The sequence below is a fragment of the Paenibacillus oralis genome (assembly GCF_003863965.1).
In the GTDB taxonomy this organism is placed as follows: Bacteria; Bacillota; Bacilli; order Paenibacillales; family Paenibacillaceae; genus Fontibacillus; species Fontibacillus oralis.
In genome coordinates this window covers 461,371-560,000 of record NZ_RRCN01000001.1, presented here as the reverse complement: position 1 = coordinate 560,000, position 98,630 = coordinate 461,371, and the positions used below count along the sequence as shown (strand labels likewise).

Sequence of the window (98,630 nt, the reverse complement as noted above, 5' to 3'; positions counted from 1 at the left end):
GGTAGAGCAACTGACTTGTAATCAGTAGGTTGGGGGTTCAAGTCCTCTCGCCGGCACCACGTGGAGGCTTAGCGAAGTGGCCAAACGCAGCAGACTGTAAATCTGTTCTCTGACGAGTTCGGTGGTTCGAATCCATCAGCCTCCACCAGTTTTACCTAATAGGGGCATAGTTTAAAGGTAGAACAGCGGTCTCCAAAACCGTTAGTGTGGGTTCAATTCCTGCTGCCCCTGCCAGTCTTCAAAATTGCATATGGCGGTCGTGGCGAAGGGGTTAACGCACCGGATTGTGGCTCCGGCATTCGTGGGTTCAAGTCCCATCGATCGCCCCATTTTTATCTCAACAATCAAATTTTGGGGATTAGCCAAGCGGTAAGGCAACGGACTTTGACTCCGTCATGCATAGGTTCGAATCCTATATCCCCAGCCATTTATAAGCGGACGTGGCTCAGCGGTAGAGCATCGCCTTGCCAAGGCGAGGGTCGCGGGTTCGATTCCCGTCGTCCGCTCCATTTTTATAATGTGGCGCCATAGCCAAGTGGTAAGGCACAGCTCTGCAAAAGCTCTATCCCCAGTTCGAATCTGGGTGGCGCCTCCATTGTTTTAAACCTGCGGGAGTGGCGGAATCGGCAGACGCACAGGACTTAAAATCCTGCGGTAGGTGACTACCGTACCAGTTCAAGTCTGGTCTTCCGCACTTTGTATATTTTCATATTTGCCGGTGTGGCGGAATTGGCAGACGCGCGCGACTCAAAATCGTGAGGGAAACCGTGGGGGTTCGAGTCCCTTCACCGGCATCATACTTAATTAAGCAATAGCTCATTTAGAGAAAATACTTCTCAAATGGGCTTTTTATTTTAACCTTGACACTGTTAATAACCCATGCCATAATGTAAATCATACTAAATCCATATGTTATATGTACTATACGAATTTTCCGTTTTATACGAGGGGAGAACATTAAAATGAAAAAGCGTTTTTTAGTAGGAATATTTGCGTTAGTGTTGCCGGTGGTGATTGCCGGATGTGGAAGTAAAGCTGCGGAGGACAGTGCATCACAACCAGACAAAGAAACGAAACAAACAACGGTGGTTGCCTCTACCAGCGGGGTCAGCAATCCATTTAGCTATGATAAGGATGGCAAACTTACGGGATATGATGTTGAAGTCCTTCGGGCCATTTTTGAAGGTCTTCCTCAATATAAACTGGATATACAGGTCATTGAATTTGAAGGAATTTTAAATGGACTGGATAATGGACGCTACCAAATGGGAGTGAACAATTTCAGCTCCAACGCGGAAAGACGTGAAAAATACAATTTTTCTCTGCCAATTATTGAAAATGCCAATGTGTTTGTTGTCCGTAAGGATGATGAAAAGCTCAAATCTATTAATGATTTGGCCGGTTATAAAGCAGTAACCGAAGTAGGAAACTCCGGCGCGACGCTTCTTGAAAACTATAATCAGGAGCATCCGAATGCCCAGGCCGAAATTCTTTATACGGATGAAAATTTTGTGAAACAGTTTGAAGGCATTGAAGCAGGAAAATATGATGTCCGGATTATTTCCCGCGTGTCGGCGGAAAAAGCGATCAAGGAACATGGTTTTACCAATCTGAAAATTGTTCCGTTTTCTTCTGAAAATAGCGATCCAGGCTCCTATATTCTATTTTCCAAGTCCACAGACAGCAGTTTGCTGGATGCCGTAAATAAGCGAATCAAGGAGATTTATGAAGATGGAACTTTATTGAAAATCAGTGAAGAGCAATTGGGCGGAAATTACTTGCCAAAGAAAGAATTAATTGAAGGATAAGGTAAGGGTGATTCGATGAAATTTTTAGTCACTGGAGATGCGCTGTTTTCCAGCGGTAATTTATATAAGACGATGGATCCGAATCTTCTTGCTCTTTTACGCGGAGCAGATGAAGTGTTTACCAATGCGGAGTTTGTAACACCTAGAAAAAACACGGTCCCAGCGTCCGGAAGAGGATACCAAACCAGTGTGCGTCCGAAGGCATTGGATGAATTCGCAAATCTCAATATCCGCTATGTCAGCTTTGCGAATAATCATACCGGTGATTATGGAATCGAGGGCATGGTTGACACCATCGAAGAGGCGGAAAGCCGTGGATTAATCCCCCTGGGAGTAGGACTAAGCCTGCATGATGCCCGTAAACCGGTGTTTATTGATACTCCGGATGGGCGGATTGCGATCATTACCATTGACGTAACAAGAAGTGAGGTTTTTGCCGCATCGAACCCCGGAAACGGGGTTCCGGCGCGTCCGGGAGTAAATCCGCTTCGATGGTCGCGTACGTATGTCGTTAATGATCAGGATTTTGAAACCTTGAAGGAGATTAGTGAGCGGATTGGTATTGCTTCCAGCATGGCGGAAGGCAAAAGAATCGAAACCTTTAAAAGCAAATCAGCTAATCATTATGAATTTGGCTCACTGTTTGAAGGGTATCTGACTTTTGAAAAAGGAGATCACCCGCGTGTCAAAACCACAGCACACGAAGGGGATCAACAGGAAATTCTTCGCTCTATTCAAGATGCCAAGGAACGCAGTGATTTTGTTTTTGTAAATCTGCACACCCATGAAGGGGAAAATGAAAACTGGTATTCGGATTACCCCGCAGAGTTTATTGAAACCTTTGCTCATCATGCCATTGATGCGGGGGCGAGCTGTGTTTTTGGACATGGGGCGCACTTTACTAGAGGCGTGGAACTGTACCATGGCCAACCGATATTCTATAATATAGGAAGCCTGTTTATGGAATTTGAAGCAGGGGAGTCCATTATTTCTCCGGAAATGTTCGCTGCCTATGGTTATGCCGAAAACGAAGTTCCGTCTACCTTGCATAAAAACAGAACCAAAGACAGCGAAGGAAACTGGCAGGGCTTCTATAGTGATCGGAAATTTTCCGAAAATTTTTTGGTTTCATTTGATATTAGCGTCGAAGAGAAGCGGTTTAACTACGAGTTGATTCCGATTGATCTCAGGCTCACCCATCCAACCGTGACCAAACGCGGTTTGCCCGTCCTGGCGTCAGAAGAAGCCGCTGCGTCACTGGTTGAACGGCTGAACTCAATTAGTAAAGAACGCTACAACACGGAAATTGTCTACGAGGGCGAGCTGTTAACGGTGAAAGAATTGAAATAATTTTTTCTGCTGCGAAAAATGAACGTGGAAGGAATGCAAAGCCTGATGGCAAAGATTTTTGATATCGAAGCGGTTTTCACATCGATCCCCAGCCTGCTGAAGTTTCTTCCTGTGAGCCTGGAAATTACTTTTATTTCAATGGTTGCCGGTCTTCTTATGGGTTTAATATTTGCGGTTATTCGGATCAAAAAAGTTCCTGTTCTCAGTCAGATTGTTACGGTTTTTATCTCGTTTATACGGGGTACTCCAATGATTGTACAGCTTTATTTGACCTATAACGGGATTCCGCTTCTTTTAAAATTTATTAATGAGCAGTATGGGACAAGCTATAATATTAATGCCTTACCTGCGATGCTTTTTGTTCTAGTTACCTTCGCGTTTAATGAGGCAGCTTACAATTCGGAAACGATTCGCGCAGCTCTGCAATCGGTGAACAAAGGACAAATTGAAGCCGCCGAATCGCTGGGCATGACCTATTTTCAGGTCTTGAGAAGAGTGATTCTTCCTGAAGCGCTGGTTGTCGCCACTCCACCGCTTGGAAATGCATTAATCGGCTTGTTGAAAGGAACTTCTTTAGCGTTTGTAGCAGGGGTTATAGAAATGACGGCGCAAGGAAAAATTATTTCCGGAAGTAATTTCCGGTTTTTTGAGGTCTATCTTGCCCTGGCCATCATTTATTGGGCACTGACGATTATCATCGAACAGGTGCTTCGCTATCTGGAGAAAAGGTTTTCGATTCCGGAACCGGGCCAAAGAAACACGATCGGGGGCCGTTGGTTTTCATTTGGAAGGAGGGAGATTTAAATGATCAAGGTAAGTCATTTGTCCAAATCCTTTCATCACAATTTAATTCTGGACGATATATCGGTTGAGATTGAAAAGGGAGATGTAGTGGCGCTGATCGGTTCGTCAGGGGCCGGGAAATCTACCTTTTTGCGTTCCTTGAACTGCCTGGAAAAAGCGGATAAAGGCGAGCTTGATCTGGAGGGGTTTAAGGTTGATTTTAGCACAATTACGAACAAGCAGCGCTTGGAGCTTCGGCAGCAAACGGCGATGGTTTTCCAGCAATTCAACCTTTTTCAGCATCGAACCGCACTGGAAAATGTAAAAGAAGGATTGAAAATCGTCAAAAAAATGAGCGATAGTGAAGCCAATAAAATTGCCGAAGAACAGCTGAAACTGGTGGGGCTTTCCGAACGCGCTCATTATTATCCTAAGCATTTATCCGGGGGCCAGCAACAGCGTGTCGGGATTGCCCGTGCTCTTGCCATGAAGCCCAAGCTGTTATTGGTGGATGAACCGACCTCCGCGCTTGATCCTGAACTAGTGGGAGAGGTGCTGCAAACCATTAAAAGGACAGCAGCAAGCGGCCAAACTATGATTCTCGTATCACACGAGATGAATTTTGTATATGAAGTGGCCAACAAGGTGCTCTTTTTGGAAAAGGGAAAAATTATTGAGGAAGGCACTCCGGATGAGGTATTTAACCATCCTAAATCGCAAAGAGCAAAGGAATTCCTGCAAAATTATTTCCGCACAAAGGTAAGTGGTGCTTGATAACGAACAAACGCTCCGGAATCGCTCCCGGAGCGTCTTTTTTTATGATGCTAAAGTCGGAAGGGCGTTGAAAGCGTGAGGGCAGGGGAGGCCGGTGGGTTGGTCAGCAGATCAACATCCGTTGTCCGGACGCTTTGCACGATTATCCCGTTTGATCAGGAAGCAGAGAAGAAGATAAATTCAGGAGAAGAAGATAATACACGAACGCGAGTTCGATTTTATTTCATTATACCAAACATATGTTCCTTAATCAAACCGAAAATCTCACCCTGAACCGCCGCACTTTTTCCTTATTAATCCTTACCCTAGCCCCTAACACCTGCCCACTGATTGAAAGGGATAATCGTGCAAAGCAGCATGCAGGGATACCAAGACACCAAGACACGAAAGCTATATATAGACAGCCACCTCAGTCCTTACTCCTCAGTACGGCATCCTTGAATCAATAGAGCTGGAGTCATGCAGGTTATAAGATATGATGTTGTCTAACAAGTTGAAACGGAATATAATTAGACTTGAAGCGGGTTTTAAAGGGAGGCGATTCCGATTCAATTTAATCGAGTTTCCAGCAACAAGCTGTATATACAAATATATGATCAGATATTATCCGAAATCCTGTCAGGCTCTTTTGAGGTGGGCGACAAGCTGCCGACCGAAAGGGAGCTGTGCGCCCAGTTTGGCGTAAGCCGGGCACCGATCAGGCAGGCGCTGAGCGCGCTGGAGATGAACGGATACATTTACTCTCGTCAGGGGGAGGGGGTATTCGTAAAAAACACCCAGAATCCGGCGGAGCAGCCGCCATCCGACACGGCTTTTATGCTTGAATCCGTATCTCCCGAGGATATTGTGGACGCCAGAATGAATCTCGAACCCCTCATTGCCAAATTCGCGGCGCAAAGAGCGACGGATGAAGACATTGAGGCTTTGCATGCCACCATTATGCAGATGGAGAAGGAAACCCAGGCGGGCCACTATGTGCCGGAGACCGATGAACAGCTGCATACGGAGATTGCCAAGGCCTCTCACAATGACCTGTTCATCCAGTTTATGGCTGTGATTGCCAATGCCATGAAACAGCAGGAGATGTGGAAGTTTATCCGGGACCGAACGGTCACCCGCCCGGACTACAGGGATACGAATTTTAGCGAGCATAAGCGGATTATCCAAGCGATTGAAAATCACGACGCCGAAGAGGCCACGCGTCTCATGACCTCCCATATGCAGAATCTGTACGATCGGTATTGGAAGGACTGAGGCCAAAATTTTGTCCGGACCACCACGTCCCGGCACTGATATATTGAAAAAAGAACCGTCTGACGAGCTTCTGTTGGACGGTTTTTCTTTTTAATGATCTATTGACATTAAAAAAGTCACACTTTATACTACGAATATAAGGTACCTTAGTATACAAGTGATCAAGATTACCAATTACAAAATGCCTGCGATCAATTCTTTGGTCTTGTTGGCATTTTTTAAAGGAGGTTGATGAAAGCGCTGTAATTGAAAGGGTTAAATGTTCATTATTTTTCGCGGAAGAATATGCACCATTTTTGGGGGGTTCATATGAATATTCAACAACTGGAGAAGTCAACTGTCCGTAAAGTGACATTAAGACTGATTCCCTTTTTGTTTCTTTGCTTTACGATTTCGATACTTGACCGCGTAAACATTGGCTTTGCGGCCTTGCGCATGAATCAGGACCTTGGTTTTTCCGACGCTGTTTTCGGTTTGGGAGCGGGCATCTTTTTTATCGGCTACTTCCTGCTGGAGGTCCCGGGAAGCGCCATCATGACCAGGATCGGAGCCAGACGGTGGATCAGCCGCATCATGGTGTCCTGGGGCATTATCGCCGTCATCATGGCTTTTATTCAAACGCCGCTGCAGTTCTATATCGTCCGCTTATTGCTGGGAGCGGCGGAGGCCAGCTTTTACCCGTGCATGGTGCACTATTTGAGCGGGTTTTTCCAATCCAAGCACCATGCCAAAGCGATTGCCGGATTTATGATCGCCATTCCGGCGGCAAACGCCATAGGCTCGCCGATTTCCACATTTTTGCTGCAGCATGGTTGGCTGGGGCTGGCCGGCTGGCAGTGGCTGTTCATTTTGGAAGCGATTCCGGCCATCATTCTCGGGTTTGTCTGCTACTTTTATCTGACGGATCGCATAGAAGATGCCAAATGGCTAACCAAAGACGAGAAAACCTGGCTTCTCGACGTGACCACCAAAGAGGCTATCGAAAAACAAAAAGTAAAGAAATATACGTTTTTGCAAGTACTGAAGGATCGGGACGTGCTAATACTGGCCCTCGGCTATTTTTTCTGGATGTTCGGCTACTATGGAATCAACATGTTCCTGCCGACCATCTCGGAGGGATTGACGGAAACAACGGGGCTGTCGCTGCAAAATATGGGCTGGGTGCTTGGACTGATGTACCTTTGCGCCATGGTTGTCATGTATCTGATCGGAAAAAGCTCCGACAAAACCAATGAGCGAAGATTCCATGTTGCCGGCTGCTTAATCGTCAGCGCCGCCGCTATGATCATCAGTGTGTATTTGGCGGAATTCAGCACGGTCGGCGCCTTTATTATGTTGACGGTCAGCTTGTGCGGGGCCTTTGGAGCATACTCTCCGTTCTGGGCTATACCGCCCTCATTCCTGACCGGCGCGGCGGCGGGTGGAGCCATTGCCCTGATCAACAGTATCGGCAACCTCGGCGGATTTTTCGGCCCGTATTTTGTAGGATTTATTAATGATGCAACAGGTTCCCATAGACTTGGTATGATCGTTTTGGGAATCAGCATGATTGTAAGCGCTTGTATCGTGGTTTTGCTGGTGAAGCAGTCGGGGAAAAGTAAGGGTAAGGAGCAGGACCTGACATGAGAGATACAGAAGACGAGTATAGCGATGTTAAAGGATATACTCGTTTTCATTTCAAGTAATTTAGGAGACAAGTAGACAATAAGACAAATATTTCAGCTTTATTAGAAAAATAAGGAGCGAGGGATTGACATGAAACCCATAAGCATTGAGAAGTTGAAACGAAAGGCGGCAGAGTTGAGACAAACTGCCCTTACGATGATTTACGAGGCGCAATCCGGACATCCCGGCGGCTCATTTTCCGCAGCGGATATTGTAACTGCCCTGTACTTTAGAGAAATGAATATTGATCCCTCCAACCCCAAGTGGGAGGACCGGGACCGGTTTGTTCTTTCCAAAGGGCATGTCTGCCCCATCCAGTATGCAGCTTTGCTGCACCTGGGCTATGTTCCGTTTGAGAATATTCACACGCTGCGGAAATACGGCTCTCCTTTTCAGGGACATCCGGATATGAAAAAGTGCCCGGGCATTGATATTTCCACCGGCTCCCTCGGCCAGGGGCTCTCCTGCGCGGTAGGCATGGCTTTGGCGGGGAAGCGGGACGGCAAGGCTTACCGGGTATTCGCGATGCTGGGAGACGGCGAGTGCCAGGAAGGCCAAATCTGGGAAGCTGCCCAAACGGCAAACAAATACCAGCTGGATAACCTGGTTGTTTTCGTTGACGACAACAATTTGCAGATCGACGGCACCTGTGACGAGATTATGCCCAATCTGGACCTGGAGTTGAAGTTCAAGGCCTTCGGTTTTGACACCAAAAGAATTGATGGCCATGACATGCGGCAAATCGTTGATACGCTGGACGAAATCCGGGACGTGAAGAACGGCAAGCCCAAATGCATTGTATGCAATACCGTTAAGGGCAAAGGGGTTTCGTTTATGGAAAATGTGTGCGGCTGGCACGGAGCCGCGCCAAAGGAAGCCGAATACAAACAAGCCATGGAAGAAATCGCGGGAGGTTTGAAATCATGAGTACACAGGATAAAACAGCGATGGTCAAGAAAATCGCGACCCGGGACGCGTTTGGACATGAGATTGTCGAGCTGGGAAAAAAGAACAAAAGCATCTATGTGGTCGATGTGGATATCGGCAAGTCCTGCAAAACGACGGAATTTGCCAATCAACTGCCGGACCAGCATATTAACGTGGGGATTGCCGAGCAGAACGCCTGCGGTCTAGCGGCAGGGCTGGCGACAACGGGAAAGATCCCGTTTGTCAGCACGTACGCCGTTTTTGGGTCGCTGCGGATGGCGGAACAGATTCGGCAAGAAGTGTGCTACCCGAACCTGAATGTGAAAATCGCCTGTTCCCATGGCGGACTGACACCGGCCAATGACGGGGGCAGCCATCAGGCGATCGAAGATATGGGGGTGCTGCGTACCATTCCCAATATGACGGTGATCATGGGGGCGGACTATTACTCTACCCGTAAGCTCGTTGCGGCCGCGGCGGAGCATGTCGGGCCGGTCTTCCTGCGGTTTACCCGGGACGCCATTCCGGTCGTTTATGACGAGCATGAAGAGTTTGCGATCGGCAAGGCCAAAAAGCTAAGGGAAGGCAAGGATATTGCCATTATCGCCAACGGGGATACCCTTCATCTTGCTTTGGAGGCGGCGAAGGAGCTGGAGAAGCAATCCGTTTCGGTTAAGCTGCTGGATATGCATACAATCAAGCCGCTGGACCGGGAAGCCGTTGTTGAATGCCTGCAGACCGGAAGGATTATTACCGTCGAGGACCATAATATTCTGAACGGTCTGGGCAGTGCCGTAAGCGAAGTGGTGGCCGAAGAGGGAGGGGCCGTGCTCAGAAGAATCGGCATTCAAGACCGGTTTGGAGAGTCCGCGCCATACGAAAAGCTGCTGGAGCTGAACGGAATCACGACCGGAAATATTGTCGCCACGGCCAAAAACATGCTGAAGCTATAGGAAAGCAATAAAACATTTATTCATAAAGGAGTGGCATTTTATGTTTGAATTGACCAATCGGGTAGCGATTGTAACGGGAAGCGGATCGGCGAAAGGGATCGGGCGTACGATAGCCCTGACACTTGCCCGGCAAGGAGCCAAGGTTGTCGTGGCGGACATCAATCTGGACGGAGTCCAGGAGACCGTAAACGCCATCAAGGAGGCCGGGGGAGAAGCGTTCGGCGTTGAACTGAACGTAACCAGTTGGGAATCCGTTCATGCCATGGTTGAGCAAGTGGTGCGGAGCTTGGGCCGTATCGATATTCTGGTTAACAACGCGGGGATATCGCAAAAAGTAACGGTGGAGGACATGACCCTTGAAGATATCACACGAATTTTTAACGTGAATATGTTTGGTTTATTCTTGTGCACGCAAGCCGTTCTTGAAACGATGAAAAAACAAAAGTACGGCCGGATCGTCAACCTGTCCTCCGTATCCGCCAAGCGCGGCGGCGGGGTCTTCGGAGGCGCGCATTATTCCGCTTCCAAGGCGGCGGTTCTCGGGTTCTCGAAGAACCTCGCCCGCGAAGTGGCACAAGATGGAATTACCGTGAACAGCGTAGCCCCCGGCTTGGTAAACACCGACATCTGGAAATCGCTGGACCGGGTTACGGCCGATTCCGTCATTGCTTCCATCCCGATGGGCAGACCGGGCGAAACGGAGGAGATTGCCTCCGCCATCGCGTTCCTGGCATCCGCAGAGGCTTCCTATATCACGGGAGAAGAAATCGATATCAATGGCGGATCGCATATGGATTAATAGAGAGAAAATCCAAAAATCAAAAGCGGGCGCTCTCCAACAGAGGAGAGCGCCGCTCTCTTTCTACGCCCTTGCATCTCTTATGATATCCGTAATTTTCCTTGCATTTGTTGCGATATCGGCTTTTGAGCCCTTGGTCAAAAGTCCGCCTACTCCAACTGAATCAACACCGTTTCTAATCCAATCTCCCAAGTTGTCCAACGTTACTCCTCCGGAAGCCAATATAGGCATATAAGGCAGCGGTGTTTTGATAACCGGGACTAAGGATGGACCGTAAAAATTGGATAAAGGGAACGCCTTGACAAAAGATGCCCCCAGCTCCAAAGCCTGAACCATTTCAGTGACGGTCGCACATCCAGGAGCATACGGAATTCGATATCTGTTGCATACTACGGCAACTTCCTTGCTTAGATTTGGAGCTATAATAAATTTTGCACCGGCAAGAATGGCCAGTCTCGCCGTTTCACCGTCCAATACGGTGCCTGCCCCTACCAATAACTTATTTTTGAATCGATCATTGAGGGCTTTTATTACTTCTCCGGCATTTGAAAGCGTGTAACTGATTTCAAGAACATCTACTCCCCCCTCCAGGCACCCTTCGGCAATCTCTGTTGCTCTTTCCACGGTTTCCGTTCTGACAATGGCCATAACCCCGGTGTTTATTATTCTTTTTTCAATATCCGGCTTAAGCATAATCTGCCTCCTCAATACCATAATATTTAAGCATTTCTTTGATTTTATCTATAGTCGTGTCATCCGGTTCACTAACCGGCGGTCTGGCCGAACCGACAGGAATTCCGGACAATTCAACCGTTTTTTTCAATACTGACGGGACCGTTCCCAGTTTCAATACCGCTCTGAGAGCTTCGATGTTTTCTTGAGCTTTTTCGGCAGAATCGAGGTCTCCTTTAACATAATTTTCGTATATCGATACATCCAGGTCGGTAATCAGGTTCGCGGTAGCGGCAATTGCGCCTGCAGCTCCTGCTTTTAAAGCTTTCAGGATCAGGGAATCAGAGCCCGACAAGACGGCAAAGTCTTCTTCCTTTGAAGCCTGGATATAGCCCTCAATATTCTCGAGCTTGCCGCTGCTGTCTTTGATTCCGATAATGTTTTTAACTTGTGCAAGCTCTTTGACTGTGTTTGCATCCATATTTACGCCCGTATTTTTGGGGATATTGTACAAAATGATCGGTGCTTCGACCGATTCTGCCACAGTCTTGTAATGGGCGATCAGTTCCTTTTGAGTAGGAGGCACAAAATAAGGGGTTATCACCGATAGCGCATCCGCGCCAAGTTGTTTCATTTTTCGGGACAGAGAGATAACTTCTGTTGTACTGTTTCCGCCAGTGCCTACGTATACAGGTACTCTTTTCCGGACATGTTCAATAACAATCTTGGCGAAATCAAGTTTCTCTGCCTCACTCAGCACATGGAACTCACCGTTTGTTCCCAGAATAAAAATCCCGCTTACTCCAGCGCCGATGAGTTTATCCACCAATTGTTTTGTCGCGATTTCGTTGATCTTTTGATGTTCATCAAAAGGGGTAACCATTGCGGCAATGATTCCTTTAACTTCCATGATTGCTTCCTCCTTCGATTAGACTCCCTTGACCGATTTTCCCAAAGCTCCGCCAGGGTGCCATTTCACGTATTTTTCAGGGGTTAGGTCCCGTTCTTCCTGAAGCAGCACGCTTAGGCTTTGCAGCAAAATGATTTCGGCTGCGATTGACGCCCTTGGGGGTTTGTTTAATTTATCTCCTTCAAAACCGACCCCTGCAAAGAGGACAACATCGCCTTTGCTGGCAAGCCAGGAATCTTTATTGCCGGTAACGGAAATAATTTTGGCTCCGTTGCTTTTCAACGTCTCAACGGTGGCTTTCAATTCTTCTGTTTCTCCACTGTTGGAAATCGCTATAACGACATCGCCGGGAACAACCTGCCCGGACGAGCCGTGAACGGCTTCAGTTCCGTGAAGCTCGTAGGTGGGAGTGCCGGTCGAAGAGAGAAGTGAGGCTGTGTAACCGGCAACATGGCCTGGTTTTCCGATGCCTGTCACATGAACGCGGCCGTGATTTTTTTCTGCTTTGAAAATAAGATCGCGAGCTTGTTCAAGCGCCGCTTCGTCGATTAATGCAATGAACGTCGATATTTCACTGTGCAGGATAGCCAAGAATTCAGGTAATGTTTTCTTGCTCATGCTCATAATTCGTCCTCCTTGAAACGATAAGAGCTATAGCCATATTTATAGCTCTTATCCATCGTTAATGTAACTTATACAGGCTTGATCAGCTGCATGATTTTGTGCAATAAGGTTCCAATGACGTTGTAGTCGATATTAGGGAAGGTAGCGCCTTCAATGCCAAGCGTTCCGTACACCGGGTACAGAATGGTCGGCAGGAAGGCAAGAAACAGTCCGGCAATAAATGATCCGGCAACGGCACCTCGCCATCCGCCGGATGAATTGCCAAATACCGCAGCCGTACCGCCCGAGAAGAAGCAGATATGAGCGGCAGGGATAATGACTACCGGAAATACTCCAGGGAATGCGGCCATTACGACGACTGCCAGCAGACCGGCGGCATAGGCGCAGATGAATCCGAGAATGACTGCATTGGGAGCATACGGGAATACGGTTGGCACATCCAGCGCAGGACGCGAACCCGGGATATATTTTTCCGAAATAATAACGAATGCGGCAGTGATCTCGGCCAAGAACATACGAACACCTGTCATCAGCACCGACATCCCCGCAACAAATGTGAAGGCTTGCACAAGCGGGAACACCAGCCAGTGCTGAGAACCGGCAAGCTCTTGAGTAAAAATTTGACCAGCTTTTAATGTTGCCACGTAGAACAAAATCAGCATAACGATCGACAGGCCCATCAGGAAATCCCTGAAGATGGACAGCCATTTTGGAAATTGAATGGATTCCGTCGTTTCATTTTCGTACTTTGAGAATAAACGGCCGATATAGCCTGACAGGCCATAACCGATCATATTGAAGTGACCGATGGCCTGCTCGTCTCCACCTGTCATTTTACGCATGAAGGGTTGGCAGAATTGCGGCAGCGCGGCGGACATAAAGCCGAGAATCGTACCGCCGACTGCGATCGTAACGGCTGTGTCGAATCCGTGCGCCTTCATGATCAATACCAGCACACACGAAAAAAACAAACTGTGTCCGGTGGTAAAGAAAATATTTTTGAATTTTGTAATCCGCGCAAAGACCAGATTTAATACGAAACCAAGAATCAAAGTCAATGAAACCTCAAATCCGTATGTACCTTGCGCAAGCGCCGTAGCGGCTTCGGGCGAAGCGATAACTCCTGTGATGTTAAACCCGTGCTGGAACAATTTGTTGAAATTCTGCAATGCTCCAGTCATGGCTGAAGCGCCGATGCCGAAGATGAGGAACCCGATAAGGGTTTTCGAAGCGCCGGTGAATACTTCAGTAGGCGATTTCTTTTGAAGCACCAAACCGATGAAGGCAACAACACCCAGCAAGACAGCAGGCGTACTCAAAAAACTGATAATAAAGTTCACATATATTCCTCCCTGCGAATAATCAATTTAGTGCTTCATTGTTGTTTCGAAGCGAGAAAATGCTCTAATGCCGCCTTGATTTCGTTTCGATCAACGATATTGTGAATTCCGATAATATCAATTTTGAGGTTTTTCTTTTTCAGTTCCTCAGCAACGTCGATCAATGTCTCGACAGCGTCACCATTGAACCCGTTTAATGCGTCCAATGAGCCGTGCTCGATTTCAATCGGAAAATTATTTTCTTTGATCACTTGCTGAGTCTTGATTTTCAGCATCAAGCTCGATCCGACACCTGCTCTGCATGCAACTAGAATTTTGTACATAACCAAGCTCCTTATCAAAATTTTTGTGCTTTGATGAAATCAATAACTTCCCCGGCATTCCTGGCATTGTCCAGCGTTTTGAAAAATTCGTCCATCTCCAACAGTTCGGCAAGCTCGGACATTGCGCGCAAGTGACTAGTACTGTCAACGGCGCTTAAAGAAATCACGTATTTTACCGGATCGTTATCTTGATGCCCGAACGCGACGGGTTTTTCCAGAGTCGCAATACCGATGGCTATTTCTTTTGCTCCTGCCTTGGGCCTTGCGTGCGGCAGCGCCACATGTTTGGTGATCACGATATAAGCCCCGGATTCTTTTGCGGCATCGACCATAGCATCTACATATTCCTGCGTAGCCTTACCGTTTTCAACGAGGACGGACGCCGACTGCCTGATGGCTTCCTCCCAATTTTTGGCCGGCACCTTTAGTTTGACTAGCTTTTCATCGACAAGATCGTTCAGCATCAGATCTTCTACTCCTTTAGGCGTAAAATTCTCTATTTGTGTAAAATAGGATAGCAATTCACCCGAAAGCATCGCTTCAGAAGTGATTTTCGCGTATTTTTTTATAATGTTCATAACCTCGTCTATCTGAGGTTGCCTTAAAAATAGATCGCCTAATTGAATGTACACCTCGCGTGCAATCTTATATTTTTCCTTTTGGGTCATGACAGGGCTCACTTTGATCACAGGCGCATCCATTTCCAGACTTTCTGCCTTATAGCTGGTCGTAAACACAATGTCTACAGGAACGGAAAAATTTTTCAATTCGGAGGATTCCAGCGGCGGCAAAAAGTGCAGTTCCGGAAATAAATGCGTAAGTTCTGCATACAAGATCGCTGAACTGCCTACACCGTTTGTACAAACAATCAGCGCTGTTCTTTTTTTCAAGATGTCAATGTTTTTGCTGTCCGAGAAAATAGTTGCAAAATGCATAGTCAAATACGCCAGTTCTTCTTCTTGAATCTCTTCGCCAAATAAACTGCAGAATTCTTTGGTCGCGTTGCTGACGATTCTGTAAACTAGCCGATACTCTTCTTTCACTTTTTTACAAAGCGGATTGTAAACAGGGAATTTGAACAGAAGCCTGTAATAAGCCGGTCTAAAGTGGGAATATAGCTGCTTGAACATTTTTTCCTGGTTGACGAAATGTGCGCCGCTTAAATATTCAAACTTCGTCATCATTTTATTTATAATTTCCGATATCACAGCTCTGTCCTTGGTGTCTTCCTCTGCATTTCCTATGGAGATGCCCAAAATCCAGGCGCTGATATACATGACGTCATGAGGCTTTATTTCATTTCGTCCACCACATAATTCCAGTAATTCCTCAGCGAATTTATATTCCTTCATGGAGTTCATGACTGCAACGTTGGGAATGTCTATATTCTCAAGAGTTCTCGTATTCTTGGAGAGTATCCTCGCTTTCATAAAGATGAAGATATAGATAAATTCTACCAGCCTATCTTCGACAAAATTGATTTCATGCTTTTTTACAAGGTCCGATATAAGCTCTTTCGATTTCTCAAAACTGTCTAATTTATATTCTTCGATGAAAATATCAAATACTCTTGAACTTTCCGTATTGGAGAGGGTTTCAATAATATTTCGGATAAGCACTCTCCTGATTTCTATTTCGGATCCAACTAAATGGTAGCCGTTTGTGCGATTGTTCCTGATCTCGATGGCTTTATTCTCAAGGGCCGGGATCAAATCTTTAAAATCAAGATTCACGGTGGAACGACTCACCTTCAGAGAATCCGTAAAGTGATGGATTGAAACATCCTCCATGTTTATAAAGAGCATTAAATAAATGTATAAAAGCCGTTCTGTTTTGCTCAGATAGTAGGTTCTTTTAGAATATTTCTTTTCGAGAATTTCTTTAATGGTGTCTTTTGTCTCTTTTTGAATCACAATGTCTTTTTTGGAGCCCAGAGAAATTAGCGGCGCTTTTTCCGCTTTGAAGATGGCGTTAATTTTCTCTAGCCTGTAGGAAATCTGTCTTTTTGAAGAATTGGTTTCCTCTTGAAGCCCTTTTGCAGTCACGACCGTGCTATTTAACAAAATCCGCAGAAGCGAGATGATTTCTTTATCCATTTGTTCTCTCCCTTCCTTGGTCTCATCGGCAAGCATCTCATCCTTGGATTTTGTTTTCGTTCCCTCCCTGATATTCATTGTATTTAAGGATATTAGCGCTTTCAATTTGATTTAAGTCCGACTTTTGTTCGTAACCATTACAAAAATAATATCTGGTGCTCATTACTCATGACCTGGATGAATGGAAAAGCGCGGAATGAGAATTGAAGGTTTGATTGATTACGAAGGGGGCGAACGGCATGTGGTTATTCCTCTCATGCGGGTGGCAGCCGAAAGTGCCCCCATTTCAACGAAATGACGGGAGAGGAAGATGGGCTTATTCATTATGTTAATATGATTATGTATCCTTCACCTTGCCAAGCCAAGTGTACTTATTGTAACGTTCATAATTCTAGATTTGGTTTCGGCGCTTGATAACGGCATGATTTCCATAAAGGCGGCATGATGGCAAGTGAAAACTTGAGAAAACGGCAAAATTAGTCTATTGAAGATCTCGGGTGACAACATAAAGGAAAAAAGGGGCACTATTTCAGCGACATCCCTATGTTACGGAAACATAGAGGAATTTTATGGCGCTATTTTCACGATTCAGTGGCAAAAGGCCGCCTTTCGACCTGTTCATCGAAAAATAGGACCCAAAAGTTCCTCTATTTCATGGGGAGGATACTGAGCACAAGACTAATATAGAACAAAGCGATCTATGGCCCCCCGCAGATAAGCCATATTATTTCCGGAATTACCTATTCGTTCTTTACGAAAAACTTCATTACCCAGTTGTTTATCTATTGCAGGAGTCAGTTCTTTTCAATATGACGATCAAAGAAAACCTATTGCTGGCAAAGGGTGACGCAACGGATGCGGAATTGATAGATTGTTGCCGGAGAGCGAGTATTTACGATTTCATTGAAACGTTGCACCATATAACAGAAACGAAACCTATGATTTACTTTTCCAAAATCAGTATATAGCAGGTGAATAACCAAGTGGCACAAGATGGAATTACCGTGAACAGCGTAGCCCCCGGCTTGGTAAACACCGACATCTGGAAATCGCTGGACCGGGTTACGGCCGATTCCGTCATTGCTTCCATCCCGATGGGCAGACCGGGCGAAACGGAGGAGATCGCCTCCGCTATCGCGTTCCCGGCATCCGCAGAGAAACCGAGGCTGCATTTGAGGCAAGCCTCGGTTATGTGTAAGACACCATCCATCTTCGCTTCAATTTTGCAGATATTCAATTCAGACGGAGCACTGAGGCATGTCTGATTCTTGCGGGCAGCCGGATTATATCTTTAGAGAGCTGATTCCACTCGGCTAAATCGTTTGATCCGAATGCAGCATAATATCCTTCATAAAAACCGTCCGCCAGTAGGATCCATTTCCATGGCAGCCGTGTGTCTTTCGGGAGTTTGTAAACCGTCGGTCCTTCCATAAGTGATGGGGTTAGCAGATCCGAAAGGGGGCCGAAGACAATTTCATCCGGATTTATCTCCATCCGGCAGGAGCGGATCGCTTTGAAATCGGTGCCAGGTTCATTTCGTCCCCGTTCATCCTTAAAGAATAGAAGTTGGCCGTCGTCCGCGGTCATAACCGAGGCATCGATCACATTAAACCCGGGATCGAAGAACAGGGATGACTCCTTGAATGATCGAAAATCACGGGTTGCAGTGGACCAAATTCGGTGATTCCGTAGACCTGGTTGAACAGTGGAGGACCAAATGATCCGATAAACGCCATGGGTTGCATCATAGAAAGCTTCCGGAGCCCACGCATTCTGGGTATCCGGAAATTGCTCCATGACCGGAATGAGCCGTGCATCTTCCCATTTGACCAGATCAGCGCTTGATGCATAGCCGATGCTGCAGCTGCTCCAGCCGTCTGTCCAAAGCGCGTGGAACCTGCCGCTTTTGTCCTGAAGAATAAACGGATCCCGGATTTGTCCGGTTCCTATCGGGGAAATCAACAGAGGACGGCCGCCGTTTCGTTCCGTCCAAGTCAGACCGTCCGTGCTCTCCGCAAGGAATAAATTTTCCGCGTCTTCTTTAAAGTAACTAAGCAAGTACATAACGTTCTCCCGCTTTCCCTTTTATTTGATCCCGCTAGTAGCAACCCCTTCGACAAAGTGCTTTTGGGCAAGGAAGAAGATGACGACTGGAGGAATGATCGCAACTATGGACATGGCAAACAGCGAACCCCAGTTAATCTGGGCAGCGTTGTCCACGAACATTTGCAAAGCCAAAGGCACCGTGTATTTACGCACCTCGTTTAAATAGAGCAGTTGGTCGAAATAATCATCCCAACTCCATAGGAATGAGAAAATTCCCATTGTGTAGAGCACTGGCTTACAGTTGGGCAGCAGGATGTTAAAGAACGTGCGGAATGGGCCGCAACCGTCCATTAGAGCAGCTTCATCCAAATCCCGCGGCAGCCCTCTTAAAAACTGAATCATCAAATATACAAAAAAGGCATTGCTGGCCAGAAAGTACGGCAAGATCAGTGGAAGCACGGTGTTGATCCAACCCAACTTAGCAAACATAACATAACGGGGAATCAGTAACACCTGTGTCGGCAACATCAGTGTTCCAAGCAGAATCGAGAACCAGAGTCCCTTTAGCGGGAAATTCATCCGTGCGAAAGGGAAGGCGACGAGTGAACTGGAAAGAACGCAGCCGACGACCGATAAGAGTGAGATCGTCAACGAATTCATGATAAACTCGCCAAAGGTAAAACCGGGAACAGCATTCCATCCGTTTGCATAATTACTGAACTGGAACTGTGATGGCCATAGACTGGTAACTGTGAAAATTTCGTCATTGGCTTTAAAACTGCCGAGCAGAAGCCAAATGATTGGATAAACCATCGTAAAGGACATAAGCACCAATAGAAGATTCTTGCCGATAACGGCGGGCTTTAGCTGGATCATTTCCCTCTTCCTTTCGTGTCGTTCTCGTAATACACCCAGCGTTTGGATGTCAGGAAAATAACGGCCGTCACGACTGCGATCAGCACAAGCAGACTCCAGGAAACCGCAGAAGCGTAACCCATACGCTGTTGCTTGAAAGCAAGGTCGTAAATATACAGTACGGAGAACAGGGTCTCGTCCATCGGGCCGCCCTTAGTGATGATATATCCTTGAGTAAACACTTGAAAAGAACTGATGGTCTGCAAAATCAAATTGAACAGAAGGATGGGCGAGATCATCGGAAGCGTGATTTTGAAGAACCGGGAGACCGAACCCGCACCGTCTATTTCGGCCGCTTCGTAAAGCTCTCCGGGAACATTTTTTAAACTTGCCAGGAAAATAACCATTGACGATCCAAACTGCCATACAACTAGCAGGATCAGAACATAAAGAGCGTAATCCGGCTGTCCCAGCCATTCTTTTCCGGTGATGCCAAGCAGGCTAAGAAAGCTGTTAAGCAACCCGTCCAGCCCGAAAATATTACGCCACATCACAGCTACGGCAACGCTTCCCCCGATCAGGGAAGGCAGGTAGAAGAGAGTCCGGTAAATCGTCATGCCAAGCGATGCCCTATAGAGCAAGATAGCAACAAACAGCGCCATGGCAAGCTTGAGCGGAACAGACAGGATGACATACTTTAGAGTGACTTCAATCGATTTCAAGAACCGCGGGTCGTGGAACATTTGAACGTAGTTTTGGAGGCCCACAAAGGTCGAACTTCGAAGTGTGCTGTCCGTCAGCGAAAGATAGAATGAATTGAGGAACGGCCAGAGCGTTAGTCCAAAAAATCCGACCAGCCAGGGCAGCAAGAACAGATAGGCAATCCATGCTTTTTTCTTGAAGCGGGTTGCCTTTTTTTTAGTTTGGGTCGTAATGACCGATGAGGTTTGTATGGTTTCCATAGACTCCAGCTCCTTTCTGATGTTGAAGCGCAGAGGAATCGGAAAAGCGGGCTATGCCCGCCTCTCGCGATTCTGCTGTTACTTGCCGCCAAATACGGCGTTCACTTCGTTCATCAGCTTTTTCGCGCCTTCGTCGACGCTGATTTTACCAAACGCTATTTCTTGACCGACCTTTTCAATCGAGCCTTTCCAGTTTAGAATCTGGGGACCGCTCGGCGGGAAGGAGATTGCGACCCCTTCCAGCTTATTGATTGCCTGGATCAAATCGATGTTCTTTTTATCGCCTTCCGACAGATCCGCCGTGGACAGCAACGCTTCCCGCTGTTCTTCGGTTGGGAGAACCCCCCGGGTCGTCTTTAGCACTTTAGCCGCATCCGTGTCGTGGACGAAGAAGTTAAGAAACTTAGCTGCTTCCTCTGGATGTTTTGTAGTTGCGCTGATGGAAAGCACCTGGCTTGTCCCCGGCAGCACGGTTCTTCCGGTTGAAGCACTCTGCGGCATCATTACCATATCGAGCGTATTTTTAGTCTGACTCTGAAACCGGCTGAATGAACTTGAAGCGATCGGCACAAAGGCTGCCTTGCCTTTGACAATCAGCGAGTTCGCGGAGTCATCGGAGGTCGCGGACAGATCGGGAGGAGCAACGGCATTTGCCGCTCTCAGATCGGCCCAATACTGATAGTAGGCTTTGATCTGGTCCTCGGTGAATGTGTACGATTTTGTGTCGTTTGGAAACGGCTCAGGAGCATCCAGAGCGGTTACGCCAAAGATTTTAAATACATCGAAGGCAACCGAGGAGTCGACCGCACCGTAAACCTTGCCACCTGATTTCTCGGAGACTTCCTTGAATTTGGCAGCCAAGTCGTCCCATGTATAGGGTGGCTTCGGAGGCTCTACGCCCAGACTGTCGAGTAATGTTTTATCGTACAAATAGGCATCCGCAGCAAGTCCAATGTAAGCGCCGACCGTTTTCCCGTCCATAGCGACCGATTCCATCGTCGTCTCGTTCATGCCTTTCGTATCGAGCACGCCGTCCAAAGGGAGCATGGCGTCGACACCAAGCCGGTTATTGATATCCCCGGTCGACTGGAAAAGATCCGGCGCACTATTGCCGGCGACCTGGGCCTGCAGCTTGGACTCGTAGCCGTCGAAGCCGGAATATTCGGGAAGGATTTTAATGCCGGGATTTTTTTCTTCGAAAATTTTAATTGCTTCAAGTGTAGCGGTGTGACGGTCTTCCGATCCCCACCAGGCGAAGCGCAGCTCTACCGTTTCTTTGCCGCTGCCGGTATCAGCATTTTCCGTACCGCTGTTCGAACAAGCTGACAGCGTCAGCAAGACTGCGGAAAGAACGGCAATGGACCATGTTTTCCGTTTCATTAGATTGACCTCCTGTTGAGTAATGTTCTGCTTACATTTCAAAGTTTAAGATAAAGCGCTTTCAGATTATAGATAAAGGAACAACTAAAACCAACACGATTCAACAGAGAAATCGCTTTCTAAGTGAATCACTTGAATTGGGACGGTTTTACTCCGGTATATTCTTTAAACAGCTTACTGAAATAATGAGCGTTTTTGTAGCCGACTTGTTGCGACACTTCGTAGACCCGGCTGCCGGGAACGAGCAGAAGTTTTTTTGCGCGCTCCATCCGCTGCTGGGTCACGTATTCAGAAAACCCTGTTCCTACTGCTTCCTTAAACAAAGTGCCTAAATAATTTGGCGTAAGAAACACCATTTGAGCGATGTCTTCTAGTCGTATTTCCGTATGAAGATTACTTTCAATGTAATCGAGGCACAAGCGAATAGCCTGGCGGTTCTTTTTGTCTACGGCTTCCGGAAGAAAGTCCACCAGCCGTTTGTAGAGGGCTTTAATCGGCGGGAAGATATCGTCGGGATGACTATGCTTCCGTATTTTGTTTAAAATGCCCGAGTATTCAGGGGCCAGAGAATTTGCCGTCTCATTACGCTCATAGAGAATCAGGGAAAGCAGCATGATCAATTCGCTGCTTAGTTTATGGATATAACCGGCCGGATATAGAGTCTGCGACTTTTTGTACTCTTGGTGGAGACGATCCAGATACTGTTCAACCCATTGGCTGTTACGGGCATAAACTGCATTTAACAGTCTCTGACGTTCTTTGAGTGGAAATAAAGTCTGACCGTTTTCAAACGTTTCCTCCCGTCCGCCGGCAGGCTCGCCGACAGAGAACAACCTGAGTTTCATCGCCTCGCGTGCTTCCTGAAATGATTTGGGTATTTGGTAAGAAGCAGTACATAGCTTGCCATAGACAAAGCGAAATGATATACGATGCCTAACCTTAATTCCATAACCAGCTTCATCCAAGGCCGCTCCAAGTTGAACTGCAGCGTCGGCACTGGAAAAGCTTATAATAAGAATAATTCCTCTAGCATTATAGAGCAGTCCGACAGGATAACCGCACGATTTTGCAGCATCGCAAACTACCCGCCGAATCAATTCCATGTCAGGCACGGCCGTGAGTGCGGGCTCCACATAGCCGATAACCGTTTGGTAATAGGGTGCCTCCATAGGCAGGCCTATAAATTCCATAAGTTCTGGTTCATAGTCTCCGCTTAACATGCTGAACAGCAGACGTTCTTGCAAAAGAGGCAAACTTTCTTTCAGTTTATTCTCTACCCGTATCGTCTCATTAATTCGTTCCCTCTCTTTGGATATCATATCAGTCAGCCGTTGGAGCACTTTGACGATTGAATCCAACTCAACTGGTTTAAGTAAATATTCAAATATGCCGTAAGAAATTGCCTTTTTGGCAAATTCGAACTCCTCATGACCGGTAAGTACGACAATTTTACTGGGGTAATTCATGGATTTAAGTGCTTCGGTTAACTGGAAGCCGTCCATGATCGGCATTTTTATATCAGTGAAGATGATATCAATCGGCGTTTCGGAGTCTGAGAGCAAGTCCAGCGCTTCTTTTCCGTTATTCGCAAAGCCGACAACCCGCATGCCGTATTCCCCCCATTCAACAGCGTCTCTTAATCCCTCCAGTACAAAATCTTCATCATCTACAAGCAGCACGCGAAGTTCGCTCAATGTGTCTCCTCCTCCATGTGTCGATACAATCGGCGGGGAAGCCTGATCTGTGCAAGTGTTCCCCGTTCTACATTTAAGTAACTCAGACCGTAAGAATGCCCATAATGCAGTCTGATCCTTTCATTTACGTTATGAATACCGTAGCCAACCGATCCAACCCCTTGTTTCAACGCCTCATTTAATAATTCTGCGTTTACACCGGTTCCGTCGTCCCGGATTTGGAAGATTAGATCGTCCTCGCAGCAGTATCCGGTGACTTCGATTTGGCCTGCTCCCTTGCTGCTGGCAAGTCCGTGGACAAAACAGTTTTCCACTAAAGGCTGCAGAATGATTTTGATGGTTTCACAAGAAAGCATACCGGAATCAATATGCTGAACGTAAGTGAACCTGTCCCGGTATTTGTGACGCATAATATGAATGTAAGCATCCAGGTGGGTAAGTTCGCTGGACACCGTTGTCAACTCCCGGCCTTTGTTAAGGCTTAACCTGAAAATTTTCCCAAGACTTGCCGTCATCGAGCTGATCTCTGGCGCTTTATGCCGGATTGCCATCCAGTTTATCGCATCCAGAGTATTGTAAAGAAAGTGAGGATTAATCTGGGATTGAAGCGCTCGAAGTTCCATTTCCCGAAGTTGCTTCTGCTCACGCTCACGGTCTTCCATTAATTCTCGAATCTTGGACGACATATTTAGGAATTTCTCATTCAGTTGCCCGATTTCGTTGGTATAGTCTGAATCTAGTTCAATATTAAAGTTGCCATAGCCGACCTTGTTCATTTGCCGAATCAACCGCTTCAGCGGCTGGGTAACTGACCGTGAGAACAATACCGCGCCAATTACCGCGAGGATAAAGCAACCAGCAGCGACAAGCAGTAATCGGGTAAAGAGAGCTGGCATACCTTCGATTACATCGGCATAGGGTTTAAAGCGAATGATTCGCCAGTGGAAGTCGTTAGGTGAACTGAAAACGCTTAAATATTTGCGATCTCCAAGCTGAGTGAGCGTATATCCCTGTCTTTGATCTGCAAAGGACGCTACGATATCGTGCGTGGCCTTGTCAGACAGCTTTGCTCCGGAGGTATCATAAATCTCATTGTTCTCATCGGCGAAATAAAGCAGGTCACCATTCGATGAACGCCGTTCCGCCAGGTCTTGGAAGCTGCTAAAATGCAGATTGATAAAGACATAACCGAGCTGAGTTTCGCCTTTAGTAATTTCATGAAAATAAGTTAAAATGTTTGAATTTGTTCCGTCGCTGCGCATATCATTTTGGCGAGGGGGGATAAATCCTTCTTTGCGAGACTCAACGAAAGACCAGAAGGGTTTTTCCACGGCTCGGCTTTGCTCATAAAAACCATTCGGATTAGAGTAGTTGTAAATGCCGAGTCGGTCGGTTACAATCATGATTTCGCTAATATCGTTTCGGGAATATGCCGCATTTGATAAAATGCGTGAGGCAATATCGTTGTTCCGAATTTGCTGATATATGTCTGATCGATCGGTTTGTTGAAGGATCGAGGTCACCTCCGGATTAATGACAATCGATAGCGCAGTGGCCCGGATTGAAGTCATTCTTTGGTTCATCTGGGAGTTCGTCTGCTCCAGCTCGGACAGTGAAGATTCACTTAGCTTTGAAGAGATCAGCCTAGATGTTGAGTAGTAGACAACAATGCTAAGTAGTGTCATCAGAGTCAAAATAAGCAGACTCAGCATGACAACCAATGTTGGTTGCAGCCTTCGTGTCTTAAACCAATACATACGCATATGACCTCCCGCTTTGCAATTGGTTATTAGAATAGCATTCTCGCCCGAAGAAAACCATGAACAATTATTTTAAATTGTATGTAATAATTGGGAACAACGAGGAATAGATTCACTTTACGAAACGAAAGTATGGGAGCCTACGAGTTTATTCTAAAGAAAAGTGGTTTCAAGTAGTGCCTAACAATTCAACGATAAATACCAATTATCTCGAAAATAATGGTTTCAATCGGCAAACGTCTCGGCCAAGAATTGAAATCTGTTGTCGAAATGGTCGGCGAGCGTTCATTCCTTGACAGGAATATTCTGTTTTATGTATATTTTAAGCGATTGATGCAATAAAAAATTGGAGTAAGGAGGCAGCCATACAGTGCGATTTCGGGGATTGAAAATCCGGATCGGTGATAACCAGAGAAATGACCACCTTTTATTTTAGAAAGTGAAACGTTGCTGTATGGGAAGTAAAATCATATGGACACAGCGGTATTAAGCGCCCTTGCGGAATCTAACCGTTTGCACATTGTTGAATTACTGCGTGAAGGCCCGCTCACAGTCGGGGGAATAACCGATCGGCTTGAGCTGCGGCAGCCTCAAGTATCCAAGCATCTCCGCGTGCTTCTTGATGCGGGAATCGTGGATATGCAGGCTGACGCCAATCGCCGGATTTATCAGCTGCGGCCGGAGCCTTTTCAGGAGATGGACGAGTGGCTGGATTCCTATCGTCATATATGGAACGAGAGGTTCGACCGCTTGGATGCTTATCTTCAAGATTTGATGAATCCCAAAAATAAACATTAGTAAAACTGGCGGCATAGGGATATTCCCCTTGTCGCCAATTTGCGTTCAACAATAGAAGTTGACAGACACTGAAAATATTCAAAAAACGGGCTACCGGATGCCTCAGGTCAGCAATCTGTGAGAAACTCCCGAACCTGGAAGATGATATAGTGTTTCGTAAATAATACTTTAAGTTAGGGAGTTGATCGCAGGAATGGGGAAGATCATTTTAACCATGCAGGTGTCGCTGGACGGAGTAGTCTCGGATGAACACTTGTGGATGATGCTAAGCGAGGAGATTTTGGAGGATTATTTGGAGTATTACAATACGGTAGATACAATCATAGTGGGCAAAAATAGTTACGCCTCACTGGCCGAGTACTGGCAGCAGGCGGAAAACTCGTCCAATGAGCTGGAGCGTGCGATAGCCCGTCGCATGAACGAAATTCCCAAAGTGGTTGTTTCTCATTCCGAAGTGGATTTAGTATGGAGAAACTCGGAGCAAATCGTCGTCAAAGACGACGGGGAACTCGCGCGGGAGTTGGAAGCGCTCAAAAACCGGGTAAATCAAATATCTGTCGAGAGCGGCGCAAAAACATGGCAATCCTTCATCCAAAATGAATTGTATGACGAGTTGTGGCTGCTTGTTCATCCGGTGATCGCTTCTCAAGGCGATAAACTGTTTGCTCTGGCCGACAAGCAGCAATCCCTCCGGTTAACCGGCAACAAAACGTATAAGAACGGTGTAATCGGATTGTATTATCAAAAATAATAGTTGTCTTAAACCAAGGAGATCCGGTGAAGTCGGAAAAGGTCATGAAAGCCCTGCTGCAAACGAAAGCGAAGATCGATATGGCGTCGCTGCAGAGGGCTTACGATGGGGAACCGGTGTAAGAGATGGTGGCGAACATGAGTAAACCCGAGTGGACCTGCTTCCTACTCCAGCCTTCTTGGGTCTATTGTTGAATGGAATAGTTGCAAAATATACAATTACTTATCCGGAAATACTGCCACAGCGCTTGATTAAGTGTAAAACCTGCAATTAATCCACTATCTTTCGAAGAAGAATCAAAGAGACGAGGAAATAGTTGTATGAAATGCAGTTAAACAAATGATTGGGTAAATGGACATAAAGTTAGTTGTATGATTTGCAATTAATGATCAGAGCCTAACCGATCAAGTACATTTTGTGCGCCATCCGACCAGCCCACAAGGCCTGCGTTTTTGTGGAGGTTATGGAATTGGCGGTTAGATTGCCTTTATATCCAGCAAGATTTGGTTTGCGCATCAAAGACCCGCCGGAGCGAATTCCTCCGGCGGGTCTTCTTTTGCGTTTATTCGGTTTCTTCTGTTTCTTCCAGCTGCAAGCTATCGTTATTGCTTTCGCTCTCTTCCAGCACATGGTGCTTAGCGGGCAGATCATACGCTTCGCGGATCAGCGAGAAGTAATGATCGCCGCGGACGACTTCATATTCCGGCCCCAGCGCTTCGCTCATCCGGACGACGTCCGACGGCGTCATGCTCCAGGCGAGCAGGCCGAGGGAGATGAACAGCGGGGATTCTCCGTCCCAGCCGGCCTTGGCCTCCTCCAGGATGCGCAGGCCGTCCTGAACCGTACTGATGCCCTGGATCGTCGAAACCGGCAGCGAATCGTGCAAAATTTCGACGCCGTGGCGGTCCTCCCAGCTCAGGAACAGGCCGGGCGCTTTGTAATAACGCTCGTAGGCGCGGGCGTAGGAATCACCTAACGGGACGTTTTCGCCGTCAATCCGGTTCAGCACATAAGGAAGGCCCATGCCGGTTTTTTGCAGATACTTGTAGGAACGCTTCAAATAATCGGCGAAGGTCGATTCCGGCCAGGCTTCCGGATAAAAATAGCCTGCGCCGGAAGGCCCGGCGATGATCAAGTCGTTCTCTGTCGCCGTTTTCCGGTAATAGTTCAGCATCGCCGGCGCCGCATCATACAGCAGCGGGCTCGAAGTCCAGTTGATCGGCACTTCGCCGCGGGCCGGATCGTCCCACAGATTCCGCATCTTGTGCTGGTTGTACTGGAAGTTGTCGCCCTCGCTGAACGTATAGGTGACGTAGATTTTGCTCTCCAGCTCGGGCGCCCGGGGAGCTTTCGCTTTAACCGGCTGGACTTTGGTGCCGGAAAAAACGGTCAGATTGCTGAACCAGTCGGCCGCCAGCACATAGACCCCGTAATTCGACGTCACTTCCACCGAGCTGAATTCGCCGGCAACGTCGTTGCTGAACCATCCCAAGTAAGGCGTGCCAGGCTCGACCTCGGACAGGATACGTTCAAACAGCGCTCTCTGCTGCGGGTCATTCACTTCTAGCCAGAACACCATCGCCTTATTGGCAACAGCATAATCGCGGAGGTAGCCGTAAGGGTCCTTCTGCTCGGAGGACGGCGGGCCAACGTTCCCGGCCGAAACCTTGTATTGGTTCCACATGACGACGGAGGCGGTCAACTCGCGCGTACCCTCCGGCGGAGTAAACCGGTAAACGAAATAACGCCCGTTGTCGGCAAAACGGTGCCCGCCGTCCCCGGCGGAAACCTGCGAGTCCTGCCGATCATAAAGAAACGGCTCTTCCTCCGGCGTGCCCGGAATGAACTGCGCGATGATCTCCCCGTCCGCCTTAACGACAACCTCGTGAACGGCGGGGCCCCAGCCGTCCTGGGTAAAGGCGTCGTCGAAACGCAGATAAACCGATTCATCCCCCAAAAATCCGGATAAATCAAAATCGTACGTTCCTTTGTTGCTGGCGTCGCGGATCTGCTCGGTTTCTTCCGCGATGATTTCAAACGATTCGGGCAGTCCCGGCGGGATGCTGATCGATGTGTTTGGGCTGAGCCCGATCAGCATACGGTGCGTCGTTTTGCTCCATAAATTTTCGTATTGCCATGTATAGGCATCCATACGATCCTTGAATTTGCCGCGAAGATCGTCGGTCACTTTCAAGTTATAGGGGGATGCCTTTAGCCGCTCCGCCAGCTCGGGGCTGGCGACGACGGCGTCCTTCAGCCCGGCCAAAGTTGTGGCGACGTTAATCGAGTCGGGTACCTCCGGGTCGTAGATGATCATGCCTTTTACTTCATTTTTGTATTTCCGAACAAGATTCCAATAATCGTCGTGCAGCGTGTAGGGTGCCTGGAGATCGTTCAGCCAGGTCAGCTTGCCTTCTTCCTGGCTTTCCAGCAGGTAAATCCGCGGCTCTGTGCGGTTAACGACCCCTTGCAAGGTGGCTAGCAGCAGCCGGATATCGCCGGGAATTTGGTACACGTCAGCGACATCGAGTCGCTTTACCTTCGCAAAGGTTGGAAGCGCTTGCGATTTGGGCCAGCTGATGGTGCTTTTTTGCGGCTGCGCAGAGGATTGTGCATTGGCTGAGGTGGTGCCTAGGGTTAAGGACAACGTGCATAACAATACGAAACATGTCATCGTCAGCTTTCGAATCAAGCTCGTTCACCTCGGATCCTCATAATGTGGAGCCATCGTTGGCGGCCGGCCGCTCCATCCCTCCTTCTTCGGCTTGGTCGCAAATCAAACGATAACACCTGAACAATATATTAAATATGTCTAATATTATTTGTCAAGCAAATAAAAGGGGAACGTTCACAGACGATCCAGGGCTTAACTGGCACCTCATGCGACGTTCCCCGATGTTCTTTTCGTTAGCTCGGCTTACTCTTTAACCGTTAACGTTTCGGCGGCGACAATCCGGTAAAGCTCCTCCATGCTGTTTACGACGATATCGGGATGGATTCCCGTTATCCGTTCACGAGAGGGGGTGTAAGGATTATCTACACTGCAATTTGTTATCCATACGGATTTCAAACCTGCCCGGATGCTGCCCAATATATCGGTATCCAAATTATCGCCGACCATAACGCAGTTCTCGGGAGAGACACCGCATTGCTTCATTCCGTAATGAAACATATATGGCTCCGGTTTACCGATGCACTCCACCGTGACGCCGGTTACAGCCTCAATAGCGGCCAACAGCGAGCCGGTCTCGGGAATTCGTTCCCCCGATACTCCGGGATGGTAAAGATCCCCGTTCGTGGCGATCAGACACGCTCCTTGCATAATATCCGCTGCGATTTGTTGAAGCTTCCCATAGTGGAACTCGGTATCCCGGCCAATGACCACAACATCGGCCCCCGCATCGTTCCAGGACACCGTTCGATGCCCTGCTTGTTCAACACTGCGTGCCAGACTCGCGCTTCCAATGGTTTTCACAGAGACATTTCCATACTTTTCTTTGATGTACGTTCCGGCGATATCCGTTACTGTGAAGATAGAGTCAGGGAGGACATCCATCCCCATGACCGCCAGTCGCTCCTTAATTTCTAATCCGTTCAAACGGGAATTGTTTGTCAAGAACGCATAGGAGATGCCCCTCTGCCGCAGCTGATGGAGCAGCGGGACAATGCCTTGAGATAGCCGATCGCCATGGTAAACGCAGCCATCCAGATCGAAAAAGCATACTTTGGTGTGAAAAAGAAAGCCCTGCTCCAAAACCAATCTCCTCCGCTTCTAGTTCAGCAAAGCATTTGACTGAGTCGCTGCGTCTTTGACGGCCTGGTCTACTGATTTTTGCTGCAGCAGCGCGGCCTGAATGTTATCCTGGACAATTTTGTACACTTTCGAGCCCGATGATCCCGGGAAATTATACCAAGGCACCATATCTTCGATTTGCTCATAGGTCACTTTGGCTGCCGGGTTTTCTTGCAGGAAATGGCCCATCAGCTGCTGATCTTCCAGTGCGCTTTTGCGCGTTACCATGTAGCCGAAGCCCTGTGCGATCATCGAAGTCGCTTTGGGGGAAGTCGCGAATTTCACAAAATCCCAGGCCGCTTCCTGCTTTTTCGGATCTTGCGCCAAGATGACAAGGTTATTTCCACCCGCAGGAACAACGCGTTTGCCGTCCAGTGAAGGGAAGGTCGCCGTGCGGATGTCAAATTGCGATTGCTCGCGAAAGCTTGCGAGATATGCCGTCGTGGACACATACATGGAAATGTTGCCGGATTGAAAACTTTGATTCGCTTGCTGGGTATCCAAGACCGGCATAGATTTATCCGTATTCACCAAATCAACCCAATACTCCAGCGCCTTGCGGCCGGCGTCAGAGTCGAACCCGACGGTTTTCAAATCTTTGGACATCATTTGGCCGCCGGCTGTTTCTGTCATCGCTTGATAGATCCAGTTGCCGGTAATATTATAATCGAAGTAGACACCGTATCGTCCGTTTACCGTCAGCTTCTTCGCGGCATCGCGAACATCCTGCCACGTTTTTGGCGGATTCTCGGGATCGAGTCCGGCCTCTTTGAAATGATCGGCATTGTAAAACAGAATCGGCGTGCTCACGGCAAAAGGCATGGCGTACTGCTTGCCATCATCGCCCTTGCCCAAATTCAGCATCGTTGGAAAAAAGTCGGACAAATCGGTTTTGTCCTTCTCGACAAAGGAGGAAGCGGGAACGACCGGCAGTGTGTCCAAAGCGAAACGGGTATACACGAATCCGTTCGTGAATACGTCGGGAAGCTGCTTGGCCGCTGCTTGCGTCTGAATTTTTTCAATGATGCCTTCGTAATTACCCTGTACAAATACCGGGTTGACCCTAACCTTATTCTGACTTTTGTGATATTCTTCTACCACTTTGTCGATGATGTCGCCGGCATGCATATGCAAAAATTCGATTTCCACAACCTCGTTGGACGCTTCGGAAGCGTCTTGTTCACCGCTTAAGGGTTGTCCCGTTCCCGCTTCGCCGCAGGCGGACAATAGCATGATCACTGCGAACAAACAAGTAATCCATTGCTTTTTCAATGTTGTCATTTTTATTTTCCTCCCTGGATTTGGAAAAAATGAGGCTAGCCTTTCAACCCGCTATTCATAAAGCCTTGGATAAAATTTTTCTGCGCTGCAAGATACAGAAACAGGATCGGCAGCATGGACAAGGTTGCAACAGCCATTGTCGGCACCCATTCGAGAGCTTCTTCTTCTCGAAACTGCACGAAAGCAATCGGGAGTGTCTGCATCATTTTGTCGGTGAGCACAAGCAAGGGCCAATTGTATTCATTCCAGTTGCCTACGAAAAGAATAACCGCCAGTGCACTGATCACGGTCACCGACAGGCGCAAATACACATGCCACATCATTCCAAGCGGAGTGCATCCGTCAATAACAGCGGCCTCCCCCAGCTCATACGGAACTGTCATGAACGATTGACGGAGCAGGAAAATGGCATAGCCGCTGGCAAGATGCGGCACGATCACGCCTGCAAAGCTGTTTAGCCATTCCAACTCGTTGACGATCATGTAAGTCGGCACCATCGTAACCTGATGCGGAATCATCATCGTAATAAGCACGAAGAAGAACAGGGCATCCCGGCCGGGGAAGCGATATCGGGCGAAGGCAAAAGCGGCCGCTACGCCTACGATAAGCTGTCCCAGCGTCTGCAAGCTGGCGGTAACCGCGCTGTTCCACGCCCAAAGTCCGATAGGGATTTCCCGCAGCACACGCAGATAGCCGTTCACATTAAACTGGTTCGCCCAGAATAAATGGCCGCTGAACACCTCCTCCGGCGCCTTAAACGAAGTGGCCAGCATCCAAATAATCGGAATTAAGCTGATTAGTGCAACGACAATCAGAAAAAGATGCTTAAACCCTTCTTCCACCAAACGCAAGGTATGGTTCATTCCACAATCCTCCTTTATTTAAAAACAAACGTTTTACTGGTAGTGGACCGTTTTTCGCGACAAGCGAAGCTGAATGACCGTAAGAGTACCGACAAGCAGAAGTAGAATGGTGGAAGAAGCCGAGGCCACCCCGATGTTGAAAAATTGGAAGGCTTCTTGATAAATCTGATATACCAACACATTGGTCGCATTGTTAGGACCGCCGCGTGTCATAATTTGGATCGTCGTGAAGACTTGGAATGACGAAATGATGCTCATGACAAGAATGAAGAAGGTAACCGGCGACAGCATAGGCAGAGTTACATGGCGGAACTGTTTCCAGCGCCCCGCACCGTCCATGGAAGCCGCTTCGTAAAGAGTGCGGTCTACGGACTTGAGTCCGGAAATATAGAGCACCATATTGTAGCCGAATCCCTTCCAGATTCCGACAATCGCAAGAGACCAAAGCGCCGTCGCCGGATCGTTCATCCAATTGGGGCCCTGAATGCCGAACATCCTGAGCAGCACGTTGATGGCGCCGACTTGCTCATTGTACATCAAGCTCCATACGATACTGATGATGCTAATAGAGGAGACAACCGGCAGGAAGAAGATCATCCGATACAGCCGCTTGCCTCTCCACAAGCTTTCCACGGCCAATGCAAGCGCAAGTCCAATCCCCATGGCAAAAGGTACCGTTAACAATACATAGAGGGCTGAGTTTTTGAGTGAAATCCAGAATACCTCATCGTGCAAGAGGCTCCTATAGTTGTCAAGTCCGACGAATTCCTTGTTAGGGCTAATCAGGTTCCACTTTTGAAAGCTCAAAATAAAGGCGAAGATAAACGGGTAGATGAAAAATACGACATAGAGGCCAAGCGCCGGCAGCAAAAAAGCGAAAGGCACCCATGACTGAAGCAGCTTGCTGCGTACGCGAACCGAAGCCTTGCTAGGCTTGTTGGCAAACGGCACCGATGATTCCAAGCTTTAATTCCTCCTTCCAAATATCATCCAACGCGCAACCATCCGTATCCGCAAGCTCTGTACGGAGAAGCCGGGCAATGGTTGGGGCGATGTCCACGATACGAATTTCCGGCAAAGTCAAACCGGAACGGATCGAGGGGCCCGCAGCCGTAAACACGGCTTTCAATTGTTCATGCTGCGGCAGATAGCCGTGCATCCCTTTAAATTTGGTTGTGTATTCGACAATTCCATCTCCACGGTGGTCGGAGTCTCCGTTGTAGTCGAAATGGACAAAGCAGTCCAGCTCAGCCTCGAAGGCAAAGTCCGGGCTGTGATCATCCAACTCGCCTTCAGCCGGAAGACCGAGGGAAGGGAAATCTTCCCGTTCAAACAGCCGGCCAACTCCCTCGCTTTCTGCAAGAACGCGGCGAACCTCGTCAATGAGTTGGGCTTTTCGGGCAGGTTCGTTCTCCAGCACATATACATATCCCGATCCTCCATTGGATACAGCGATCACCTGGCTGTCCTTCGCCCCGGTATTCAGCCAGCCCTTCTGTTTGAACAGCCTGTTCGGATAGAACGTCTTGGCAGTGTTGACGAATCCATGATCGGATACGATGAAAACGTCGGTTTGGTGCAAGATTCCCTTCTCATCTAATGCCTTCAACACCTCGCCGATTCGCTCATCTACATATTCAAGCGACCAGTAAGCTTCTTTGGAACGAACGCCGTAATCGTGTTGCATGCTGTCCGGCAGTAAATAGTGCATCTGGATCAAGTTTGGGCTGTGGCGATCGATCAAGTATTTGGCGATTTCAGTCGTCAGCCAGTCCTGCATGGGTCCGCGGGCATGATCCTTGCTCCAGTCACCATAACACTCCACCGGCAATCCGGCTGCCTTCAACTCCTTCCAAAGCGAGGCCGTACAGCAGGTATCGAACAATTCCTGCTCGAAAAATTCAGGGATATTGAAATCGATCGTTTCTGCTCCGCGTGTAACCGGCCAGCAGATGGATGCGGTAGTCCAGCCCATTCGCTTTGCAGCGTCATACCAGGTTTCTCTGCGCAGTACCTCCGTTTTGTTCCAGGTGCGGTCGGCGAAATGCTCGCCCACCCGGCGATTCGGGCGGTCTATCACCCAGTTTCCGAGCACGCCTTGCTTTCGAGGATATGTCCCGGTAACCATGCTGGCATGAATCGCCCAAGTCGCCGTCGGAAATACACTCTCCATGCCGGCCGCTGATACGCCTTCACGAATAATCCGACGTAAAGTAGGCATGCGGACATACGGATCATGCAAATAGGAATTGGCCATGCCGTCAATGCTAATAACAAGTACAAAACGTTCATTGCAATTGGATAATCGCGCCATCAGATTCATTCCTCCTTATGCATGTTGTTATATATAAGAAAAGAGAAAGCACCCAACAATAAACAAAGGGTACAAAACCCTGTTCAATGTTTGGAGCTTTCTCTCATTCTTCACTCGAAACTGGATTTATTAAATTGTTACGTTCTTAAACAGTGTAGTGCAGGTCTTGAAACGTCAGGTTCCAAAGCTCTGTATCGCTGGTTGCCAGCGATGTCGCACCGGCATACAAGCTTTCATTCGCTTCTTTTTTTGTATGAATCAAACCGCTTGCGATAATCGGGGTATCCGTCAGCGTCTCGGAGAAAGTATGAATGATTTTTGCAATAACTCCCGGCATGAGATCAATGCCATCCGGTTGAATGCTTTGAGCCAAACTTAGCCCATTCTTCAAAACCTGAGAATCAAGCACAAACAGGTGAAGAATCGCGTATAGACCCGCCCGTTTTGCTTCCTTGATCAAATGGCTTTTGGGTGTGATGATTCCGTCTGCGCCGACGTAATCCGAAATGAAATCCACACTTTCCTTGTCGGTGCTTGATAGCCCTTTAATCAAATCGAGATGGATAAAGGCACCCTTGTCCCTTTCCTTCGTCAGGCGGACGCCGCGGATGACTTCCTTTATTGTTCCGCCCATGAAGAAAATATTTTCCACCCGGCTGTCCAGCGCCAGTTCGATATCCTCCGGCTTGCGTACCGCAGCGATGATAGGGTTGTTGCCAATCTTGTGCAGTAAAGACATAGAAGTCGAATTCCTTTCCTTTCCTTCCCGTTCCTGTATTCATAGTAACGACTGAATGTAAACGCTGAATTAAAAAGATGTACAAGTATTGTAAAGAGCGTCTCGCCAGTATCAATTGACTAAATGACATAAATGATATATCGTAAATGTAAAAAGAGAAAAAAATAGGAGAATCCAAGCATGCAAAACGAGCGAAAACCGTTATATATGCAGATTCAAGAGCATTTCAAAAATCAGATTTTGAGAGGCGAACTGCGGGAAAACGACAAAATCCCCTCCGAAAAAGAACTGATGGAGCAGTTTGACGTCAGCCGGATCACCGTCGCCAACGCGCTGACGCAGCTGGCCAAGGACGGATGGATTTATCGCATCCCGGGCAGGGGGAGCTTCGTCGGCGAGAACATCAAGGAGCTGATGGGCGGCTCCCATGTTCATGAACCGGGTTCGGGGACGCGCATGGAGAACGGCGGAGGCAGCGTTGGCGGTACGAGCGGTATGGGCGGTGCGGCAAATACGAGCCCGGTGACCGCAGGGGCGGCCACAGCGGCGGACAAAATGCCCTATCCCCCGGATACCGCGCCGCCTGGAGGCGAAGGAAGAAAGACGATCGGCCTTGTCATGCCGCTTCTCGTCGACTATTTTGGCATCCGCCTGATCCAGGGCATCAACAACGTCATCGAAAACAGCGGGTACAGCCTGCACATCGTGCTGACGTACAACTCGATCGAACGGGAAAAAGAGGCGATGCAAGACCTGCTCCGCAAAGGGGCGGCGGGGCTGATCATTTTCCCGTGTGACGCGGAGACGTACAATGAGGAAATCCTGGCGTTGAAGCTCAGCGGTTTTCCGTTCGTGCTGCTCGACCGGTATTTGCCGGGGATCGCCACGAATGTGGCGCGCAGCGACGGCCTGATCGGCGGGCAGCTCGCCGTCGATTATTTGTGGAGCCTCGGGCACCGCGATATCGCCATCTGCTCCGATTCGCCGCTGCCGACGATTACGGTCGAGGACCGGATTAACGGCTATATGGAGGCTTTGAAGCAAAAAGAGGCGATGATTAATCCGGCGCTTATTCTGACCGATTTCAACGTCGACTACAGCGGCATCGACAAAACGCATCCCCTGTACCGGTTTATCAAAAACCGGATCGCCACGGCCTACATTACGCTGAACGGACGGCTGGGGCTGCATATTTATTCGATTTGCAAAGAACTCGGCCTTCAAGTTCCGGAGGACGTGTCGATTCTTACCTTCGACGATCCTTCGCCGGGCCTGCATGAGTGGGGATACTTTTCGCATATTTCCCAATCCGAAGTCGACATGGGGGAGGCGGCCGCCAACATTTTGCTGCAAATTTTCGAAAATTCCGACAATAAAGAGCCGGGTTATGCCAAGGTCATTTTGCAGCCGAAACTGATTGAAAGCCAGTCCACCGGCCCGTTGATCCACGAGAAGCGATAATCCAAGCAGCCTGCAAAGAATCCGGGCGTCTGCATGAATCACCAATGCAGGCGTCTTTTTTTACGCGAAAATTAGCGATAAATGATATATCTAATATCTTGACATAAATGACATAGTGAAATATATTTAATAACACAAACGACTAGTCAGATGTAAGCGCATACGTGCAGATGGAATTGGGGTAAGGAGGTCAGAAGCAGGTATGGAAAAAACGGCAGAACGGGAGGGAAGTCCTTCTTTCCGGCGGGGGCAGGGGCGTCGGCAGACATTTGGCAGGCATAAAGATGCTTGGATCGCTGCGGTTATCCTTGTGCCGATGTTTTTGTTTTGGCTGGTCATCTCCGGTTTTCCGACGTTGTTCGGCTTTGGGCTCGGTTTTTTTGAATGGATTGGTCTGGCGTCCTCGCCGAAATTCATCGGGTTCGATAATTTCATTAGCTTCTTTAACAACCCGGTTTATACCGAAGCCTTGTGGAGGTCGGTGTGGCTGGGCGGACTGGTCACGGTCATTACGCTGGCGGCGGGCTTTGGGGCGGCGCTGCTGATGAATATGCCGCTCATGGGCAAAGGCTTTTACCGCTCGATTTGGTATATTCCCGCCGTTACGGCGACTGTAGCGACGACGCAGGTATTTAACATTTTTTTGGATTCGAATAACGGGGTCATCAACAATTTGCTGAAAGCGCTGGGCAAGGAACCGATCGTATGGCAGTATTCCGTGTCCTGGGGCATTTTCTGGATCGTCGTTTATTCCGTCTGGAAAGGCGCCGGAGGAGCGGCGCTCATCTGGCTCGCCGGGCTCCAATCGGTCGACGTGTCGCTGTACGAGGCGGCGGAGATCGACGGGGCGGGACGCTGGGGGAAGCTGCGATATGTCACACTCCCCGGCCTGAAGCCGATCGCGACCTATATCGTGATCACCAATCTGATCGCGGCGATTCAAATCTACGAACAGGTGCTGTTCATTACGAACGGGGGGCCGTACGGGCAAACCGAAGTGCTCGTCTTCCGCATTTACCGCGACGGTTTCTGGGACTTCAATCTGGGCATGGCCGGCGCTTCGTCTTTGATTATGGCGGTCATCGTGATCGTCATCACCGTGCTGTATTACAACTGGTCAACCCGTACGGACAAGCGGACGACGATTCCGATCAAACCGGTTAAAAAGGGGGCGGGAAACCATGCCGGAAACGTTAAGCGCGAAGTTTAAAAAGCAATGGAAGCCCGTATACCTGTTAGGCCATATCCTATTGCTCGGCATCGGCCTGATTTTGCTCTATCCGCTGATTTTCATGGTGCTCGCCGGATTTTTCACGAAAACGGAGTTTACCTCCACGGTGCTGGGCATATTCCCGATTCCAAAAGCGCCGACGCTGGAAAATTTCAAGGCGCTCGTCGTCGGCTCCACCGACGCCGCCGTCACCACCTATTTGAAAAACTCGCTCATCCGCACGGCCTACAACACGTTTTGGGCGATTCTGACTTCGTTTTTGGCCGGTTACGTATTTGCGCGGCTCCGGTTCAAAGGAAGGGATACGCTGTTTTTAATCCTGCTGGCGACGCAGATGATTCCGGGCACGCTCGCGATTATTCCGACGTATCTGGAATTTGCCCGCTTTCCGTTTGCCGGGGGGAACCATATTTTTACCGGGGGAACCGGCATTTTGGACTCGTGGTGGATTTATTTGATCGGCGGGCCCGCCATCAACATTATGGGGACGTTTTTGGTCAAGCAATCGCTTGAAAAAGTTCCGCTGGAAATCGATGAAGCGGCGATCGTCGACGGGGCCGGGACGGTCCGGCTGATTTTTCAAATCCTGTTTCCGCTGCAGCTTCCGATCATGGCTTTTATCGCCATCACAACCGCGCTCGGTACATGGAACGATTTTATTACGCCCTTTTTCTATACGACCAGCGATCATTTGCAAACGCTTCCGGCGGCGATTACGAGGTTATCCTCCGTCGGGGCCAGTCCGGGCGCGGTGATCAACTATCCGATGATCATCACGCTGAGCCTTGGCATTACGCTGCCCGCGTTGCTGATTTTTGCCTTCTTCCAGAAGTACATCGTCCAGGGGTTGGCCAACACGGGGATCAAAGGGTGAGCAAACGCGGCTTGTTTAGACTGAATGTACGTTGATACACATTATTCCTTACCATGGAGGGGTACGAATGTGGCTTAAAAAGATGAGCACCATCGCGCTTACGCTTATGTTGTCCATCGGTCTGGCGGCTTGTTCGCCAGGGGGGAGCGGAACGTCCGGAGGCAATGCGGGGACGGGCGATCCCGGCACGGCGCAATCGGAAGGCGGCGGGGACACGCCGGAAACTTCGGGCGGCACGACGATCACCGTACTGAATGAAGGAGCGGTCGGCATCGGGGTTGGGGTGCTGAACGAGTTGCTGGAGAAAAAGAAGCAGTCCCTCATGAAGGATGAAACGCAAAATCCACGCATCGTGGAGGAGGATTTTTCGTATACTCCCGGTCAACCTCTGAAAAAAGCCGGCGTATTCCCGTACTACTATCAATCGATCATCATCGATAAACTACAGAGTAAGAACATTACCGTAAAAACGGAGGATTGGGGCTGGGGCGAACCGCTGATCCAGAAACAAACGGCCGGTTTCCTGGCGAAAAACATGCCCGACATCATCGTCGGCGAAACGCAAATGCCGGGTTTTGCCCAGCAGGGCTTGCTGGAGCCGTTCCCGGAGGAAATGGCGCAGGAAATTCGCGAAAAAACCGCCCCGGCGGCGTGGAAGCCGATGGAATACGACGGGAAAATATATGGATTCGCTTCCCAGCCGGGTGTCAGCAGCTTGTTTTGGAACAAGAAGCTGGTGCAGGAGGCTGGACTTGATCCGGACCAAGCGCCGGCGACCTGGGAGGAGTTCGCCGCCAACGTGCAGAAGGTGACGGAAGCCGGGGACGGCAAGTTTTACGGCGGCGGGGTGTACGCCGGGCCAAACGCGGGCGGATATTTGCGGTATGGCACGCTGCTCGTCATTAACGGCGGCGGATTTGCCGACGATCAGGGCCAGCCGGTGTTCAACTCGGACGCCAACGTAGAAACGGTGCAATTCTTAAAGCAGCTGAATGCGGGCCATCCGGCCGGCCTGATGGTCAATACGAATGAGGGCACCTATTTCGACGCCTTCAAAAAAGGGCAAATCGCCTATCTGATCGACGGGCCCTGGCGCGCGACCGAAAGCGCGCAGATCGGCATCGATTACGGGATGGCGCAAATTCCGCTGTCGCCGGACGGCCAGCCCGGCAACATTACGATCGGCGCGGCGTTCCACGCGGTGCCGAAGGACGCGAAAAACAAAGAGGCGGCGTTCGAATACATCCGCGCGATGTACAGCGAGGAAATTCAACAGCTGATCGCCGATACCGGGGTCCGCTCGCCGGTGCTGAAATCGATCGCCGAATCGGAAGGCTACAAATCCGCCCATCCGGAGATGTACCAGCATTATCTGGCCATGTCCGGCAATGTGCAGGGGCTGCCGACGTTCGCCAAGGAAGATTCGAAGGTGTGGCAAATGTTCGGCGATGCGGTCACCAAATCGCTGATGACAAACGGGGACATTAAGTCGGTTTTAGATGAAGCGCAGAAAAAAGCGGAGGCGGTTACGAAGTAAAGCGGCGGATGGACGGATAGGAGGACTGCAAGAGGCCAGTCCTCTTCTTTTGTAAATTTAAAGGAGAGAGTGATGCAGTATGCCATATGAAACAAATCAGATCATGACGCAAAAGGCCAAACAACGGCTTTCCAAGCTGGAGAGCTACATCTATCAGCCAGTGGAAGCCTTGGCCGTGACGGCTTGGGTCACGCGAGAGCCGGTCCCGTACGCGGAGCGGGAAAGCGGAAAGCCCATGGAACTCAAGGCCGGCGACCGGTGGGGCGAACTGTGGGATTGCGCCTGGTTTCATTTTCGCGGGGAGGTTCCGGAGGCGTTTGCCGGCAGCAAGGTGGTGGTGCTGATTGATATCAATGGAGAGCTATGCTTGGTCGATGAAGAGGGGGCTCCTTATCAGGGATTAACGAACGTCAGCTCCGGGTTCGACTACAGCCTGGGCCGCCCCGGCAAGCGGGTGGTGGACGTCAGCCCCGCAGCTAAAGGCGGGGAAGTGATCGATCTGTGGGGGGACGGCGGCAACAACGACCTGTTCGGAGAGTTCCGGAGCGGTACGTTGAAGGAAGCTTGCATCGCCGTCTGCCACGAGGAAGCCCGGAGTTTGTACTACGATCTGGAGGTGCTGATCGAGCTGGCCGAGCAATTGCCGGAAACGAGCGCCAGAAAAGCGCGGGGGCTTCAAGCCGTATACGAAGCGTCGAACCTGCTGGCCGAAATCAACGACGAGACGGTGCGGTTGGCTCGGGAGCGGATATCCGGCGAGCTGGCGATGCGGGGCGGCGATCCTGTATTGACGGTCAGCGCGATCGGGCACGCGCATATCGACTTGGCCTGGCTGTGGCCGATCCGCGAGACGATCCGCAAAGGCGCACGGACGTTTTCGACGGTGTTGCGCAATATGGAAAAATACCCGGACTATGTGTTTGGCGCCAGCCAGCCGCAGCTGTACCAATGGATGAAGGAGCATTATCCGCAGCTGTACGAACGGGTGAAGGAGCGCGTGCGGGAAGGCCGCTGGGAGGCCCAGGGAGCGATGTGGGTCGAGCCGGACACGAACATTTCCGGGGGTGAGGCGCTGGTGCGGCAAATCCTGTACGGAAAAAAGTTTTTCCGGGAGGAGTTTGGCCAGGAGATGAAGGTGCTGTGGCTACCGGACGTGTTCGGCTATACGGGAAGCCTGCCGCAGCTGCTGAAGAAATCCGGAGTCGATTACATGATGACGCAAAAATTGTCCTGGAGCACGTATAACACGCATCCGCATCACAGCTTTATGTGGGAGGGAATTGACGGGACGAAGGTGCTGACGCATCTTCCGCCGGAGGATACGTACAACAGCCCGGCCGCGCCGCGGTCGCTGGCGAAAATCGAGCAGAGCTACCTCGACCGGAACGTATCCGGGCACGCGCTGATGCTGTTCGGGATCGGCGACGGGGGCGGCGGCCCGGGCGAGGAGCATCTGGAGCGGCTGGCGCGGGAGAAAAACCTGCTTGGCCTGCCGCCGGTCGTTCAGGAGCCCGCGATCGCGTTCTTCCGCCGCTTGGAGCAGGAGGCCTCGCGTTTCCATACCTACCGGGGTGAATTGTATCTGGAAAAACACCAGGGGACGCTGACGACGCAGGCCCGGAACAAATGGTACAACCGCAAGCTGGAAAAAGCGCTGCGCGAGCTGGAGTTCGCGGCTTCGCTGCTGTGGGCGCTGGGCGGCGGGGCGTATCCGGCGCAGCGGCTTGAGGCGATTTGGAAGGAAGTGCTGCTGTACCAGTTCCACGATATTTTGCCGGGCTCCTCGATCACGAGAGTTTACGATGAGTCTTTGGCGCGTTACGAGGCGCTGCTTGGCGAGGTCCGGTCGAAGATTGAGGAAACGTACGGTAGGGTTGCTGTTTTGGCCGGTTTGGCGGATGAGCCGGTTTTGTTTAATTCGCTGCCGTGGGAGCGGCGGGAATGGGTGGAATACGGCGGTCGTTGGCATAGGGTAAGCGTACCGGGGATGGGCTGGCGGTCTTTGCTGGAAGCGGCGGCGGAGCTGGCGCCTGAGGAAAGAACGCTGGTGGCTGAGGAGCGGCGGTTGGAAAACGGCCGGCTTGCGGTCCGCTTTCATGAAGACGGCAGCATCGCTTCACTGTACGATAAGGCGGCCGCGCGGGAGGTGCTTCCGGATGGCGTCAAGGCCAACGTGTTTACGGTGTATCACGATGACGGCGATGCCTGGGATTTCCCGCGCGATTACCGTGACACGGCCGCAGGGGCGATGGAGCTCGTTAAGGCGTCGGCTTACGTGCAAGGGCCGAAGGCGGTCATCGAGCAGGAATACCGGTTCGGAGACTCCGTGCTAACGCAGAAAATCAGCCTGTTTCAAGGCGGCGATACGCTGCAATTTGAAACGGAGTGCGATTGGCGGGAGCCAGGGAAAATGCTGCGGGTGGCGTTTGCGGTAAATGTCGCCAGCGAACAGGCGAACTGTGAGATTCAATTCGGCGTCATCAAGCGGCCGACGACCCGGAACAACCGGATTGAGTTTGCCCGGGACGAAATTTGCGCCCACCATTACATCGATCTGTCGCAGCCCGATTACGGCGTGGCGCTGCTGAACGACAGCAAATACGGGCACAGCGTGGACGGAAACGTGATCGACCTGAACCTGCTGCGCAGCCCGGGGTATCCGGACCCGGTGGCCGACCGGGCGCACCACAAGTTTACGTATGCCCTTTATCCGCATACGGGCGATTTTATCGAGGCGGGCGTCTACCGTAAAGGATATGAACTGAATGTTCCGCTGACGGCAGTGGAGCCGGTGGCGGCTGTTGACGGGGAGAATGCTCGGGAGAACGGTGCCCGGATCGGCGGTGGAAATGTTGGCAAAACCGGCGGCGAGACCGTCGGTGAGAACGGCGGTAAGCTCGTTGGCGCGCACGGTGACAAGATCAATGGCGATCTGGCCCGGCTGCGGCAATTCGTGGAGGTTGATCACCCGAACGTGATGGTGGAAGCCGTCAAAAAAGCGGAAGACAGCGGCCATTTGATCGTCCGCCTGTACGAGACGGCCGGGGCCGGAGCGCGGGCCGGGCTGGCGTTTGGGTTCGAATGCTCCGTTATCGAAGAGGCGGATTTGCTGGAAAATCCGCTCCGTTTGCTGGCGGAGGGACAAAGAAGTGTAAACCTGCAGTTTACTCCGTTTGAAATCAAAACGATCCGCGTCCGTTTATAAGGGGCGTTAAAGGAGGAGCGGTGAATGCAGAGTCAGGGACGGGAAGAACTATGGACGCAAGGGCGAGGGGAGGAGAGGTTGTCGAACACCCGAGGGCGCGAGGAGGAACGGCAGGTGCACACCCCAGGCCGCGAGGAGGAACGCACCGGCTTTCAGGAGGGAGGCGCATACGGCCCCTCCTATGATCTGCAGACGGACTTTGTCATGGTGTACGGGATCAATGAATCGATGCCGCGGCGGATTCGCGAATGGGCGGACCGGGGTTACCGGGTGCATTTGATGACCGGCGTGTCGTGGGGCGGGTACCAGGATTATTTGAACGGGAAGGTTGATGGCCGCTCCCATTGGGACGAAGCGCAAACATACGAGGACGGCGAAACGATCATCCACGGCACCTCGGCCGACATCCCGTACATGGTGCCGACGATCGCCTATGCCGATTTCCTGGCCGGCCGGATTCGCCCGGCCGTCGATGCCGGGGTGGACGCCATCCATTTGGAGGAGCCGGAATTTTGGGTCGAAGCCGGGTACTCCGAGGCGTTCAAGCGGGAGTGGCAAAATTTTTACAATGAGCCGTGGATCGCTCCGCATGCGTCGGAGGACGCGCAGTACCGCGCCTCCAAGCTGAAGGCGTATTTGTTCGCCCGCTGTCTGGACCGGATCTGCTCGACGCTCAAGGAATATTCGCTCGTTCGCTGCAACCGGCCGCTGCGTTTTTTCGTGCCGACGCACAGCCTGATCAACTATGCGCAGTGGCGCATCGTCAGCCCGGAATCAAAGCTGCTGGATCTGCCCTCGATCAACGGATACATCGCCCAGATCTGGACGGGAACCTCCCGCACGGCCAACATGTACGAGGGGAAGCGGGCGGAACGCACGTTTGAGACGGCGTTTCTGGAATACGGGATCATGCAGGAACTCGTTCGGGGAACGGACCGCAGCATGTGGTTTCTGCACGATCCGATTGAGGACGATCCGAAGCGGACCTGGGCCGATTACCGCGAAAATTACATCAAAACGCTGACCGCGTCGCTGCTCCATCCGGAGGTGTCGCGCTATGAGGTGGCCCCCTGGCCGAGGCGCATTTTCGAGGGGCGTTATCCTTCCGAAAACGGCAGCGGCAAAGAGGGGATTCCGGCCGACTACGCCACGGTGCTGCTCGCGGTAATGAATACGCTGCGCGATATGGCTCAGGCGGATGTGGAGATGGACGGAACCGGGGCCGTGGCTGGCGTTTTGCTGGCGGATTCGGCCATGTATCAGCGAAAGCGCATCGGCGTGAAAACGGCCGGATTCCTGATGAAATATGACGGAACCAATGAGGTGGAGCTGACCGACGAGGACGCGGTGGAACTGCTCAACTTCTCCGGTTTTTACGGCCTGACGCTGCCGCTGGTCAAGCACGGACTGCCGGTAAGGCCGGTGCAGCTCGACAACGTGCGGCGGTTCCCGGGTTATCTGGACGGGTATCGGCTGCTGGTGCTGAGTTATGAGTTTATGAAACCGGAGTACCCGGATCTGCACAGCGCGCTGGCGCAATGGGTCCGGGAAGGCGGGGCGCTCGTCTACGTCGGCGACGACAGCGATCCGTATCATCGGGTGCGGGAATGGTGGAGCCGCGGCAAGCGGAAATATGCTTCCCCGCGCGAGCATCTGTTTGAATGCCTCGGCCTGCCTTCCGATGCGCCGGAAAGGCTGACGCCGGTCGGGGCCGGCTTCGTTTCCTATTTGCGCGTGCGCCCGGAACGGTTTGCGGAAAGCGCCGAAGGGGCGGAGCGGCTGCGGCGTGCCGTCAGGGAGACGCTTGCGGCTCTGGATGGCGGCGAGTCCCGGCTTCGCTGGGAACCCGCGAATTATTTTAAAATCCGCCGAGGCCCGTATGTCATCGCGTCCGTGATGACCGAATCCGTAAGCGATTCGCCGCTGGAGCTGAAAGGGCGGTTTGTCGATTTGCTGGATTCGGGGCTGCGCGTCGTGGACCATGTAAGCGTACAACCGGGGAAACAAGCGTTGCTCTACGATTTGGAATATGCGGAGGCAACGCTCAGTGAAATGGGGTTGCCGATCAGTAAAGCGAGAGTGCCGGACGACGGGGAGGGAACGACGGCTAACGGAGCGGTAAACCCGGCTGACAGAGTGCAAGCGCCAAGCTGTGAAGCGGGAAGGCCGCGTTGTGGAGTGATCGCCGCTTCCTCGCGGGTTGAAGATTACGCCGAAGACGACCGGACGATTTCGTTTGCGGTCCGGGGGCCGCGGCCGCTGCAAGCGGTGGCCCGCGTTCGCTGTGGGGCGAAGCCTACGGCAGTGACCATGCTGGTTGGCGGCAGCGGCGGGGATCAAGCGCCGACGCAAACCAGCATCCCGCTTCCCTTCGCTTGGGATGCGGCGTCCCACACCCTTCTGGTGTGTTATGAGAATGCCGAGGAGAAAACACGTATTACGATCCATAAAACGGATAACATATTGGATTCCATGCAGGGAGGGAAGTGACTTATGAATAACGTTCTACGCCCGCCGGCCGTTCCGTTGGTGACGATTGATCCTTATTTCAGCGTATGGTCGATGGCGGACCGGCTCACCGATGATTTTACGCGCCACTGGACCGGCAAACGAAACGCGCTTACCGGAATCATTCGGATCGACGGCGTCCCCTGGCGCTTCGCCGGGCTATTGGAGCCAAATGCGGAAAACTACTACCCTGAGCCGGAGGCAATGCCGCAAACCGGGCTTGAAGTAACTCCACTTTCCAGCACTTATCGCTTTGAGGCGGCGGGGGTCCGGCTTGAGGTGAAATTTACGAGCCCGCTGCTTTTGGATGATCTTGAGCTGCTGTCGCGACCCGCCTCCTACGTGCATTTCCGCGTTTGTTCCGTGGACGGCCGGCCACATTCGGTGCGGATCTATTTTGACGTGACCGGGGAATGGTGCGTGAACACCAGCGATCAAAGCATCGTGTGGCGGCAGGAAAAAGCGGACGGCTTGACGCTGCTGCAAGTCAGCCATGCCGAGCAAAACTGTCTGAACGCATCGGGTGACGACCGGCGGATCGATTGGGGTTATTTCTATTTGGCGGCGAAAGAAGCGGCCGATATCCGCACCTTTATGGACACTGCCGCAGTCCGCAAGGCATTTGCGGGAACCGGGGAAACGGAGCTGAAGCCCGGCGGCATTGGAAAGAACCTGTCCCGCATGCCTCAGCCGCAGCCGGTGAGGGACAGTCAGTTCGTCATGGCCTGCGTGTGGGACTGCGGGGAAGTGACGGAAGCGGAGAAGACGAATTTGCTCGTGCTCGCTTACGATGATGTTTATTCGATCGAATATTTCGGCCAGAAGCTGGAGGCTTATTGGAAAAAAGACGGCCAAACCGCTCCGGCGATGCTGGCGGACGCATACTTGGAGTATGCCGAAATCATGGAACACTGCGGTTCATTTGACCGGCAGCTCCGGGAAGACGCGGCTGCCGCCGGCGGTGATAAATACGCCGATATTCTGGCTTTGTCCTACCGCCAAGCTATTGCCGCACATAAGCTGGTCAGGGGCCCGGAAGGCGAACTTCTGTTCATGTCCAAGGAATGCTTCAGCAACGGCTGCATCGCCACGGTGGACGTAAGTTATCCTTCGATCCCGCTGTTTTTGCTGTACCGGCCTGAACTGGTGCGGGGGATGATGCGGCCGATTTTCCGATACGCGGGGAGCGAAGCATGGCCGTTTGAATTCGCGCCGCATGACGTCGGACAATATCCGCTGGCGAACGGACAGGTGTACGGGGGAAACGCCCTGGACGGACAAATGCCGGTCGAGGAATGCGGCAATATGCTGATCATGGCCGCCGCGGTCAGTCTGGCCGACCGGAACACGGAGTTCGTGCGGGAGCATCAGAAGCTGCTGGACCGGTGGGCAGGCTACTTGCTGCAGCATGGGCTGGACCCGGAAAACCAGCTTTGCACGGACGATTTTGCCGGCCATTTGGCCCGCAATGCCAACCTTTCGGCAAAGGCGGTCATGGGGGTGGCCAGCTATTCGCTGCTGCTCGGTCTGCTTGACGAACCGGAAGAGACGGAGCGCTATAGGGCGGCGGCAAAAGAAATGGCCGCACGCTGGGCGGAACTGGCCGAGGAGCGGAGCGGCGTAAAAAATGGGGATAGCGGGGCTCGCGGACACACCGTGCTGGCGTTTGGCCAAGAAGGCACGTGGAGCCTGAAATACAATCTGATCTGGGACATTTTGTTCGGCACCCGCTTATTTGACGAGGAGATCGTGCGGCGGGAAGTGGCCTGGTATGTGTCGCGGCAGGACCGGTACGGCGTGGCGCTGGATAACCGCGAGCATTACACAAAGGCCGATTGGCTCGTTTGGGCCGCCTCGCTGGCGGAGAACCGGGACGATTTCCTCCGGCTGATCGAGCCGCTTTGGGATTTTCTGAACGAAACGCGCGACCGCGTCCCTTTTTCGGACTGGTATGACACCCGGACGGCCCGGCAGATGAACTTCCAGCACCGCAGCGTGGTCGGCGGAATGTTTATCAAGCTGCTGAAGGAGAAAGGGTTAGGTTCGGCCGTTTCTCAAGTGACCCAATAGCCCGATTGGAAATATCCAATAGAATTGGAAATATAATGGTAAATACAGCTGCTAGATTGGATATTTCCAATAGATTGGGGTCGGCGGGGTCCCAAACGGGCGATTTGAGCGAAATCTATTGGGTTTTTTCCAATGAGAGCTCAAAATTCCGTTCGATTACCGCCAATCTATTGGAATTTTTCCAATGAGCCTTGAATTTTTAGAGTGACTCTGGCAGGGATACCGCTTCGATCCGAAGATCGCCGTACAGGCTGGCCTGCAAAGTCGAACAGGAATAGGCCGTGCCGCCGGTGAGGTCGAGCAAGGTCAGCCGTTCGCCGTGTTTGGCCCCGGTGTCGATGCCGAGGCGTCCGGGGGCCTGCCAGATCGCACCGGGTTTGGCCCCCAGCTTGAAGGTTGGCGTGTGGCCGAATACGACGGTGTATCCGCAGTCCGGCGCGGCGTTCCAAAAGTCTTCGCGAATCCCGGTAAGGTCTTCGGGAGATTGCTGCTCCAGGGAGCGGCCCGGGCGGATCCCCGCGTGTACGAACAGCCAAGAGCCTACGGTCACATAAAAAGGCAGCCCGTTTAACCAATCCAGCCGGGCGGGCGGGACAAGCGTCTCGGGAATTGAGCCAGCCTTTTTCAGCAGACCCATTTCCAAATTCCCGAGCAAGGCCGTCGCCCCATTCAGGGTGAGCTGCTGAATCTGCTCCAGCGTTCCCCAGGTGTCCGGGTCCGCGTTAATGTAGTCGCCCAGCAGAATCAACTGATCACGCCGGGCATCGTAAGCGGAAGCGGCCAGCAGAAGCTTCAGTCCTTCGCCGTGGCCGTGTATGTCGGAGATCGCCAGCAAACGCGATCGATGGGTGAGTGGGTTCATTTTGCCGTAACCTTTCGTTCTTCGTTTTGACGCGCAGCATAAATATACGCATTTGCCTTAGGCAGTAAGATCGTATGGCGGGTGTTCACCGCAAGCGGCGAATCGCTCAGCACGTACAGCTTATGCCCTGCGTCCGTTTCGGCCATGATCCGCCAGCGCGTCCCTTCGAAGGTGCAGTGGATCACGCTGATGGGCAGGAGGTTTTCTCCTTCCCGGACTTCCGCAGAAACAACGCCTTCCAGCAAACGCAATTGTTCCGGCCGGAACAGCAGCTCGGCTGCGGCGCCGTCCGGCAAACCGGAGCACTCCGGCCCCGCGGCGCCTTCGATGCGGGTTGCAGCTTCCAAGTGGGGGACGTCACCCCCGCTCCCCGCACCGCCGATGCGGATCACGTATCCGCCGCCGCGGCTGCGCTCCAGCCGCCCGGGCAGGCGGTTGATGGCGCCGAGCAGCGAGGCCACCCACGGGCTGGCCGGGCGGGTAAAGCACTCCTGCGGCGTTCCGATCTGGTCGATGGCGCCGCCGCGCAAAATGAGCAGCCTGTCGGCCATCGAAAATGCCTCTTCCGGGTCGTGCGTGACGTGGAAGACGCTCATGCCCAGCTTGCGGAACAGATAAGCCATCTCCGCGCGCATTTCGATGCGCAGGCGCATGTCGAGATTGGACAAGGGCTCGTCCAGCAAAATCAGCTTGGGACGGGTGGCCAGGGCGCGGGCGATGGCCACGCGCTGCTGCTGACCGCCCGACAGCTGCGGAGGCAGGCGGCGTTCCAGACCGCCCAGGTGCAGCAGCTCCAGCAGTTCACCGACGCGCGTGGCCTTTTCCTCACGCCCCAGCTTTTTCAGCCCGTAGGCAACGTTATCGAACACGTTCATATGCGGCCAGAGGGCGTAGTCCTGAAACACCATGTTGACGTTTCTTTTTTCGGGCGGAACCATCGCGCGGCGGGAAGCGATCGTTTCCCCCTTCAGGCGGATTTCCCCGTCATCGGGGCGGGACAATCCGGCGATCAGCTGCAGCAGCGTCGATTTTCCGCACCCGGAAGGGCCCAGCACGCTGATAATTTCACCTTCCTTCATATCGAAGGAGACGCCGCCAAGCGCCTGAAACGAACCGTAGCGCTTCGTTAGCCCGCGAATTTCCAGCAACGTGCCGGCCGAGGGCGTTGCGGCCGAGAGTATTCCCGTCGAGGGCGTTCCCGCCCGGGACGTGCCGATCGCAGGCTTGCCGATTGTGGACGTGCCGGCCGCTGTCTCTCTAGTTATCATGATTTGACCTCCTTGCGCCGAAGAAGCACTTCCAGCAGCAAAATAATCAGAACGACAATGGTTCCGCCAAACACGGTGGCGGCCGAGGCGTACCCGAACTTCATGTCTTCGAAAGCTTTGTTGACGGATACCGGAAATGTGATGAAATTCGGCGGGAACAAAATCGAGTTGACCGCCAAATCGAACACGCTGGACCCGAACGCCGCCAGTCCGGCGGAAAGCAGCGCGCCGTGGATCAGCGGAGCCAGCACGCGGCGGATCCGGCCCAGCCAGGTGTCCCCGTTCAACTGAGCGGCATGCAGCAAGCTGCCCGGCACCTTGGCCATCGCCCCGATCAGCACCCTCGTGATGACCGGGATCGCCCCGGCGATCGCCGCCAGCACGAGAATGGACGGTTTGCCGTAAAGCAGCAGCCCGATGTTGTTCAGCCAGCGCTGGTTCCACACAAAGATGTAACCGATCCCCAGCACAACGCCGGGCACGGCGAGCGTGACGAGCGACAAAACCTCAATGCCGCGCTTGAGGCGGAACTGGGAATAGTTCAGCACGTAAGCGGCCATCAAGCCGATCAACAGGCCAAGCGCGGCGGCAAGCATTGCAATCGCAAGCGAACGCTCAAGTCCAACGAGCAGCTCGGAGCCGCTTTGGAACAGGGAGCGGTAATGCTCCAAGGTCAGGTTCCCGGGCTGCAGCCCGCCGGTCTGCGTTTTTAAAAAGGACAGCAGCACGTTGGAACCGATCGGGATGCCGATAACGACCAGCAAAAAGGCCAGGTTCAACGCGGCGAGCGGCCATTTGAAGCGCCCGGCCGGTTTCGGCACCGCAGGCATGGCGCGGGCTGACAAGAAGTCGAATCTGGAGCGGCGCAGCGCATAAAACTGCACCAGCATCGCCGCGCCGATCAGCAGCACGAGATAAAAAGACAATACCCCGGCCATGTCAAAACGGATCGGCGACGTATACAGCGCCGAGTAGATCGAATAAGGCAGCGTCGGGAAGCGGTACACGGCCGCGATCGAAGCCGGAAGCCCGAAATCGCCGACCGTATCCATAAACACGAGCGCCGCTCCGGCGAGAAAGGCCGGGAGCAGCAGCGGCGCCTGAATCGTGCGCCATACCCGCCACGGGGAAGCGCCGCTGAGCCGCGCAGCCTCTGATAGCTGCTCCACCTTCCATTCCATCGCGGAGCGTACGCTTAAATAAGCAAGCGGAAATTTGCTGAGCGTCATGACCACGATCAAGCCGGCCGGCTGAAACACCGCCGGAGTGATCCAGGTCCAGCCCAGCAGCTTGGCGGCCAGGCCGCCGCCCGCCGAAAACATGATCCAGCCCTGGGCCAAAATGAAGGAGGGCATGATCAGCAAAATCCAGACCGCGGCGTCCAGCAGCCGGGCGGTCGGGAACTGCCGGCTGGAGCGGATCATCGCCAATCCCCCGCCGAGCAGCGTAGCCAGCACGGTCGTTCCGCTGGCGAGAATGACCGAATTTTCCAATGATTTTTGCCATAACGGGCGGCGGAAGATTTCCAGCAGCAGGCCAAGATCCCCCCGTTCCCAGTTGCCGAAAAACACGCCGGGCAGCAGCACCTGGATGAACACGGCCAGCAGGGGATACAGCACGAGCACAAACAGGATCAGGCTGACGGACCACCCGAGACGGTCTTGCGTATGTCGCAGCATAGGCCGGTTATTTTACCGCTTTATCGGCAAACCATTGTTTGATTTCCGCTTCATGCTCCGCGGCCCAGACGGCGCCGGCGGCAACCAGCTTGGCGTTTGGATCGCGGTCTTCCTTCGCTTTGGCCCCTGTGGCGGACGGCTCAAAATAAGCTTCATCGCCGCGGTCGACCAGTTCCTGCTGCGTTTTCGGATCGAGCAAAAACTCGATGAATGCCTTGGCGGCGTTGAGGTTTTTCGTATCCTTCTGAATCGCGGCCACCCGTACCGATGCCGGCGCGCCTTCTTCCGGCCAAACGATGCCGATTGGCTCGCCGGAGGCCAGCATACTGTAAGCGTTCGATTCCTGCAGGGCGGCGATTTTCACTTCGCCCGCGGTCAGGGCTTGTACGACCTGCGGATTTTTCGGATACACGCGGAGGCCGTTGTTAAACCAGGAGTCAAATAACGCCTTGCCCCCATCCATGCCTTCCTGCTCAAAGAAACGGGCGACGAACGGATAAGCCGGAGCGGCGATCGCCGGGTCCGCCGTGGCGATGATGTCTTTATATTCCGGTTTGGCGAAGTCCGCCCATGATTTTGGGGCCTGGTCCTCCGTAAAGCTGTTTTTGTTGTACACGATCACCCCGGCCGCATGAGCGCCCGTCGGGTAGTAAGCTTTATTTTCCGGCACATAGCCGCGGTAGGTTTCCGTCAAGTTGGCGGCGTTGTCGGGCGTCCAGCCCGTAAGCAGCTGCCCCTGCTGGCCGAGTCCGTTGATCGACGGCATCATATCCGCCCAAACGACGTCCCAATGCGGATTGCCTTTCTCCGCCTCGATGCGCGACATGATTTCCGCCCCGTTCCCGGTGACGAGATTCACCTTGTACCCGGTGCTCTTCTCGAACATTTCGGCGATAATATCGTCAAAATCGTTCAGATAGACGGTAAGCGTTCCTTCATCCTTGGCAGGTTCTTCCTTGGAGCCGGCGTTGTTGCCGTTTTCGCCTTGCCCAGCTCCCGAGGCATTCCCGGCGGGTTCCGCGCCGGCGCCCCCAGCCGTATTTTGCGTGCCGCCGCTTCCGTTTCCGCCCGCTCCTCCGCAGGCGGTCAACGCCAGCGTCAATAGCAGCGTTAACAACAGTAAACCGATTCCCCGATTTCGTTTATTTTTCATCTCCATACTCCCTTCAGGTCGCCTATATTTCACGTCGGGGCCATTGACGAACTTGCCCTTTGGTCCCCTCGCTGCTTCAAATTTAACAACCAACAATCAGCAACATGTTAACGGAGCGTATGATCTTTGTTAAATAATGTTTATATATATTGATATTAGTATAGATCTGATCTATATTTCTGGTCAGGAGGGGATCGCGAAGTGAACATTCAACAGTTGAAAGTGCTGCAGGAAATCGGCTCCGGTAAAACGCTGCAGGAGACGGCGGAAAAATTAGGTTTAAAGCAGCCGACGGTAAGCTTTCACTTGCGTAAGCTGGAGGAGGAGCTCGGCCTGGAATTGGCCCGCAAGTCGGCCCGCAAGCTGCGCCCGAGCGAGGCTGCCGCCGATCTGCTGCCTTATGTGCGCCGTATCGTGGCCTTGACCGCGGAGATGGAGGAGCGCGCGGCCGAACATCGGGAAGGCAGGGGCGGCAAGTTGCGGCTGGGGGCGAGTTATACGCCGGCCACCTATTTCCTGCCTCCTTACTTCGCGGGATTTCAGAAGCTTCACCCGGACGTTAGGCTGCTGCTTTCGGTCAAAAAAGCCGACACCGTGCTGGCGATGCTGCGCAATTACGAAGTCGACGCGGCGATCGTCTCCTTGCCGGATACGGACCCGCAGGATATGATCATCGTCCCGCTTGTCGCCGATGAGCTGCAGTTGGTGCTTGCGCCGGCGCACCCGCTGGCGCAGCAAACCGGGCTTACGGCCCACGATTTAAGGTTGGAGACGTTTTTGCTGCACGAGCCGGGATCGACTTCCCGCCGGTTAACCGAAGCATGGGCGGCGGGGATCGGGTTGCGGTTCCATGCGGTGATGGAGCTTGGCGCGATCGAAACGATGAAGGAAGCGGTGAAATGCAACATCGGGATCGCCGTGCTGCCCCGGCGGAGCGTGGTGCGGGAAACCGCGTCCGGCGAGCTGATCCGCCGCGATCTGCCGGGGTACAGCAACAGCCGGCGGATATGCCTTGTGTACCGGGAGGAAAAATCACTGTCCCCCAGCGTCCGCAAATTTAACGAATACCTCCTGGAGCAACTGCCGAAACATTAACCGAAAAAAAGCAAGCCCCTCCTCTGCCAAGAGAAGGGGCTATTGCAGCCGTATAAGGCATCAGAAGCGAAACGTGATTTTACCGTCCGCATCGTGGTCTCTGACGATCGCCCTTAAACGGAAAAGCTCCAGGCGGTTGCACTCGCACTCGAGTATGCCGTGTTCTTCCCCGTTTTCCGCCGGGAAGGTCCGGAAGGCGGCGCGGAGGTTTAAGTACCGCTGTAAATCCGCCTGAATTTCCCGGTAATTCCGGCTTTGGATCAGGACGGTATAGGAGAATCTAAAGCCTTGCACCGGTATTTTTACGGCCTCAAAGGCGAGTATATATGCGATCACGGAATAGATCGCCTGATTGAAACCAAAATGGAAGCCGGCTGCAATCAGGATCGTACAATTGAAGATCAGAATGATCCATTCCGGCGATATTATTCCAAAGCGCATAAACTCTGCGGCCTGTTCCGCAGTATCCAGGGCGCCGCCGAAACGAAGCGCCAGGCCGATGCCCATGCCGAGCGACAGCCCGCCGAGCAGCGCGGCGGAAAGCTGATCATCGATTAGGGGCGGGTAAGGATGCAGCATGACCGTTCCCAGCGAGAAAACCAGCAGGCCCAACACGGTGAAGATTGCGAACGGGAAATCGATTCTTTTACGTTGAAGCAGCAGAAAAGGGACGTTAAACAAGAAAAGAAACAATCCCAACCTCATTTCCGTTTTGAAAGCGAATAAAGCGGACAATCCGGTCATTCCGCCCACGACAATGCCATGGGGCATCAGGAACAATTCCAGCCCGATGGAGGCGAGCAAGGCTCCGGCGATCACGCCTAAACAACGCACTGCCGCATGGCTCTGATGCCGCCCGATGTTCATGGGGGAGTCGACGCTGCCCTTTGGTTTCAAATAAGCCCCTCCTTTCGACTAGCGTATTTTTATACGGTCTTAGGGTGGTGGCGGTCCAAAGTATTGGGCAGTTGACAATATGATTTAATTCAACTGCTTCCACTCAATAGGATCTGTTTAATTTGCTGTTGGTGCAGCCGTTCGCCAAGAACGACGACCATCGCTTCCGCGGTCAGAAGCAAATCGGCCCCGGGGTTGACGTGTTTCGTATGGTTTTTCTCGATCACCGCGATAATGGTAGCCCCGGAGCGCTGGCGTATCCGCAGTTCGCCGATCGTTTTGCCGATCGCTTTATAGTGGGGTTCGAGTTTGTACCATTCAATGATGAGATCGCCCAGAGCCACTTCGATATTTTCCAGCGCCGTCGGCTGGTACGTCACCCCTCCGATGATGGATGACACGTATCTCGCTTCATCGTCGTCGAGCGAAACCATAGAGATGCTGGTATCAGGATCGTCATTGTCAAAATGGTAAAGCTCACGCCGGCCATCGTCGTGGATAATAATAGTCAGTTTTTCACCGCTGCGGGTTTGGATTGCGAATTTTTTACCGATTCCAGGCAGAATGGTTTCTTTGAGATTCATTTGCGTCAAGCCTCCAGTTTTATGGTCGCTTTCTAATTTTGGGTATTGCAAAACAAGCCTGAAGCTGCGGGCCGTTTGGACCGGCTTAAGGACTTTGTAAAACCGGAAAAAATGTCAAGCCATAAACATACTTGTGAATTTAATGGGCATTAGCAGGAGCCGTTTCAAAAACAGGCAAAACAACGGGCGGAATTGAACCCAGGCGGCGATCAATACCAGCACCGCTTCTGCAGGCACCTTGAAAAAAACCTGCACGGTTCTGTCGATGAAAAGCTTGCCTTGAGGCGAGGAAGCGTTGAGACGTAAAGGTGTTTTGTGAGAATTGCGGTAATCCGTTTCAAACGCCTCCCTCTCCTTGGCCTCCGAAACGACCGGAGCCCAGGAGAAGGAAGGGAGGAATAAGGTCAACAACAACGAGAGCAGAAGCAACGGGGAAACCGCAAGTTTGCCCAGCCCATCGATCCGTGCTTTCATGATGACCCCTCCTCTTCGTGTAAATGGATTATCTTAAGGATAGCATATATGGCGCAATTAATGAAAGGAAGCGGCCCGTTTTAGATCAGGAAGTAGCGGATCAGCACATATGCGGCCGCGAGCGCCACCGATAAGATCATGAGCGGAAAACCGTATTTTAAATATTTCATAAAAGAAACCGGTTCGCCTTCTTTGGCGGACATGCCGGCGGCGATCAGGTTCGCGCTGGCGCCGATCAGCGTGCCGTTGCCGCCCAGACAGGCGCCAAGCGCGAGGCTCCACCAAAGCGGCTCCAGATTGGCGATGCCCATGCTCCCCATATCCTGGATCATCGGAATCATCGTGGCGACAAACGGGATGTTGTCGAGGAACGCGGAAGCGATGGCGCTAAGCCAGAGAATCAGCATGGACGTCAGCAGCGCGTCTCCACCGGTCAGATGGATAGCCCATTCCGCCAGCCGTTTGATCGTGCCGGTATCGATCAGCCCGCCCACGAGTACGAACAGTCCGATAAAGAAAAAGATCGTCGGCCATTCGACGGTATGGAACGCCCGCTCCATCACATGCTCCCCGGTGATCAAGAGCAGCAGGAACGCGCCGGCGAGGGCGACCGTGGCCGATTCCAGATGAAAGGTCTGATGCATAAAGAACCCAAGCAGAGTGAGCCCCAAAATGACGAGGCATTTGACGAGCAGCTTTTGATCCGTAATCAGACCGTTCAGGCGGATGTTCATGATGCTCTTTTGAAGTTCCGGCGATGTTTTCAAACTTTTGCGGAACAGCAAAATGAAGAGCGGCAGCATGACGGCCATAATCAAAATCGCGATCGGCGCCAGGTTTTGCAGGAAGGCGATGAAGGTCAGCTCTTTCACGGCGCTGCCGATCATGATGTTCGGCGGATCTCCGATCAGAGTGGCCGTGCCGCCGATATTCGAGGCGATGACGAGCGAAAACACATAAGGGAACGCCTTGACCTTCAACTGGCGCGTGATGCTGAACGCGACCGGAACCATCAGAATGATGGTCGTCACATTGTCCAGAAACGCCGAGCCGATCGCCGTGATCAAAGCGAGCAGCCACAGGATCGTAACCGGGTTGCCCTTGGCCTTGCGGGCCGTCCAGATCCCAATATATTTGAAAAGACCCGTTTCCGCAGTCGTGTTCACGATGATCATCATGCCGATGAGCAGCCCCAGCGTGTTGAAATCGATGTGATGGATCGCCGATTCCTGATCGACGATGCCAAGCGTGATCATCAGGACCGCGCCAACCATAGCCAGCAAGGTCCGGTGGATTTTTTCCGAAATAATAAGTGCGTACGTCAGCAAAAAGATGCCGATCGCCCAGATGGCTTGTTGCTCCATAATAACCTCTCCCCGACAGTTTGCCATGATCAGAAGTACCCTTAGATTTCCATGCAGGGGCCAAATTATGCCTTACAGGCCCGAAAAAAGGCAAGAAGAGCCCGCAACGTGGCAGGCTCCTCCGATAACTGTCATTTTCTATTGTATAGTTGTGCTTTTCCATTATATTATCTGCCTTTTGAATTGTAAAGGACAAACCGCACTGTTTGCCGGGCCGCTTTCTGCCCTATAGGCCGAAGCCTACCTCGACTTAGGTCCAGGATGAAAAACCGTCCCCGGTCCGTTTTGAAAAACCACGGTTCCTCCTAGAATAGAGACATAAGGTTGATTAAATGAGAGGCGGTGATAATCAATGAGAACAAATCGACCGAACGGTTTTGCACTTTTACTGATTGCCCTGGGGGTTCTGATCTTGCTCGGGAAGCTTCCGCAAATTTTCGGATTCCTGACCCCCGTTCTGGGCAGCCTTTTCGGACTGGTGATCGCGGCGCTGATGGTTGGGCTCGGGATCTACGGCATCCGCCAAGGAAATGCGTTTTTCGGATGGATCGTACTGATCATTGGCGTCATTTCCCTGATCTCCAAGCTGGCTTGGTTGATCGTCCCGGTGCTCGGCATCGGATTAATCGTATACGGCATTTCCTCCCTGCGGGGAAGAAGGGGTTACTGATCCCGGGAAATAGCAATATTTTTTGAAAAACGGATGAACCGAAAGGTTAGGAGGGAAGGCAAACATGAGTGTATTTCGTCGGGTACGGGATATCACGGTAGCCACATTAAACGAAAGATTGGAGCAATCTCAAGATCCGGTGCGGTTGATCGATCAGTTTCTGATTGAAACCCGCCAGGAAATCGCCGAGGCGGAGAAACTGCATTATCAATATTCCGGACACGCCAAACAGCTCAAGCAGCAGGTGGATCAGGCGAAGGTGATGCAGGGCAAACGCGAGGAGCAGGCGCTGCTCGCCCTTAAAGCAGGGGAGGAGCACCTGGCCAAGCTGGCGCTTCAGGAAAAGCTGCTGTATGAGGAGAAAATCGAACAGTATTCCGATTTGTACACGCAAAGCCTGGAGTCGCTGCAGGAGCTGGAAAGCCAGCTTCATGAGCTGAAAACCGAATATCAGGCCGTTTACAGCAAACGCCAGTACTATTTTGCCAGAATGGAGACGCTCCGTTTGCAGCAGCGGATGAACCAGCGGATGAGCGGTTACGGCGCGACGGATGTGCCGAAAATGTTCAACCGTTTGGAGGACCGGGTTTCCGATATGGAATGGGAGGCCCGCAGCCTTCGCGAGTTGCGGAAAGCCGGCGAGGATTTTGTCAACCAAGCCGGGTCCATGATTCAGTCGACTCTGGAACAGGAGCTCTCCCGGTTGAAGCAGAAGCTGAATAAGCCAAAAGGAGAGTAAGGCCATGAACAAATTGTACCGTTCCAGAAAGGACCGTTGGATCAGCGGTTTGCTCGGCGGGCTCGGCGAGTATTTGGGCGTCAGCTCCTGGGTGCTTCGTCTGCTGATGCTGATCAGTATTCCGATCACGGGCGGAACGACGGTTTTCATCTATTTTATTGCGGCGCTGGTCGTTTCCAAAGAGCCTTATATCCCGTACGATCCGTATTATAACGGCGGATGGCAGGGCGGAGGATTCGGGCCATCCAGTGGTCCCAGACGTCCTGAAGGTTTCGGGGATCCGCGCTTTAATGACCGTCCTCCCTATGGCGGAGGAGGGGGCGCTTACGGCAACCGGCCGCCGCAATACGGTTCGGGAGTGCCGGGGGCTGGCTTTTCAGCCGGCGGGGCGTCCAACCTGGATTCCATGATGGAAGATATCGAAAAGAAAGCAATGCAAAAAGAACTGGATGAGCTGCGTAAAAAGCTCTCCGACTACGAGAAGGGAGAAGTGTAAAACATGGGAGTATTTAAAAGAATTAAAGATATCACAAAAGCGTCGGTTAACGATTTGCTCGATAAGGTGGAAGATCCGATTGTCATGCTTAACCAATATTTGCGTGATATGGAGGCGGAAATCCGCGATGCCGAGGTAACGGTGGCGAAGCAGATGGCCAACGAGCGCAGAATGAAACAGCGTTTGGATGAAGCCGCGCGCATTTCCGCCCAACGCGAAGCGCAGGCTGAACTGGCCCTCCGCAACGGCCAGGAGGAAGTGGCCCGTAAAATGCTGGAGGAGAAAATCCATTACGATCAAAAGCAGACCGAATTCGCCGAACTGCACACTCAGGCTGAAGCGCATGCCGCTGAACTGAAACAGCAATTGCACGATATGAAGGATGAATTCTACAAGCTGCGCAACAAACGCAACGAGCTGGTCAGCCGCGCGCAAATGGCCAAGGCCAGAAAGCAGATGTCGCAAATCAGCACCTTGCATTCGATCGAAAGCGGCAACGCATCGCTTGGCTTCCACCGCATGGAGGAGAAGATCATGCAGATGGAAGCGGAAGCTGAGGTAGCCGGTGTCGCATACCGGGGAACAACGCCTTCCACTTACATCAACCCGGCCGATGCCGAAAAGCAACTTAAGGTCGATGCGCAGCTTGAAGCGCTGAAATCTAAATTGAATGGCCCCGCGAAACCGGAGGAAAATAAGGAATAAGCTACACGTTGTTTGGGACTTGTGGTATGCTAAGTCATGGTAAAGCCATACGGTATGGGATCATGCCGTTATGGCTTTTCCGATTCTTTGAACCTGCGAAGGAGGTGCGGCATGGATAAGCGGAAAAGGTTCTTGGCCATCGGGTTGATTGGACTTGGGGTTCTGCTGATATTTGGAAAATGGCTGAGTTTTTTCACCATCGCCGCCCTCTTCTTTTTGGTCTTTGGGATTTATTCAGTGCGCCGTGGAGAACGAGTGAAGACGGGGTATATATTCCTGGCGATCGGCGGCGGCATCATCCTGCTGGACAACTTTATGCTGGTTCTGGCGATCCTGATGATTTCGCTCGGCTTCTATTACGCCAAAATCCGCAAAACCCAGCCCCAGGGCAATTATGTGCAGAAGCAAAACATTACGTCCAGCATTCACTGGAACCGCGATCCTTGGAGTTTACGGAACACCAGCATGTGGCATGTGCTCGGAGAGCTTAATATCGACTTGTCGCTCGCCATCGTGGAGGGGCAAAGCAATATTTTGATGTTCCAGGGGATCGTCGGCGACGTGGATCTGGTGGTGCCGGAGGATTACGGCGTTGAAATCGAAGCGTTCGTCCTGTTCGGACAAATCGATTTCGGTCCGGACAAAGAGACCGGGATGTTGAATCGGCTGTACTGGAAATCGCCGAATTACGACGCCCGTGAACAAAAAGTGAAAATTATGATTTCCTACCTTGTAGGAGACGTTGATATACGGTTAACTTGAGACAGGAGGATCGCCCCGCATGAGAAAAAGAAAACCGAGCAATATGGTATCCCGCGGCATGCGCGGAGGAATTCTCCTGTCCGTTGTTATTACGGCAGCTACTTTTTATGTGCTGTATACATACGGATATTTTAGGCCGCAAGCTTCCTGGCCAACGGGAATCCGGGCGGGCCTCACGCTGCTCACGCTGCTGGTTGTGATCGGAGCGGCCTACGGCTTCTTTCAGGGGTACCGCCCGAAGCGGAAGATCGATGAACTGCGCGACGCGCTGCTGCAATGGGAGAAGGGCAGCCAGGTCGGCATGGTTCCAAAGCTTGGCGAGGATGAAATAGGAAGGCTGGGAGAACAGCTGGAGCGCATCGGCAAACGTTGGGAAGAGCAGGTGTCTTCCCTGCAGCGGTTGTCGACGCATAACGCCCAGCTCGCCGAGCAGGCCCGGGTGTCGGCGATCGTCGAGGAGCGGCAGCGGCTGGCGCGGGAGCTGCATGACGCGGTGTCCCAGCAGCTGTTCGCCATATCGATGACGGCTACGGCCGTGAGCCGGACGCTGGAGAAGGACTTCGACAAGGCGCAGCGCCAGGTGGAGCTGATCGAGGAGATGGCTTCCGTGGCCCAATCCGAGATGCGCGCTCTGCTGCTGCATTTGCGCCCGGTTTATTTGGAAGGCAAGGAGTTGTCCCAAGGTTTGCGTGACCTCGTCCGGGAACTGAAAACGAAGGTGCCGATGGATCTGACGCTGGAAATGGACGAAGACCTGAACCTGGGGAAAGGGATCGAAAACCACTTGTTCCGGATTATTCAGGAGGCCATGTCCAATACGCTCCGCCATGCCAAAGCGGATAAGATGGAGATCCGGATTCACCGGCGGGGCGAGGCGGTTAAAGTGACTTTGAGGGACAACGGGGCCGGTTTCCAAATGGACGACAAAAAGCAGGCTTCATACGGTTTGTCGACGATGCAGGAGCGCGTACACGAGGTCGGCGGCTCGATTCAGTTCATCACCGCGCCCGGTAAGGGAACGCGGATTGAGATCACGATACCTTTAATCCATGAAGAAAGCGGGGGGACGGACAGCGATGGAGCTGGACAATGAAATCAAAGTGCTGCTGGTCGACGATCACGAGATGGTGAGAATCGGACTGGCGGCGGTGCTTGGAACCGAAGAAGGGATTGAGGTCGTCGGGGAGGCGAGCAGCGGGGAAGAAGGCATCCGGCTGGCGCAGGAATACAAGCCCGACGTCGTGCTGATGGATTTGGTGATGGAAGGGATGGACGGCATCGAGGCGACCCGGCAGCTGCTGAAGATATACCCGGAATGCAAGGTGATCGTACTGACCAGCTATCTTGACGATGAGAAGATGTATCCGGTGATCGAGGCGGGCGCGTTCAGCTATCTGCTCAAAACGTCGCGCGCGTCGGAGATCGCCGAAGCGATCCGCGCCGCGGCCCGCGGCCAGTCCGTGCTCGAATCGCAGGTGGCCTCGAAAATGATGAACCGCTTCCGCCAGCCGAAAGTAGAGGCGCCGGCCCACGAGGAGCTAACCGAGCGGGAGATGGACGTGCTGCGTTTGCTCGCTCAGGGCAAATCCAACCAGGATATCGCCGACGAGCTGATCATCGGCGTCAAAACGGTGAAATTCCACGTGACGAACATATTGGCGAAGCTGGGGGTCGAGGACCGCACCCAGGCGGCCATTTACGCATACAAAAACGGCTTGGCGGAGTGATGGACTTCGCCGGGCCGTTTTTTGCGGTTGGCCGGATAACGGCTAGTCGATGGGGGACACGTAATGCTGTAACGTGTATGTTGTAACGTGTATGTTGTAACGTGTATTGTTGTAAGGTGTAATGCTGCAACGTGTAATGCTGCAACGTGTAGTGTTGTAACGGATAATGCTGTAACGTGTAATGATGCACCAAGAAATGTTGAAACACGAAATGCTGTAACGCGCAATGCTGCAACACGATCCGGTACCCGGCTAACGGACACCAGAGACCTTAATCGGCCTCAAATGACGGCGTTGGAATTTTAACGGACACAGGAGACCTTATTCCCCTCAAAACTACGAAATCTTCTTGATTTTGCGTGTGATAAGGGCTGTGGAGTCCGTTACAGCGGGAAATGATCGGGAAATGAGCAAATAGAGTCATTTGAGTCCGTTAGAAAATAGAGAGTTGGCAGGATAATCGGCTGAGGGCTGGCGAATCTGTATATTACTAGAAAAGTGTGGCCATTTGATAGCTAGGGAGGCGAGAATGATGGGAAGCCGCAAGTTGTGGAGCTATAGCCTGATCGTTATCGTTTGCGCGTTGCTGCTGCTTGGGTTACAGCGGTTTAAAAACGAGCAATCCGGTGGTCCGGCCGCGGTAGGTGATCCGCCGTCTGCCGGTGATTCGTTGCAAGCCGCTGGCGGGCAACTGGAGAGGCTGCTTTCAATCGGGACGGCGTTGACGCCGGCCCCTTACCTGGTTACGGTCAAGTGGCAGGGGAAATGGGAGACGCAGCTTGCGGAGGAGGAAGCGGCCGGCGCGCTTGCCACCCGGCTGGGTTTGTCCGAGCCACTGACGGAAAATGTTCAGGGCCACACCGTATACAACGCGAACGGTTCCAGTGAAGGCGTTCGCTTGACGCTGAACGTTACGGCGCAGAGCGAGGGGCGGTATTACGTCGTGCTGCGGCTCGAAGGTGCCGGTGGTACGGCGGGAAGTGGGGAGCGCATGCTGGAGGTTCAGCAGCTTGCCGGCGAATCCCTGGCCGATGAAGGCGTGCAGATCGGCTGGAACGCGGCGGTTCAGGGCATCGGGCTGGCGCGGACAGGTGCGGGTACAGGGACGGAAAGCGAACCGGCAGAGAGCGAACCTAACGAACCTGCACCGGCGGAGCGAACCGTTTCCGCGGTGCTTATGGGATTGGAACAGCAGATCAAGGATAAGCTGGGCCTGAAGCTGGAACGTGTGGAAGGCTTTGAAGACGAGCTGACGGCAAGTCAATCTTACGCTGTCCCGGGGTTTCCGATTACGGCGCAAAGCGGCAAACGTCAGGTTGCCCTTCAGTTGGCCGTCCACCGCAATGCCGATACGGGCATGGACGAGGTTGCGGTCGGGTCGCCGTTGTTGACGGTGGAGTATTAACGGCCCATAGGCCCATATTAGGGATTGAAAACAAGTTGGTTGGAATCCGTCGTTAAGGCGGATTCTTTTTCGAATGTAGAGGGGCAAAAGAATATGAAAGAACTAAAAGGCAAGCAAACAGGCAACTCGAAACGGGTTAAGCGGCAAAGTGGAACGAGTCAAATCCCAGCCGGCATTCCGGCCGAAATTTCGGTCTATGAAACGGAGGAGTTGTACGGCGAGCGGGGGCGGTTCCGGGTGCTGCAATTTGGCGATGGGGCCGTGCAGGGCGCGATGGATATAAATCGTCCGGAACGGATTATACTAGAATATCCGCGGGCGATGCTTCATTTGCTGGAACATAATGTACCGGATTGTGACAAAGTGTTTATGATCGGCCTGGGCGCGGGGACATTAGCGGCTCATTTGGAAGCGGCAGGCAGACAGGTGCTCGTCGCGGAAATCGATGAGCGTGTGGAAGGCATCAGCCGCAGTCATTTTGGATATGCCGGGGGCTCCGTACGGATCGGCGACGGGCGGCGGATTCTGGAAGAACAGCAGGCTGGCGGATTTGACGGAATCATCGTTGACGCTTTTACGGAAAAAGGAACCCCGCGGCATCTCATTTCCTTGCCGTTTTTCGGACTGGCGGCGGAGAAGCTTCGTCCCGAGGGGATTGTTCTGCTTAACGTGTTTGGCAGAGGGAAGCATGATGAACTAACGGCGGCGATCGCGACGACGCTGCGGGTGCATTTTGCTTATGTCCGGGTTTTTTCCCTGCCGGGGGAGCATACTCATGATAAGAGGAACATGGTCATTGCGGGGGGCCGGCAGCCGATAGGTTATGACCGCCGCCATCTGGCCGGGTTTGATGAGATCGAGCTTCAAGAAGGTTATATCATCAAGGATCAAAGCTGGTAATCGGTTATGGTATAGGGCAATTACAATGGATAAATGAAAATTTGATAAAAATTAGATGAAGTTTTCTGAAAACTTAACAATTTTTGATGCTTTTTGAGATTAAGGTGATGGCAACATTTTGCCGAATGTGCTAAAATAGCATCACATCTTGTGATGCCTTGTAAAGAGATATCCTTGATAGGGAATTGAATAAAAATACACTATATTACATAGAAAGAATGAGGAGCCATGGCTGAAAATCAACATCAACAATCACCTCAGGCACCTGGGGCGGTATTTTTTATTTTCGGAGCAACCGGAGACTTGGCACGCCGCAAGCTGTTCCCCGCGATTTATTCGCTGTATCGTGAAGGCCGGCTGGCTGAGGATTTCGCCGTGATCGGTGTCGCCCGGCGTCCGCGTTCGCCGGAGGAGTTCCGCGAAGACCTGCACGCTTCGATCCAGGAGTTCTGCCGTTACAAGATCGAAGACACCGAGCAGTGGGCGCGGTTTGCCGACCATTTTGCGTATAAATCGCTGGACATCAACAATGTGGACGGCTACCATGAACTGCGCGAATTGACGGAATCGATGGAATCCAAGTTTGACATTCCCGGCAACCGCCTGTTCTATTTGGCGCTGGCACCGGAGCTGTTCGGCGGCGTATCGTTAAACCTGAAGAAGGGCGGTATGCTGGACAGCCAAGGGTGGTATCGCCTCGTCATCGAGAAGCCGTTCGGCTACGACCTGGAGTCGGCCCATAAGCTGAACGAAGAGCTGGGCCAGGTGTTCAAGGAAGAGGAAATTTACCGGATTGACCACTACCTGGGCAAAGAGATGGTACAAAATATCGAAGTGATCCGCTTCGCCAACGCCTTTTTCGAGCCATTGTGGAACAACAAGCATATTGCCAACGTCCAGATTACGCTGAGCGAAACGGTCGGCGTCGAAGAACGCGGCGGTTATTACGACCATGCGGGCGCGCTGCGCGATATGGGACAAAACCATATGCTGCAAATGCTCACGATGATCGCCATGGAGCCGCCGAGCCGGCTTTACGCGGAAGATATCCGCGACGAGAAAGTGAAGGTGCTGCGTTCCCTGCGTCCATACGAAACGGCGGAGGAAGTCAAGGCGAACGTCGTACGCGGCCAATACACCGCCGGAGAAGCGGGCGGCAAGAAATTGCCGGGATACCGCGAGGAAGATAAGGTTGATCCGAATTCCAACACGGAAACGTATTTTGCGGCGAAAGTATTCGTCGACAACTTCCGTTGGGCCGGCGTTCCGTTCTATATCCGGACCGGCAAGCGGCTGCCCGTCAAAACGACGGAGGTGGTCGTCGAGTTCAAGCAGATGCCAACGAACGTGTATCTCGGCCAGAAGCATTCGCTGGAGCCGAATCTGCTGGTCATCCGCGTCAATCCGATGGAAGGCATCTATATTAAAATCAACGCCAAAAAGCCGGGCTCGGAATCGCAAATCGAACCGCTGGCGATGGAATTTTGCCAAAGCTGCCTGGTCGGCATCAACTCGCCGGAGGCTTATGAGCGTCTGCTGCACGATGCGGCTCAAGGCGATTCCACGTACTTCACCCGTTGGGACGAAGTCGCCGCCGCTTGGGCGTTCATCGACCGCATCGCTGCGGCTTGGGCGCAGAACCCTGCCGACGTCAGCCCTTATCCTGCCGGCTCCTGGGGACCGAAGGAAGTGGAAGAGCTGCTGGCCAAAGACGGCTTCCACTGGTGGCCGGTCAACGGTCAAGAGGAAGACAACGTTGTATGGGTCGCCCCTGATCAGAAGTAAACCTTTTGTAACGGCGGCGCACATTTGCGGAATATGATATATTAACCTAAAACACCTTTATGTCCCTTAATGGGGTAAAGGTGTTTTTGCGTAAATGAGGAACAAAATATGTTACAATAAAAAACGTGAATTTGTGGACGAGAGGAATGTGAGCATGAGCAAAGCATTGGAACAAGTGCTGCAGCAGGAAGTCGACAAACGGCGCACGTTTGCGATTATTTCCCACCCGGACGCCGGGAAAACGACCTTAACGGAAAAACTGCTGCTGTTCGGTGGCGCGATTCGCCTTGCCGGTTCGGTCAAAGCGCGCAAAGCGAGCAAACACGCCACCAGCGACTGGATGGAGATCGAAAAGCAACGGGGGATTTCCGTAACTTCCTCCGTTATGCAGTTTGACTATAGCGGGCACCGGGTTAATATTTTGGATACGCCGGGCCACCAGGATTTCAGTGAAGACACGTACCGCACGCTGACCGCGGCGGACAGCGCCGTGATGCTGATCGACGTCGCCAAAGGGGTCGAGGCGCAGACGATCAAGCTGTTTCAGGTCTGCGCCAAGCGGGGAATTCCGATTTTTACGTTTATCAATAAGCTTGACCGCGAAGGCCGGAATCCGTTTGAATTGATGGAAGAGATCGAGCAGGTGCTGGGCATCCGCTCCGTGCCGATGAACTGGCCGATCGGGATGGGCCGCGAGCTGTCCGGGGTGTACGACCGGATGAAAAATCAGGTGGAGCTGTTCCAGGGGGACGATCATTCCACTATTCAGGTAAAAAAAGTAGAGGATTACCGCGATCCGGTCATTCGTGAAATGGCGGGGGAATATCTCCACGAACAGCTGTGCCAGGATCTGGAGCTGCTGGACGTGGCGGGTGATCCGTTTGATCTCGAGAAGGTGAGACGCGGCGAATTGACCCCGGTATTTTTCGGCAGCGCGGTCAACAACTTCGGGGTACAGACGTTTCTGGAAAACTTCCTGCAGCTGGCGCCGAAGCCGGAGCCGCGCCGCAGCACCGCGGGGCTGGTCGAACCGACGAACGAGAAGTTTAGCGGGTATGTTTTCAAAATTCAGGCGAACATGAACCCGGCGCACCGCGACCGGATCGCGTTCCTGCGCATAGTGTCGGGCAAATTCGAACGCGGGATGTCCGTGAAGCATGTGCGGGCGGGCAAGGAGATCAAGCTGTCCCAACCGCAGCAGTTTTTGGCGCAAGACCGGGACATTGTTAGCGAAGCATACCCGGGGGACATCATCGGGTTGTTTGACCCGGGCATTTTCCGGATCGGCGATTCGCTCAGCCAAGGCAGCGAAATCGTGTTTGACGAGCTGCCGACGTTTTCGCCGGAAATTTTCGCGAAGGTCACGGTCAAAAACGCGCTCAAGCACAAGCAATATCAGAAAGGCATCGATCAGTTGACCGAAGAGGGCACGATTCAGGTGTTTACGACAGTCAGCTTTGAGGATACGCTGCTTGGCGTGGTCGGCCAGCTGCAATTCGAGGTGTTCGAATACCGGATGAAAGGGGAGTACGGCGTCGACGTGCAGTTGCAGCGGATGCCGTTCCAATTCGCGCGCTGGATCGTGGCGGACAATATCGACCCGTCCAAATTCCGCATCAACTCGACGCTGGTCAAGGACAAAAAAGGCAATTACGTCGCTTTGTTCGAAAACGAATATGCGATGCGGACGGCGATGGAGAAAAATCCGGATGCGAAGTTTCTTGAGACCGCGCCGTAATTTAGGGGTACGCTCATACCGAAAGCAAGCCTTCTTTTTGACCGTATTACGGTCTAAAGAAGGCTTGTTTTTTCCTTGCCTATTGATTTAAAGGCTTCAGATTCAAGGCGTCGACCTGCTTCTTCAGAACGGAAACGAGCTCGTTTTGCTTGGCGTTGTCGAGGTTTTTCCAGATCATTTCAAACACGACTCCCAAACCCGGCAGGGCCGCCTCCTGAGCATCGATCGAGCCCTCGATCATGTCCCCCAGCGCCGCCTCGTCCTTGCCGTTGATTTTGTGCATGATCGCCTCGCGTAAAGTGAGCGTAATGGCCGGCATAGCGATTCCTCCTTTATTGATGGTACCTGTCCAATGCTTAATGTGTCCTGTAAATGGGCTGAAAATTCAAGTTTGCCGCGGATTATGGTATACTGAATCGAATGAAAAAAAGCTCGGGTGGTGAAAATATGGCGCATGCGAACAAAAAACAATTTGCCGTGATCGGGATGGGCCGGTTCGGTTTAAGCGTAGCCACTGCGCTCAGCAACATGGGATTGGATGTGTTGGCTATCGATGCGGACGAGCACCGGACGCAATTGGTAGCCAATTTGGTCACGCACGCCGTTTCCGCGGATTCGACCGATGAAGAAGCGCTGCGGGCGCTAGGTATTCGCAATTTCGACGTCGTCGTGGTCGCGATCGGCGAAGATATACAAGCAAGCATTTTAACGACGCTGATTTTGAAGGACTTGGGCAGCCCGCTGATCGTGGTGAAAGCCCAAAACGAGCTGCACGGCAAGGTACTGCAGAAGATCGGCGCGGATAAGGTGATTTATCCGGAGCGGGATATGGGCCTAAGGGTAGCCCATCATTTAACGTCACCGAATGTGCTGGATTATATCGAGCTGTCGGACGAATACAGCATCGTGGAGATGCGCGTTTCCTCGGAGATGGTCGGCAAAAACCTGATCGAGCTCGATATTCGGGCGCAGTTCGGATGCAACGTTATGGCGATCAAGCGGGGCGCCCGGATGAACATTTCGCCTTCGGCGGCGGAGCGGCTGACGGCCGACGATGTCCTGGTCATCGTCGGCGAGAAAAACGACCTGACGAAGCTGGAGCTGGCTTACGCGGAAGCTTAGCATGAACCTTTAGAATAAGGATGGGCCTGGTATGGAGATATTGTCTCCGCAGAATCCCCGCGTCAAGGAATGGGCGGGGCTGCTTGAGAAGAAAAATCGGGACAAACATCATAAATATTTGATCGAAGGCGTTCATTTGGTGCAGGAGGCGCTCCGCGCGGGGGCTGATATCGAATGCGTCTGCTACGATATCGAAGGCGGCATCCCGGCGGACCTGCAGGCGGCAGCGTCCACGCGCCTCGATGTGGAGTGGATCGGCGTGTCCTCCGCCGTGATCGGCAAATGCAGCGATACGAAGACGCCGCAGCCGGTGTTCGCGGTCGTCCGCAAGGACCGCGGGGCGCTTGCCCCGCTCCTGGACAAGGAGCGGAGTTTGGTGGTGGTGCTGGACGGCGTGCAGGATCCCGGCAACGTCGGCACGATCGTCCGCAGCGCCGACGCGGTCGGTGCGGACGGGGTGATCGTCGGCGCGGGCTGCGCCGACATTTACGGGCCCAAGGTGCTGCGCGCCACGATGGGCTCGATCTTTCACTTGCCGGTCGTGAGCGGCAAGCTGGGGGAGGTGCTGCCGCAGGCGAAGCGGCGCGGCATCCGGCTCGCCGGGACGAGCCTGCAGGCGGCGGCGAACTGCTACGCCTACGACTTCACCGGCCCGGTCTGGCTGCTGTTTGGCAGCGAAGGCGGCGGCCTTAGCGCCGAAGTCCGCGAGCTGATGGACGACGGCCTGCTCATCCCGATGCGCGGCCAGGCGGAATCGCTGAACGTGGCGATGGCCGCGTCGGTGCTGCTGCATGAGGCGATGCGGCAGCGGTATTTTGCGCAACCATAATTCTTGTCCGATAGCGTAAAAAAAGACCGTTTTAGGCTGAAATCCATCCTATACGGTCTTTTTTAGTTAATATTAGCCCCTCGCCCCGCTCCTCATTGGAAAAAATCCAATAGATCGCCGGTTATCGAACATAATTTTGAACTCTCATTGGAAAAAATCCAATAGAACTCGCCCAAATCGCCCGTTTTGCGTTCTGTCGGGCCCAATCTATTGGAAATACTCCAATCAAGCTGCTGTATTTACCACTCAATTTCCAATTCTATTGGAGTAATCCAACCAGAGTTGTATCGAATCTCGCGAATCTACCGCCCGACTGTTATTTGTTAAGATAGATTGCGATATAATAGGAGTATATTGAACGCACGGTGAAATGAAAGGGAAGTAGCGGCAATGAGCAATCCGGAAGCATTTTTTATGCGAAAAAAACAAGAATTGGGCGTTGAATTAAACGAGGTGCAAAAGCAGGCGGTGCTCCATACGGAAGGGCCGTTGCTTCTGCTCGCTTCGCCCGGGTCGGGCAAAACCACGACGATGATTATGCGGATAGGTTATCTTATCGAGGAGAAAAACGTGGATCCCCGCCGCATCAAGGCGGTCACCTTCAGCCGGGCGTCGGCGAACGATATGAAGGAGCGGTTCAAGCGCTTTTTTCCCGATCTTGCGCCCGTTGATTTTTCGACGATTCACAGCTTCGCTTATGAAGTGATGCGGGAGTATTTTCGGAAAACAAAAACGGTTTTTCGAATCATCGAGGGCCATTTGGATGCGGAGGAAGAAGGAAAGCATGATCCGCACAATCCGCCGCTGCACAAAAAAGTCATTTTGCGGAATTTGTTCGAATCCATCGTTGGCGAGAAAATCACCGAAGACCAAATGGAGGAACTGACCACCTACATCAGCTACATCAAAAACAAAATGATTCCTCCGGACGAATGGTCTTCAGTACGGGTGGAAGTTCCCGAAGCGGAACGGATTTTGCATGAATACGAGAGATTGAAAAGGACGGGGTATGACGGGCTGCTGGTGGATTTTGACGATATGCTTGTGATGGGAAACGAGGCTTTGCGGGAGGAAAAAGAGCTGCTGCGGCGGTATCAGGAACGTTTTCGGTATGTGTTAACGGACGAAAGCCAGGACACTTCCCAGGTGCAGCATGCCATTATCGAAAAATTAGTCCGGGAACACGGCAATTTATGCGTTGTCGCCGACGATGACCAGTCCATCTACAGCTGGCGCGGCGCGGAGCCGGCTTACCTGCTGGACTTCAAGCAAGTATATCCGAAGGCCGCCACTTTGTTTATGGAGCAAAATTACCGATCCTCGCAGGACATTGTTGCCGTTGCAAATCAGTTTATCAAACGGAACAAAAACCGCTACGACAAAAATATGTTCACGGAGAACCCGCCGGACAAGCCGATAAAGATCAGAAGTTTTTCGGATTACCGGGATCAAACGAAATATCTCGTGCGGGAGATTCAGAAGTGCGAAAATCTCGCCGAAATCGCTGTGCTTTACCGCAACAACTCGTCATCCATTGCTCTCATGAATGAGTTTGACCGGGCGGGTATTCCTTTTTATATGAAGGATGCGGATCAGCGTTTTTTCTCGCATTGGGTCGTAGAAGATATTTTAAACTTTATGCGGATGACGTTCACTGATAAACGGGCGGACATTCTGGAGAAGATCCACCTGAAATTGAACGGGTATATCAGCAAACAGCAGATGGCCGCGTTAAAGCGGATCGATAATAATGAGTCGGTTTTTGACAATTTGCTGCGGCATGTCCCTTTGCAGGATTATCAAGTCAAGCCGTTGACGGAGAGCAAGGAAACTTTTCAGCAGATGAGAGGGATGCCGCCGCGGCCGGCCATTCGCGTGATCCGGGATCGTTTGGGTTATGAGAAGGCGCTGGAAAAGCTCTGCCAGCGGCTTGGATTCCGCAAGGAATATCTGATCGGCATCCTGAATACGCTGGAAGACATTGCCGCCGGGCTGGATACGATGGAGGCGTTCGCCGAGCGGTTAAAGCATCTGGAGTCTGTACTAAAGCATGCCAAGTTTAGAAAAGACCAGAACGCCGTGACTTTTTCAACATTTCATAGCTCCAAGGGACTTGAGTTTGAGCGGGTATACATGATTGACCTCGTGGAAGGCATTATTCCCTCTTCCGACGATCTCGGCTCGAATGACTTGATGGAAGAAGCTGTTCGCTTGTTCTACGTCGGCATGACCCGGGCAAAAAAGCACCTTGAGCTGGTCGCGTATCGTAAGAGAGACGGTGAGGAAGCCGTGAAGTCGCGGTTTGTAACGGCCGTCAGGGACATCATGAATCCGCAAAAAGAAGATAAAGCGGGGGACCACAAAAGTAATGATAGCCGGGGAAAAGTTACAGGGAACAACTCTAAGGCAGGGGTTCCGTTCAATCCCAACGCGTTTCGCAATAAGGCGGAACTGAGAACAGGGATGTCTATTCGCCACAGGGTGTTCGGATCAGGGACGATCGTCAAGATCGATGAGGATCAGGATCGGGTGCACATTCGTTTTGCTTCAAGGGAAAAAGAATTATCCATAGCGACCTGTTTGGAAATGGGGCTGCTGGAGCCGGTATGATATTTGGCGGACGCAGCCCTCATTCATCCGGGAACGGTTCCTTAGACGCGGGCTTTTTCGGTGGCGGGCTTGAGATGAAGCGCTTTTTGATTCAACTCAAGGTCCTTCAAATATTTACGGATTTTCGATTCAAGCTGATCCACGATCATCCGCTGCATCTCCTCGATATGCTCTTCCATGCAAAACCCGGATACCGTCAGGGTACCGTCGCAGTAAGATTTCGTTTCATGAACCGCTAAGTTCAGCTTTTCCTTATACAGCCTCTTTACGGCGCCGGCGGCTGATTTAATTTCATAGTAACGGTTCGTTTCGATCAGCAGTTTCCAGGGCGTTACTTTAAAATTCAGTTGATCCCGCCGTAGTTCTCCGGTGACCTGGTACAGTAGTTTTGAGCTGTTCATGATGAAATTTCCCCTTGAATGTTTATGCTGCAAATTGTACGTAACATATGAAAAAAGAACTAGGAAGTGATACTAAAGAACTATAAAACAAAAAGGAAGGAAAAACAAGTATTAATTCCTATGGCGGTTCTTTCCATGTCCTTCTTTTTTTGCCCTGTCCCGCATAACTTGTATAGAAGCTTTACCAGTGCAAGGGGGCTGGACAATGCGAATACGACGCGGCTGGAAAAGCCGGAGAAGAAGACCGCGAAGCAGGCGGACGCTATGGATCGTCGTCTTGGTGATCGCCGTGTTTGCCGTTTTTGAATTTTTTCAATATGTTGAAAAGCATATGCGGGAGCCGATCATTCACTTGGCCCAAATCCGGGTAAAGCAAATTGCGACCGACTCGATTAATGACGCCATCGCCGCCCAGGTGGCAAACGAGCAGCAGGTCGAGGACTTGATCGATTGGAAAACCGATGATTCCGGGAAAATCACCGGATTTATGCTGAACTATTCCGCGCACATGAAGGTTACGTCCGAGACGATCCAGACGGTAAGAAGTACGCTGGAAGACGTGTCCAGACTGTCGGAACATATTCCTCTCGGCCAGGCGTTGGGAAGTCCCATTCTCGCCTCGTTTGGGCCCAGTATTCCTATTAAAATCGAACCGAAAGGCGACGTCAAGGTCGATTTGAATACGCGCCGGCAGGATGCGGGGATCAACATGATCCTGGTGGAGGTGTTTTTGCGGGTAAAAACGGAGCTGGCCGTTGTCGTTCCCTTCGATATGCAATCGCAGGTCGTGGAAACGGAAATCCCGGTTTCCTATTTGCTTGTCGTCGGAGATGTGCCGATGTATTATTATGACAGCAAGGGCAATCCGGTCGGAGAAAGTCAGGCAAACGCACCGAATATCGCTTTGCCGTCGCTGCCGGGAACGGAGGAGAAGCTGGAACAGCAACTGCCGGACGGACTGAACTCCGGACCGGGGAATGACGCGTTGCCCGAAGCGAATCCGGACGAGTCGGACGCCCCTCAGGAACCGGCGGAAAATATGGGCCAGAACGCAGGCAATAACACGTCTTCTCACTGATTCGAATTTGCAATAAAAAGGGCCGCTCCTTGTTTAGGAGCCGGCCCTTTTGTTTTTTTTCGCCGCTTCGGCGTGTTCCCATTTTTTGAGTAAAGGATAAGGATCAAACGCCCAGTCCGCGCTGCCTGTATCGCGGTAGATGCCGTAATGGAGATGCGGGGGGAATTTGCCCGACGTTCCGGGCGGCCCGTAACCGCTGCTGCCAACCCAACCGATGGTTTGCCCCGGTTTGACGATATGGCCGACTTCAACCCCTTTCGCATAGCCTTGCAGGTGTGCGTAGTAATGATAGCGGTTGTAAGTGTCGCGGATTCCGATACGCCATCCGCCATAAGGGTTCCAGCCCTTCGTTTCGACGATGCCGTAGCAGACGCTGCGAACGGTCAGGCCCATCGGGGCAAACAGGTCGGTGCCTTCGTGAATCCGGACGCCCCCCCATCCCCGCCGGTCTCCCCAGGTATCACGGTATGTATAGGTGCTGTGAAGCGGCAGCGGAAAGGCGCTGTCGGACAGGTCCAGTTTCCCTAACGTTTTGTACAGCTTGGCGAACTGCCGGATCCGCTCCACGGCTGAATCGTTCTGATAATAACGCCATAAGGCGATGCGGAAATCGTCTTCATTGTAGCCGAAGCCAAGCAAATAAGAGGCCATAGTAAACAAAGCGTCCCGGTCGTTCTTCGGGTCAGCGGCGCCGTCGGATGTCGCGTCCTTGCCGATGCCCCCGAATAATCCGATCGTCGCCGGGTTCCGGTCTTCCGGATCCGGGTTAAGCAGCCCGGCCCAAAAAGCTTCCTTAAAACGAATCCCGGTCAGACGTTCTTCTTCCTGCTGTTTTTTTCGCGGTGTGATGGTGCGTTCATATTGGTCTACCGCTGCCAGCCAGTACCAAGGGATCTGGGTCAGGATTTCCATTTCTTCGTACAGGCTGCGGCGCAGATCGTACACGTTTTTGGCGGAACCGGCGGCAGTCGTGCCCGGCGCTTCGGCATAAGCGGCTCCAAATTCGGGAATCGTCCACAAAGACGAAAGGATTGCCACGCAAATCATGCATCGAAGATATTTGCTGCAGGAGAGCGAATGAGACTTCACGTAATTCTTCCTCCTTACGGGTTAGCTGAACGTTTCTTAGCTTGAGGCAAATGTTGTGTTTTTATTCCATTCGTAGGTTTTTCCTGCCGATTCATGGTATAATAAAGACCGCTACGGCTTATTTCAAAAGAAAGAAGGTCTGTTGCTTTGGCTAAACAACTCCAACCTAAACCGGATTGGATCCGAATCAAGCTGACAACCGGCGATAATTACCAGGACATTAAAAACATGATGCGTTCCAAAACGTTACATACCGTGTGCGAGGAAGCGCGGTGTCCGAACATATATGAATGCTGGGCGAACCGTACCGCAACGTTCATGATTTTGGGGGATATTTGCACCCGGGCTTGCCGTTTCTGCGCGGTGAATACCGGTATGCCCACCGAGCTCGATCTGCAGGAGCCGGAGCGGGTGGCCGAAGCGGCGGAGAAGATGAATCTGCGCCACTGCGTCGTCACCAGCGTGGCCCGCGACGATTTGCGCGATGGGGGAGCCGGCATTTTTGCCGGGACTATTGCGGCGATTCGCGCGCGCTTGCCTTTTTGCAGCGTCGAAGTGCTGATTCCCGACTTTCAGGGGGATGAGGAAGCGCTTCGCATCGTCATGGAAGCGAAGCCTGACATCCTCAATCACAATATTGAAACGGTGGAACGGTTGTCCGACCGGGTGCGGGCAAAGGCGAAATATCGCCGTTCCCTTGAACTGTTGCAGCGTGCCAAAACGATGAAACCGGATATCCCTACGAAATCGAGCATCATGCTCGGCGTCGGTGAGGAATGGGAAGAAATCCTGCAGGCGATGGACGATCTGCGCGCCGTTGATTGCGATATTTTGACGATCGGCCAATATTTGCAGCCTACCCCTCAGCATTTGCGGGTAGAGAAATATTATACGCCCGAACAATTTGCGGCTTTAAAGGAGGAGGGCATGAAGCGGGGATTCAGCCACGTCGAATCCGGACCGCTGGTCCGCAGCTCCTATCATGCGCATGAGCAGGTGAAATCGGCCAAGAGCCGCAAGGAAGAAGGCGTTTCAACATCATCCTAATTTAAGCTGATTTAAGGAGGAAACACCCTTGATTCAAATCGGCGGAAGAACCTACGAACTGATTCAGAACTACAAAAACGCCTGGGACCCTGAAGCCTTCAAGCAAAGATACAGCGAGGTTTTGGACCGTTACGATTACATTATCGGGGATTGGGGGTACGAGAAGCTCCGCCTGAAAGGTTTCCTGCGGGACAATCATCCGAAAGCGAACCGGGATACCGCTTTTTCCGGGATTACGGACTATATTAACGAATATTGCAATTTTGGCTGCGCCTATTTCGTGCTCCAGAAGGTCAAGGACAATCATAATCATGCGGAAACGGGGCAAGCGGGCGGCAAATAGGCGTCTGGGCTTAGCGGCTGGCTGCCAAACAGCTGGCTGCTGAACTCGGGCTGCTAAACAAAGGCTGGCTGCTGAATAGCCTAGCTGATGAACAACCTAGCTAATGAACAACCTAGCTAATGAACAACCTAGCTAATGAACAATAGCTGCTGTACAACGGGCTGCTAAACACGCATGCGGGGTGTGTAAGTTCGAAAAATAGCGGTAAAAAAGGGCGTTATTTCCTAAAACTTGGGGGAGCCGGCGAAAATAGCGAAACTTTTGGGCGTTATTTTCCTGGTGTGGCGGATCAATGGCCGTTTTTCCGAGGGAGTTGGGGAAATAGAGCCGTTTTTTACCGCTATTTGTATGCGTCCAGGGAAAAATGGTCAAATATGGGTAATATTTACCTCTAATACATTCTAGTTAGACGCCTTATCTCCTAGTTTGTTTGCTTCTTCAGCTTCGCGAGCTGCTCTTCGGACAGCCCCGTAACTTTGGCCACCAGCGATGTCTCCATTCCCTCGCGAAGCATATTGATCGCCGCCTTCTCCAAACCTTCCTTCAAACCTTCCTTCAAACCTTCCTCGTACCCCAAACGACTCCACACAGTTTAAGACTCCCATTTGCTCCGATGATTCGCTATGCTTAATTATGAAGTATTAATGACAGACGTTGAATGAAATTGAATGTTTATGAAATATTTTAATTGATTTTTGCTGATTTTATGATACTATAAGAAACGGATAGGTGATGAAAATGCTTACAGAAGAAAGATACGACTTGATTATGAAGCGCTTACAGGAACGGGGTGTCGTTAAACTTCAGGAGTTGGTCGAACTGCTGGATGCTTCGGAATCTACGGTTCGCCGTGATCTTGTCGATCTTGAAAACCGGAATCTGCTCAAGCGGGTCCACGGGGGCGCCACATTGGTCAATCAGAAGAGCTGGGAGCCGGGTATTGAGGAGAAAACGTTCAAAAACGTTCAACAAAAACATGCCATCGCTCGTCTGGCGGCCGAACAGCTTGTGGACGGGGAATGCATCTATCTGGACGCCGGAACGACGACGCTGGCGATGATCCCTTTTATTGAAGCAAAAGATATCACAGTTGTTACGAACGGTTTGTCACATGTCGAAGCGCTCGTCAGCAAAAACATCAGAAGCTATTTATTAGGCGGGATGATGAAAATGCATACTAAAGCCGTGATCGGCAGCATGGCGCTGCAAAACCTGGACAATTTCCGGTTTGACAAGTGCTTTCTGGGGACGAACGGAGTTGACGCGGGGATGGGGTATACAACGCCTGATCCGGAAGAGGCCATTATAAAAAGGCGGGCTCATCAGCTGTCCGGACGCACCTACGTGCTGGCCGACTCCAGCAAAATCGGAGACATCACTTTCGCCAAATTATTCGATTTGGAGGAAGCGATTCTAATCACCGAGTCGCTGCCCGACGCTTGGCGCGGACCAATCACCGAGAAAACTAAAGTAATCGAGGGATAACCATGATCTATACTGTAACGCTTAACCCTTCCATCGATTATGTCGTGGAAGTGGAGGATTTGAAGCTGGGCGGTTTAAACCGGATGAGCCGGGACTTAAAGCTTCCCGGAGGGAAAGGAATCAACGTATCGCGCGTGCTGAACCGGCTTGGCGCCGAGAATACGGCGATTGGCTTCCTGGGCGGATTTACCGGCCGCCATATTGAAGATCTGCTGCGCAAGGAAGCGGTTCGGACCGATTTTGTACATGTCGAAGGCGATACGCGGATTAATATCAAGCTGAAGCATGGGCAGGAGACGGAAATCAACGGCCAAGGGCCAGAGATTCGTCCAGAGGAAGAGGAAGCTTTGATGCGTAAGCTGTCGGCGCTAAGGCAAAATGATGTTGTGGTCCTGTCCGGCAGCATTCCTTCGTCGCTGGATGCCGATTTCTATCAGCGGATCATCGGCGTTTGTACGGAGACCGGCGCCGATTTCATTATCGACACGACCGGGGAACCGTTAAAACAGGCGCTTGCCAACCGGCCGCTGCTGATCAAACCGAATCATCATGAATTGGCCGATTTGTTTGGCGTAACGCTTGAATCCAAGGAACAGATTATCGCTTACGGCCGAAAGCTGCTTCAAGAGGGCCCGCGCCATGTTCTGATATCGATGGCGGGTGATGGAGCTTTCTTCATTACCGGAGAGGAAGTTTACTACGCGAACGTTCCGTCCGGCCAAGTCCGGAACTCGGTCGGAGCCGGGGATTCGATGGTCGCTGGATTCGTCGGCACGCTTGCGCTGGGAGGAGACGCCCTTGAGGCATTCCGCACGGGCGTCGCTTCGGGAAGCGCGACAGCGTTTTCCGATGACCTGGCGACGCGGGAGCGGATCGATCAACTGCGGCCGCAGGTGGAAATTTCCCGTTGGTTTTAGATATCTTCAAAAGCGAACTTTTTGAACAACCTTTTATAGGGAGTGAGTATCATGAGAATTACAGACCTGATGATTAAAGAAACAATGATTATGGATTTGCGGGCGCCCAGCAAAGAGGCGGCGATCGACGAGCTGATCGCCAGCCTCGCGGCCAGCGGCAGAATCAACGACCCGGTGAAGTTCAAGGAAGCGATTCTGAAGCGCGAGGAGCAGGCGAGCACTGGGATCGGCGGGGGGATCGCCATGCCCCATGCCAAAACCGCTGCGGTGAACGAGCCGACCGTCGTGTTCGGTAAAAGTAGCCAAGGGGTCGATTACGATGCCCTGGACGGAGAGCCTGCTTATTTGTTCTTTATGATCGCCGCTCCGGAAGGCGCGGGAAATACCCATCTTCGTACGCTTGCCGCGCTCTCGCGGCTGCTGATTGACAGCGACTTCATCGCCAAGTTGAAGGAGGCGAAAACGCCGGACGAAGTGGCGGCGCTGTTTGACGCCAAACAGGCCGAGGAAGAAGCGGCCAAACAGGCGGAAGGCTCGGCCGGAGCGGACGCAAGCGCGAAAAAGGCGAGCAGCACGAATGCGAACGCAAACGGGACCGGCGGGGATGCAGCGAAGAAGGAAGGACCGGCAGCCGTCCGCGGCGGCGGTCCGGCGGACGCGGAGCCGTTTGTTGTCGCCGTTACCGCTTGCCCGACGGGGATTGCGCATACGTTCATGGCCGAAGATGCGCTGAAGAAAAGAGCCCGCGAGATGGGGATTGCCATCCGCGTCGAAACCAACGGCTCGGAGGGCGCGCAAAACGTGCTTACCGCCGATGAAATTCGCCGCGCCCAAGGCGTTATCGTAGCGGCGGACAAAAATGTGGAGATGGCGCGGTTCGAAGGGAAGCCGGTCCTGCAAAGACCGGTTAGCGACGGCATCCGCAAGCCTGAGGAACTGATCCGCAAAGCGGTGAACGGCGATGCGCCGATCTACCGCGACCAAGGCGCCAAAGCTGCGGATAACGGAAACGAAGGCCAGAGCGGACGCAGCAAAATTTACAAAGACTTGATGAGCGGGATTTCCCATATGCTGCCGTTTGTCGTCGGCGGCGGGATTTTGCTTGCTGTCTCGTTCCTGATCGAGCAGGTGGCCGGGGAGAACAGCCCCCTGTTCCAACTGCTGCAAACGATCGGCGGCGGAAACGGAGCTTTTCATTTCCTGATTCCGATTTTGGCCGGCTTCATCGCATTCAGCATCGGTGACCGCCCGGCCCTGATGCCCGGGATGGTCGGCGGTCTGATGGCCGTCAACGCCAACGCCGGCTTCCTTGGCGGGCTTGCGGCAGGTTTCCTGGCCGGGTATGTCGTTATCTTGCTGCGTAAGGTTTTTGCCGGGCTGCCGAAAACGCTGGATGGACTCAAGCCTATCCTGCTGTATCCGATATTCGGTCTTTTGATCGCCGGCTCCATCATGTTCTACATTGTCGATCCGATCTTCAGTTGGATTAACACGGGGCTTATCGATGTGCTGAATTCTCTGGGTACCGGAAACATGGTGATTCTCGGCCTTATTCTTGGCGGCATGATGGCCATCGATATGGGTGGACCTTTCAACAAAGCCGCTTATGCTTTCGCCATCGGGGTGTTCACGTCGAGCGGAAATACCAACGGGGCGATGATGGCGGCCGTTATGGCCGGCGGGATGGTTCCGCCGCTGGCGATTGCTTTGGCCACAACGTTTTTCAAAGGCAAATTTACGGAGCAGGAGCGCAAATCCGGGGTAACGAACTATGTGCTTGGCCTCTCCTTTATTACGGAAGGCGCCATTCCATTTGCCGCTTCGGATCCGATGCGCGTCCTGACCTCCTGTATTCTCGGTTCGGCGATCGCGGGCGGGCTGACGCAGCTGTGGCAAATCAATGTTCCTGCGCCGCACGGCGGTATTTTCGTCGCCGTTCTTGCCAACCATGCCCTGCTGTTCCTGCTGGCGGTGCTGATCGGCTCGGTCGTTTCCGCACTCGTTCTTGGGGTATGGAAGAAAACTTTGGCGGAGAAGTAAGACGGATAATAACGTTATAGCGAAAAAGGATTGTCTTAGGGCATATCCGGCAAACGAAAAAAGCCTGCGGAACACATCATGTCCGCAGGCTTTTTGCATCTGGAATTTAGGATTTAACGGATAATTGCAGGATGCCTTGCTTGTAGCTCCATACCAGAGCCGGGTATTTTTGCTGGAAGTCGTGCAGTTCTACATAAGATTCGCCATAGACGACTTTGACGCTTTTGGAAGCCTTGGAAAAACCTATCGTCTTGCCGCTGCCGTCCGTAATCGTCAGCTTCTGCGCGCCGGCGTTCCAGGCCGGTTCGCCTTGCACAAGCGCCGCCAGGATCCGGGCCGGGGCGTATATTTTTCCGTCGTCTTCCAGCACGTCGACAAACCCTGCGAAGGAGGCGCCGTTAATCGTTAGGGAAGCCGGGCTTCCGCTCAGCTCGATTTTGCGCACCCCGGCTTGATACAAACCGGTGATCAACTGGGCTGGCGCGCTGCCCCCCACTTCGATGTCCGGCTTGAGACCGACGTGGTTGAAGTCCTCCTGTTTAGGCGTTAGGTAACGCTGAACGGTTAATTTGAGCGAACCGCCGTTCGATAAGGTGAAAAGGTTCTGGATACGCGCTTTGCCGTAGGTATGCGTGCCGACGACCTTGGCGATGCCGTTGTCGCGCAGAGCGCCCGTTAAAATCTCCGAGGCGCTGGCCGTCATCTCGTTGGTAAGCACGACGACGGGCATCCCGATATTTTCACCGCCCTCGATCGTATACGGCTGAAGCGTCCCGCTTTGATCCGCCGTGTACATCAGCACGCCTTCCTTCATAAAATGCTTGGCGATGTTTGCGGCCGCTTCCACATAGCCGCCGAGATTGTCCCGCAAATCGAGCACCAAGGCCCCGATGCCCTGCTCACGAAGGGAGCTCAGTTCGGCGGCGAACTCGTCATCCGCATTTTCGGAAAAGGAAGAAATCGCGATATAGCCGACCTTACTGGAAGGGATGAGCATTCCGGTCACGGAAGGCAAGGCGAAATGCGCCCGTTTGATCGGAAAATTCAGCTTTTGCCCGTTGCGGCTCACCGTTATATTTACGATCGTGTTCTCCTGGCCTTGAATCCGGGCGATGTCTTCGCCGCCGGTTACCGCTTGCCCGTCGACCAGGGTGATAATGTCGCTTTGTTTCAGACCGGCGGTTGCCGCCGGGGAACCTTCCAGCACATCGGTAATGTACAGTTTATCTCCCGTATAGCGGAGCGTGGCGCCGATCCCGACATATTCCTGGTTCAGGCCTTCTTCAAAGCTTTGCAGCTCTTCCTCGGTGAAATAATCGCTGTACGGATCGTCAAGCGAATAAACCGCTCCCCGGATAGCATTTTCCAAAAACTGTTCTCTTTCCACCCCTTCGATATTGTACGCGTCCAAAAGATCCAGCACTTCTTCAAGCACGACCAGATCGGAATTTGCGGCCGCTTCGCCCGCTTCATTAGTTACAGCGCTGCTTTCCGCAGCGCCGGCCGCCTGCGGCAGTCCTAACAGCGACAACGCTAGCAGCGGGATGATGGCGTACTTGCGGAAATGGTTTTTCTTCATATAGGGTTCGTCCTTTGCAAAATATTGTGGAGTCTTGTCCCAAGGATCAGCCTAAAAAGGCGGTGCGTACGCGATCCCAAAAAGGATACGGACGATAGCGCACGAAGCTGACTTTCTTGTCGGCCACCCGGCAGCGTACGGAAATCAGATCGTTCATGGGCAGGTTAACGTGGTCGACCGTAAGCAGCAGGTTTTGTTCTTTTTTGGAATAAATGTCGCAATGATGATGTTTCGGCAGCACGAGCGGCGATCCCATCGTCCGGAACACCCGGTTGTTGATCGAGGCGATTTCAGTGATTTGCAGCGCTTCGATCGACGGGTGAATCATGGCTCCGCCCAAGCTTTTGTTGTAGGCGGTGCTTCCGCACGGAGTAGAAACGCAGATGCCGTCCCCCCGGAACATCTCGAACATTTGGTCGTTGATGTCCACCTGGGCGACAACGGTGCCGTCCACGCCTTTCAGCGTAAATTCGTTCAGGCATATGTAGGAGGTGGTTCCCGACTTTTTTTGAATCTCCAGCTCGATTAGCGGATATTGAACCATCCGGGGCTTAGGGAGTCCGGAGTTGGCGTGTCCGCCCATCATTTTAACGAGCTCGGGAATCTCGTCGGCCTTCCAGTCCGCATAAAAACCGAGATGCCCAGTATGAATTCCGACAAAAGCGATGGATGGAATCTGATCGATAAACGTGTGAAAGGCGTGCAGCATCGTGCCGTCTCCTCCGATGGAAACGACGATTTCCGGGGATTCGGAGTCGAGCTGCAGGCCCTGCTCGGCAGCCAGCTTATGAAAAGACTCGCTTAAATCGACAGATAACTGGTCGCCACGGTCAAGCACATAATATCTCAAGATGACAAGCTCCTTTGAAGTTCCTTTTGTAAAGATCATAATCAATTCCCGGACAGAACACAACGTTTCATTTCGGCGCCGGCGGCGATGCTGCAACCGTTAGATTTTCTTCGGCTAAATCCGGCTCGTTTTACCGGTTTTGCGGCTTCGTAAGCCAGCGATGAATGATTCTCGACAGGACAGACAAAATAATCAGCGTCAAGACCAACGCAAGCGCCAGCCGGAGCGCCGCCGGAACCGACCGCCAGCCGAGAAGCTGCGCGGCTTCCGCGGGCGAAAACAGGCCGAAGGCCGGCGCGGCGCCCATGACGGGCTCCCAGACCACGAGCAGCAAGGCGGCCGCTATAAGGCCATGAAGAAAGCGGGCAAACAGGAACGGCAAGTAACGCAGGTCGCTGCCGTTTAAGATGCTGGCCACCTGGGCATGCACCGAAAGCCCGCCCCAGGATAAAATAAAAGCCGCCGCCGCTGCTTTGTACATCAGCGGGATGCCTTCGGGGGCCGCGGAAGACTTGGCTCCGAGCGTCACTTCAAACAGGCCGCCGACGATCGCCTCGGCGAGCTCCGGAGGGAGCCCAACCGCGGGCAGCAGCCAGCGCAAGGCGGCATAGAGGGCGCTCATGACGCCGGAGGCGGTCAAAATCTCCAGCATGACGGAGAAGAATACAACCAAGCCGCCGACGACGGTCATGAGCTGCAGGGACGAGACGACGGCCTGGCGAAGCAGTTCGCCGATGCTTCGCCCGTCGCTGATCCGGGCCTGGTGCATCGCCAGCAGCGCCTGCTTCAAACTGAAGCGCCGGGAGGAAGCCGCTTTGGCGCGAGCTGCGGTTCCGGGCGCGCTCGCCCGGTAAAACCGCATGATTCCCCCGATCAGCAGCGCCCCGCCGTAGTGGGCAAGCGCGAGCGCCCCGGCAAGCTTCGGGTTGCCGAAGAAACCAACCGAGACGGCGCCGATCAAAAAGATCGGGTCGGAGGAGGTGGTAAAGGCGACCAGGCGCTCGCCCTCCTCGCGGGTAACGAGGCGCTGCTCGCGCAGTTTGGCGGCAAGCTTGGCGCTGACGGGGTAGCCGGACGCGAATCCCATAGCCAGCGCAAAGCCGCCGCTGCCGGGAATGCGAAAAAGCGGCTTCATCAGCGGATCGAGCAGCTTGCCCAAAAAATGCACGATCCCGAATCCAAGCATGATTTCCGAGATCACAAAAAACGGGAACAGCGAAGGAAACAGCACATCCCACCAAATCGCCAGTCCGCGAATGCCGGCTTGCCAGGACTGTTCCGGATAGCACAGCATCAGCACGGCCAAGGCTGCGGCGGACATGAGCAGAAGAAAGGCAACCATTCGTTTTATGACCATAGTAACGCGCCTCCACATCGGATCATAGTGAAGTTTATGTGTTTTGTGGGACAAACAGCACAAAAAATTAAAGCAAGCGGCCGCGACAAATACTGATCTTTCAGCATTTTTATGCTAGAATAAATTTAGATGATAAAATTGAAACTTTAGTACCAGCCAAAATTACGATCATGGACCTCGCAGAAGTAAAATTTTGTGGATGGAGTGATAATAATGAGCATTGTTGCAGGTGTTCTCGTATGCGCTTTTGTGTACGTTATCCGTGCCTCTCTCGTCCATTCCGGTGAAGAGGATTGGAGCAGCTATTGACCGTTTCATGTTGTATAACTTACACGCAGAAGCTCCGATAGGAGCTTTTATTTTTTTTTGCTATAATATAAAGAGTTGAAAAGCAGGCGGTGAGTTTATGGATCCAACCTTAAGCATCTATGACAATCTTGGCGGCGGCCCTACGCTAAAGCGGCTTGTGGAAGCATTTTATCCCAGGGTGCAAAAAGATCCGCTGCTTGCACCGTTGTTCCCGGAGGACATTACGCCGGTGATGGAGAAGCAGTATATGTTTTTGACGCAGTTTTTCGGCGGGCCTCCCTTGTATTCCGATGCATTCGGCCACCCGATGATGCGGGCGCGGCATATGCCGTTCCCGGTGACGAGGGAGCGCGCCGAAGCCTGGCTGGCCTGCATGCGAGCCGCCCTGGAGGAGATCGGAATTGAGGAGCCGCTGCGCGGGTTCGTGCTTGACCGCCTTTCCGGCCCCGCTTTCCATTTCGTAAACACACCTTAGAACAAGACGCCGGATATGCGCCGAAGGCGGACTTTTGGAAAGGAAGTTGTAGAATTGGAACTTGAACCTCTTTATCAGATCAAAATCACCTGTGCTTACTGCGAACATGAATTTTCGACGTCGCGCGTCCGCCCCAGCTTTAAGCGGGCCGTGCGGACGGATAGCGATTTCTGCGGATATTATCAGAAGGAGAATCCCGATTATTACGTCGTCAGGGTATGCCCTTCCTGCGGATTTGCTTCCACGGAGAACTCCACGGACAGACTGAACGACAAGCAGCGGGCCCTGTTTCAGGAGGCGATCGGCAGCAAGTACATCAAACGTGATTACGGCGGGCAACGCGATTGGGCCGCGGCCCTTGAAACTTATAAGCTTGGACTGCTGTGCGCGCAAACGATCGGGGAGAAAGAGCGGATTATCGCCAGCCTCCTGCATCATATTGCCTGGCTGTACCGTTACCGGAACAATGAACAGCAGGAGAAGCGGTTCCTGCAGTATTCGCTGGAATCTTACGTCCGCGTATATGAAGTTGAAGGTGTGGGGGGCAGCGACGCCCGGCTGATGTATTTGATCGGCGAACTGAACCGCCGCATCGGCAATTACCACGATGCCGTCAAATGGTTTAGCCGCGTCATCAACGATAAGAAGATCATGGATGCCGCCATGATCCGGGCATCGCGGGAGCAGTGGGCGGTGCTACGCGAGGAAATGCTTGGCGCCGGGCATGAGCTTCCGGAGGAAATGCAAAGTTAACGCCGGAGGCCGGGGACCGGAAAGGGACCGGAATACCTGCCGGATCAAATCATAAAGGGCCGTTCTTTGAATGAACGGCCCTAATTGCAGCGATAAGCGATACGCGCGGAAGTTTGGCGGGTTTAGCGCATTAACACCGTGTCGGTGAGCAAGTAGTCGTTGTCGCAGTCCAGCACATGAACCTTGTTTCCGCAGCAGGGGAACACCAATAGCTTTTTTTTGCCTTCGCGTATGGTTTTGAGCTCACGTGGCTTTAACGGGAGCAGCACATTGCCGGCTCCGCAAAAAGGACAATCCTGTACATACACATCTCCCATGACCACATCATAAGGCAAACTCTGATTAAACGGAATCATGAGCTCTGCTTAGGATCCCCGGGTTTCGTTTCGCCTGCCGGTTCGGACGCGGAAGGTTCCGCACTGGCTTCGGCCGGTTTATTTCCGGCTTCTTCCTTGGCGAGCTCGGCGATCTTTTGGAGTAAAATGTGCTGCGGCATATGCATTAGGTGCTCGAGCGGCACCTTTAATTTTGCTGCTAATTTAACGGCGGTGTCCGGTGAAATTTGTAGCGGCTTCATATGAATATCCCTCCTGTCAAACTGGTAGCTATATAATAGCATACTTTTTCGCCTGCTTTGGCATCAATAATAAACGATTAAAGAAAGGATGAGACAATACCCATGACATTATTCACTGGACCCCTTGATCCGACTTGGGAGCTTGACTCGATTTTCCCGGGAGGTTCTTCTTCCGCAGCGTTCCGTGAATTTCTTGAGACGTTGGAACGCGATATTGCCGGTTACCACGCAGCCATTAAGGAGCTGAGCGCTCCGGTATCGCTTAAGGACACGGAAGCTTTTGACGAAATCATTGAAGGGCTGCAGGCGGCCTCCGCCAAACTGCTCGAAGCGGGTAGCTTTGTGGCCTGTTTGACGGCTCAGGATCAGCATGACAAAAAAGCGGTTCAACTGGACGCCAAAGTAACATCGCTCCGGGCCGCGTACAATAATGTGATGACCTTGTTCTGGAACGTGCTGCGCATGACAAGCGACGAGGTGTGGGAGGGCTGGATGAAGCGCGGCAAGATCGCGCCGATTTCCTTTGTGCTCAGCGAAAAACGCAGCGAAGCCCGCGAAAAGCTGTCACCCGAGCTGGAAAGCCTGGCTTCGGACCTGGCTATCGACGGCTACCACGGATGGGGGCAGCATTATGATACGGTCGTCGCCAAAGTAAACGTGCCGTTCCAGGAGCAGGGCGGGGAAGTGAAGATGCTGTCCGTGGGTCAAGCGGCCAACAAGCTGGACGATCCGGACCGCAGCGTTCGGGAGCGGGTATTTGCCAGCTGGGAGGAAGCCTGGAGCAATTCCGCCGATTACTGCGCGGATACGCTGAACCGGCTGGCGGGCTTCCGTTTGAAGCTGTACGAAAAGAGAGGCTGGGACGATATCCTGAAGGAGCCGCTGGCGATCAACCGGATGTCGGGGGCGACGCTGGATGCGATGTGGCAGGTGATCGAGGAGAACAAGCCGAAATTCGTCGCTTATTTGGAGCGGAAAGCGAAGCTGCTTGGGCTTGAAAAGCTGAACTGGGCCGATGTGGACGCGCCGCTCGGAAAAGTGACGGAAGAAATTACGTACGACCAGGCCGGGCAAGATATCGTCAAGCAGTTCGGCGGCTTTAGCCCGAAATTGGCCGAATTTGCGGCCGAGGCGTTCCGCAAGCGCTGGATCGAAGCGGAGGACCGTTCCGGGAAGCGGCCGGGCGGTTTCTGCACCGCGCTTCCGGTCAGCAAGCAAACGCGGATTTTCATGACGTTCGGGGGAACGGTGTCGAACGTGTCGACGCTGGCCCATGAGCTGGGTCATGCCTATCATCAGTATTTGATGGAGGAGCTGCCGGTGTTCAACCAGGATTACGCGATGAACGTCGCGGAAACCGCTTCGACCTTTGCGGAAATGATCGTATCGGACGCCCTGGTGAAAAACGCGGCAAGCAAGGAACAGAAAATTGTGCTGCTCGCCGACCAAATCCAGAGATCCATCGCCTTCTACATGAACATTCATGCCCGCTTCCTGTTCGAAACGCGCTTTTATGCGAAGCGCCGGGAAGGCTTGCTGGACGCCGGCGAATTGTCCGCGCTGATGGAGGAAGCGCAACGGGAAGCGTACCGTGGGGCGCTGGGCAACTATCATCCGCATTTCTGGGCTTCCAAGCTGCATTTTTATATCACGGATGTGCCGTTTTATAATTTCCCGTATACCTTCGGCTACATGTTCAGCACCGGCATTTACGCGATGGCGCAGCGGGAAGGCCAGGCATTCGCGGAGAAATACGATGCGCTGCTGCGGGATACGGGCCGGATGACGGTTGAGGAACTGGCTGCGAAGCATCTGCAGGTTGACTTGACCAAGCCGGATTTCTGGCGCGAAGCGATGGCGTTGTCCGTAGCAGATGTTGATGCGTTCTTAGAATTGACCAAATAAAAGGGTGTGAGTGGGTCCCTCGTCCTTGATGACGATGAGGGGCCCGCTTTTTTGCGGCCATGGCGCACACCGCTTCGTTTGGTAAAGCGAGCGTGAAGAGCTTCTACGCCGATCAGCACAGAAGAGGTGTCTTTCATTGTTATAGACCATCAGCCCGACCTAAATCAACTGCCAAACGAAGTAAAGTATTCTTTTCTTGGGGTGGGCGGCAGATCAACACTCGCTGTCCGGACGCTTTGCACGATTATCCCGTTTGATCAGGGTAGCAGAGAAACAGACAAGCTCGGGAGAAGAAAATATTTGGTGGAGAAGCAGATCGCTGCGAGATAATTTAGACGGGCTTAGGAGAAGGAATCAGGTTTAGGGGAGGTGAAACAGACCGGACAAGAGATCAAGACAGGAGATCAAGGACAAGACGCGAGGGAAACGAAAAGACCATGATTTTGCTGTAGCCTGAACCCTTCCATTTGCAGCAACGCCCACACCGTTCATGTTAACTCACACCAATCAAGTTGATCCGCATTAAGCTAACCCCTACCCATTAAGTTGATCTGCGTCAATCTCCCCCCACCGTTCCAGCGTCTCGATCAGGCCGCAGCCGCAAGGGGCTGGTTCGGTTGGCGCGCGATCAGCCGGCGGTAAGGGATCACCGGAATCGCCACACACATGTGCAGCAACTTCTGCCGCATCGTTTCTTCCGCTCCGGGCCGGCGCAGCGAGCGGCGTACGGTGTACTCGTTTAGGTACGCCTGCAGATGCTTCAGTCCCAAGGCTACATACGTACTCTTCAGCGATTCCCACGCCTCTCTCACCACTTTCCGCAAGGGCGCATACAGCCGAAAGGCTAGAGGAAACGACTCTACCGCCGATGTACGGACATCCACATGCTCGTTGAGGAACGCGGCGAGTTCGAGACGGTTTGCCCTTTGTCCGTCTCCTCTCTTATGCGGCACCAGGCGGATTTTGACCTGCTCCGGCTCGCCCGACTCCGTGACCGTGCATCCCGCTACGACCGCCGAGGCATACGGATTCGAAACCTGAAACCGGGACGGATTACACCCATACAGATCGCTGTTCACCTTCACGTCTCCGCAGAGCAGCTCACGGGCATCGAACTCTAGGGCGGCATGGCGTATTTTATGCAGCATCAACCAGGCGGTTTTGTAGGTGACCCGGATCACCTTGCTCAGCCGCATCGCCGAGATGCCGCCCTCAAGCAAGAACAACTCCAGCGCCTTGAACCACTTGAGCAGGGGCAGATGCGTTCCTTCAAAAATCGTGCCGACCAAAGCCGACGTTTGATGCTTGCACTTTCCGCACTCGAACAAGGGGATATGCCGGGAAGTCAGACGGCTGCACCGGGTGTGAGCGCAGCGCGGGCAGACGAAGCCGTTCGGCCACTTCATCGCGATCACCGCCTCCATGCAGGCCTGCTCGCTGTTATAACGGCTGCTGAATGATTGAAGTTCCGTTCCCGCATTGCCCTCCATGTTCACTCGCCCCCGAATCAAGAATTTACGAACGCACGTTCCATTTATTTCATTATACCAAACATATGTTCCCTGATCAAGCCGAAAATCTTAATTGAACCGCCTTATTTTTTCCCCGTCTCTTTTTCTTCTCTCTTTTTTTGGAACCCTCACTCTAGCCCCCACCCCCCGCTTTCTGAGCGAAAGGGATAATTGTGCAAAGGTAAGCAGCAGGCAGGGACACCAAGACACGAACACCAAGACACGAACACCAAGACACGAACCCTTTAGACAGCCCCCTCACCTGGCGTCGATTTGTGACACTGCTCGAAACGGCTATGGTGCAAAAGGTAGATGTGCTGACCTCGGCGGATCGTAACGCCCTTTTCATCGTTGACGCTTCCATGCTTCCATGTTTGAACGGAATCGCAGCAAAGCGGTCGAGTTGCTTGCCCGATTTAGAGATCATGCCACCGGCACGTTTTGCAAGGGAACTCCTATGCTCACGATCTATGCTCACGATGGGCTGGTCGAACGGCCGCCTGCCGATTTTTTGCTGCAAAAGTTGAGTTATGTAATTTAAAAAAAATTGCAGTCATATTTTGTATAGTAATTAATAACCAAATTTGTAGTATATTGTTGATGTATACAAAATCATGGACTATAATGAGACATAAGCCCTATGTGATAGGGACTTACATGGGAAGGGAGGGTGGATATGCTGGGAATCGATGAAATTTCCCTCGCCAGACAAGTGGAAATGGCGTTTAAGGAGATGGAAGAGGAGCTTTCCGGATTAACGTCAGGCACCGTATTCATCCAAATCCGCAACAATACCATCGGAAAATTCGGAATCCGCCACAATCCGATTGCCGGACGGAACGGGCATCTCGCCGAGGAGAGCACAGGGCTGACCATGGAGCAGATCATTTGTTTTCGGAGGATGGCCATCGAGTCGTTAAAGTTCAAACGGTATTGGACTCACGGGGAAATCAGTTATGAATTTGCGCTTCGCCAAGGAATGATTGTCGTCGACGCCATCTTGGAATCCAATTACAACATGGCCAATTTGCTGATCCAGCGCTACTCGCGTAAGGACGCCATCAATACATACAAACAAGATAAGACCTCTTAAAACGGGGTAAATGCAGAACGCATGAATCGGGAAACAGGCGACCTGCATTGCAGATCGCCTGTTTCCTATAGTGTTAAATGATAGGAGAATGCAAGTTACAGGTTCGAACGACCCGACAATTGCTGCTCCGCCAATTGAACCAGACGTTTCGTAATGTAACCCCCGAGGGAGCCGGTTTCACGGGATGTGTAGTTCCCGTAGTAACCGTCTTGCGGAATTTGGACGCCCAATTCTTGAGCTGCTTCAGCTTTCAGTTGTTGCAGCGCGGCGTTGGCTTCGCGAACGATAAGGTTGTTTCGGCTTCCGCTTCTACCTGCCATCGTTGTCACCTCCTTTGCCTTTGTGCTGTTAGTATGGTTCCTAGGGAGAAAAATATGCGGGTAGACTCCGATCTTTAGTAGTGGTAATTATTTCATTTCAGAAATCGGCGGCCCAGTGGCGGCGCACAAAAAGGCCGTCCATCATCGCAGGTGGATGACGAACGGCCGCTTAGTTTTCGTATTGACGTATGCGAAGCAAAAGGATCAGGCGTCTGAATCGGGGGCGGATTCGCCGGCAGGGTAAACGATATCCAGGTTCAGGTTCAGCTCAACGGTCTGCTGTGGCTTTAAATCAATCAACCCGGTCTGCTCGGCAGGCAGGGGGGAATTTGGGGCATCCGGGAGCCAGGTGTAAGGCTCGATGCAGAAAAACTGATCGGCTTCGCCCTTGGAATAGATGACCCAAAATATAAAATATTCCGGATCGGCGGAATAACGCAGACCGTACCCGTCATCCCGGGTCAACGCGGCCACCGCGGGTTTGCCGCCGATGTTCAGCATCGTATCGCAGTTTACGCCCTGCAGGTTCATCCCTTCGTTTAAAGCTTCCCATGGACCTAAAGGAGCGATCTCTCCCGTGGGGATCAGCTCTTCATCGGCTTTGAACAGTCCGCTAACCGGCAGCTTCAGGTTCCAGCGGCCAGGTTCGCCGTCGATCAGGAACCAGGTGTGCAGGCCCAAACCGAACGGAGTGGCGTTTTGTCCCAAGTGCGTGATTTTAAAGGTTTGCTTCAAGGAAGCACCCTGCAGCCGCAAGGTCATTTCCAGTTTCAGCGGTTCGGGAAATTGCCGGATCCAGTTCGGATCATCCGAGGTGACGAACTCCGTTGTGATGGCGCAGCCCTCGTCGTCTTCTTCGATATCGCTGACGCACCAGGATTGCGTACGGTGCAGCCCGTGGATGTGGTTGTCGTTGGCGGTGTTGCGGTCAAACTGATATTCCTGGCCCGCGTACGAGAAGTGCCCTCTGCGAATCCGTCCCGGCGGAATCAGCAAAGGGATGCCGAAGTGGTACGGCTTTTGCAAATAGAAATCCAGTTCGCTTTCGTCCGGATGGCGCAGCACATCGCGCTGCTGAACACGGTCCCAAATGCGAATCACGTTATTGCCAAGGCGGGGTAGCAGCGTGACTTCAAGTTCGTGGCTATGTAAGATATACGTATCGTAACCGTTCCATTGCCCTTTGGTCACCTTTTTCATATCGTTGCTCCTTTTCCCACATAATTATCTGTTCCTTAAGCTAAAACTAATCATAACATTTTTTTGCGGTAGACGAAAAATGAATTTGACATGGACGGCAAAGACTTTTATGATTATTATCAACAAAAGCGGGTTCTGCAAAGGTTCTGTAGCCTTACAGGATTCGCCGATAACGATAATGCGATGATGAGGGCAAGTAAGCGAAACGTTCGTCCTGCAGAAAGCCGGTGGTTGATGCGAACCGGAGGAGGAGCTTTGGCCGAATGGGCCTCGGAGCGCCGGACAGAACCGCGAGCAGGCGGGAAGCCTTGCTGCGAATTGCGAAGTATGCCGGCCGGGTCATTCCACGTTACGGAACCAATAAGGCTGAATTCGGCCTAAGGTTGGCTTGCACAAGCGTAGCTCAGGCTGCAAGAACCTTGGAGAATTCGGCGAATAAGGGTGGCACCACGGTCTCACGTCCCTTTGCGGGAGTGGGGCCTTTTTGCATTTAAATCAAGGAGGTTATTGAACGATGAAAAAAGTGCTTTCAGGCATTCAGCCAAGCGGGAAACTAACATTGGGAAATTATATCGGGGCGATCAAAAATTTCGTAACCTTGCAGAACGATTACGCCTGCAACTTTATGGTGGTGGATCTTCACGCCATCACGGTCCCCCAGGAACCGGCCGCATTGACGGAACAGTCCGAAGCTGTTGCGGCGCTGTATCTCGCGGCGGGCATCGATCCGAATAAAGCGAACGTCTATCTGCAATCCCACGTGATGCAGCACGCCCAGCTCGGATGGCTGCTGACCACGCTCACTTCGATGGGCGAGCTGGAGCGGATGACCCAGTTTAAGGACAAATCGGCGGGCAAAGAATCGGTGGGTGCGGGATTGTTTGTGTACCCGGCCTTGATGGCGGCGGACATCCTGGTTTATAACGCTGACCTGGTGCCGGTGGGCGAGGACCAGAAGCAGCATCTGGAGCTGGCCCGGGATTTGGCGGGACGGTTCAATCACCGCTACGGCGACTATTTTACGATTCCGGAGCCGTATATTCCGGAGGTCGGCGCGCGGATCATGTCGCTGGACGATGCCTCGAAAAAAATGAGCAAAAGCAACCCGAACCCGGGCAGCTATATCGCTTTGCTGGACGAACCGGACGTTATCCGCAAAAAAATCAGCCGGGCGACGACCGACTCGGGCCGCGAGGTCAAATTCGATCCGGAGAACAAACCGGAAGTCAGCAACCTGATTACGATTTACAGCCAGTGCTCCGGCCTGTCGATCGAAGAGGTGGAGAAACGCTACGAAGGCCAAATGTACGGTCCGTTCAAAAAAGATTTGGCCGAGGCCGTCGTCAGCGTGATCGAGCCGCTTCAGCAGCGGTACCGCGAGATCCGCGAGTCGGGCGAGTTGCGCCAGATCCTGCGCCAGGGCGCGGAACGGGCGTCCGAAACAGCGGAAAAAACGCTGCAGGACGTGCAGCGGCTGATGGGGTTTGTTGTTAAGTAACATTAATATCCGGGATAAAATCACAAAGACCGCTGGATAACCTCCAGCGGTCTTTGTGTCACTAAATTGTCAAAATAACCACCCTATATTCCGATGATTGTCAAACACTTTTGGGTTTTGATATGATAAAGTTTATAGCGAGAGCGAAAATTGCTGAATAATTTACGGATTTATTGATATAGCTTAGTCCCAAACTCAATAAAATTTGTAGGAGGATGAATCCGCGTGGACAAACCATTAAGATATCAGGCTTCTTCGGAATCCGCAGCGTTGTCCGTGAGACCTACTCCTCCGGGAGAGGCGGCGACTTTGAAAGATTTCATCGCTTTGACCAAGCCGGGCATTCTGCGTTCGAACCTGATCGCGGCCTTCGCCGGTTTCTGGTTGGCTTCACATTGGCAACTGCAATACGGCAAGCTGATTTTCATGCTGCTGGGAACGATGCTGGTCATGGCCTCTTCGTGTGTTTTTAACAACTATTTCGACCGGGAAATGGATATGAAAATGGCCCGCACGAAAAATCGCGCCCTCCCGACCGGGAAGGTTTCCCCGAAAACGGTGCTTTGGTACGCGATTGTTTTGGGCATTTTGGGCCTTGCCGTTTTGTTTGCGTTTTCCGGCCCGTTGGCCGGCTTGTTCGGCGCAGTAGGCATGTTCGTGTACGTTGTTGTTTATACCCTTTGGCTGAAAAGAACTTCGACCTGGAGCACCTCCATCGGGGCGATTTCCGGGGCGATGCCGCCGGTCATCGGTTATGTTGCGGTGTCCGGCACCGTCGATCTGGGCGCATGGCTGCTGTTCGCCATGTTGTTTTTGTGGCAGCCTCCGCATTTCTGGGCGCTTGGCATCCGGCGCACGGAGGAATACCGCGCGGCCGGTTTTCCGCTGCTGCCTGTAGTGAAGGGCGTTCTGCGGACGAAGCTGCAGATGATCCCTTATCTGGTCTTGCTCGTACCTATTCCGATTCTGATGTACGTTTATGGCTACACGGGGATCTGGTTTCTGGTGATCGCGGAAATTTTGTCGGTTGCCTGGCTGTTGATGGCGCTGACGGGCTTCCGCACCAAAGACAACGATGCTTGGGCGAAAAAAGTGTTTCTGTTCTCCGTAAATTATTTGACGGTGAACTTGATCGTCATGATTCTCGATACCGTACGGTTGTAATGGAGGTCTAAGGGATGGCTGTTTTGAAAAAGTACAAGTGGACCTGGATTTTGCTGGCGATCTGCGTTGTTTTGGCGGGATATCTGCTGTGGGACACGTATGCCGCCAAGCCGAAGCTGCCGGTTATCCGGCCGGTGGGCGAATTCAGCATGCAAAATGTGGACGGCAAGACAGTCACCCTGGGGGACACGAACGGAAAGGTCAGATTGTTTTATTTCTTCTTCGCCAACTGCCCGGACGTTTGTCCGATCACGACGTTCCGGCTAAGCCAGGTGCAGGATATTTTGAAGGAAAAGGGCTTGTTTGGCAAAGACGCGTCGATCGTCTCGATCACCTTTGATCCGCAGCGGGATACGCTGGAGAACGTTAAAGCTTTCGGCGATAAATTTAAGGCTGATTATTCGGGCTGGTATTTCCTGCGCGGGGATGAACAGCAGACGATCGACCTGGCGATGAACTCGTTTCAAATCCTCATTAACAAGGATAACGATGGAAACTTTGTGCACATGGACCTGATCGGGATGGTCGACCGTGAAGGACGCCTGCGCGAAATTTACCGCCCCGAGGCGACGCCCGAGGAAATCGCTCAAGGCGTGATCGATTTGGCACGAGAATAAATATATAACAGCCTAGTACGAAGCCGGCGGAGGATATACAATAAATTCCTCCAGTCCGGCTTTTTCCAATTGGGCGATTAAATATTCGTCAGGCGTTCCTTCTACCCCGGCGTACCCTCGTCTAGTATAGATTTGTTCGGCATCGGGAAAAGCGTCCCTGAGGACGGCGCGGATTCTTTTCCCGGACGGGTCGTTGTCCAGAAACAGATAAAGCTCGTCGTCCCCCGTCTGCTTGCGCAGGGATTCGAGTTTTGCCGTGTTCAGTGTGCCAAAGGTGCAAAGGATGCGCACCTCATCGCCCAGCAGGCGGCGCAGCTTGCTGCGGTCGTTTTTGCCTTCGACAATGATGCTGACGCTCAATCTAAAATCACCCCGGGAGTAGGATTAAATAGGTTTGGTATGCTTTTAGTTTATACCGGGCGGGGGGTGTGATGCAAAATCTGCGGACAACCTCCGGACATTGATTTAATGTGTTAAAATAAGCCCATAAACCGTTGAAAGGTGAATCGTGATCAAATGCTTGGGCTTGAGTTAAAACGAAATGCCAGAATCGGCGGGCAAGGCGAAGCTTCTTCCCGCAGCCAATACCGCATCCGCAAGGTCCTTTCCGTCAGCGAGCTGGCGGTTGTGTATGCCGCGCGAAATGAAACGGATGGAAGCAGATGCGTTGTGAAGGAATTTTGCCCGGGACGATTCGTGTACAGAAGCAAGGACGGATCAACACTGCGCCGCAAGGCCGGCACGGCGGCCGACAAATACGCGGTGCTTTGGAGTGCTTTTCAGCAAGAAGGGGCGCTGCTGGAGAAGCTTGAGCACCCGGGAATCGTGCGCTGCCTGGACCGTTTTGAACAGAATGGGACGGCGTATATCGTGATGGAATATTGCGAAGGCGTCACGCTCGATAAATACATAGCTGCAAATAAGGCAGCAATTACACCGCGTTTTTTCTACGAAACGATCCTCCCGTTAATCGACACGCTGGATTATTTGCACCGCTTTGGCATCATTCACCGGGACTTGAAGCCGGGCAACCTGATGATCTCAAGCGGCGGGGCGTGCAGGCTGCTTGATTTTGGCTCGGCGGCGGCAACGGGTGAAACGCAAGAGCGCCGGCCGATTTTGACAACGGCGGGATATTCCCCGCTTGAATTGTATTCCGAGCAGTCCCGCCAGGGTCCGGAAAGCGATATTTACAGCCTGGCCGCCGTGCTGTATTTTTGCTGCCGGGGCCAGGCTCCCACCGATGTCCGCAAACGCTTGTTCGAGGAGCGGCAGGAGCTGGCCGGTGCGGAGATGAAACGCGCCTGGCCGTTTCTGTCCCGGGCGGTCGAACGGGGACTTGCCGTTTCGGCGGACAAACGCCGCGTGTCGCTGAACCGGTTCAAAGCGGCCATTCGCCTCGAACATAGGCTCAGCTGGCTGAATCGGCGCGGGTATAAATATTAGTGCTTGGCTTGATCGCTTTGTAACGCAGTTCCAGTTCGGTAATCCCATCCTCGAAGGTGATGTACAGCTTGTCGTTGTATTCGAGGGTTTCCCGTTTATTGCTGGCGAGCGGCGTACGGTTGCGAACCAGCGAGCAGCGCGATTTGTTTTGAACGATCAAGATGCCACCCTTACCGGCCGTAAAGTGAATATTCCGCGCTTCCGGCAGCGGTTCGTTGACGTCGAGGCTTTGGAACAGCTCGCCAAGATTGACGGTTCGGCCGTCAAACGAGGTGAGCGGCCACGATTTGACCGGAATTTCGCTGCCGCTGG

General features: G+C 52.5%; 88 protein-coding genes, 9 tRNA genes and 2 pseudogenes (2 of these 99 only partly in view). 58 read left to right on the top strand and 41 right to left on the bottom strand.

From position 1 onward, the window contains the following. The 18 genes from EHV15_RS02650 to EHV15_RS02565 all read left to right on the top strand — a co-directional run. A tRNA-Thr gene (locus tag EHV15_RS02650) sits at positions 1-59 on the top strand; it begins 17 nt to the left of the window's first position. Positions 60-62: 3 nt separating this feature from the next. Continuing rightward, a tRNA-Tyr gene (locus tag EHV15_RS02645) sits at positions 63-148 on the top strand. A 12-nt stretch (positions 149-160) separates the two neighbouring features. Further along, a tRNA-Trp gene (locus tag EHV15_RS02640) sits at positions 161-234 on the top strand. Between the two features lie 19 nt (positions 235-253). Next, positions 254-329, top strand: a tRNA-His gene (locus tag EHV15_RS02635). Between the two features lie 23 nt (positions 330-352). Then, positions 353-427: transfer RNA gene (locus EHV15_RS02630), tRNA-Gln, on the top strand. 7 nt (positions 428-434) lie between these two features. Further along, positions 435-509 (top strand) — tRNA-Gly (locus EHV15_RS02625). Positions 510-521: 12 nt separating this feature from the next. Next, positions 522-595, top strand: a tRNA-Cys gene (locus EHV15_RS02620). A 13-nt stretch (positions 596-608) separates the two neighbouring features. Next, positions 609-694, top strand: a tRNA-Leu gene (locus EHV15_RS02615). Between the two features lie 20 nt (positions 695-714). Beyond that, positions 715-794 (top strand) — tRNA-Leu (locus EHV15_RS02610). Between the two features lie 168 nt (positions 795-962). Next, complete coding sequence (locus EHV15_RS02605; protein ID WP_128629909.1) at positions 963-1,808, top strand: transporter substrate-binding domain-containing protein; 846 nt, start codon at positions 963-965, stop codon at positions 1,806-1,808. Positions 1,809-1,823: 15 nt separating this feature from the next. Beyond that, complete coding sequence (locus EHV15_RS02600) at positions 1,824-3,158, top strand: CapA family protein (RefSeq protein WP_128629908.1); 1,335 nt, start codon at positions 1,824-1,826, stop codon at positions 3,156-3,158. A gap of 45 nt (positions 3,159-3,203) precedes the next feature. Next, positions 3,204-3,962 (top strand): amino acid ABC transporter permease, encoded by a 759-nt coding sequence (locus EHV15_RS02595; RefSeq protein ID WP_128629907.1) that lies wholly within the window; start codon positions 3,204-3,206, stop codon positions 3,960-3,962. Further along, on the top strand, positions 3,963-4,715 hold the full coding sequence (locus tag EHV15_RS02590) for an amino acid ABC transporter ATP-binding protein (RefSeq protein ID WP_128629906.1): 753 nt from the start codon (positions 3,963-3,965) through the stop codon (positions 4,713-4,715). It abuts the gene before it with no gap. A gap of 540 nt (positions 4,716-5,255) precedes the next feature. Next, a complete protein-coding gene (locus EHV15_RS02585) occupies positions 5,256-5,969 on the top strand; it encodes a FadR/GntR family transcriptional regulator (protein WP_128629905.1) in 714 nt (237 codons plus the stop codon). A 309-nt stretch (positions 5,970-6,278) separates the two neighbouring features. Then, positions 6,279-7,595 carry an MFS transporter gene (locus tag EHV15_RS02580; RefSeq protein ID WP_128629904.1) on the top strand — a complete coding sequence of 439 codons (1,317 nt, stop codon included), beginning with the start codon at positions 6,279-6,281 and terminating at the stop codon, positions 7,593-7,595. Positions 7,596-7,724: 129 nt separating this feature from the next. Next, the gene (locus EHV15_RS02575; protein WP_128629903.1) at positions 7,725-8,561 is read left to right on the top strand and encodes a transketolase; all 837 of its coding nucleotides are present in this window, start codon (positions 7,725-7,727) and stop codon (positions 8,559-8,561) included. Further along, a complete protein-coding gene (locus tag EHV15_RS02570) occupies positions 8,558-9,514 on the top strand; it encodes a transketolase family protein (RefSeq protein WP_128629902.1) in 957 nt (318 codons plus the stop codon). The genes EHV15_RS02575 and EHV15_RS02570 overlap by 4 nt, the downstream gene beginning before the upstream one ends. A gap of 40 nt (positions 9,515-9,554) precedes the next feature. Continuing rightward, positions 9,555-10,313: an SDR family NAD(P)-dependent oxidoreductase gene (locus EHV15_RS02565; RefSeq protein WP_128629901.1), complete on the top strand. Its 759-nt coding sequence runs from the start codon at positions 9,555-9,557 to the stop codon at positions 10,311-10,313. A gap of 63 nt (positions 10,314-10,376) precedes the next feature. Here EHV15_RS02565 and EHV15_RS02560 read toward each other — a convergent pair whose 3' ends face one another. The 6 genes from EHV15_RS02560 to EHV15_RS02535 form a co-directional block, all read right to left on the bottom strand. Then, positions 10,377-11,006, bottom strand: coding sequence for a beta/alpha barrel domain-containing protein (locus EHV15_RS02560; protein ID WP_128629900.1), 630 nt, complete (start codon positions 11,004-11,006; stop codon positions 10,377-10,379). Further along, entirely contained in the window at positions 10,999-11,895 is an 897-nt protein-coding gene (gene dapA, locus EHV15_RS02555; RefSeq protein ID WP_128629899.1) for a 4-hydroxy-tetrahydrodipicolinate synthase, read from the bottom strand. Before dapA ends, EHV15_RS02560 begins: the two co-directional genes overlap by 8 nt. Positions 11,896-11,913: 18 nt before the next feature. Next, positions 11,914-12,519, bottom strand: a complete 606-nt coding sequence (locus EHV15_RS02550) for an SIS domain-containing protein (protein ID WP_128629898.1) — start codon at positions 12,517-12,519, stop codon at positions 11,914-11,916. Between the two features lie 68 nt (positions 12,520-12,587). Further along, positions 12,588-13,859, bottom strand: a complete 1,272-nt coding sequence (locus EHV15_RS02545; RefSeq protein ID WP_128629897.1) for a PTS ascorbate transporter subunit IIC — start codon at positions 13,857-13,859, stop codon at positions 12,588-12,590. Between the two features lie 35 nt (positions 13,860-13,894). Beyond that, the gene (locus EHV15_RS02540) at positions 13,895-14,182 is read right to left on the bottom strand and encodes a PTS sugar transporter subunit IIB (protein WP_128629896.1); all 288 of its coding nucleotides are present in this window, start codon (positions 14,180-14,182) and stop codon (positions 13,895-13,897) included. Between the two features lie 14 nt (positions 14,183-14,196). Further along, positions 14,197-16,278, bottom strand: a complete 2,082-nt coding sequence (locus EHV15_RS02535) for a BglG family transcription antiterminator (RefSeq protein WP_128629895.1) — start codon at positions 16,276-16,278, stop codon at positions 14,197-14,199. Positions 16,279-17,258: 980 nt separating this feature from the next. On the opposite strand from EHV15_RS02535, the pseudogene EHV15_RS02530 reads away from it, so the two are divergent. Further along, positions 17,259-17,543, top strand: a pseudogene (locus EHV15_RS02530) (SDR family oxidoreductase); the annotation flags it as partial. Here EHV15_RS02530 and EHV15_RS02525 read toward each other — a convergent pair. From EHV15_RS02525 to EHV15_RS02500, 6 genes are all read right to left on the bottom strand, one after another. After that, entirely contained in the window at positions 17,512-18,342 is an 831-nt protein-coding gene (locus EHV15_RS02525) for a glycoside hydrolase family 43 protein (protein ID WP_128629894.1), read from the bottom strand. The pseudogene EHV15_RS02530 and the gene EHV15_RS02525 sit on opposite strands and share 32 nt — an antisense overlap. Positions 18,343-18,363: 21 nt before the next feature. After that, entirely contained in the window at positions 18,364-19,200 is an 837-nt protein-coding gene (locus tag EHV15_RS02520; RefSeq protein ID WP_128629893.1) for a carbohydrate ABC transporter permease, read from the bottom strand. Continuing rightward, positions 19,197-20,141: a carbohydrate ABC transporter permease gene (locus EHV15_RS02515; protein WP_128629892.1), complete on the bottom strand. Its 945-nt coding sequence runs from the start codon at positions 20,139-20,141 to the stop codon at positions 19,197-19,199. Before EHV15_RS02515 ends, EHV15_RS02520 begins: the two co-directional genes overlap by 4 nt. A 78-nt stretch (positions 20,142-20,219) precedes the next feature. Further along, complete coding sequence (locus EHV15_RS02510; protein ID WP_128629891.1) at positions 20,220-21,521, bottom strand: ABC transporter substrate-binding protein; 1,302 nt, start codon at positions 21,519-21,521, stop codon at positions 20,220-20,222. Positions 21,522-21,649: 128 nt separating this feature from the next. Then, positions 21,650-23,215 (bottom strand): response regulator, encoded by a 1,566-nt coding sequence (locus EHV15_RS02505; protein ID WP_128629890.1) that lies wholly within the window; start codon positions 23,213-23,215, stop codon positions 21,650-21,652. After that, positions 23,212-24,972, bottom strand: a complete 1,761-nt coding sequence (locus EHV15_RS02500) for a cache domain-containing sensor histidine kinase (RefSeq protein WP_178075739.1) — start codon at positions 24,970-24,972, stop codon at positions 23,212-23,214. Before EHV15_RS02500 ends, EHV15_RS02505 begins: the two co-directional genes overlap by 4 nt. A 474-nt stretch (positions 24,973-25,446) precedes the next feature. On the opposite strand from EHV15_RS02500, the gene EHV15_RS02495 reads away from it, so the two are divergent. Both EHV15_RS02495 and EHV15_RS02490 read left to right on the top strand, forming a co-directional pair. Continuing rightward, on the top strand, positions 25,447-25,773 hold the full coding sequence (locus EHV15_RS02495) for an ArsR/SmtB family transcription factor (protein WP_128629888.1): 327 nt from the start codon (positions 25,447-25,449) through the stop codon (positions 25,771-25,773). A gap of 193 nt (positions 25,774-25,966) precedes the next feature. Further along, positions 25,967-26,524: a dihydrofolate reductase family protein gene (locus tag EHV15_RS02490; protein WP_128629887.1), complete on the top strand. Its 558-nt coding sequence runs from the start codon at positions 25,967-25,969 to the stop codon at positions 26,522-26,524. A gap of 562 nt (positions 26,525-27,086) precedes the next feature. On the opposite strand, the gene EHV15_RS02480 is transcribed toward EHV15_RS02490, so the two are convergent. From EHV15_RS02480 to EHV15_RS02450, 7 genes are all read right to left on the bottom strand, one after another. Continuing rightward, complete coding sequence (locus EHV15_RS02480) at positions 27,087-29,216, bottom strand: GxGYxYP domain-containing protein (protein ID WP_128629886.1); 2,130 nt, start codon at positions 29,214-29,216, stop codon at positions 27,087-27,089. Between the two features lie 225 nt (positions 29,217-29,441). Next, entirely contained in the window at positions 29,442-30,278 is an 837-nt protein-coding gene (locus EHV15_RS02475; protein WP_178075737.1) for an HAD-IIA family hydrolase, read from the bottom strand. 18 nt (positions 30,279-30,296) lie between these two features. Beyond that, positions 30,297-31,598, bottom strand: coding sequence for an ABC transporter substrate-binding protein (locus EHV15_RS02470; RefSeq protein WP_128629884.1), 1,302 nt, complete (start codon positions 31,596-31,598; stop codon positions 30,297-30,299). Positions 31,599-31,633: 35 nt separating this feature from the next. Then, positions 31,634-32,461: a carbohydrate ABC transporter permease gene (locus tag EHV15_RS02465; RefSeq protein WP_036619759.1), complete on the bottom strand. Its 828-nt coding sequence runs from the start codon at positions 32,459-32,461 to the stop codon at positions 31,634-31,636. Between the two features lie 33 nt (positions 32,462-32,494). Beyond that, positions 32,495-33,424, bottom strand: coding sequence for a carbohydrate ABC transporter permease (locus tag EHV15_RS02460; RefSeq protein ID WP_128629883.1), 930 nt, complete (start codon positions 33,422-33,424; stop codon positions 32,495-32,497). Further along, positions 33,390-34,775 (bottom strand): alkaline phosphatase family protein, encoded by a 1,386-nt coding sequence (locus EHV15_RS02455; protein WP_178075730.1) that lies wholly within the window; start codon positions 34,773-34,775, stop codon positions 33,390-33,392. The genes EHV15_RS02460 and EHV15_RS02455 overlap by 35 nt, the downstream gene beginning before the upstream one ends. A gap of 145 nt (positions 34,776-34,920) precedes the next feature. Continuing rightward, complete coding sequence (locus tag EHV15_RS02450; RefSeq protein ID WP_036619763.1) at positions 34,921-35,514, bottom strand: glycerol-3-phosphate responsive antiterminator; 594 nt, start codon at positions 35,512-35,514, stop codon at positions 34,921-34,923. 180 nt (positions 35,515-35,694) lie between these two features. Here EHV15_RS02450 and EHV15_RS02445 point away from each other — a divergent pair, with 180 nt between their 5' ends. The 7 genes from EHV15_RS02445 (at position 35,695) to EHV15_RS02415 (ending at position 48,400) form a co-directional block, all read left to right on the top strand. Beyond that, entirely contained in the window at positions 35,695-36,975 is a 1,281-nt protein-coding gene (locus EHV15_RS02445; RefSeq protein ID WP_128629881.1) for a GntR family transcriptional regulator, read from the top strand. Between the two features lie 202 nt (positions 36,976-37,177). Next, positions 37,178-38,185 (top strand): carbohydrate ABC transporter permease, encoded by a 1,008-nt coding sequence (locus tag EHV15_RS02440; protein WP_128629880.1) that lies wholly within the window; start codon positions 37,178-37,180, stop codon positions 38,183-38,185. After that, positions 38,157-39,080: a carbohydrate ABC transporter permease gene (locus EHV15_RS02435; RefSeq protein ID WP_128629879.1), complete on the top strand. Its 924-nt coding sequence runs from the start codon at positions 38,157-38,159 to the stop codon at positions 39,078-39,080. Before EHV15_RS02440 ends, EHV15_RS02435 begins: the two co-directional genes overlap by 29 nt. A 67-nt stretch (positions 39,081-39,147) precedes the next feature. After that, positions 39,148-40,617 carry an extracellular solute-binding protein gene (locus EHV15_RS02430; RefSeq protein WP_128629878.1) on the top strand — a complete coding sequence of 490 codons (1,470 nt, stop codon included), beginning with the start codon at positions 39,148-39,150 and terminating at the stop codon, positions 40,615-40,617. A 79-nt stretch (positions 40,618-40,696) separates the two neighbouring features. Further along, entirely contained in the window at positions 40,697-43,822 is a 3,126-nt protein-coding gene (locus tag EHV15_RS02425; protein WP_128629877.1) for an alpha-mannosidase, read from the top strand. Positions 43,823-43,846: 24 nt separating this feature from the next. Next, positions 43,847-46,312, top strand: coding sequence for a hypothetical protein (locus tag EHV15_RS02420; RefSeq protein ID WP_246061266.1), 2,466 nt, complete (start codon positions 43,847-43,849; stop codon positions 46,310-46,312). Between the two features lie 3 nt (positions 46,313-46,315). Next, complete coding sequence (locus EHV15_RS02415; protein ID WP_128629876.1) at positions 46,316-48,400, top strand: glutaminase family protein; 2,085 nt, start codon at positions 46,316-46,318, stop codon at positions 48,398-48,400. A gap of 199 nt (positions 48,401-48,599) precedes the next feature. On the opposite strand, the gene EHV15_RS02410 is transcribed toward EHV15_RS02415, so the two are convergent. The 4 genes from EHV15_RS02410 to EHV15_RS02395 are packed head-to-tail and all read right to left on the bottom strand — an operon-like array spanning position 48,600 to position 53,362. Beyond that, complete coding sequence (locus tag EHV15_RS02410; RefSeq protein ID WP_128629875.1) at positions 48,600-49,262, bottom strand: metallophosphoesterase; 663 nt, start codon at positions 49,260-49,262, stop codon at positions 48,600-48,602. Further along, positions 49,259-50,530, bottom strand: a complete 1,272-nt coding sequence (locus EHV15_RS02405; protein ID WP_128629874.1) for an ABC transporter ATP-binding protein — start codon at positions 50,528-50,530, stop codon at positions 49,259-49,261. Before EHV15_RS02405 ends, EHV15_RS02410 begins: the two co-directional genes overlap by 4 nt. After that, complete coding sequence (locus tag EHV15_RS02400; RefSeq protein WP_128629873.1) at positions 50,527-52,209, bottom strand: ABC transporter permease; 1,683 nt, start codon at positions 52,207-52,209, stop codon at positions 50,527-50,529. The genes EHV15_RS02405 and EHV15_RS02400 overlap by 4 nt, the downstream gene beginning before the upstream one ends. A gap of 7 nt (positions 52,210-52,216) precedes the next feature. Beyond that, a complete protein-coding gene (locus EHV15_RS02395; RefSeq protein ID WP_128629872.1) occupies positions 52,217-53,362 on the bottom strand; it encodes an extracellular solute-binding protein in 1,146 nt (381 codons plus the stop codon). A gap of 201 nt (positions 53,363-53,563) precedes the next feature. Between EHV15_RS02395 and EHV15_RS02390 the strand changes: the two genes are divergently transcribed. Further along, positions 53,564-54,457, top strand: coding sequence for a LysR substrate-binding domain-containing protein (locus EHV15_RS02390; RefSeq protein WP_128629871.1), 894 nt, complete (start codon positions 53,564-53,566; stop codon positions 54,455-54,457). Positions 54,458-54,517: 60 nt separating this feature from the next. Here the strand turns inward: EHV15_RS02390 and EHV15_RS02385 are convergent, their stop codons facing one another. The 4 genes from EHV15_RS02385 to EHV15_RS02370 all read right to left on the bottom strand — a co-directional run bounded on the left by EHV15_RS02385 (position 54,518) and on the right by EHV15_RS02370 (position 57,776). Then, entirely contained in the window at positions 54,518-55,354 is an 837-nt protein-coding gene (locus tag EHV15_RS02385) for a YitT family protein (protein ID WP_128629870.1), read from the bottom strand. Between the two features lie 89 nt (positions 55,355-55,443). After that, positions 55,444-55,938 (bottom strand): cation:proton antiporter regulatory subunit, encoded by a 495-nt coding sequence (locus EHV15_RS02380; RefSeq protein ID WP_128629869.1) that lies wholly within the window; start codon positions 55,936-55,938, stop codon positions 55,444-55,446. 114 nt (positions 55,939-56,052) lie between these two features. Continuing rightward, complete coding sequence (locus EHV15_RS02375) at positions 56,053-56,412, bottom strand: hypothetical protein (protein WP_128629868.1); 360 nt, start codon at positions 56,410-56,412, stop codon at positions 56,053-56,055. 80 nt (positions 56,413-56,492) lie between these two features. Continuing rightward, positions 56,493-57,776: an ArsB/NhaD family transporter gene (locus tag EHV15_RS02370; protein WP_128629867.1), complete on the bottom strand. Its 1,284-nt coding sequence runs from the start codon at positions 57,774-57,776 to the stop codon at positions 56,493-56,495. A gap of 352 nt (positions 57,777-58,128) precedes the next feature. Here EHV15_RS02370 and EHV15_RS02365 point away from each other — a divergent pair, with 352 nt between their 5' ends. The 11 genes from EHV15_RS02365 (at position 58,129) to EHV15_RS02315 (ending at position 68,703) form a co-directional block, all read left to right on the top strand. Next, on the top strand, positions 58,129-58,446 hold the full coding sequence (locus EHV15_RS02365; RefSeq protein WP_036619784.1) for a hypothetical protein: 318 nt from the start codon (positions 58,129-58,131) through the stop codon (positions 58,444-58,446). Positions 58,447-58,510: 64 nt separating this feature from the next. Beyond that, a complete protein-coding gene (locus EHV15_RS02360) occupies positions 58,511-59,185 on the top strand; it encodes a PspA/IM30 family protein (protein WP_128629866.1) in 675 nt (224 codons plus the stop codon). Between the two features lie 4 nt (positions 59,186-59,189). Further along, complete coding sequence (locus EHV15_RS02355) at positions 59,190-59,681, top strand: PspC domain-containing protein (protein WP_128629865.1); 492 nt, start codon at positions 59,190-59,192, stop codon at positions 59,679-59,681. A gap of 3 nt (positions 59,682-59,684) precedes the next feature. Further along, complete coding sequence (locus EHV15_RS02350; protein ID WP_128629864.1) at positions 59,685-60,386, top strand: PspA/IM30 family protein; 702 nt, start codon at positions 59,685-59,687, stop codon at positions 60,384-60,386. Between the two features lie 111 nt (positions 60,387-60,497). Then, positions 60,498-61,148, top strand: a complete 651-nt coding sequence (liaF, locus tag EHV15_RS02345; RefSeq protein WP_128629863.1) for a cell wall-active antibiotics response protein LiaF — start codon at positions 60,498-60,500, stop codon at positions 61,146-61,148. 19 nt (positions 61,149-61,167) lie between these two features. Next, positions 61,168-62,241, top strand: a complete 1,074-nt coding sequence (locus EHV15_RS02340; protein WP_128629862.1) for a sensor histidine kinase — start codon at positions 61,168-61,170, stop codon at positions 62,239-62,241. Continuing rightward, on the top strand, positions 62,225-62,875 hold the full coding sequence (locus EHV15_RS02335) for a response regulator transcription factor (protein ID WP_128629861.1): 651 nt from the start codon (positions 62,225-62,227) through the stop codon (positions 62,873-62,875). Before EHV15_RS02340 ends, EHV15_RS02335 begins: the two co-directional genes overlap by 17 nt. 529 nt (positions 62,876-63,404) lie before the next feature. Continuing rightward, positions 63,405-64,280, top strand: coding sequence for a hypothetical protein (locus EHV15_RS02330; protein ID WP_128629860.1), 876 nt, complete (start codon positions 63,405-63,407; stop codon positions 64,278-64,280). A 93-nt stretch (positions 64,281-64,373) separates the two neighbouring features. After that, positions 64,374-65,180, top strand: coding sequence for a spermidine synthase (locus EHV15_RS02325; protein WP_128629859.1), 807 nt, complete (start codon positions 64,374-64,376; stop codon positions 65,178-65,180). A gap of 228 nt (positions 65,181-65,408) precedes the next feature. After that, positions 65,409-66,965 (top strand): glucose-6-phosphate dehydrogenase, encoded by a 1,557-nt coding sequence (zwf, locus tag EHV15_RS02320; protein WP_128629858.1) that lies wholly within the window; start codon positions 65,409-65,411, stop codon positions 66,963-66,965. Between the two features lie 154 nt (positions 66,966-67,119). Continuing rightward, positions 67,120-68,703: a peptide chain release factor 3 gene (locus EHV15_RS02315; protein ID WP_128629857.1), complete on the top strand. Its 1,584-nt coding sequence runs from the start codon at positions 67,120-67,122 to the stop codon at positions 68,701-68,703. 79 nt (positions 68,704-68,782) lie between these two features. Here EHV15_RS02315 and sspI read toward each other — a convergent pair whose 3' ends face one another. Further along, a complete protein-coding gene (sspI, locus tag EHV15_RS02310; RefSeq protein ID WP_128629856.1) occupies positions 68,783-69,022 on the bottom strand; it encodes a small acid-soluble spore protein SspI in 240 nt (79 codons plus the stop codon). A gap of 128 nt (positions 69,023-69,150) precedes the next feature. On the opposite strand from sspI, the gene EHV15_RS02305 reads away from it, so the two are divergent. From EHV15_RS02305 to EHV15_RS02295, 3 genes are all read left to right on the top strand, one after another. After that, positions 69,151-69,825 carry a potassium channel family protein gene (locus EHV15_RS02305; protein ID WP_128629855.1) on the top strand — a complete coding sequence of 225 codons (675 nt, stop codon included), beginning with the start codon at positions 69,151-69,153 and terminating at the stop codon, positions 69,823-69,825. Positions 69,826-69,856: 31 nt separating this feature from the next. Continuing rightward, complete coding sequence (locus EHV15_RS02300) at positions 69,857-70,654, top strand: TrmH family RNA methyltransferase (protein ID WP_128629854.1); 798 nt, start codon at positions 69,857-69,859, stop codon at positions 70,652-70,654. 390 nt (positions 70,655-71,044) lie between these two features. Beyond that, complete coding sequence (locus EHV15_RS02295) at positions 71,045-73,264, top strand: ATP-dependent helicase (RefSeq protein ID WP_128629853.1); 2,220 nt, start codon at positions 71,045-71,047, stop codon at positions 73,262-73,264. Between the two features lie 41 nt (positions 73,265-73,305). On the opposite strand, the gene EHV15_RS02290 is transcribed toward EHV15_RS02295, so the two are convergent. After that, positions 73,306-73,665: a hypothetical protein gene (locus EHV15_RS02290; RefSeq protein WP_128629852.1), complete on the bottom strand. Its 360-nt coding sequence runs from the start codon at positions 73,663-73,665 to the stop codon at positions 73,306-73,308. Positions 73,666-73,870: 205 nt separating this feature from the next. Here EHV15_RS02290 and yunB point away from each other — a divergent pair, with 205 nt between their 5' ends. Then, complete coding sequence (yunB, locus tag EHV15_RS02285; protein ID WP_128629851.1) at positions 73,871-74,743, top strand: sporulation protein YunB; 873 nt, start codon at positions 73,871-73,873, stop codon at positions 74,741-74,743. A gap of 33 nt (positions 74,744-74,776) precedes the next feature. Here the strand turns inward: yunB and EHV15_RS02280 are convergent, their stop codons facing one another. Beyond that, on the bottom strand, positions 74,777-75,790 hold the full coding sequence (locus tag EHV15_RS02280; protein WP_128635134.1) for a M23 family metallopeptidase: 1,014 nt from the start codon (positions 75,788-75,790) through the stop codon (positions 74,777-74,779). A gap of 189 nt (positions 75,791-75,979) precedes the next feature. On the opposite strand from EHV15_RS02280, the gene lipA reads away from it, so the two are divergent. Both lipA and EHV15_RS02270 read left to right on the top strand, forming a co-directional pair. After that, complete coding sequence (gene lipA / locus EHV15_RS02275) at positions 75,980-76,879, top strand: lipoyl synthase (protein ID WP_128629850.1); 900 nt, start codon at positions 75,980-75,982, stop codon at positions 76,877-76,879. A gap of 28 nt (positions 76,880-76,907) precedes the next feature. Further along, positions 76,908-77,222: a YutD family protein gene (locus EHV15_RS02270; protein ID WP_128629849.1), complete on the top strand. Its 315-nt coding sequence runs from the start codon at positions 76,908-76,910 to the stop codon at positions 77,220-77,222. 421 nt (positions 77,223-77,643) lie between these two features. Here EHV15_RS02270 and EHV15_RS36290 read toward each other — a convergent pair whose 3' ends face one another. After that, positions 77,644-77,811 carry a hypothetical protein gene (locus EHV15_RS36290; protein WP_178075728.1) on the bottom strand — a complete coding sequence of 56 codons (168 nt, stop codon included), beginning with the start codon at positions 77,809-77,811 and terminating at the stop codon, positions 77,644-77,646. A gap of 149 nt (positions 77,812-77,960) precedes the next feature. On the opposite strand from EHV15_RS36290, the gene EHV15_RS02265 reads away from it, so the two are divergent. Genes EHV15_RS02265 through EHV15_RS02255 form a run of 3 tightly spaced genes read left to right on the top strand, consistent with a single transcriptional unit; the run spans position 77,961 to position 81,664 of the window. Then, positions 77,961-78,707 (top strand): DeoR/GlpR family DNA-binding transcription regulator, encoded by a 747-nt coding sequence (locus EHV15_RS02265; protein WP_128629848.1) that lies wholly within the window; start codon positions 77,961-77,963, stop codon positions 78,705-78,707. A 2-nt stretch (positions 78,708-78,709) separates the two neighbouring features. Continuing rightward, positions 78,710-79,624, top strand: coding sequence for a 1-phosphofructokinase (pfkB, locus tag EHV15_RS02260; protein WP_128629847.1), 915 nt, complete (start codon positions 78,710-78,712; stop codon positions 79,622-79,624). Between the two features lie 51 nt (positions 79,625-79,675). Further along, on the top strand, positions 79,676-81,664 hold the full coding sequence (locus EHV15_RS02255; protein WP_128629846.1) for a PTS fructose transporter subunit IIABC: 1,989 nt from the start codon (positions 79,676-79,678) through the stop codon (positions 81,662-81,664). A gap of 106 nt (positions 81,665-81,770) precedes the next feature. Here the strand turns inward: EHV15_RS02255 and EHV15_RS02250 are convergent, their stop codons facing one another. The 3 genes from EHV15_RS02250 to ylbJ all read right to left on the bottom strand — a co-directional run bounded on the left by EHV15_RS02250 (position 81,771) and on the right by ylbJ (position 85,450). Beyond that, positions 81,771-83,243, bottom strand: a complete 1,473-nt coding sequence (locus tag EHV15_RS02250) for a S41 family peptidase (protein WP_128629845.1) — start codon at positions 83,241-83,243, stop codon at positions 81,771-81,773. A 46-nt stretch (positions 83,244-83,289) separates the two neighbouring features. After that, positions 83,290-84,093 (bottom strand): NAD kinase, encoded by an 804-nt coding sequence (locus tag EHV15_RS02245; protein WP_128629844.1) that lies wholly within the window; start codon positions 84,091-84,093, stop codon positions 83,290-83,292. 130 nt (positions 84,094-84,223) lie between these two features. After that, entirely contained in the window at positions 84,224-85,450 is a 1,227-nt protein-coding gene (gene ylbJ, locus EHV15_RS02240) for a sporulation integral membrane protein YlbJ (RefSeq protein ID WP_128629843.1), read from the bottom strand. A 406-nt stretch (positions 85,451-85,856) separates the two neighbouring features. On the opposite strand from ylbJ, the gene EHV15_RS02235 reads away from it, so the two are divergent. Next, positions 85,857-86,234 carry a globin domain-containing protein gene (locus tag EHV15_RS02235; RefSeq protein WP_128629842.1) on the top strand — a complete coding sequence of 126 codons (378 nt, stop codon included), beginning with the start codon at positions 85,857-85,859 and terminating at the stop codon, positions 86,232-86,234. Between the two features lie 54 nt (positions 86,235-86,288). Beyond that, complete coding sequence (locus EHV15_RS02230) at positions 86,289-86,987, top strand: DUF2225 domain-containing protein (RefSeq protein ID WP_128629841.1); 699 nt, start codon at positions 86,289-86,291, stop codon at positions 86,985-86,987. Between the two features lie 122 nt (positions 86,988-87,109). Here the strand turns inward: EHV15_RS02230 and EHV15_RS02225 are convergent, their stop codons facing one another. Together EHV15_RS02225 and EHV15_RS02220 are read right to left on the bottom strand one after the other, a co-directional pair. Continuing rightward, positions 87,110-87,343 carry a hypothetical protein gene (locus EHV15_RS02225; protein WP_128629840.1) on the bottom strand — a complete coding sequence of 78 codons (234 nt, stop codon included), beginning with the start codon at positions 87,341-87,343 and terminating at the stop codon, positions 87,110-87,112. Next, positions 87,340-87,564: a YycC family protein gene (locus tag EHV15_RS02220; protein ID WP_128629839.1), complete on the bottom strand. Its 225-nt coding sequence runs from the start codon at positions 87,562-87,564 to the stop codon at positions 87,340-87,342. The genes EHV15_RS02225 and EHV15_RS02220 overlap by 4 nt, the downstream gene beginning before the upstream one ends. A 102-nt stretch (positions 87,565-87,666) precedes the next feature. On the opposite strand from EHV15_RS02220, the gene EHV15_RS02215 reads away from it, so the two are divergent. After that, entirely contained in the window at positions 87,667-89,469 is a 1,803-nt protein-coding gene (locus EHV15_RS02215; protein ID WP_128629838.1) for a M3 family oligoendopeptidase, read from the top strand. Positions 89,470-90,056: 587 nt separating this feature from the next. Here the strand turns inward: EHV15_RS02215 and EHV15_RS02210 are convergent. Continuing rightward, positions 90,057-90,959: a transposase gene (locus tag EHV15_RS02210; RefSeq protein WP_128629837.1), complete on the bottom strand. Its 903-nt coding sequence runs from the start codon at positions 90,957-90,959 to the stop codon at positions 90,057-90,059. Between the two features lie 284 nt (positions 90,960-91,243). Here EHV15_RS02210 and EHV15_RS38180 point away from each other — a divergent pair. Together EHV15_RS38180 and EHV15_RS02200 are read left to right on the top strand one after the other, a co-directional pair. Continuing rightward, positions 91,244-91,477, top strand: a pseudogene (locus tag EHV15_RS38180) (IS4 family transposase); the annotation flags it as partial. 179 nt (positions 91,478-91,656) lie between these two features. Then, entirely contained in the window at positions 91,657-92,073 is a 417-nt protein-coding gene (locus EHV15_RS02200) for an O-methyltransferase (RefSeq protein WP_128629836.1), read from the top strand. A 95-nt stretch (positions 92,074-92,168) separates the two neighbouring features. On the opposite strand, the gene EHV15_RS02195 is transcribed toward EHV15_RS02200, so the two are convergent. Together EHV15_RS02195 and EHV15_RS02190 are read right to left on the bottom strand one after the other, a co-directional pair. After that, complete coding sequence (locus EHV15_RS02195) at positions 92,169-92,393, bottom strand: alpha/beta-type small acid-soluble spore protein (RefSeq protein WP_128629835.1); 225 nt, start codon at positions 92,391-92,393, stop codon at positions 92,169-92,171. 204 nt (positions 92,394-92,597) lie between these two features. Next, on the bottom strand, positions 92,598-93,593 hold the full coding sequence (locus EHV15_RS02190; RefSeq protein WP_128629834.1) for an aldose 1-epimerase: 996 nt from the start codon (positions 93,591-93,593) through the stop codon (positions 92,598-92,600). 514 nt (positions 93,594-94,107) lie between these two features. Here EHV15_RS02190 and trpS point away from each other — a divergent pair. From trpS to EHV15_RS02175, 3 genes are all read left to right on the top strand, one after another. Next, positions 94,108-95,091, top strand: coding sequence for a tryptophan--tRNA ligase (trpS, locus tag EHV15_RS02185; protein ID WP_128629833.1), 984 nt, complete (start codon positions 94,108-94,110; stop codon positions 95,089-95,091). Positions 95,092-95,316: 225 nt separating this feature from the next. Further along, positions 95,317-96,255: a heme o synthase gene (gene cyoE / locus EHV15_RS02180; protein ID WP_128629832.1), complete on the top strand. Its 939-nt coding sequence runs from the start codon at positions 95,317-95,319 to the stop codon at positions 96,253-96,255. A 14-nt stretch (positions 96,256-96,269) separates the two neighbouring features. After that, the gene (locus tag EHV15_RS02175) at positions 96,270-96,872 is read left to right on the top strand and encodes an SCO family protein (RefSeq protein ID WP_128629831.1); all 603 of its coding nucleotides are present in this window, start codon (positions 96,270-96,272) and stop codon (positions 96,870-96,872) included. 12 nt (positions 96,873-96,884) lie between these two features. On the opposite strand, the gene EHV15_RS02170 is transcribed toward EHV15_RS02175, so the two are convergent. Further along, entirely contained in the window at positions 96,885-97,232 is a 348-nt protein-coding gene (locus tag EHV15_RS02170; RefSeq protein WP_128629830.1) for a toprim domain-containing protein, read from the bottom strand. A gap of 156 nt (positions 97,233-97,388) precedes the next feature. Between EHV15_RS02170 and EHV15_RS02165 the strand changes: the two genes are divergently transcribed. Beyond that, positions 97,389-98,318 carry a serine/threonine-protein kinase gene (locus EHV15_RS02165; RefSeq protein WP_178075726.1) on the top strand — a complete coding sequence of 310 codons (930 nt, stop codon included), beginning with the start codon at positions 97,389-97,391 and terminating at the stop codon, positions 98,316-98,318. Here the strand turns inward: EHV15_RS02165 and EHV15_RS02160 are convergent. After that, on the bottom strand, positions 98,284-98,630 hold the 3' portion of the coding sequence (locus tag EHV15_RS02160) for a vWA domain-containing protein (RefSeq protein WP_128629828.1). Its footprint extends 1,741 nt past the window's final position; 347 of the gene's 2,088 nt are visible here — the last part of the coding sequence; its start codon lies beyond the right edge, outside the window; its stop codon occupies positions 98,284-98,286. The two genes, EHV15_RS02165 and EHV15_RS02160, sit on opposite strands and share 35 nt — an antisense overlap.

Bases quoted from the DNA above. Each gene is read 5' to 3' on its own strand.
- EHV15_RS02605 (WP_128629909.1), top strand. From the start codon at position 963: ATGAAAAAGCGTTTTTTAGTAGGAATATTTGCGTTAGTGTTGCCGGTG.
- EHV15_RS02600 (WP_128629908.1), top strand. From the start codon at position 1,824: ATGAAATTTTTAGTCACTGGAGATGCGCTGTTTTCCAGCGGTAATTTA.
- EHV15_RS02595 (WP_128629907.1), top strand. From the start codon at position 3,204: ATGGCAAAGATTTTTGATATCGAAGCGGTTTTCACATCGATCCCCAGC.
- EHV15_RS02590 (WP_128629906.1), top strand. From the start codon at position 3,963: ATGATCAAGGTAAGTCATTTGTCCAAATCCTTTCATCACAATTTAATT.
- EHV15_RS02580 (WP_128629904.1), top strand. From the start codon at position 6,279: ATGAATATTCAACAACTGGAGAAGTCAACTGTCCGTAAAGTGACATTA.
- EHV15_RS02575 (WP_128629903.1), top strand. From the start codon at position 7,725: ATGAAACCCATAAGCATTGAGAAGTTGAAACGAAAGGCGGCAGAGTTG.
- EHV15_RS02570 (WP_128629902.1), top strand. From the start codon at position 8,558: ATGAGTACACAGGATAAAACAGCGATGGTCAAGAAAATCGCGACCCGG.
- EHV15_RS02565 (WP_128629901.1), top strand. From the start codon at position 9,555: ATGTTTGAATTGACCAATCGGGTAGCGATTGTAACGGGAAGCGGATCG.
- EHV15_RS02560 (WP_128629900.1), bottom strand. From the start codon at position 11,006: ATGCTTAAGCCGGATATTGAAAAAAGAATAATAAACACCGGGGTTATG.
- dapA (WP_128629899.1), bottom strand. From the start codon at position 11,895: ATGGAAGTTAAAGGAATCATTGCCGCAATGGTTACCCCTTTTGATGAA.
- EHV15_RS02550 (WP_128629898.1), bottom strand. From the start codon at position 12,519: ATGAGCATGAGCAAGAAAACATTACCTGAATTCTTGGCTATCCTGCAC.
- EHV15_RS02540 (WP_128629896.1), bottom strand. From the start codon at position 14,182: ATGTACAAAATTCTAGTTGCATGCAGAGCAGGTGTCGGATCGAGCTTG.
- EHV15_RS02535 (WP_128629895.1), bottom strand. From the start codon at position 16,278: ATGGATAAAGAAATCATCTCGCTTCTGCGGATTTTGTTAAATAGCACG.
- EHV15_RS02525 (WP_128629894.1), bottom strand. From the start codon at position 18,342: ATGTACTTGCTTAGTTACTTTAAAGAAGACGCGGAAAATTTATTCCTT.
- EHV15_RS02520 (WP_128629893.1), bottom strand. From the start codon at position 19,200: ATGATCCAGCTAAAGCCCGCCGTTATCGGCAAGAATCTTCTATTGGTG.
- EHV15_RS02515 (WP_128629892.1), bottom strand. From the start codon at position 20,141: ATGGAAACCATACAAACCTCATCGGTCATTACGACCCAAACTAAAAAA.
- EHV15_RS02510 (WP_128629891.1), bottom strand. From the start codon at position 21,521: ATGAAACGGAAAACATGGTCCATTGCCGTTCTTTCCGCAGTCTTGCTG.
- EHV15_RS02500 (WP_178075739.1), bottom strand. From the start codon at position 24,972: ATGTATTGGTTTAAGACACGAAGGCTGCAACCAACATTGGTTGTCATG.
- EHV15_RS02495 (WP_128629888.1), top strand. From the start codon at position 25,447: ATGGACACAGCGGTATTAAGCGCCCTTGCGGAATCTAACCGTTTGCAC.
- EHV15_RS02490 (WP_128629887.1), top strand. From the start codon at position 25,967: ATGGGGAAGATCATTTTAACCATGCAGGTGTCGCTGGACGGAGTAGTC.
- EHV15_RS02470 (WP_128629884.1), bottom strand. From the start codon at position 31,598: ATGACAACATTGAAAAAGCAATGGATTACTTGTTTGTTCGCAGTGATC.
- EHV15_RS02465 (WP_036619759.1), bottom strand. From the start codon at position 32,461: ATGAACCATACCTTGCGTTTGGTGGAAGAAGGGTTTAAGCATCTTTTT.
- EHV15_RS02455 (WP_178075730.1), bottom strand. From the start codon at position 34,775: ATGGCGCGATTATCCAATTGCAATGAACGTTTTGTACTTGTTATTAGC.
- EHV15_RS02450 (WP_036619763.1), bottom strand. From the start codon at position 35,514: ATGTCTTTACTGCACAAGATTGGCAACAACCCTATCATCGCTGCGGTA.
- EHV15_RS02445 (WP_128629881.1), top strand. From the start codon at position 35,695: ATGCAAAACGAGCGAAAACCGTTATATATGCAGATTCAAGAGCATTTC.
- EHV15_RS02440 (WP_128629880.1), top strand. From the start codon at position 37,178: ATGGAAAAAACGGCAGAACGGGAGGGAAGTCCTTCTTTCCGGCGGGGG.
- EHV15_RS02435 (WP_128629879.1), top strand. From the start codon at position 38,157: ATGCCGGAAACGTTAAGCGCGAAGTTTAAAAAGCAATGGAAGCCCGTA.
- EHV15_RS02430 (WP_128629878.1), top strand. From the start codon at position 39,148: ATGTGGCTTAAAAAGATGAGCACCATCGCGCTTACGCTTATGTTGTCC.
- EHV15_RS02425 (WP_128629877.1), top strand. From the start codon at position 40,697: ATGCCATATGAAACAAATCAGATCATGACGCAAAAGGCCAAACAACGG.
- EHV15_RS02420 (WP_246061266.1), top strand. From the start codon at position 43,847: ATGCAGAGTCAGGGACGGGAAGAACTATGGACGCAAGGGCGAGGGGAG.
- EHV15_RS02415 (WP_128629876.1), top strand. From the start codon at position 46,316: ATGAATAACGTTCTACGCCCGCCGGCCGTTCCGTTGGTGACGATTGAT.
- EHV15_RS02410 (WP_128629875.1), bottom strand. From the start codon at position 49,262: ATGAACCCACTCACCCATCGATCGCGTTTGCTGGCGATCTCCGACATA.
- EHV15_RS02405 (WP_128629874.1), bottom strand. From the start codon at position 50,530: ATGATAACTAGAGAGACAGCGGCCGGCACGTCCACAATCGGCAAGCCT.
- EHV15_RS02400 (WP_128629873.1), bottom strand. From the start codon at position 52,209: ATGCTGCGACATACGCAAGACCGTCTCGGGTGGTCCGTCAGCCTGATC.
- EHV15_RS02395 (WP_128629872.1), bottom strand. From the start codon at position 53,362: ATGAAAAATAAACGAAATCGGGGAATCGGTTTACTGTTGTTAACGCTG.
- EHV15_RS02380 (WP_128629869.1), bottom strand. From the start codon at position 55,938: ATGAATCTCAAAGAAACCATTCTGCCTGGAATCGGTAAAAAATTCGCA.
- EHV15_RS02375 (WP_128629868.1), bottom strand. From the start codon at position 56,412: ATGAAAGCACGGATCGATGGGCTGGGCAAACTTGCGGTTTCCCCGTTG.
- EHV15_RS02370 (WP_128629867.1), bottom strand. From the start codon at position 57,776: ATGGAGCAACAAGCCATCTGGGCGATCGGCATCTTTTTGCTGACGTAC.
- EHV15_RS02365 (WP_036619784.1), top strand. From the start codon at position 58,129: ATGAGAACAAATCGACCGAACGGTTTTGCACTTTTACTGATTGCCCTG.
- EHV15_RS02360 (WP_128629866.1), top strand. From the start codon at position 58,511: ATGAGTGTATTTCGTCGGGTACGGGATATCACGGTAGCCACATTAAAC.
- EHV15_RS02355 (WP_128629865.1), top strand. From the start codon at position 59,190: ATGAACAAATTGTACCGTTCCAGAAAGGACCGTTGGATCAGCGGTTTG.
- EHV15_RS02350 (WP_128629864.1), top strand. From the start codon at position 59,685: ATGGGAGTATTTAAAAGAATTAAAGATATCACAAAAGCGTCGGTTAAC.
- liaF (WP_128629863.1), top strand. From the start codon at position 60,498: ATGGATAAGCGGAAAAGGTTCTTGGCCATCGGGTTGATTGGACTTGGG.
- EHV15_RS02340 (WP_128629862.1), top strand. From the start codon at position 61,168: ATGAGAAAAAGAAAACCGAGCAATATGGTATCCCGCGGCATGCGCGGA.
- EHV15_RS02335 (WP_128629861.1), top strand. From the start codon at position 62,225: ATGGAGCTGGACAATGAAATCAAAGTGCTGCTGGTCGACGATCACGAG.
- EHV15_RS02330 (WP_128629860.1), top strand. From the start codon at position 63,405: ATGATGGGAAGCCGCAAGTTGTGGAGCTATAGCCTGATCGTTATCGTT.
- EHV15_RS02325 (WP_128629859.1), top strand. From the start codon at position 64,374: ATGAAAGAACTAAAAGGCAAGCAAACAGGCAACTCGAAACGGGTTAAG.
- zwf (WP_128629858.1), top strand. From the start codon at position 65,409: ATGGCTGAAAATCAACATCAACAATCACCTCAGGCACCTGGGGCGGTA.
- EHV15_RS02315 (WP_128629857.1), top strand. From the start codon at position 67,120: ATGAGCAAAGCATTGGAACAAGTGCTGCAGCAGGAAGTCGACAAACGG.
- sspI (WP_128629856.1), bottom strand. From the start codon at position 69,022: ATGCCGGCCATTACGCTCACTTTACGCGAGGCGATCATGCACAAAATC.
- EHV15_RS02305 (WP_128629855.1), top strand. From the start codon at position 69,151: ATGGCGCATGCGAACAAAAAACAATTTGCCGTGATCGGGATGGGCCGG.
- EHV15_RS02300 (WP_128629854.1), top strand. From the start codon at position 69,857: ATGGAGATATTGTCTCCGCAGAATCCCCGCGTCAAGGAATGGGCGGGG.
- EHV15_RS02295 (WP_128629853.1), top strand. From the start codon at position 71,045: ATGAGCAATCCGGAAGCATTTTTTATGCGAAAAAAACAAGAATTGGGC.
- EHV15_RS02290 (WP_128629852.1), bottom strand. From the start codon at position 73,665: ATGAACAGCTCAAAACTACTGTACCAGGTCACCGGAGAACTACGGCGG.
- yunB (WP_128629851.1), top strand. From the start codon at position 73,871: ATGCGAATACGACGCGGCTGGAAAAGCCGGAGAAGAAGACCGCGAAGC.
- EHV15_RS02280 (WP_128635134.1), bottom strand. From the start codon at position 75,790: ATGATTTGCGTGGCAATCCTTTCGTCTTTGTGGACGATTCCCGAATTT.
- EHV15_RS02265 (WP_128629848.1), top strand. From the start codon at position 77,961: ATGCTTACAGAAGAAAGATACGACTTGATTATGAAGCGCTTACAGGAA.
- pfkB (WP_128629847.1), top strand. From the start codon at position 78,710: ATGATCTATACTGTAACGCTTAACCCTTCCATCGATTATGTCGTGGAA.
- EHV15_RS02255 (WP_128629846.1), top strand. From the start codon at position 79,676: ATGAGAATTACAGACCTGATGATTAAAGAAACAATGATTATGGATTTG.
- EHV15_RS02250 (WP_128629845.1), bottom strand. From the start codon at position 83,243: ATGAAGAAAAACCATTTCCGCAAGTACGCCATCATCCCGCTGCTAGCG.
- ylbJ (WP_128629843.1), bottom strand. From the start codon at position 85,450: ATGGTCATAAAACGAATGGTTGCCTTTCTTCTGCTCATGTCCGCCGCA.
- EHV15_RS02235 (WP_128629842.1), top strand. From the start codon at position 85,857: ATGGATCCAACCTTAAGCATCTATGACAATCTTGGCGGCGGCCCTACG.
- EHV15_RS02225 (WP_128629840.1), bottom strand. From the start codon at position 87,343: ATGATTCCGTTTAATCAGAGTTTGCCTTATGATGTGGTCATGGGAGAT.
- EHV15_RS02220 (WP_128629839.1), bottom strand. From the start codon at position 87,564: ATGAAGCCGCTACAAATTTCACCGGACACCGCCGTTAAATTAGCAGCA.
- EHV15_RS02215 (WP_128629838.1), top strand. From the start codon at position 87,667: ATGACATTATTCACTGGACCCCTTGATCCGACTTGGGAGCTTGACTCG.
- EHV15_RS02210 (WP_128629837.1), bottom strand. From the start codon at position 90,959: ATGGAGGGCAATGCGGGAACGGAACTTCAATCATTCAGCAGCCGTTAT.
- EHV15_RS02200 (WP_128629836.1), top strand. From the start codon at position 91,657: ATGCTGGGAATCGATGAAATTTCCCTCGCCAGACAAGTGGAAATGGCG.
- EHV15_RS02195 (WP_128629835.1), bottom strand. From the start codon at position 92,393: ATGGCAGGTAGAAGCGGAAGCCGAAACAACCTTATCGTTCGCGAAGCC.
- EHV15_RS02190 (WP_128629834.1), bottom strand. From the start codon at position 93,593: ATGAAAAAGGTGACCAAAGGGCAATGGAACGGTTACGATACGTATATC.
- trpS (WP_128629833.1), top strand. From the start codon at position 94,108: ATGAAAAAAGTGCTTTCAGGCATTCAGCCAAGCGGGAAACTAACATTG.
- EHV15_RS02175 (WP_128629831.1), top strand. From the start codon at position 96,270: ATGGCTGTTTTGAAAAAGTACAAGTGGACCTGGATTTTGCTGGCGATC.
- EHV15_RS02165 (WP_178075726.1), top strand. From the start codon at position 97,389: ATGCTTGGGCTTGAGTTAAAACGAAATGCCAGAATCGGCGGGCAAGGC.